The following is a 115,343-nucleotide window of genomic DNA, read 5'->3' on the forward strand; positions in this document are numbered from 1 at the left end:
AATGTCTTATTGGTGATTCATTCAAGCTGTTGACCAAGTAAGCTTTACATGGTGCATTTGCAAGAACATCATCAATGTTCATATCACTCGTTACTTCAGTAAAAACACAAGCACCTGTACCTGTAAGTTTTGCAATACCGAACTGGTCGAGATATTGCATTGCTTCATCTACTTCTGGATATAAACTTCTTGCCAAAGGCTCAAAATTATTTCCAAAATCAGATGGCTTTAACTGATAGGCGCAAAATTTAGAGCTCTTCGTGTTTCTTGTCAATGTTTTTTGTGAAAAAAGCAATTGAGTGCTGATAAAACAATCAGGTTTTAACACAATGTATTGTTTTTGATCTAAGTCTATGAATGTTAAGTGCTCACCTATGCCTTCAGCCCATGCATTGCGACCATGGACAAAGATGGGAACGTCTGCGCCTAACTGAACACCTAAGTCTGCTAGTTGCTCAGTATTTAGCCCGCATTGCCACAGTTGATTGACCACGATTAATGTCGTCGCAGCATCCGATGAACCACCACCTAAGCCTGCACCCATCGGAATATTTTTTTCAAGACGAATGGATAAACCGGTGGCTGTTTGTGCATACGGCTTAAGTATCTGTGTCGCTTTATAAATCAAATTTTGACTCAAATCGACACTGTTTAAGCCTTCAATATGAATTTCTTGATCTGTACGGAGCTCAAACTCTAACCAATCGCACAGATCGATCAACTGGAAAATACTTTGCAGTTCGTGGTAGCCGTTTTCACGACGACCCGTAATGTGTAAAAACAAATTCAGCTTTGATGGGGCAGGGACACGGATCATAACGAGATAAACTAGCGGTTTTGAATGACCATTGTAATACGGTTTTCTGCACCATTTTCAAGTGCTTGTTTTAAAATCAACCGATTTGGCATATGGGCTTGTTCGTTATAGCTCAGCTCAACGCTCCAACCATCTTCAATGATCTGTACTGCGCGTTTGGCACTGTCACGTTGGATTTGTGCTTGAACTGTTGCGGGTTTGGCTTGAACCCAATTGACTAAATGGGTGATGGGTGCCTGCCAACCTGTTGCTGTTTTTAAAAGTTCTTCAGGGGTTTCAGCTTGGATGAGGCCAGTTTTAGCACTATTCAGGCTAACTTCACCTGGACGACCGGTAATTTGCGTCTTACCAACGCCTAAAATTCCACTGAGCTCAATATCAAACTCTTGTTGCTGTTGTACCCATGTGAAAAAAGCACTGCCTGTCTGTTCAGGCGTACGCACCCCAATTTTACCCTGTAAGCTAAAGTGTTGATCAGATTCGGTTTGTATGGTGTTTGGATCAAGCTGTGGTTTGGTAAATTGTTGACAGCCTGTTAGTGCCAAGCTACTTGCAGCAAGTAAGCTTAAGCTCAGATTTGAGAAAATACGCATAAAAACTATGAGCTCTTTTTCAGTTGTTGGGGTAACAATAAAGTATTGAGTTGATCCAATTGAGGATCATTTGGGTGTTTTTGTTTGAGTTGTTGTAACACAGTGGAGAATTTTTGCAGATCACCGAGCATATAAACTGAACGCGCATAACGCACGCCAATATTGACACTACCACTGATGAGGTAGGCTTTTTCTAAGACTTTGGCTGACGTGCTAAAGTCATTTTGTAAGTAACAAATAAAGCCCAAGGTGTCTAAGATGGAGGCTTGTTCAGGGGCATATTCTAAAGCATGTTCAACAAATCTACGTGCATCATCTAAGCGTCTGTTTTGCAAGGCTAAAGTATATGCATAAGCATTGAGATAGGTTGGGCTATTGGGCTCGATACTTAACAGTTGATTCAGCAACTTCTCTAGTTTGTCTTTATCCGTATGTGGATCCAACATTAGCACTTCAGAATAGATCAGTTCAGGATCATCCGGTAAGTTTTTAATCGCCTCATCTAACAGTCGCATGGCTGCAGCTTTGTTATTCATGCGCTTTAAGATATCGGCTTGCGCCTGATACAAAAAGCTTGCATGTTGTGGATAGTTCACCCGTTCTTGGGTTAAAAAGCGCAAAGCATCATTGGGTTTGTTTTGCTGGGTATAGATACTGATGAGGCTGCGACGCGATACGGTATACAAGCTACCATCGACCAGACGATAGTAGGCCTTGGCTGTTTCAAAATGCTGTTTTCGTTCAGCATTCACCGCAAGATAGTAATAGGCTTCATTTTGATATTCGGCCGAATTACGTAGTTCAACCAGATATTTTTCCGCTTTTTCGTACTTCTTTAAGTCAATACTGGTTAATCCCGCAATAAACAAGGCTTCTTCTTGTTCAGGCCATTTTTTAATCAGGCTCTCAAGCTTGGTTAAGGCTTCATTTGACGCATTAATTTTAATCAGATATTTGGCTTCGGCTAAACGGACATCGACATTGTCGCGGTGTTTACGACTCGATTTTGCATACCAATTACGGGTTTCTTCCTCTTGACCGAGTGCGCTGAGTAAGTTGGCTTTCATCAGGATGTAGCCTGTGACTTTTCCACACTTTTTTAGGGCTTTATTGATGGTGATTAGGGCTTGCTCAAGCTGTCCATTTTGCGCTTCTAAACCTGCAATCAATGCCAAAATAGAGGGATTGTTCCGCTCTTTACTCGATCGTAGCGCTTGAATGAGAATTTCTTGATCTTCAGGTTCTTCAGGGGCAATCCCCGCAAGGATTTGCTCTAAATCAGCATTGGCATCAATATTGAGAATTTTGTCGAGCGTTTCAGCCGCAAGTTCATATTCATGCGCTTTGAGTGCAATGTGAGACAAATAAAATAAGGCTGGAACATCGGTGGGCTCTTGCACCACCCAATGCGTTGCAATATCGAGTGCGGCATGCAAGTCATTTTGTTCAAGAGCAATATTTAAAGCGCGCTGTTTAATAGTGGTGGAATTACTTTTAATCGCCAACACAGTATAGTTGTGTAGGGCAGTTGCACTGTCTTGGTAAGCCAGTGCAAATTCGGCAATCATACTTTGTTGAATTGCATCATAATTAGATAGCGAAAAATCTCCAGCTGCTCTAAGATGAGCACTAGATGCCATGCTACCGACGAGTAAGAATGTGGTAGAATATTGCTTAATTCTCGCGCCGCTCAGTCGGCAATGTGTTTGACGCAATTTTTCTTGATCCAAGTAATGCTTTTTATGACACCGTTATTGCACAATAGCATAAATTTAGCGAAATGATGATCTGATATGTCTTTCTTTGCATTGGGTGTCAACCATCAAACCGCCTCCGTAGAATTGCGTGAGCAAATTGCATTTAACCCTGAAAAGTTAACGCAACTGCTTGAGCAACAAGGCCAAAACCAAGACTTAAATGAAATGGTAGTGGTGTCTACGTGTAACAGAACAGAAGTGTATGCCATGTCTGAAAACTCAGATATGGTATTGAACTGGCTCGCCCAAGCAAATGGCATAGATGTTAAACAATTGTTGAATCATGTATACCGTTATGAAAATGCGCAGGCTGTCACTCACTTGATGCGTGTTGCAAGCGGTTTAGATTCACTCATGCTTGGTGAACCGCAAATTTTGGGGCAGGTTAAATCTGCACTATCTCTAGCGAAGACGGCTCATACTGTTTCTCCTCATTTAAACCGAATTTTTGAATATGCCTTCTATGCGGCGAAACGCGTCCGCTCTGAAACGGCTGTGGGTAGTCATGCCGTATCGATGGGCTACGCGGTGGCCCAGTTGGCATTACAAGTGTTTAGTAAGCCTGAAAAGTTGACGGTCATGGTGGTCGCTGCGGGCGAAATGAATAGCTTGGTGGCGAAGCATTTGGCTGAAATGGGAGTCGCAAAAATCCTCATTTGTAACCGTACTCGTGAACGGGCTGAAACTTTGGCTCAAGAAATAGCCCATCGTGTAGATGTTGAAATCATTGAGTTTGATCAGTTGGCCAGTAACTTAGCACGTGCAGATGTCATTTCCAGTTGTACGGGAAGTTTACATCAAGTGATTCATTATCCAGATGTCAAAGCGGCCTTAAAAAAGCGTCGTTATCAACAAATGTTGATGGTGGATTTGGCTGTTCCGCGTGATATAGACCCGAAAGTGGAAAGCTTAGATGGCGTCTATTTATATGGCGTGGATGACTTGCAGTCGGTGATTGATGAAAACCTTGCTCAGCGTCGTCAGGCGGCGGTTGAAGCAGAGGTGATGGTCAACCAACTAGCAACGGAGTTGGTGACCCAGCAGAAGGTTAATCTGGCAGGTGAAACCATCCATGCTTACCGTCAGCAAGGTGAACAGTTAAGACAAGAAGAATTAGATCTAGCGCTGGCACGAATTGAGAAAGGGGAACAGGCGGAACAGGTGATGCAAGAGTTTGCACATCGTTTGACGCAGAAGTTATTACATCCGACCTCGATTATGCTGCGTGAAGCAGCCAAATCAGAAGATCCAAGTCATTTTGAACAAATGCAAATATGTTTAAATGAGACTTTTGACAAACGTCGTAAAACTAAAAAGTAAACCCAGATAAAAAATGCAATAGGTTTAAGTAATCAGTCTTAAGCCTATTTTTTTGGTCAGTTCAAAGAGTTTATGTTTTAAATTTCGTGTCTCAATTAATGAATTTGGGGCTTTAAGTTTAAGTTTTAAATATTTTTCTTCAAGCGAAAGGGCATACTCACTGGCCAGTTTATCCGCCAGTTCTGGTGTTTTAGTTAGTTCTTCAATATTGGTACGCTGCATAATATCGGCAATCGCGTTGGCATAACGGCTACACGCACCCAGCACATAATAGGTCGCCAGTTCTTGGTCGTCGGGCAAATCATCAAAGATGCTGTCTAAGACTTGTAGCACATGTCCCAAAAGTTCATCTTCAGGTAGATAGGCGCGTAGAGTTTCAAAGTGAATATACAAAAACGGATGATGGATCAGTACGGCGAGGGCGAAATCTTCATCTTTGGTACGAATATTAAAAGACAACGAGGCATCGTTGCTGACTTGAGGTGTCCAGCGACGACCAAAACCGAGTTTTTCTTTGAAGGATTGATTCAGCAAATAACGGAAAGAGCCTGTTTTGGGCAATAAGTCCGTCAGTTGACGTAACTCACTCATGACCTGACTTTTACCTTCAGGGCTACTGATGTCATGGTTCTGCGTCAGATGTGCAAAGACAAAGTCTGACAGTAGTGGGGCCTGTTGGAGCAGTTTATTAAAGTTTTCAATACCTTCACGACGAATCAGTGAGTCAGGGTCATGATCATTCGGTAAAACAAAAAACTTCAGCTCGCGACCATCATTGAGTAAAGGTAACGCAATTTCTAAAGTACGGCGTGCCGCTTTTTGTCCGGCCACGTCACCATCAAAGGCAATGGTAATCCGGTTGTTTTGCTTAAACAGAATATTTAAATGTTCGGTATTACTGGCAGTTCCTAAGGTCGCCACGGCACCTGCAATCCCATACTGCTGTAGCGCAATCACATCCATATAGCCTTCGACCATCAGCCAGTCTAGGGCTTTTTGTTTACGGCCTTCATATAAACCATAAAGCAATTGGTTTTTATGAAATACTTCAGAGTCAGGTGAATTGATGTATTTGGGTTTAATTTCGTCATTTAGAGCACGACCACCGAAACCTACGACACGACCTTTGGCATCGCGAATCGGAAATATGACGCGATCCCGCAGTAAGTCGAAGTCACGACCATTGTCACTGGTGCGAATCAGTCCGAGCAGCTTTAAGCCTTCGATATCTTGCGGGAAGGCTTTTTCTAAGTGTTGCCAGTCCTCAGGTGCATAGCCTAAACGCCAATATGCAATAGTATCTCGGCTGAGTCCACGCTGTTTAAAGTACTGCTGAGCAGCACGACTATGCGGTAGTTGTTGCTCATAGTATTGCGCAATATTTTCTAACAGGTCGTATAAGTTACCTTCCTGAACGGGGGCAGTGTTGAAGCCCTCGAAGGTATCAAAATCAGCGTAACCTTCTTGGTAGTCCATGGACTGAAATTCAGCAAAAGGATCATGCTCAATCTGAAACTCAGGTTGTGCTAGAGCTGGCTCAGTTTTCTTGGCTTCAGTGGCATCGACCTGTGGTTTTTGGACAGGTTTAGCTTCACGCTTATACACCAGTTTTTTTGAGTCACGGTTGTCTTTGGGAAGTTCGATGCCTGTTTGACTCGACAAATCCTTCATCACATCAATAAAGCTACGACTGTCGATGTCCATTAAAAAACGAATGGCATTACCATTGGCCTGACAACCAAAACAGTGGAAATACTGTTTGTCACGATACACGTGAAAAGATGGTGATTTTTCTTGATGGAACGGACAACAGCCTGAATAGGTGCGACCTGACTTTTTAAGTTTCACACGTTGACCAATCAGGTCGACAATGTCGGTCCGATCTAAAATTTGGTCAATGGTGTGTTGAGGAATAGCCATGTCGAATCGTCAGTCGCTGATGTTTTGAACCGTGAAAAGAAGCAGAGATGGAGGTTTTAAAATGCAAAAAACCATCGAATCTAGATTGTTTTGTATACCTTTTAAGCGTTTTGATCAAGCGGAAATCGCACAAAACAAAAGGGCAAGTATGATAACTTGCCCTTTCTAAAATAGCGAATATTTCAGAGGAATTATTCGGTTTCAGTATTGATGTTTTGCTGTGTTTCAGGACGATCGAGTAGACCGAAACTGATACGGTTGGTAAAGCTGCGCTCTGTTGTTTGTTTCGGCTGTTCGATTGTTTCTTCAGAACTGTTTTGTTCTTCGCGACCAAACACACCTAAAGTCGCACGGTTGACCCAACTTGCTTCTTTACGTGCAGCGCGTAAGTTCACTTCACCATTCGATTTCACTAAATTTGGATAATTTAGTTTCAAGACATCGGTATATTGTTGCGCAGTTTGCTTGTCGCCCAATTGGTCATACGAATAAGCAACAGTTGCTAAAGCTTCAGGCACTTGAGGGCTTTGTGGATAATGTTCAATCACCCATTGCGCACGCTCTAGTGCTGCGACCCATGCTTTACGTTTGATATTAAAACGTGCCGCATTCATTTCGCTTTCAGCCAACTCATTGCTGATAAACTTCATGCGCTGTGCGGCATCAACCGCATAAGTGCTTGAAGGGTAACGACGAATAAAGTCTACGAAGTTTTGATATGCCACTTTAAGATAGCTCACATCGCGATGTGCTTGCTTTAAAGAAGTATAACGAATCAAACCATCATAGTTTTGTTCCATATTGGCTACGCCACGGACATAGTAGGCATAGTCCACGTTTGGATGCTGAGGGTTCAAACGAATGAAACGATCAGCCAGTGCAATCGCACCTTCATAATCTTTCTGCTGAAACTTCACATAGAGCAGCTCTAGTTGAGCTTGTTGCGCATATTCACCTGTAGGGTAATAGGTATCTAATGCTTCTAAGTGTTTTGCAGCGTCGGTATATTGACCACTTTGCAGTGCTTTTTCTGCTTTTTGAATATAAACCTGTTCACTCGATTGTGGACCGGTATCTACCACTTCTTTCTTGGGATTGCTGCTACAGCCTACCATTGCAGATGCAATGCCAATCGTTAGAGCAAGCATTGTCATTTTATAATGTGGTAGCGACATAAAAATTCCTCTGTTAATACGGGCAATGAGCTACAATTGCGCTATTAAATCACTTTTATTTGAATGATCAAATGGCTCAAGCACAATCTTCCGATCCAAATTTCCCTGAAACCGATTTCAATTTACTTGAAGATTCTGAGGATGCAGATAACCATACTTCAAGCTCTACTGCAACACGTTTATCGTTGCAATTTCAATTGGATGAAACTTATCTCGGACAACGTATAGACCAAGTTGCAGCAACGATTTGGAGCGACTTTTCGCGTGAAAAACTCAAACAGTGGCTAAAAGAAGGCCATTTGTTGGTAAATGGTAACAGTGTCAAACCCAAATATAAATGTGAAGGATTTGAACTGTTAAGACTTGAAGTTGAGTTAGAAGCCCAAACTCGTAGTCTGCCTGAAGACATTCCGCTGGATATTGTCTATGAAGATGAGGACATTATTGTCGTTAATAAACCTGTTGGGATGGTGGTTCACCCAGGTGCGGGCAATTCATCGGGTACGTTGGTAAATGCATTATTGCATCACTATCCAAAATCGGCAGAACTGACCCGTGCGGGTTTGGTACATCGTATTGATAAAGATACGTCAGGCTTGTTGGTCGTTGCGAAAAATTTAGAAGCGCAATTTTCACTTAGTAAGCAATTGGCGAAAAAAACGGTTTACCGTGTTTATGACCTGATTGTGTATGGCAATGTGATTGCGGGTGGCACGGTGGATGAACCGATTAAACGTCACCCTGTAGATCGTGTCAAAATGGCGGTATTGCCGGGCGGTAAAGATGCTGTAACACACTACAACGTGAAAGAACGCTTCCAACATTTCACCCGCATCCAAGCGCGTCTTGAAACTGGACGTACGCATCAGATTCGTGTGCATTTTAGTTATATTGGTTTTGGTTTAGTTGGCGATCCTGTGTATATGCCACGTGTACGCGTGCCCGCAGGTGCAACAGAACTTTTAGATGAGACTTTACGTGGTTTCAGACGCCAAGCCTTGCATGCAGCAGAGCTCGGTTTGAAACACCCTCGTACAGGTGATGAAATGTTGTTTAAAGCGCCGTGGCCGGCAGACTTGGCGACCTTGGTTGATGTACTTCGTACGGAAAACAAAGCCTATTAAGTTATAGATGAATCATCATAAGGACAGTATATGCAATTTGTTCAAGGACTTCCGGCAGGTGTTTTTGTGGGGCAAACCCGTGTGCATCATGATCGTGCTTTAGAAACCACTCAATCTGAACTACAAGGCTTTAATTTGGCTTTGCATGTACAGGATGATGCTACACGTGTGCAACAGCATCGCATGATCTTGCTCAAAGAGTTTGCAGGCTATGGGGTCGATAAAATCACGTGGATGATGCAAACTCACAGCACCATTTGCCGTGTAGTGAATGAGCAAATTGACTTTGATGCTCAAGAAGGGGATGGTTTGGTGACGCAGCGCCCGAAGCATGCCCTGATGATGATGACAGCCGATTGTTTGCCAGTGGTTTTAGGTAATACAGATGGAACTGAGGTGGCCAATTTGCATGCAGGTTGGCGTGGGTTGGCGCATGGCATTATTGAAAATACCATTGCCAGCATGAACACTCAGCCGACATGGGCTTGGTTGGGCGCAGCTATTAGCCAATCTTGTTTTGAAATTGGGGCGGAAGTAAAAGAAGCCTTTTGTTCAAAGTATGCTGAGCTTGAGTCTGCATTTCAAACAGGTGAGCAAGCTGGAAAGTATTATGCTGACTTGTATGCGATTGCAAAATTCATTTTAAAACAGCACGGGGTTGAAGTGGTTTCTGGCGGTGATCAGTGTTCCTTTAGCCAGTCAAATGAGTACTTTTCTTATCGACGTCATGCCAAAACTGGGCGTATGGCGACCTTTGTGTTTATGCAATAGTTTTGGCTTTTGATGAAGTGCTTGGCTGTTTTAATCCTTGTACTTACTCCCCACTCAGCGAGTGGAAGTGTTAAACTTAACTCAATTCTTTGGTCTTAAAAGTTTCCATGTCTGTACCTGATCTTGTTTCTGCTGCACCTGTTCATGTGTGTGTGGTTTATCATAGCGCCTATGGTCATACGGCGAAAGTCGCTCAGTATATTGCACAAGGTGCAGAGCAGGCGGGTGCTGATGTGCATTTAATTTCTGTTGCTGCAGTGCAGTGGGACTTGTTAGATCAGGCCGATATTATTGTGATGGGTTGCCCAACGTATATGGGCAGTCTTACCGCAGCGCTTAAGCAGTTTATGGAAGATTCCTCTAAGCGTTGGTTAGCACGGGCTTGGCAAGGAAAACTGGCTGCAGGCTTTACCAATGGTGGTGGCTTAAGTGGCGATAAACTGGCGGTATTACAGCAGATTAATTTATTTGCTATGCAGCATGGTATGTTATGGGCTGGTTTACCGTTTATGCCGACGGGACGTAGCCAACACGATATTAATCGGATGTCGAGCTTTTTAGGTTTGATGACTCAGTCAGACAACGCTAGTATTGAAATAACTCCACCCGAAGGTGACTTGGAAACTGCTCGAAAGTTTGGAAAATATTTGGTCGAGCTAAAAGCTGACTATTAACAGTTCTAATAATAAAAAACCTCCACATGGGAGGTTTTTTATTATTTATGCATAATACGGGCTTTATCACGTTGCCAGTCACGGTCTTTTTCCGTGGCACGTTTGTCATGCAGCTGTTTACCTTTCACTAAAGCGATTTCTAATTTCGCACGTGGTCCTTTCCAATAAGCAACAAGCGGAACACACGAATAACCTTTTTGATTCACTGCGCCGAGTAGCTTATCCAGTTCACGACGGTTCAACAGTAACTTACGGGTACGGGTCGCTTCAGGAACAATGTGCGTAGATGCACTGAGTAAAGGTTGAATCTGAGCACCGAACAGGAAAGCTTCACCATTTTTAAAGGTGATATAACTCTCAGACAGCGTCATACGACCTGCACGTAACGATTTTACTTCCCAGCCTTGCAGTGACAGGCCAGCTTCAAATTTTTCTTCAATAAAATAGTCGTGACGTGCACGTTTATTCTGTGCAATCGTCCCGCTGGTATTTTTTTTAACTACAGTTGCTTTCGCCATAATCAATTACTTCCAACAATGTACCTATTGTGCCTTAAAGCAGGGTTAAGGTGAAGTTTTTTCAAATTTATGGAGTTTCTTCACCTATAAAACAAGTTTTTGCTAAAATATGGCTCTACAAAATCAACAGAGTAAAAATGGATGTCTAAAACTCGCGTCATTTACCCGGGGACTTTTGATCCAATTACCAATGGTCATATTGATTTGGTTACACGTGCATCACGTATGTTTGATGAAGTGGTGGTAGCCATTGCCATTGGTCATCATAAAAACCCTCTCTTTAGTTTAGAAGAGCGTGTGAGCTTGGCCAAAGCATCATTAAGCCATCTTGATAATGTTGAGTTTGTAGGTTTTGATGGTTTGTTGGTGAATTTCTTCCGTGAACAAAAAGCAACGGCTGTACTGCGAGGATTGCGTGCAGTGTCTGACTTTGAATACGAGTTCCAGTTAGCCAACATGAACCGTCAACTTGATTCACACTTTGAGGCAGTATTTTTAACGCCGTCAGAGCAGTATTCATTTATTTCATCGACGTTGATTCGTGAAATAGCACGTTTAAAAGGTGATGTGACAAAGTTTGTACCGCAAGCTGTAGTCGCTGCTTTTGAACGTAAACATCAACAAGGTTGGTAGCGTGTCTTTATATATAACCGATGAATGCATCAATTGTGATGTTTGTGAACCTGTGTGCCCCAATGAAGCCATTTTCATGGGGGAATTGATTTATGAAATCAACCCAGACTTATGCACAGAGTGTATCGGACATTATGATAAACCCCAGTGTCAATTGTTCTGTCCAGTGGACTGTATTCCGCTGGATCCTAATCATGCGGAAACTGAGGATGAGCTCATGGATAAATATAAAAAGCTGATTGCTCAAAAAAGCGCAAGCAATTAAGTCTAAGATTTGATAATATGCGCCTCGAAGTGAGCCAGACGATCGCTGCTGTGGAGATCTCCGTGATTGAAGCAGGGGAGGAAAGTCCGGGCTTCATAGGGCAAGGTGCCAGGTAACGCCTGGGCGGCGTGAGCCGACGGAAAGTGCAGCAGAGAGTAGACCGCCTTCATTATGGTTTCGAGCAATCGAAATCGGAGGTAAGGGTGAAAGGGTGCGGTAAGAGCGCACCGCATGGCTGGTAACAGTTCATGGCATGGTAAACCCCACCGGAAGCAAGACCAAATAGGGATCCTTTAGGCATGGCCCATGCTGGATCCGGGTAGGTCGCTTGAGCGTATGAGTGATTGTACGCCTAGAGGAATGATCGTTCTCGACAGAACCCGGCTTATCGGCTCACTTCAACAAATTTTGATCAATTAAGCGCGCAAGGTACTTGACGTACTGGTGAGAAAACCACATAATGCGCGCACAGTTTACGGCTATGTAGCTCAGTTGGTTAGAGCACCGCACTCATAATGCGGGGGTCACAAGTTCAAGTCTCGTCATAGCCACCATTTTTATAGACCACGTTCCAAAACGTGGTCTTTTTTTGTCCTTATTTTGGGCTTAATACCCACCTCCAATTTGCGTTTGTTGTTGTGAAGAAACTTCCTGAGCAGTAATTTTCTGCTGATCATCTGTTTCAATTAAATAGGTGGAAGAACGTTTTTTTGAAATTAACCCAAACTGATAGCGAGCGGTGAGTTGAACATAATTTTCTAGATTTTTTGCACGATGACGTGGTTCTAATTTGAAAATATATTGTGCAAATTCTTCAGCATAACTTGGATTATTGAGTAAATTAGGATCGGTAATCGTGGCTAAATAATAATGTTGAGTTGGATTTATACCTTCCTCATTTTTAGGAAGGATGAGATAACCATAATCAAATTGGCTTAATTCCTTAAATTTTAGTTTTTGTAAAGAAATAGGAATATAGTTTTGGTCACTTGTAATACTGTTCCAAACTTGTAACCCTGAAAAAATGAAAACTAAAATAGTTGCGATGTAAAAATGTACATTCCATGTTGTAGAAATAGTCTTAGGTTCAACCCCATTTTTTATGACAATTGTGTGGGCTAGATAGTCGTGAATAGAGCGGCGATTTTTCCGGTTAAAAATATATAAATAAATTATAGAAATCAGTAAGCTGCCTAAGAGTATCGTAAAGATGCTATTCAATACTGGGTGAAAAAGTAGCGTAAAAGACATTAAGCAGAAAGGGGCATATAAAATTGCCGAGCGTAAAAATGAGGCGGATAGGCTGAGATACTGCTGATCTAGTTTGACGACTTTAATGGATTGAATAATTTTGCCGATTGTTTGTCCATTATTGTTAACGCTGTTGCAATAAGTAAAGTATAGAATAACGAAAAGATAACCAATTAATGTTATGAGTATAGGGTATTCATAAGGAAATTTACCTAATAGGCTAGAGATAATGTTACAGAAAGCACCGATGAGCAAAGCATCAATGATAAATGCGAAGCTCCTACGCCAAAAGCCTGCAATATAAGGTTGTGTATCAGTTGATACACCATTTTCAATTGTATTATCCAAAATAATGACTCATGCTGTTATAAAATTATTGGTTTTGATGTTAAAAGTAATCAGTAATTAACAAGTTTTAATCACTTTATTAAATAGTGAGCTGTTTTACAGAATTGTAGAGATGAAATCAATAATTCGAAGAGATTCTTTTTATTTACATTGAGTTGATACTTCTGCAATTTTAATCCTTGGAAGCTATTTTGGATCTGCATATAGGCAGTACATTATTCTGCAAAAATTTATTTTTTAGCCTGTAATTTTATTCTCTGTTCAGTTTAGTTGCGCATAGCATTTAGCATTGCAATTTCAAGTTGCTTATATGGTGATCTTTTTGAACATGATATAAGCGTTGTTGGGCCTTGCTGAGCTATGCCATGCATCGTTTTTTGTTGCATGTTCTATAAGTGTTGATTGGTGATTCATTTGGCAACATCCATGTGAGCGTGATTATAATTGACCAAGGCTGGACTCACGAGTTGGCATGCATTTAGTGCTGTTATGAGTGTAGCAATAAGCAAGGATTTGATCTGAGTAAGGATAATTTTCTTTATATATTTAGCTATTGTGCCCTATGTTTTTTTACTAAATATGTATTAATTTTAAACATTTAATTATCAGTTGTTTAAATGCTGATCATTGGGATGGGGTAGGGCTTGACGGGTGTTTAATATGTATAGATAATGCCCCCACAGTTTACGGCTATGTAGCTCAGTTGGTTAGAGCACCGCACTCATAATGCGGGGGTCACAAGTTCAAGTCTCGTCATAGCCACCATTTTTAAAGACCAAGCTCTCAGCTTGGTCTCTTTTTTTGTGCGTAAAAAATAGATTTGAATATGTCGATATAAAAAAGCCCAAACATCTGTTTGGGCTTTTTTATTGGAACAGCAGCTTATATGCCAGCTTTCCAGCCATTCATGATTGGGTAACGACGTTCACGGCTAAATGCGCGTGAGCTGATACGCGGACCAATTGCACCTTGGCGACGTTTGTATTCATTGAAATCGACCAAACGAATCACTTTTGCAACCACTTCAGCATCAAAGCCTTTGGCAATGATGTCATCTTGGCTCATATCTTCTTCAATATAAGCATACAAAATGGCATCCAGTACATCATATGGTGGTAAAGAGTCTTGGTCCTTTTGATCTGGACGTAACTCTGCTGAAGGTGGGCGAGTAATCACACGCTCAGGAATCACAGGCTTGTCTGAAATGCTGTTTCGGTATTTCGCAAGTTCAAACACAATGGTTTTATACACATCTTTTAGTACGGAAAAACCACCCACCATGTCACCATAGAGCGTGCAGTAGCCCACAGCCAATTCTGATTTATTGCCTGTAGACAGGACTAAATTACCAAATTTGTTTGATAAACCCATCAGCAGTGTACCGCGGGCACGCGCTTGTAAGTTTTCTTCAGTTGCATCCGCAGGGCTGTTGCCAAAGAACGGATAAAGCGTTTGCATAAAGCTGTTCACAATCGGGTTGATTTCAGCAATCCCAAAAGTCACCCCCATACTCTTCGCTTGTTCAGCAGCATCTTCTACACTGATTTGGGCGGTATAGGTATATGGCATCATTACGGCTTGGACTTTGTCGGCGCCAATCGCGTCGGCTGCAATGGCAAGGGTTAAAGCTGAGTCGATCCCGCCTGATAAACCCAAAATCACCCCAGGGAAACCTGAGCGCTGTACATAGTCGCGAGTCGCCATCACTAAGCTTTGATAAATCTCTGCCATGGTGTCTAAAGCAGGCGGCAGCGCATTGGCCTTAAAGGCTTGTTGTTCTGCTTCGTATTCAGCGAAATACAGGGATTCTTTAAAGCTTTCAGCTTGAAGTACAACCGAACCATTTTTGGCGATCACGAAGCTTGTACCATCAAAAATCAGGTCGTCTTGACCGCCGACTTGGTTGGCATAAACCAAGTTGAGGTTCATTTGTTTCGCCAGTGCAGACATGGTTTCAACACGGTGCTGCGGCTTACCGACTTCATATGGTGAAGCATTTAAGACCAAAGCCGTTTCTACATTGAGCTGTGCCAGTTGTTGTACTGTTGAAAGTGACCACACATCTTCACAAATCAACACACCAAACTTATGCCCTAAATATTCAAAAACAAGGTGTTGATGCCCTTCGGTGAAGTAGCGCTTTTCATCAAATACGCTATAGTTTGGCAAGTTTTGTTTGTTATACACACCCAAAACTTGTCCATCTTTCATGACCGCAGCGGCGTTGTAGCGTTGACCATCTTCGGTTTGGTTGACAAAACCAAAGACCATCACAATATCTTTTACTGTTTTAAGTTGTTCAAAAACTTGTTGCGTGCGTTTGGTTAGGCTTGGACGTAGAAGTAAATCTTCTGCTGGGTAACCAATGCTCGAAAGTTCTGGAAAAATAATTAAATCAGCATTTTGTTTTTTTGCTTCATTGGCCTGCTCCAACATTTTTTGGGCATTTGCTTCAAGGTTGCCAATGTGCGGAGAGAACTGTGCAAGTGCAATTTTAAAACTTTTCATTTCCAACTAAATCCTATACCTATAGGGATATACACGACGATTGAGTTTGTTATAGCTATAAGTTCTACGTGGTGTAAGTGACGATAAACAAATAGAAGTATTAATCAATAATAAGTGCGAATACTATATACGAAATGCGATTTTTTTTAAGGGATATTCTAAAAAAAATCCGTAAATGTCCTTAAAAAGAACAAATTATTCTAATGTCTTTATGGAGTGTGATTGTGTGGTTTCAACCGCTTTTACAAAAAATACAGCAAAAGTTTGAACTTAAAAACAGGCCCTTGACTGAAGCGGAGAAAAAGCTCGCCAGCAGTATTTTTGGGAACAGTCTGAACATGGATTCGGTTCGAATTATCGCGCATCGGGCAGTGCTGCCTCATTATGCGATTAGCCCGAATGGATATGTCTATTTTAATATCAAAGACTGGTGCGAAAATTTTGCCGATCAATCCATTCATCAACAAGCTTGGTTGATTCATGAGCTAACACATGTTTGGCAAATTCAGCAGGGACTCGCTGTAGTCCGTAAGGCGCTTTTTAACCGTCAATACCGCTATGCATTAAAACAAGGCAAGCAGTTTTTAAGCTATGGCATCGAACAACAGGCGCAAATGGTGCAAGACTATTTTCTCAAAAAACACTATGGCGAAGAGTGCTCAGCCTATGAGCAGTGCATTCCATTTGTGTCACACAAAGCCTCGTTCTGACCTCGATAGATAAATCTGCGGAGTGATTGTTAGACAACAGATTTTAAAGTCATAAATTGCAAATCATTTGAAGAAAAATGCCAGTGGCATAGGGGAAGCGACCTCTTATTTTGAATGCAAAGAGATGGTGAAAATCGTGAGATTGAGCCTAAAAATGAGCTAAAATAAGAAGGAATGTCCTATGCGTATCGCTCTTCCATTGAAAGGCAAAGCCAGTCAAATTTTTGCAGGAAACGTATTCGATGCTGAAAAACAGTCTGCGATTATTCCGATTCGGCATATGAAATTTGACTTTGAAGCTGAGAAAATTGATCCCAAATTCTACCTAAATGCGGAGTTGGCCAGTGCTTACTTTGCATCACTCTCGATCTTTCTGACCTATGGTGAAGACTTGGTGATTGATACCGCCCGTTATCACCGCGATTTCCTTAGAGACCCTGTATTAAAACAACGCGTGACGTCTTTGATTGGACAGGAGGCACTGCATTCAAAGCTACATGAAGAATTGAACGATACTTTTAAACAGGTTGATTTACCCGTTGGTATTTTTCGTTATTTAGCTGAAATCGTTTTTGACTACGGTTTTAACCGCTTACCGCAGCCGATGAAATTGTCTTTGATGGCAGGCATTGAACATTTTACCGCAGTGCTGTCTGAATACATGATGAACCATGAAGAGATTTTTTTCGATTCTCAAGACGAAAAGCAACGGGCGATTTGGATGTGGCACATGCTAGAGGAATCTGAGCACAAAGACATTGCATATGATGTGTTTCAATCACTTTCCAATAACTATGCCTTACGTATTACAGGCTTTTTTCCAGCCCTTATCACCATTTTGCTGCTGATTTCCGTGGCGTCAGTTTTTGTCCCGTTTTATCGAAAACCGTCTAATTTGGTGAGTCTCAGTTATTGGAAGGATATGCCGCGCAGTTTCAGCCTCTTGTTTGGGTTGAAACGAGGTGTTTATGGCAGTAGTTGGATGCATATTTTTGACTATTTACGTCCGAGCTTTCACCCGAATGACTATGACACCTCTGCATTTTTAGATTATTACAAAGAGCGCTTACTACATCCTGAAACAGGAATATTAACCCCCTATTTCACCAAAGAATTTACTCCAGTACTGAAATCATAAAGAGGAGGTTATGACATGGGACTGTTGAGTAAAAAAAATAAACCAAGTCAAAAGGCCTACGCAGTTGTAACGGGCGCAGGTAGCGGAATTGGTCGTAGCTTTGCACTGGAACTGGCAAAACGTGGTGGTGATGTCATCTGTGCAGATATTGACTTAAGCTCGGCACAGGAGACTGTAGATTTGATTCAGTCGATGACATCTACGTTAGCCTACGCCGTGCATTGTGATGTTGGATTAAAAGAATCTGTACACGCTTTGGCCGAGCAAGCGGAACAGCTTTTGGGACATCCTGTTACTTTGCTCATCAATAATGCGGGAGTGGGGCTAGGTGGTAAGTTTGATGAGGTGTCGCTCGAGGATTGGCGGTGGTGTATGCATGTCAACCTGTGGGGGGTGATTCATGGTTGCCACTACTTTGTACCCAAATTTAAACAGCAAGGCTTTGGTGCCATTATCAATGTGGCATCGGCTGCGGGCTATACCGCAGCCCCTGAGATGACAGCGTACAACGTGACCAAGTCTAGTGTTTTGGCTCTATCAGAAACCTTGGCTTCAGAGCTTCATGCTTATAACATTGCAGTCAATGTGCTGTGTCCGACCTTGGTGCCCACTAATATTATGAAGAATGGTCGCTTGCCAAGTCGCTATTCTGGACTGGCTGACAAACTGCTGATGAACCATGCGTTTACCACCAGTGATGCTGTAGTCAAAAAAACATTAAATCGCTTAGATGCAGGTAAGCTTTATACCATTCCACAACCCGATGCCAAATTGTTTTGGTGGATGAAGCGCGCATCACCAAGCTTATACGTCAAGCTTTTAGGTTTGGGTTATCCACTGTTTAATCAAATCACAAAATAAAAATAGAGAAAAATGAATATGGAAACTCAATTAGAGGCAGAACAAGCAGATGTGGAAGCGCCGTCTGATCAAATGCGAGATCAAACTACGACGCCAAAAAGTACGGAAGCTCAACCTAAGCAGACCCGTAAAAAGGCTGTGCTTCGTCCTAAAGCTGTACATACTTACGATACCATTGTTGTAGGGGCTGGGATTTCGGGCATTGCTGCGGCTTATAAAATGAAACAAGTCGGCTATCAGGACTATCTAGTTTTAGAAAAGGCAGAGAGAGTTGGTGGTACGTGGCGTGATAATAATTACCCCGGCTGTGGCTGTGGCTGTGATGTACCTTCGGCATTGTATTCATTTTCCTTTGCGCCTAGTCATCAATGGAGTCATTTATTTGCGAAACAACCTGAAATTTTAAGTTACTTGGAACAGGTGGTTGAGCAGTTTGAATTGCAAGATAAAATCCGATTTCAGCATGAGTTGCTCAGTGCAAAGTGGAATGAAGAGGCGAGTATTTGGCAACTCGAAACTTCTCAGGGGGCATATCAAGCACGAACCGTGATCTTTAGCACAGGGCCGATTACAGAACCATCCTTACCTAACATTAAAGGGATAGAAGGATTTAAAGGAGAAATGTTCCATTCAGCCCGTTGGAAACATGATTATGACTTAACGGGAAAGCGGGTTGCAGTGATTGGAACAGGTGCGTCTGCCATTCAGTTTATTCCACAAATTCAGCCGTTGGCGAAAGAGTTGATCGTATTTCAGCGGACTGCGCCGTGGGTTTTGCCCAAAGCGGATATGCAGCTCAATGCTACAGTAAAGTCGCTGGTGGCCAAATTTCCGATGATTCAGCAAGGCTGGAGGAAGAGTGTTTCCAGTATTTTAAATGCGATCAACTTTGGGCTGCGTCATCCGTCACTGCTTGAGCCAGTCAATGTTTTAAGCCGTCAATTATTAAAATTGCAAATACAGGATGACTCCTTACGTAAAGCCGTAACGCCTAACTTTTCGATCGGCTGTAAGCGACTTTTATTTGCCAACAATTATTATCCAGCACTGTAACAAGACAATGTCACGCTGTTACCCCAAGGTTTGGTCGAGATTGATGGGCAGAGTGTCATTGCGGCAAATGGGGAACGATTTGAGGTCGATGTCATTATCTGGGGAGTGGCACATCCTCCAATTGGACAACGCGTATGGAATGCACAAGGTGAGCGATTGGCCGACCTTTGGAGGGACAGTTCTCCAGAAGCGTACTTGGGTACAAGTTTGGAAAATGTGCCGAATGCCTTTTTGGTATTGGGGCCAAATATCTTGGTCTATGACTCTTTTATTGGGATTGCTGAAGCGCAGATTCAGTATATTGTTGATGGTTTACTAAAAATGAAGCAGCAAGGCTTTAAACGTATGATGGTGAAGCGAGATGTTCTACGGTATCACAATGCGAAAGTACAAACGCATTTGAAAACCACAGTATTTAACCGAGGTGGCTGTTCAAGCTATTATTTAGATCGAAATGGGCGTAACTTCGCAGCTTGGCCGTGGTCCTTGGCCGAGTTAAAGCAACGTTTATCTGCGCTTGAGCTAAAACACTACGATGTTGTTGAAGCTTAAAGTAGCTACATTAAGTATTAAAAAATCCTGAGTTTGTTTAGGCCTTTTAATGCTTAAACTGTGTCACTTGTGAATTGTTGATTTAAAATTCAACATATAAAAAACCACCCATGCGGGTGGTTTTTTGTCTATCAACGCAGACCGAATTAACGGTTGATGTCGCGTTGAACTTCGCCAGTGTAAAGCTGACGAGGGCGACCGATCTTGTACGGACCGCTGTGCATTTCTAACCAGTGGCTGATCCAACCAACAGTACGTGCAAGCGCGAAGATCACTGTAAACATTTCCGTCGGGATACCAATCGCTTTAAGGATGATACCTGAGTAAAAGTCTACGTTCGGGTATAAGTTACGTTTGATGAAGTATTCATCAGAAAGCGCGATACGTTCAAGTTCCATAGCAAGAGCAAGCTGTGGATCATTGATGCCAAGCGCACCAAGAACTTCGTCGCAAGTTTCTTTCATTACTTTCGCACGTGGATCGAAGTTTTTGTACACACGGTGACCGAAGCCCATGAGTTTAACTTCTTTAGTTTTCACTTTTTCCATGAAGTCAGCAACGTTCTCTACAGTGCCGATTTCATCAAGCATCTTAAGAACAGCTTCGTTTGCGCCGCCGTGAGCAGGGCCCCAAAGTGCAGAGATACCCGCAGCGATACATGCATATGGGTTTGCGCCAGTAGAACCAGCTAAACGTACTGTAGACGTAGAAGCATTTTGTTCATGGTCTGCGTGAAGCGTGAAGATACGGTCCATTGCTTTAGCAAGGATAGGATCTACTTTGTAATCACGGTCTGCTGGAGTAGCAAACATCATGTACAAGAAGTTTTCAGCGTAGCTTAAGTCGTTACGTGGGTAAACAAATGGTTGACCAACAGTGTACTTGTAGCTCCACGCAGCCAAAGTAGGTACTTTAGCAATTAAGCGGATCGCTGTAATTTCACGGTGATCAACATTTTCGATGTCTAAGTTGTTGTGATAGAACGCAGAAAGCGCACCAACTACACCAACCATGATCGCCATAGGGTGAGCATCGCGACGGAAACCATTGAAGAAGCGGCTAACTTGATCGTGAACCATAGTGTGGTTACGAACTTTAGCATCAAATACTTCTTTTTGTTCAGCTGTTGGAAGCTCGCCATTGAGAAGTAAGTAGCAAGTTTCTAAGTAGTCAGCTTTAGTTGCTAACTGGTCGATTGGGTAGCCACGGTGTAAAAGCACACCTTTGTTACCGTCGATGAAAGTGATTTTAGACTCGCATGCAGCAGTAGCCATAAAACCAGGATCAAAAGTGAAGTGACCTGCGGCCAATACATCTTTAACGTCGATTACATCTGGGCCCAATGTGCCGCTGTAAATTGGTAATTCAATTTCTTTGCCATCAAGCTGTAAAACGGCTTTTTTGCCAGTTGCTTCAGACATTCAATAGATCTCCTGTCCTGGTGAATGATTTATCTGACTCGAAATACTCATCTTTTAATGCACGAATCAGACGGATTAAAAATTTGCTCTAAGAGTAGAGAGTGCTGAAATTTTGTCAATTATACTTATGGATAAAATGATGACTTCCGAAGTTATAGTTAAGATTTAATCCATTAAAATTTGCATAAAATCACAGCACCGACACACTATAATAAGTTAATTCAACGAGCAAGTGCATAAATAAAAAATGTTGCTGGCGCAATTGTAAGCAGTTTTATATTGAAAAAAGCGCTTGAAAAGAAACAGAATTCAAGTCGTCATATATTTACATTTATTATGATTCTCGTAACTTACGCATCATTTTAAAAAGAAAATGCTGCTTTCGTAGTCATTGTTAAAAACAATAAGTGACTCATAAAAAATGATTTAATTGTATAAAAAATAGCTTATTTGGTATTTCTAAAACGATATATAAGTCACTTTTTTTATTTATACGGATGTGAAAAAATTGTTTTAATTAAAATTTATTACGAGATATTTCAATCTTGTAGGGGATTAATCTGTTGCACCAACATCATGCATATTTATACCACTATATTAAAATAAAATAATGAACATTTTATATATAAATAAAAAATGATTAAAATAAAGCAGTGAAATTCCCCAGTTTTTAAAACAAGACTTTTTTGTGCATCATTAGTCTAAAGTCGAATTTTCCCGTTTTTGTATAAATTTTAGCGCTTGAATTTGGTGTTTATTTTATAAAAACCAACTATATAGCTGAGATTTGAAGCTAAAGTATTGTAGCGCAAGGTATTTATCTATGTGTTAATGATTCTTATTTAAAGAATTTTTATGCAAAAAGGCCAAGGGCATTGTTTGTATTTTGATAGTTCACGTCTTATAATTCAGTGTCGTTTTAAGTTCAAACGCTATTTAATTTAGAGTTTTAAAGTAGCTGCTGAACAATGCCAGCTTTCCTTCGAATTAATTCCAACAAACTCCGGATGGAGTTTTTACTTACAGGATGCCCGCTGTGAAAAGCAACAGACCTGTCAATTTGTCCATGGGTCAAGTTTTAGAAGTAAACTTAAAATCCCCTGTGGCTATTGCATCAATCTTACACCGTCTATCAGGTGTCATCGTATTTTTACTCGTACCGGTACTTCTATGGATCTTAGACAAGTCATTGTCTTCGCCTGAAGGATTTGCTCAAGTTCAGGCTATTTTTAATAGCTTCATTGTGCGTTTTGTCGTATGGGTATTTGTAGCCGGCTTAATTTTCCACTTTATTGCGGGCGTTAAGCACTTACTTGCAGATATCGGTATTGCTGAAGAACTGCAAAGTGGTCGTATCGCAGCTACTATTTCATTGATCTTGTCTGCAATCGGTATCGTTGCGGCATTTGTATGGATTGTTATCTAATGAAAAGTGCTACTGGTTTAACGGGTTCAGGTTCTCGCGATTGGTTTATCCAACGTGTAAGTGCTGTCGTATTAGCGGTTTATACAGTTGTTGTTTTAGGTTGGATCCTATGCAATGGCGGTTTTAGCTATGAACAGTGGTACGGCTTTATGATGACAGCTCCAATGAAGATTTTATCTTTATTGGCCGTCTTATCTCTTGTTGCACATGCTTGGATTGGTATGTGGCAGGTATTCACGGATTATGTGACTACTCGTCAAATGGGTCCTTCAGCTTCAGGTTTACGCCTTGTACTGACTTCAGCAGTAATTATTGCTGTATTTGCATATGCGATCTGGGCAATCCAGATTTTTTGGGCGAATTGATAGGAATAGATCATGGGCGCTATAACCCCTAAAGAAGATTACACAAATATTCCACACGAAACTTTCGATGCTGTCATCGTTGGTGGTGGTGGTTCAGGTATGCGCGCGTCTTACCAACTTGCTCAAGCTGGTTTGAAAGTTGCTGTTTTAACTAAAGTATTCCCAACTCGTTCGCACACAGTTGCAGCGCAGGGTGGTATTGGTGCATCTCTTGGTAACATGCAAGAAGATAACTGGCACTACCACTTTTACGACACGGTAAAAGGTTCTGACTGGTTGGGCGACCAAGACGCGATTGAATTCATGACGCGTGAAGCGCCACAAGTGGTTTATGAGCTAGAACACTTGGGTATGCCATTTGACCGTAACGCAGATGGTACGATTTACCAACGTCCATTCGGTGGTCACTCTGCAAACTACGGTGAAAAAGCGGTTCCACGTGCATGTGCTGCTGCTGACCGTACAGGTCACGCACTTCTTCACACGCTTTATCAAAGCAACGTGAAAATGGGTACGCAATTCTTTGTTGAATGGATCGCGCTTGACCTGATTCGTAACGAAGCAGGTGATGTTCTTGGTGTAACAGCAATTGACCAAGAAACGGGTAAAATTGCAGTATTCCAAGCCAAAGCGACATTGTTTGCTACAGGCGGTGCGGGTCGTGTTTACCGTGCATCAACCAATGCTTATATCAACACTGGTGACGGCCTTGGTATGGCTGCGCGTGCAGGTATTCCATTGCAAGATATGGAATTCTGGCAGTTCCACCCAACGGGTGTTGCTGGTGCAGGTGTATTGTTAACTGAAGGTTGTCGTGGTGAAGGTGCGATCCTTCGTAACGATGCAGGTGAGCCGTTCATGGAACGCTATGCACCTACTTTAAAAGACTTGGCGCCACGTGACTTCGTATCACGTTCTATGGACCAAGAAATTAAAGAAGGTCGTGGTTGTGGTCCGAAGAAAGACTACATCTTGCTTGATATGACGCACTTGGGTGCTGAAACGATCATGAAGCGTCTTCCATCTGTATTCGAGATTGGTAAGAAATTCGCGAACGTTGACATCACGAAAGAGCCAATTCCAGTTGTACCAACAATTCACTACCAAATGGGTGGTATTCCAACGAATATCCACGGTCAAGTGGTTGTGCCTGAAGGTTCTGAAACTGAAGCATTTGCAGCACATTATGACAAAGATAGCGATATCTATTCGACTAATGCGGGCGATCGTAACTTTACGAAACCTGTTAAAGGCTTTTATGCAATTGGTGAATGTTCTTGCGTGTCTGTACATGGTGCAAACCGTTTAGGTACGAACTCATTACTTGACTTGGTTGTATTTGGGAAAGCTGCGGGTGAGCACATCATCGACTATGTGACTAAACATCACGGTGATGAATACCAACCGCTTCCTACGACTGTACTTGAGCAAACTGTTGCACGTATCCGTAAGTTAGATGACTCATCTACAGGTGAAAATGCTCAAGAAGTTGCAGATGCAATCCGTGACATCGTTCAAGACCATGCTGGTGTATTCCGTACAACTGCACTTCTTGAAGAAGGTGTGAAGCAGATTCTTGCGATTGAACCACGTGTACGTAACATTCACTTGAAAGACAAATCTAAAGTATTTAACACCGCGCGTGTAGAAGCTTTAGAAGTTGAAAACTTGTATGAAGTGGCTAAAGCGACATTGATTTCAGCAGCAGCTCGTAAAGAGTGCCGTGGTGCGCATACGGTTGTAGACTTTGAAGAGTCGCCTGATCATCCAGCATACCCATATGGTCGTCGTGATGATGAGTGGATGAAGCACACATTATGGTTCTCTAGCGATAACCGTCTTGAGTACAAGCCAGTACGTTACAAGCCATTATCTGTTGCTGCAATTCCACCTAAACCACGTACATTCTAATTGGGAGAAGTAAGATGAGTAGAGGTACTCGTACATTTAATATCTACCGCTACGATCCTGATAAGGATGCAGCGCCGTACATGCAAACTTTCAAGTTAGAATTGACTGATAAGCACCGTATGTTGCTTGATGCGCTTCTTGCATTGAAAGTACAGGATGAATCATTAACATTCCGTCGCTCATGCCGTGAAGGTATTTGTGGTTCGGATGGTGTGAACATCAATGGTAAAAATGGTTTAGCGTGTCTTTGGAACCTAAACGACTTACCAGAAGTGATTACAGTTCGTCCTTTACCTGGTTTGCCTGTGGTTAAAGATTTAGTTGTGGATATGAATCAGTTCTACGATCAGTACAACAAAATTCATCCATTCTTGATCAACAACCAACCTGCGCCGCCAAAAGAGCGTTTACAGTCTCCTGAAGAGCGTGAACACCTAGATGGTTTATACGAATGTATTCTTTGTGCATGTTGTTCAACTTCATGCCCATCATTCTGGTGGAACCCAGACAAGTTCTTGGGTCCATCAGCGTTGTTGAATGCATACCGTTTTATCATCGACTCTCGTGATACAGCAACTCAAGAGCGTTTGGCTCGTCTAGACGACCCATTCTCGCTATTCCGTTGTAAAGGCATCATGAACTGTGTATCAGTGTGTCCTAAAGGTTTGAACCCAACTAAAGCAATTGGTCACATCCGTAACATGCTTTTAGATGCTGCGGGTTAATCTGTAAGCTGATTTATCAGTTAGAAAAAGCACACCTTTAGGGTGTGCTTTTTTATTTTATAGCGAGATTTTTGCTGTAAAAAATAAAGTTGAGTGAAAGCGTGAGGTTGGCATTATTTTTGTTTGTGATAGGTGGCTTTTGTGGAAATTGCACCAGATTGGTGAAATGCGCGGCGATTTAAAACAAATGTCATAAATAAGTGCAAGTATGAGTCTGCAAAAAAAGTTATGAAGATGTTAATATGGGTGTTGTTGATGGGGAGGGCATATTGAAAGATGATGCTCTCTTTTCGTATGTGTTTTTTGGAGTAGACTTTGGTCTACGTTGAAACTCGGTTTTATTTAAAGCACCATATATTAGATGAAATTTTGATATGTGTATTTCGCCAATTTATGAAAGGTATGTGTCAAAAAAATCAATTGAAATATGGGGAGTATGTTAAAATTTTTGCACGTTTATATTTAAAAAATGCGCGCTAAATATGTACATTAATTCAACATTTAAGCCGCATTAGAGCGAGTATAAATGAAGGGTTAGCCGCTTTAGAAAAAATAATGCAATGCCTTATTTTTTCTAAGTCGATTTGCAAAAAATTGCTCGGTTTTGGCCGGGTATGAATGAGTGATGATGCCGCTGAGGGCGTTATGATTCATTGTCACATTGGGTAATTCTAATGTAGTGATAACGCCTCATGGCATCCGCCTTATGGGGACTAATGTCATGTTACCAATTTGACATTACTAATCATGGGTTCGCTTAAAAAGCATCCTGAAATGTTTTTGCAATAGGAAATGGGTCCACAAATGCAAGAAGTTGCTGACGCATTGCGTCTTGACACTGAACTTTCCGCTGATAGTGCAGCGTATATTGAAGAACTTTATGAGCAGTACTTGGCTGCACCAGACTCAGTAGAAGCTGACTGGCGTGCATACTTCGATAAATACCCGAAAGGTGATCAACCACACAGCAATGTACGTGAGCAATTCTTATTACTAGGTCGTAATTCAAGTCGTGTTCAAGCAGTGGTACAAAGTTCTGTTAGTACAGAACATGAACGTCGTCAAATTGGCGTACTACAACTGATCGCAGCGTACCGTAACCGCGGTCACCAAAAAGCGAAGCTTGATCCTTTAGGTTTGGCAAAACGTGAAATCGTGCCAGATCTTGACCTTGCTGCACATGGCTTAACCCAATCTGATTTTGACACTGTATTCAATACAGGTAATCTTTTGATTGGTAAAGACGAAGCAACTTTAGGTGAAATGGTTCAAGCCATGGAAGCAACGTACTGTGCTTCAATTGGTGCAGAATACATGCACATTGTTGATACCAAAGAAAAACGTTGGATTCAACAACGCCTTGAAGGTGCACGTGGTCAATTCAACTTCACTGCAGAACAGAAAAAACACGTATTAGAGCGTTTAACTGCGGCTGAAGGCCTAGAAAAATTCCTAGGTAATAAATACGTTGGTGCAAAACGTTTCGGCGTGGAAGGTGGTGAATCTTTCATTCCAATGGTTGATGCTTTAATTCAGCGTGCAGGTTCTGTAGGTTGTAAAGAAGTGGTCATTGGTATGCCACACCGTGGTCGTTTGAACCTTCTTGTAAACATCATGGGTAAAAACCCAGCAGACCTATTTGGTGAGTTCGAAGGTAAGAGCTTACATAAAAAAGGTTCTGGTGACGTTAAGTACCACCAAGGTTTCTCTTCAAACGTAATGACTCAAGGTGGCGAAGTTCACTTGGCATTGGCGTTTAACCCGTCTCACTTAGAAATCGTCGGCCCTGTGGTTGAAGGTTCAGTGCGTGCACGTCAAGTTCGTCGTAAAGACATTGGTGGCGATGACGTATTGCCAGTAATTGTTCACGGTGATGCTGCATTTGCAGGTCAAGGTGTTAACCAAGAAACCTTCCAAATGTCACAAACACGTGGCTATACAGTGGGTGGTACGGTTCATATTGTGGTGAATAACCAAGTCGGTTTCACAACGTCTGATCCACGTGATGCGCGTTCTACAGAATACTGTACGGACATCGCGAAAATGATCCAAGCACCGATCTTCCATGTGAACGGTGATGATCCTGAATCAGTATTGTTTGTTGCGCAATTGGCACATGACTTCCGTCATACTTTCCGTAAAGACGTTGTCATTGACATGTTCTGTTACCGCCGTCGTGGTCACAACGAAGCGGACGAGCCAGCTGCAACTCAGCCAATGATGTATCAAGTCATCAACAAGAAAACGACAACGCGTGCGCTGTATGCAGACCAATTGGTTCAAGAAAGCGTATTAGACCGTGCTAAAGCAGATCAAATGGTTGAAGACTACCGTGCTGATTTAGAAGCAGGTAAGCACGTTGCAAATGCATTGGTACTTGAACCAAATACAAAAATGTTTGTAGATTGGGCACCGTACTTAGGACATGACTATACAGACGTATGGGATACAACATGTTCTGAGGATCGCTTAAAAGAGCTTGGTCGCAAAATGCGCGAGCTTCCTGAAGGCTTCGTGATGCAGCGTCAAGTTGCAAAAGTGATTGATGATCGCTTAAAAATGCAAACTGGCGAAATTCCATTGAACTGGGGTGCTGCAGAAACTTTGGCTTATGCATCTATTTTAGATGATGGCTATTTGGTTCGTTTGACTGGTGAAGACGTTGGTCGTGGTACCTTCTCACACCGTCATGCAAAACTGCATAACCAAGTGGATGGTTCAACGTACATTCCACTTTGCCATATCAAAGAAAATCAACCACGTACTGCTATTTATGACTCATTGTTGTCTGAAATGGCGGTGTTAGGTTTTGAGTATGGTTATGCAACGACTCTGCCTAAGAGTTTGATCATTTGGGAAGCACAATTTGGTGACTTCGCAAACTGTGCACAGGTGGTAATCGATCAGTTCATCGCATCAGGTGAAACCAAGTGGGAGCGTGTGTGTGGTTTAACCTTACTTCTTCCTCACGGTTTTGAAGGTCAAGGTCCAGAGCACTCATCTGCACGTTTAGAGCGTTTCTTGCAGCTATGTGCTGAAGACAACATGCAAGTGATGACACCGACTACGCCTGCACAGATTTTCCATGCTTTACGTCGTCAAGCGATTCGCCCAATTCGTAAGCCAATGATCATCATGTCACCGAAGTCTTTACTTCGTCACAAGCTTGCAACGTCTACTTTAAGTGAACTTGCAAATGGTACATTCCAAACTGTGATTGATGAAATCGACAACATCAACAAAGCAGACGTAACACGTTTAGTGCTTTGTGGTGGTAAGGTTTACTATGACTTGCTTGAGAAACGTCGTGAGCAAGAGTTGAATAACACTGCAATCGTTCGTATTGAACAATTGTATCCATACCCTGAACAACGTATTGCTGAAGTTCTTGCTCAATATCCAAATGTGAAAGACATTGTTTGGACGCAAGAAGAGCCGAAGAACCAAGGTGCTTGGTTATTTATTGCCCCTCGTTTATATGATGATGTAATGAAGTCGGCTAAACCAGTACGTATCAGTTATGCAGGTCGTGAAGCTTCTGCTGCACCGGCTTGTGGTTCACCATATTTGCATGCAAAACAACAAGCTCAGCTCGTAAATGACGCTTTAGCGATCGTAGCTGAATAACAGGAGATTCTTAGTAATGGCAACCGAAATTAAAGCACCGGTATTCCCTGAGTCAGTTGCGGACGGAACAATCGCAACTTGGCACAAACAACCAGGTGAAGCAGTATCACGTGATGAAGTGATCTGTGATATTGAAACAGATAAAGTTGTTTTAGAAGTTGTTGCTCCTGCTGACGGTACAATTGCATCGATCATTAAAGGTGAAGGTGACACTGTTCTTTCAAATGAAGTGATTGCACAGTTTGAAGAAGGTGCTGTATCTGGCGCTGCGCAAACTGAAGCAGTTCAGTCTGAAGCGAAAGTAGAACAAGCAGTTACTCAAACTGAAGCGGGTGCTGCACCAGTCGTTGAACGTGCTCAAGTTGCTGATCAAGCGCCTGCTGTGCGTAAGGCATTGACTGAGTCTGGTATTCCAGCTGCTGATGTTGCGGGTACAGGTCGTGGTGGTCGCATCACAAAAGAAGATGTAGCAAATCACCAAACTAAACCAGCAGCTCCAGCTGCAGCACCATTAAGTGTTGCTGTGGGTGAGCGTGTTGAAAAGCGTGTTCCTATGACACGTCTTCGTAAGCGTGTTGCTGAGCGTCTACTTGCTGCAACGCAAGAAACTGCAATGTTGACAACGTTTAACGAAGTGAACATGAAGCCAATCATGGAAATGCGTGCTCAATACAAAGACGCATTTGAGAAGCGTCACGGTGCGCGTCTTGGCTTTATGTCTTTCTTTGTTAAAGCGGCAACTGAAGCGCTTAAACGCTACCCAGCAGTTAATGCTTCAATTGACGGTGATGACATTGTTTACCACGGTTACTATGACATCGGTGTAGCAGTATCTTCTGAGCGTGGTCTAGTTGTACCTGTACTTCGTGATACAGATCGCATGAACTATGCTGAAGTTGAAAATGGTATCCGTGACTTTGCTTACAAAGCACGTGATGGCAAATTGGGCATCGAAGACATGACTGGCGGTACATTCACCATTACTAACGGTGGTACTTTCGGTTCATTGTTGTCGACTCCGATTTTGAATACACCACAAACTGCGATTTTGGGTATGCATAAAATCCAAGAGCGTCCAATGGCTGTAAACGGTCAAGTAGAAATCTTACCGATGATGTATTTAGCGCTTTCTTATGACCACCGTTTAATTGATGGTAAAGAAGCAGTTGGTTTCTTGGTAACAATCAAAGAATTGTTAGAAGAACCAGCTAAATTGATCCTTGACCTTTAATTCTAAAGAATAAAACATGGGCTTAGAGCGATCCTCTAAGCCCATTTTTGGAGATAAAAATGTCTCAACAATTTGATCTTGTTGTAATTGGCGGTGGCCCAGGTGGCTATGAAGCAGCGATTCGTGCAGCGCAATTAGGTTTTAAAGTTGCTTGTATCGAAAAACGTATTCACAAAGGCAAACCATCTTTAGGTGGTACTTGCTTAAACGTGGGTTGTATTCCTTCTAAAGCTTTACTTGATTCTTCTCACCGCTACGAAGATACAGTTCATCATTTAGATGATCACGGTATTACAACAGGTGAAGTGAAGTTTGACTTGGCTAAACTTCTTGATCGTAAGGATAAAATCGTAAACCAATTAACTATGGGTATCGACGGACTTCTTAAAGGGAATGGTATCGAATGGTTAAAAGGTACTGGTAAATTACTTGCTGGTAAAAAAGTTGAGTTTGTTTCTCATGAAGGTGAAACTCAAATTTTAGAGCCAAAATATGTGATTCTTGCATCTGGTTCTGTGCCTGTAAATATTCCTGTAGCTCCTGTTGATCAAGACATTATTGTTGATTCAACTGGTGCTTTAGAATTCCAAGAAGTTCCTCAGCGTTTAGGTGTTATTGGTGCTGGCGTAATTGGTTTAGAACTTGGTTCAGTATGGCGTCGTTTAGGTGCTGAAGTTGTTGTATTTGAAGCAATGGATGCATTCTTACCAATGGCTGATAAAGCATTGGCTAAAGATTACCAAAAATTATTGACTAAACAAGGTTTAGACATTCGCGTAGGCGCTAAAGTTGCAGGTACTGAAGTTAACGGTCGTGAAGTAACCGTTAAGTACACGCAAGGTGGCGAAGAAAAAACTCAAACTTTCGATAAATTAATTGTTTGTGTTGGTCGTCGTGCTTATGCAGAAGGTTTATTGGCTGATGATTCAGGTATTAAACTCACTGAACGTGGTTTAGTTGAAGTGAACGATTGGTGTGCAACTTCTGTTGACGGCGTATATGCAATTGGTGACTTGGTACGTGGTCCAATGCTTGCGCATAAAGCAATGGAAGAAGGCGTAATGGCTGTTGAACGTATTCACGGTCATGCAGCTCAAGTGAACTATGACACAATCATTTCTGTAATCTATACACACCCAGAAGCGGCGTGGGTAGGTTTAACAGAAGAGCAAGCGAAAGAAAAAGGCCATGAAGTAAAAACGGGTCAATTCGGTTTCGCTGCAAATGGTCGTGCAATGGCTGCTGGTGAAAATGCAGGTTTCGTGAAGTTCGTTGCAGATGCAAAAACAGATCGTTTACTGGGTATGCACGTGATTGGACCAGCAGCGTCTGATATCGTTCATCAAGGTATGATTGCACTTGAATTTGTATCAAGTGTTGAAGATCTTCAATTGATGACATTTGGTCATCCAACTTTCTCTGAAGTTGTGCATGAAGCTGCACTTGCAGTGGATGGTCGAGCGATTCACGCAATTCAGCGTAAACGCAAATAAGACAACGAAAAGAGCGACTACGGTCGCTCTTTTTTGTTTCAGGTGTTGTCTTCTCATGAAGAATCATCTAAAAATAAAGACAAGAAGTTTTAAAAATCCAAAATGGTTACTGTGATAGTAAACAGTTTCGGTGCAACAAAAAGTAAATAAGCAGTAATAAAAAGGTTAGTCGATGAATTTACATGAATATCAAGCTAAAGCGCTATTAAAAAAATATGGTATGCCTGTCCAAGAGGGCGTACTTGCCACCACTCCAGACGAAGCAGTAAAAGCCTTTGATCAAATAGGCGGAAAATTTGCTGTCATGAAAGCCCAAGTGCATGCGGGTGGTCGTGGTAAGGCGGGTGGCGTAAAAGTTGTAAAGTCAGCAACGGAAGCTGCTGAATATGCAAAAAGCATCATCGGGACCAACCTTGTTACCTATCAAACCGATAGCCATGGCCAACCTGTAAATAGCGTACTTGTCGCGGAAGATGTTTATCCTGTAGAGCGTGAGCTGTATTTAGGTGCAGTGGTTGACCGCTCAAGCCGTCGTGTGACCTTTATGGCTTCGACCGAAGGTGGCGTTGAAATTGAAAAGGTTGCTGAAGAAACCCCTGAAAAAATTATCAAAGTTGAAGTCGATCCTTTGGTTGGCTTATTGCCATTTCAAGCACGCGAAGTTGCATTTAAGTTGAACCTTAAAGATGGTCAAGTGAATCAATTTGTGAAAGTGATGTCTGCTGCGTATCAAGCATTCATCGAGAATGACTTTGCTTTATTTGAGATTAACCCACTATCTGTGCGTGAAAATGGTGACATCCTATGTGTCGATGCCAAAGTGGGGATTGACTCAAACGCGCTGTACCGTTTACCAGAAATTGCTGCGCTGCGCGATAAGTCACAGGAAAATGAACGTGAGTTAAAAGCGTCTGAATTTGACCTCAACTACGTCGCGCTTGAAGGCAACATTGGCTGTATGGTCAATGGTGCGGGCCTTGCGATGGCAACCATGGATATTATTAAACTCTATGGCGGCCAACCTGCGAACTTCCTTGATGTCGGCGGTGGTGCAACCAAAGACCGTGTGATTGAAGCGTTTAAAATTATTCTGGCAGATACCTCTGTACAAGGGGTATTGATTAATATCTTCGGTGGAATTGTACGTTGTGACATGATTGCTGAAGCAATTATTGCAGCGGTTCAAGAAGTAAATGTGACCGTACCTGTGGTTGTTCGTTTAGAAGGGAACAATGCTGAATTGGGTGCCAAATTACTTGATGAATCAGGTTTAAAACTTATTTCTGCAAATGGCTTGTCGGATGCCGCAGAAAAAATTGTTGCTGCAGTAAAAGCGTAAGGAGTATCAATATGAGCGTATTAATTAATAAAGACACCAAAGTATTGGTACAAGGTTTTACAGGCAAAAATGGTACATTCCACTCAGCACAAGCGCTAGATTATGGAACCAAAGTCGTTGGTGGGGTAACTCCTGGTAAAGGTGGCACAACCCATCTAGATTTACCTGTATTTAACACCATGAAAGATGCCGTTGTAGGCACAGGCGCAGATGCGACTGTGATTTATGTGCCAGCACCGTTTGTATTAGATTCAATTATTGAAGCAGTGGATTCAGGTGTTGGACTGATTGTGGTCATCACAGAAGGTGTGCCAACTTTAGACATGCTCAAAGCTAAGCGTTATCTTGAAACCAATGGCAATGGCACGCGTTTAATTGGTCCAAACTGTCCGGGTATTATTACTCCCGGTGAATGTAAGATCGGGATTATGCCAGGTCATATTCATCAACCAGGTAAAATCGGAATTATCTCTCGCTCTGGTACATTGACGTATGAAGCGGTTGCGCAAACGACTAAGCTTGGTTTAGGTCAATCCACCTGTATTGGTATTGGTGGTGATCCAATTCCGGGCATGAACCAAATTGATTGTTTGAAACTGTTCCAAGAAGATCCGCAAACTGAAGCGATTATCATGATTGGTGAGATTGGTGGTACGGCTGAAGAAGAAGCCGCGGAATATATTCAATCGCATGTGACTAAACCTGTGGTGGGTTATATTGCCGGTGTAACAGCACCGAAAGGCAAGCGTATGGGGCATGCAGGAGCGATTATTTCTGGTGGTAAAGGGACTGCGGAAGAAAAGTTTGCAGCATTTGAAAAAGCGGGGATGGCGTATACGCGTAGCCCAGCAGAACTGGGTTCAACGATGTTCCAACTTTTAAAGGACAAAGGTCTCGCTTAACTTTTAACATTTGGAAAAATCCCCTATTTAGGGGATTTTTTTTAAACTTAAAATAGGGCTTAACACCATGTAAAAATTGAGCTTTATATCACAATTTATTTACAAAACAGTTTACATTTTATGCATTTGATAAAATATACTGGATCTAAAGACACATAATTAATAAGCATAATTAAATTGTGTGGTGATATTTACCAGCATAGTGTGAAATGAATATGAATTATAAAAAATCCATTTGGGCGATTTGTATTTTAGCCAGTACTTCACCCATCACGCATTTACAAGCCGCAGACAATATTGATCAACTCAGGGAACAAGGGGTTGTTCTGATTCGATCGGGACAGGTTGAACAAGGCCTAGAACAATTACGGACTCTTTTAAATCAACAACCACAAAATCAAAAGCTTATCGCTGATTACATCGTAAGTACACAAGCACATCAAAAGCTAACATTGGCTGATTTGGGCTATTTACAGAATATTCAAGTTCAGGATTTTCCCAACTACGCATGGCTAAGTGTCGTAAAGGGACAGCGGGACTTAAAGCAGTTTCAATCTGCTGCAAAGTGGGCAGAAACTTTTTATCAACAGAGTCAACAGCAGGAATGGTTGGTGTGGGATGGGGTGTTAAGTGCGGAGGCAGGTCAATCTGCTCAGGCAAAGCAGAAACTAGCGCAAATTAACAAGGAGCAACTCAGTCCAGACTACTTAGCACAAATGTCGTATGCCTACCGTGTTTTGAATATGCCTGTGGAAGCACTGGAAACGGCCAAATATGCATTAAGCAAGCAAGAGACCAACCCTGATATACAAGAGCAATATGTTTTAGCGTTGATGGTCAATAGTGACTATGCAGAAGCAGAGCAATATATTCAAACACATCGACTCAATAAGTCACGCCCTAATCTACAGCATAGTATAAAACTCAATGAGTTTTCTCAGCGGATACAAAATGCGATTCAGTCGCAGCGTATGTTGACCTATCGTGATCAGGGTATGCTGGCCTATAACAAGCTCGATCAGGTCATTGCGGATATGCAGCGTTATGAGGCTGAACTTCCAGAGGATCAAGCGATTCGTCGTAAGTTTTATTATGACTATAGTTATGCGCTAAATGCACGCCAGGCATCCAAACAAACCTTGGCGACATTACAGAAAGTGAATATCCCTATTTTAGAGATGCCTACCTATGTCCGTCATGCTGCGGCAGACAGTTATCTGCGTTTACGTCAACCGCAGCAAGCTGAAATTTATTATCGAAGCTTATTGTTGGAAAAAAATTATCCCAATTATGATGTTTATGCAGGCTTGTATTATTCACTTGTTGAACAGGAAAAATTTAAGCAAGCAGATCAGTTGATTGTGCAGATGGATCATTTATTGCCGACTTTTATTTATAGTCAGGCAAAAGGGGTAAATAAAGCAACGCACGATGATCGTTTTGAATATCTGGCATTAAAAGGATTGAATTATGCTTATCGCAATGAGCATGCCAAAGCTGAACAATACTTTGAGCAACTGCTTGCGCAGGCTCCGAACAACCCTAGTTATCAAAATAATTTAGCCCTGATTCAGCGTTGGCGTGAAAAACCAGAGCTGTCGGAGAGCAATTTATCTCAACTGAATGGGGTGGAGCCAATAGATCAGGCAACGCGTATTAACCATATGCAAAATAGCCAAGCTCTAGGCAATATCCAAGCATGGAAAGCGCAAACTGCAGATTTGCAACAACGAGCACCGTTGGATACTGGTGTAAAGCTCAGTCAGAAGGAGTTAAATGACCGTAATCGAGCGACCATTCAACACCAAACTACCATTTCAAGAAGTAAATCAGATAGTCGCGACTTGCTGGGACAGCTAAAGGGTTCTCGTGAGCGCGACCATGAAACACGTCTAAACAGTCCATGGTTTTACGACAATTACCGTGCTTATGCTACACATGATTACCGGTGGTCTGACTTTGAGGATGGTGAAGTGGATGATAACCGTATTGGGCTAGGTCTTGAGTGGGCGTCGAATCGTAAACATGCCAGTATTGCATTATCCCAAGCTACTGATGGTGATCGTGTTGGCGCTGAATTGGAATGGTCACACTGGCTTAATGATCACTGGAACTATCATTTAGGCTATAACAGTCAAGCAGATATTCCATTACAAGCACTTGATCGTGGTTTTGAAGGTGAATCTTATGCTGTTGGTGTGGATTGGCAACAAAATGAGTCGCGAAAAGCAGGAGCAACTTATCAGCTGACCGATATCGATGATGGTAATACGCGTCAAGAAGCTGCCGCGTATTTTATGCAGCAGATTTTCCAAGCGCCGCATCATATTACGCAAGCCACCTTACGTGGTTACTACGGAAAAAATGATGATATCGAAGCAGATTATTTTAACCCTGAATCCAACTATAGTTTAGAAGTGGCTTTAGCTCATGATTGGATGACATGGCGTAATTATGATCGTCATTTTAGCCAGCACTTTGAAGCCAGTGTGGGGACATATAAACAGACGGATTTTTCAGCAAAAGCGATTTATAACTTCTATTACCAACATGACTGGCAGCTCTCGAGAACATGGAAGTTGAACTACGGCATTGGTTGGGGTGTACATCCATATGATGGCGACTCGGAGGAACGAACTTACGGTGTCATCGGTTTTGAGGGGCGCTTCTAATGAAAACATTGACTCATATTTTAATGGCGTTGAGTTTAGTCGGTACAGCAGGCGTACCACTGCTTTCTCATGCGGAATTACCAAAACCAAGACAAATTAAATTACAAGATAATCAATTTGTGACCTTAACTTTCCATGATGTACGGGATGATGTTGCAAAACAAGGAGACCGCGATCTCTATGCGATTAGCACCAAAAATCTGGCGCAGTATTTGGAGTGGATTCAGCGCGAAGGATGGCATCCGATTCGTTTGGAAGACGTTTGGTTGGCACGTCAAGGTAAAAAAACATTACCTAACAAAGCCCTACTTTTAACGTTTGATGATGGTGCTTTAAGTAGCTATAACCGCGTTTTCCCACTGTTAAAGCAATATAAAACTCCAGCCGTTTTTGCTATTCCGACCAGCTGGATTAATGGTAATACCAAAGATGCCTATGAAGCGTACGGTAAGGACAACTTAATGACATGGCCGCAGATGCGTGAAATGGTGGCATCGGGTTATGCTGAATTTGTCTCTCACTCTGACAATATGCACCGTGGGATTTTGGCGAATCCACAACAAAATATGCAACCTGCTGCGATTACTCGTGAATATCTTGAGAAGCAGAAACGCTATGAGACAGAGGAAGAATATCAAAATCGGGTGATTGCGGATTTAAAAAAATCGAAGCAAATCTTAGACACTGAATTAGGTATTAATAGTAAAGCCATCTTTTGGCCGTATGGTGCGGTGACGACTGAAAGTGAAGAATTGGCTGCCAAAGCTGGTTTTCCAATGTCTTTTAGTTTGGGTAGTACGGCGCCGTTAGCTGATTCGGTGAAAACTTATCAACGTGCCTTGATTATGGATAATCCAACTCCTGAAATGATTAATCAGGAAATGTTGGAATTTTTAAACGATGTACGTGCACCCTATAAACAGCGCAAGAGTTTGTTACGCTTTGATTTGGCTGAAATGCAATCAGTTAATAATGAGCAATTTAATCAGAAGCTCGGGCAATTTCTCGACGCTGTTGATGGGCTAAAAACCAGTACGCTGATTCTTAAAGCGGTGTCGGATAGTGATGGGGATGGAAAAATCGATGTCGCCTATTTCCCAAATCGTCAGCTCAAAATGCGGCAAGATATGTTGAACCGAGTGAGTTGGCAGTCTCGTACTCGAATTAATAATCGTATTTATGCAGAACTTCCATTGAGTTTAGAGACCGAGCAAAATCTAGACTTGACTGCTTTAACTGCTGATTTGGTGAAAAGCAACACTTCTATAGAAGGTTTAATGCTGGATACTGGGTCAATGTTAGATTGTGCGGTACAGCAACAGAAATGGGATGCTGCGTGCGAAGCTCAAGTGGAACGCGTTTTTAAAATTAAAGAGCGGCTCAAAGCTCAGGCTGAATATTACGCTAACATCAGTATTAACAACCAAACTGCATTAAAGTTTAAGTTAGATCAAACCCAACTTTCAGGTTTAAAACCGTTACTTGACTATACTCTAGACTATGCAGATTTTCTGTATGTGGAATTAGATCCCCTTCAGCAACCTGAGGTTTTTAAAGCCTTTGTTGAGCAACTTAAAACCTTTAATGATAAAGAGCAGCAGTACTTAATTGCCAGCTTTAATGTGCCCGCACAATTAACAAAACAACAAGCTAAACAATTGAAAAAGGATTATCAACAACTAAGAAGTTTAGCGATTCAAAAAGTAGGTGTGAATAATTACAGTTTTAACCAAGCAAAGGTGATTCATCAGAATCTCTACCCAGAGCTGAGCCTAAATAGTGGCCCATTGAATTACCGCGATCCATTTGCTCAAAAAGTTTTGGAGAATAAATAATGCAATGGTTATCTAATTTAAGTTTCAATGATTATTTTTTTGGTTTTGCATTCTTATATCCACTCTTTATGGCTTGGTTATGGATTGCAGGTGGTATATGGTTTTATCTAAAACGTGAATATAAACAAAATAAGATTCCTCAGCCGAGTGAGCATGCATGTAGTATTTTGATTCCTTGTTTTAATGAAGAAGAGCAGGTACGTGAAACCATCAAATATGCGATGCAAACGCAATACCCTGACTTTGAGGTGATTGCGATTAATGATGGAAGTAGTGATAAAACGGCTCAAATACTCGATGAATTACAACAAGTGTATCCACGTTTACGTGTGGTACATCTGGCTGAAAACCAAGGCAAGGCTTATGCACTAAGAGCAGGAGCTATGGTTAGCCAACATGAATATTTGGTGTGTATTGATGGTGATGCATTACTCCATCCGCATGCTGTGCTGTGGATGATGCACCACTTAACACGCTTCCCGCGGGTGGGTGCGGTCACAGGGAACCCAAGAATCATTAACCGTTCCAGTATTTTAGGCAAAATTCAGGTGGGTGAGTTTTCATCTATTATTGGCTTAATTAAACGTGCGCAGCGCACCTATGGGCGTATTTTTACTGTTTCAGGAGTACTGGTTGCCTTTCGTAAAACCGCTTTAGACCGCATTGGTTATTGGCGTGACGATATGATTACAGAAGATATTGATGTGTCATGGCGTTTGCAATTTGACCATTGGGATCTGCACTATGTACCGAATGCTTTGGGCTATATCTATATGCCAGAAACCTTCAAGGGTTTGTGGAAACAGCGTTTGCGTTGGGCGCAAGGTGGGATCGAAGTATTATTGGCCTATATCCCACAAATGTTCAAGTGGCATTTAAGACGTATGTGGCCTGTCGTAATTGAGTCTATAATCAGTGTAATGTGGGCTTATGTGATGTTTGGGATTATTCTCCTTTACCTCTATGGATTGTTTTTTCCGCTCCCAGGTGAATGGGCGATTCAGTCCTTTGTCCCGCAGTGGTATGGGGTGATCTTAGGTCTAACGTGTTTAATCCAGTTTTTTGTTAGTCTGATGATCGATAGCCGCTATGATCGTGGACGAATGTTAAGAAATTATTTTTGGGTCATCTGGTATCCCTTGTTCTTTTGGCTCTTAACCATGATGACGACCGTTGTTTCAGTTCCTAAAACCTTATTGAAAACGCAAAAGCGTGCTCGTTGGGTGAGTCCAGACCGTGGCTTTAGAGGGGAGATAAACGATGCAAAAGAATGAAGCATTTAAAATCATCACGGATGATACGAAACTTGATATTCCGACCTATATTGATAGGCCTGAATATGTTCGAAATAAAACGGCAGGTTATAGCTTATTGGCATTGGGGTGGATGATGTGGATGTGGCTGTTTCTGCCGCTGCTCACCCTCCTGTTTTGGTGGTTTGAAGGAAACTTGGCCTATGAGCAATTGGTTGTAGCAGCTGCGCCTAAAAAACCTTTGAATTTGATCCATTTGGCTGGGCTTATTAGTATCTTGATTTTGTGTTTGTTTCTGTGGGCAAGTTATAATTGGTATCGTTTCCATAATAACGAAAAGCGATTGTTTCCAAGCAGTGTCATGGCTGCAGACCTTGCAAATAGTTTTAAGGTCAGTGAGCTAGACATTAAGCGCTTGCAACAAGCCGAGCACATTACTTTGCATTATAGTGAAGAGGGTGACCTTCGGGCGTATGATCTGAATGATCCAGTGAAAATGCCGAATTCAAGGTCGATGCACGTGGATGTTGCTGCACAAAATCATCTGGATAATAGCCAAAATGCTTGACGCCGTGTTGCTTTAATAACTGCATAGTTTCTGCCAGTTCTTTGCTGGAAATTTTACGATTGTTTTTCCAGTTAACGGCTTGAAGTTCAAAAATAGTACGATCCAAGTTTGGGTCGTATTTTTTTGCCTGAGCAATCAGGTCTAAATAAAACTGACGATGGTTGGAACTTTCTTCCATATAGGGCATTGCCATGATGGCATTGTAGTCATAGTGATGCAGGGTACTGGTTTGCGACTGACTAAACCATTGTTCACTTTTCGGATTGAGTACCACAGGCGCATACATGTTGCGTGCTGTCAGTAAATTCGGCTTTTGTTTTTTTAAAATCTGACTGATTCCTGCTGCAAACTGATCGAGATAAGCGGTTTTATGCTGGGCAAATTTAAATTGTTGGGGATGATTTGGATTGCGTAATACGGAGAGATCTTTGAAGCCCCATGCCGTATACATTTTTTGTGCAGCAGCAGAATTATCTTCATAGTCACTAAGGGTAATATCATCATGATAGAGAATGCCATCGACTGGATTTTTTTGAAGAAAATCACTAAAAATCTCTGCAACCAAATTTATATTTTTCGGATCAAAGGGACTGACACGAATATAGCCATGTGAGGATTTTTGGCTATTCTCTACATATTGTAAGTGCTCCTGTTTGCGAAACTCCCATGCAATCAGTGGAAGCCATGCATAGATGTGTTGAACTTGTGTTTGTTCTCGAATCGCACTGAGAGCTTGGGGGAATAAATTATCACGAGTCGTGATATGGCGATTTTCAAAATAAACTTGGTCTGCCGAACCGTTAGCATCAGGGTCAGCAAAGGCTTGTAAAAAAATAGTATTCGGTTGGATTTGCTGTATACGCGCAATTAATGCTTGGATGTTTTGCTGTTGTTGGGTTTTATCTGGATCGTAGACATAGTCTAAATCAATATGCATGATACGCATCTGATCAATCTTGGTTGCCGTAGACGGTAGTGTTGTTTCAGCTTGATATTGAGTGACAAGCGCATCGATTGGATGATTTTTTATTTTAATGGGAGGTGCTGACTGAGACACTGCACTGTACGCAAATAAAGCGCAGCTTGAAATGAAAATGAATAGTTTACTCAGTTTTTTATTGTTCATAAAATAAGCCATAGTGCTTAAGCGAATAATAAAGTGTGGATGAATACTGTAATCGAAATTGTTCACGGGCTGGATTTTTTTATGTATTGTTCTGTGTTGAAATAAGTCAAAATTAACGTTGCCACTTTCAATGCCTCATTCACTTATTCAAAGATTAAGTAGCAGTTTCAAGGTAAGGACAAGTTTTTATTCAGCGATGAGGTTTAGCATAGCTATTGTTATTCGTCTGCTTGAGGAGCACGTTCTTTAATAGGAGACTATGCTATATTCACAATTAAAATAATTCTTTTGAAGACATAATATTACAGATGTTCAAGCCTATTCATTTATTGTTTTGTCGTTGCTTATTCTTGTTCGGGCTAGCGATGAATAGCGCTTATGCTGAAAATGAAGATGTCTATTTGCCGGAGTCTTTGAGTGATGATATCTTCCACCATTATCAGCAGTTAGCTGCACAACATGATGAAGAAGAAAACGATTATACATTGATCAATAACGATTTTTATGAGAATGAATATATTCGTATATTTAACTACTCGGCCTACAACTCGGATGGTTTGAGCCATAAATTAGGGACAGGGGAATTTCACAGTTCAGACTTGGATGTACTAAGTATTTCATTCGGGTATGGTATTGAAATTAAAGTCAACAAAAGAAATAAAGTGGGATATGAGTACCTTTCAAATTTTCCTTATGATCGTGGGCAATTGATTCGTTTCTTTTGGGTACGTTTACACTAAATAGCTTAATTCTATTTATTCATTAAAAAGTTTTTTCCGTTACTGTTTAGAATATTTTTACTCAATTGTAGAGTTTAGGATGTTTACATTACTTCTTTGAATTCTCTGATGGCGAGTGAATCGACTTAAGAACGAAGATAACTTAAATTTTTATAATAGATGATAGGCTTACTGTGCTGCGTGAATTTTTAGGTTTATCGTTTAAAAAGCTTAAATGTGTATTTTGTAGAAAGTTGAATATTAAAGCAGATAATAAAAACGCGACAGATCGTCGCGTTTTTTGATTGTAAGTCTAACTACTATTGAGCTTTGCTTTGCGGTTTTAAGCTTTGGGTTAAACCATTGATGTCGCCGCCTTGAATCCCCAGTTCATTCATCAAGCTATCGATTAGTGGTGCTTGGGTACGATAGCGTAGCGCACTATTCACCACTTGATCAGACAAAGCAACTTGTGAAGATTCCGTACCATCACCTCCAGTTGTAGCTGAACCGACATTGCCTAAACCATTAACCTGTAGAATTTTGATGTCATCAATGTTTTCCATCGGTTTAACACTTTCACGAATGATCTCAGGTAAGTATTTTAACAATGCTAGGCGAATTTGCATTTCAACTTGCTCAGGAGATAAGACGTTGTTGGCCTCATTCACTGCACGTGTACCATCCGCGTCGACTTGGTATTGTTTTTCCATTGCCTGAGCCAACAGTATTTTGGCATCTGCTTCACCTTTGGCTTTTAAGCGAGCTTGTTCAGCTTGAGCTTCCGCAGCAATACGAACGGCTTCGGCATCATCGGCAGCAGCTTGTTTGCCTGCTTCAGCTGCAACTGTAATCGCAATTGCATCTTTTTCTGCAGCCTGCTTCGCCGCAACCAACTCAACTGCTTTTTGACGCTCAGCACGCTGGGTTTCACGTACGGTAATCACTTCTTCTTCAGCTTTAACCGCTTCAGCGCGGGCACGGTCAGCAGAAGCTTTGGCTTCAGACTCTTCACGCGACTTTTCAGCAATTGCAATGGCACGTGACTGTTCAGCCAGCTCAATGGTTTTCTTTTGTTCAACCTGCGCTTGTTCAATAATTTGTGATTTTTGAATATTTTGGCTTTCCACATCACGTGCTGCACCAATACGCTTTAACTCGACTTCACGCTCAGCTGCAATACGTGCTTCTTCTGCTTCACGCTTTTTCTCAGCTTCTTGTGAGGCAATTTCAGCCAGTTGCTCTGCACGGCGAATTGCAATTTCACGCTCTTGCTGTAGTTTGGCGTATTCTTCTTCACGAATGATTTGTAGGCGCGCTTGTTCTGCTTCTAAGTTTTTGGTCTTAATGGCAAGGTCAGCGTCTTGCTCGATATGATTACGTTTACGACGACGGTCTTCAATTGTTTCTGTCAGCTTGGTTAAACCTTCAGCATCGAATGCATTCTGAGGGTTAAAGTATTTAAAACCTGTTTGGTCTAAACCTGTTAATGACACCGTTTCAAGCTCTAGACCATTTTTATGTAAGTCTTCAGACACCACTTGTTGTACTTTTTGCACGAAGTCCACGCGTTTTTCATGCAACTCTTCCATCGCCATTTCAGCAGCGACTGCACGCAAGGAATCGACAAATTTGCCTTCCACAAGGTTCTTCAACTCATTTGGAGACATGGTTTTTTGTCCCAAAGTCTGCGCGGCCACTGCAATTGATTCAGCCAAAGGTTTTACACGCACATAGAACTCCGCCATGACATCGACACGCATACGGTCACGGGTAATGAGCGCTTGGTCATCAGCACGGCGAACCTCTAAACGTAGCGTGTTCATGTTAACAGGGATAATTTCATGTAATACAGGCAGTACAATTGCACCGCCACCTAAAATAACTTTTTCGCCGCCAAAACCTGTACGTACGAAAGAGATTTCTTTGCTGGAACGACGGTACAGACGGGCAATAATAATGCCGATAATAACCAGAGCTGCAAAGATAATCCCTGCAAGAATAAGAATGTTATAGAAATTGTTGCTGAGCATAAGGGTCCCGATTTTATTTAAAGTTATAAGTACAAAATGAAAGAATTAAAGTGAAATGGCTTTAAAGCCAATCTTGGTTTTTTGAGTCAAAATGACTTCTTGACCTTGAGAAAAATGAAGGTCTGTTTCAGGTTCAACCAGTACATAATGCGTTTGCCCAAACTGATCTTGGACTCGTGCTTGAGCAGGTGAGTTGACTTTAGCTTCACCTAAAATAATCAGTGCTGTTCGTCCAATCAGCTCTTCACTGTAAATTGCTGTGGTTTCATCTTGTGGCAAAATTTTAGCAATCAGCATGGCACTGTAACGAATCATAGGCATCGAAAGTACGAGGCAAAGAGGTGCCATGATCCATGCACTCCAATAGCTCCCGGTCCAAGTTTGCAGAATGGACTGTAGAATAAAGCCACTTAAGCTATACAAGGTGAGGAAGATAATCAGCCAAACCAAGAGAGGGATACGGCCAATAAACAACCAATCCAGCAGGGCATTGAGCCAACCTTGATCGGCATCTAGTGCAATGTCGACGTCTTTAGTACTGCCTAGGTCATCAGGTAGGAATTGGTCAAGTAGGCCTTGTGAGCCGCCGCCTAATACCAATAAAATCAATTCGAGCAGTCCCAACAAAAACATCAGACTGAGGCAAATACTAAAAATTAAATTGGATGGGTGAGTAAATAATTCCCACATTCTAAAGGTTCTCTATTTTTATGCTGTTATCAGTTAAGTGTAAATTTTTAAAAAGAATTGTATTGAAATTGGGCTTTAGCATAGCATTCAAAAAACAGAATGTCTAAGTTTGTTGGCACGTAAGGAGAGAGCAGTTTAATTGGGATTTGATAAATTTTAGACAAAAAAATACGCAATGATTGGGGTATTCATTGCGTAGAACTACGAATCTGTTGTTACACAGTTTCGGTAAAAAGGAGAAATGTTATATCTCAGGGTTAATCTAAGCTATGAACTCATCATAAGGTCTGCGCGTTCTTATTTCATGAGTATTCACGTTAATTACTGTAAATTTAGGTTAACAAACGACACTAAATGTCAGTTTTTGAGATGCATGTAGCTTATTCGTGTTTATTTCGCGATTAAAAAAGCCTTTCTCAGTGGGAAAGGCTTTAAAGAAGCGCATTAGTTTAAGAACGGATTAGAAATGAAACACCCCTAAACCTGATTTAACTTCATCTAGAGTCTGTTGAGTGATATCACGACATTTATCTGTACCTGTCTTCAAAATATCCATGATGTAATCAGGATCTTTCGCAAGTTCCATACGGCGTTCACGAATTGGCGTGATCAGCTCTTTCAATACGCCTTCAAGACGTTTTTTCACCGTACCATCGCCTAAACCGCCACGGCGGTAATGTGCTTTCAGTTCTTCAACTTCTTCTTTGTTTGGATCAAACGCATCTAAATACGTAAATACGATATTACCTTCAACCTGACCTGGGTCTTCAACACGCAGGTGGTTCGGGTCGGTGTACATCGCATTAACAGCTTTTTTAATGTCTTTATCAGTTGCATCCAACACAATGGTATTGCCTAAAGATTTCGACATTTTGGCTTTACCATCAAAGCCAGGTAAGCGGCTCATATTGGAAAGCAGAGCCTTACACTCAGGTAGTAATTCCTGACCAATCTGACGGTTTAAGCGGCGTACGATTTCATTGGTCTGTTCGATCATTGGAATCTGATCTTCACCCACAGGTACAACCGTTGCTTTAAATGCGGTGATATCTGCTGCTTGTGCAACTGGGTAGCATAAGAAACCAGCTGGAATATCTCGTTCGAAACCACGCATCTGAATTTCAGACTTGATGGTTGGGTTACGTTCTAAACGAGACACGGTCACAAAGTTGAGATACAACATGGTGAGTTCATTCAGCGCGGGTAAGCTCGACTGCACGCAAATGGTGGTTTTGGTTGGGTCGATCCCGACTGCTAAGTAATCTGTGGCAACTTCAAGAATATTGCGGCGAACTTTTTCAAAGTTATCTGCATTGTCAGTAAAGGCTTGCGCATCTGCCAATAATAAATGCTGATGGTGTGAATCCTGCAAACCCACACGTGAACGTAAAGATCCGACAAAGTGCCCTAAATGAAGTTGTCCCGTTGGACGGTCGCCTGTCAAAATAACAGGACGGTTGTCTTGATTACTCATTATCTATTTCCAAAGTCGTCGTAGCGACATGCTATTTTCAAAGAATGCAGACATTGTACGGCATAATCTTTTTCAATGTCAGTCTTAAAAAAACTGCAGTGAAAAAATTATAAAATCAGTTAAATTTCAAAAAACAAATATTCAAAAGCTTAGATCACAGATTAAAATGTCAAAATTCTCAAGATGGATAAAAATAAATGGCGAGTAGCTTATTAATATTACTAGATGATATTGCCACAATATTAGATGACGTTGCGGTCATGAGTAAAATGGCGGCAAAAAAAACGGCGGGTGTTTTGGGCGATGATTTAGCACTCAATGCTCAACAGGTCAGCGGGGTTCGTACTGACCGTGAGCTGCCTGTGGTTTGGGCTGTGGCAAAAGGCTCTTTTGTTAATAAATTGATTTTAGTCCCTGCGGCGCTGTTGATTAGTGTGGTTGCACCATGGCTGATCACGCCACTGTTAATGATTGGTGGTTTATTTCTATGCTATGAAGGGGTAGAAAAAGTTCTGCACAGTTTGCATCACAAAAAAGCCAAAACCGAAGAAGAAGCCAGCCAAGAATTAACTGCGATTGAAATGGATATGGCGACTTTTGAAAAAGATAAGGTCAAAGGCGCGATTCGTACCGACTTTATTTTGTCGGCAGAAATTGTAGTGATTTCACTGGGGACTGTGGCTGCTGCAACTTTTTCAACCAAAGTTATGGTGTTGTCTGTAATTGCCATTTTAATGACCGTCGGTGTGTATGGTTTTGTTGCGATGATTGTCAAAATTGATGATTTAGGGCTGTATCTAACTCAGCAAGCCTCTTCATTTAAGCAAACGATTGGCCGTGGTTTATTGGCTTTTGCACCAAAACTAATGAAGACCTTAACCATCGTGGGCACTATCGCGATGTTTTTAGTGGGTGGTGGCATTATTTCCCACGGCGTGCCTTTATTGCATCATTTCACTGAAGGTTCAGTGGATTATGCTGAACATATTCCAACTGTGGGAAGCATTGTGGGAGCATTAACCCCAACACTGATTAACTTAGTGATTGGTTTAGTGGCTGGTTTGATTGTATTGGCTATTGTGAGCTTGATTAAAAAAGTTTGGCCGAGTTCAAAAAAGGCATAAACTGGATCGGGTCAGCATGAATTAGAAGAAGGAAGAGTGCTATGCGTTGGAAGGGACGTCGTGTCAGTAGCAATGTCGAGGATCGTCGCGGTGGTGGCGGTGTCAAGGCGGGTGGCATCAGTATTTTAGGGCTGATCGTGGCCTTTGTGGCATGGAAATTTCTAGGAGTCGATCCGCAGCAAGCCTACCAAGCCACTAAACAAGTGACCGCACAAACTGGAGCGGCAGAAACCCAAGGTTTGGATAACCCAACGCCTGATCAGCAGGAAGCGATGGACTTTGTCGGTACGGTACTGGCCGATACTGAAGACACATGGAGTCAAATTTTCCAACAGCAATTGGGACAACAATATGTTCCACCGAAGTTGGTGATGTTTTCAGGAGTGATCAATTCGGGTTGTGGTACTGCTCAGTCTGCAATGGGGCCGTTTTACTGTCCAGCAGATCAGAAGGTGTATATCGACACCGCTTTCTTTAAAGACATGCGAACTCAAATGGGTATCGGCGGTGAGCAAAACCAAACGGAGTTGGCGCGCCAAGATCAAGCGGGTGACTTTGCTCAGGCTTATGTAGTGGCACATGAGGTTGGACATCATATTCAGACCATTTTAGGTATTTCTGAACAAGTACAAAAGGCTCGTGCACAGGGCTCAAAAGCACAAGGCAATGCTTTATCGGTACGCCAAGAGTTACAGGCTGACTGTCTAGCAGGAGTATGGGCACATCATAACAATCAACGGACTCAGTTCTTAGAGCAAGGCGATGTTGAAGAGGCGATGGATGCGGCACATAAGATTGGTGATGATTACTTACAAAAGCGGGCAACAGGGCAAGTGGTCCCTGATAGCTTTACCCATGGAACCAGTCAACAGCGTATGACATGGTTTGGTACGGGCTTTAAGTCGGGTCAAGTTGAAAGTTGCGATACCTTTAATCAAGCCATTTAAGCCATAAAAAAGAGGCGATTGATCGCCTCTTTTTTATTTCAAGCAATTCATTCTAGCGGTTTAAGAACTGCTTAAAGTTTCGAGCAATACGGACACTCACATATAACGCAATACAGGCAAATAACAACACCCCAAACACCACATACTTTAAGTTGCTCATATCCGCACGGTAAAACTGCTGAATTTGCTCAGGCGTATAACGCAATGTTTTAACATCTTGTGTGCGTGTATCGAGATAACTGACTTGCTGAATATAGTTATACTGACCCGCTTTGAGTAGTTCAATCGACTGAATTTGGCGGGTATGTTGTCCGTTGTAGTCATCCACACAAATGTCAGTTAAATAATGATCACAGCTGAGTTTGGCGATATAACCCTGATTGGCCATATGCAAATAAATATGATCATCGGGAGCTTTATTGTTTGAAAGTAGAACCAGTGTTTGATCGGGACGAGAGTTCATTTTAAAACTTTGTGCTGAGGCAAAAGTTTGCTCGGCCTGTAAAATTTCTTTGGTTTTTGCAAAGCAGGTCAGAAACAACGCAAAGGTGGTCAGGAAAATAATCAGTGCGAAGAACATCCGAAAGATGGTTTTAAAAGTGAATTGCATAGGAGATCAAACTTGGCCAAAGGGAACGTTCACGCATAAAAAACATGCATATGCGCTATGTTAATTCATCATCAGGAGAAATGTTAAAAAAATTATTTTTTTCGGGCGTTGAACTGAAAAATGATTAAAATATTTCGAGTATCAATGTGTATGAAATGAACTTTTATTCCATAGATAAGTACTGAAAGCCGCCGTCTCCCCAACCGCCCAATTTGGAAGTTCAATGGGAAATTATTTTTTTCTACAAGTTTTTACCGTTATTTTTGCATTATCCATTGCAACGACTATTTTCAATAAACGCATTTTAGGTTTTCCTCAAGCCATTGGCGTACCCATCGTTTCTGCCATTTTTGTCTTTATTTTACAGTGGGGCGCGAGCCTGCTGAGTGGTAATCAGTTTATTACCATTAATATTCATAACATTGAAGAAGCGGTTCGTCACATTGATTTTTATGACTTTTTAATCAATGGCGTGATTTGCTTTATTTTGACCTCTTCTGCACTGAAGTTCAAAGTCTCAGATTTACGTAGTTATTGGAAGCCGATCAGCATTTTAGCCAGTATTGCGCTGGTGCTGTGCGCCGTGTTCTTTGGGGTGGTGCTCTATGGTTATCAGTTCATCATTGGACAGCATGTCGATTTATTGGTGCTTTTGCTGTTGGGGGCTGCATTGGGTGCAACGGACCCGATTGGGATCAAAGGCGTGCTCAGTTCTGTACGCGCACCGCATCACTTAATGGTCAAGCTTGAGGGAGAATCACTGTTTAATGATGCGATGTGTATTGCCTTATTTATGACGCTCTTAAACGTCTTACAAGGTGAAAACTTTACCGTCATGGGTGTGTTGCAGACCTTACTCTATGAAATTTTTGTCGCAGTCATTATTGGTTGGGCCTTTGGTTTAGGGATCTTGCGACTGCTGCGTGGTAAGCACGAAATGGAGTCTCTGATTTTAACCACAGCACTCTTGGCCTGCGGTTCGTACTTAGTTGCACTGTTTGCACATGCTTCAGCACCGATTGCTTGCGTCATCGGTGGTTTGATTGTGGGGAACAAGTGGAAAGAAATTTTACAAGAGCGCGAGATACGGGAAGTAAACCATTTTTGGCATACGGTTGAAGGGATTATTAACTCGTTCTTATTCACCTTAATTGGTTTGGAACTGTTTATTTTAGATCTCAGCTTTAGTCTAATTTTTGGAGGCATTGTTGCTTTTATTATTCTGCATGCTTCACGTTTTGCAGCGAACTATTTATCTTTTGCCTTTTTTCCCTCTTTCCGTAAGAAAAGTTATAACGGAAGTTTAGCGATTTTGTCATGGGGTGGAGTGCGTGGAGGGATCTCATTAGCACTGATCTTAGCGGTAGCCAACGTGCCTGAGTTAAGTGAATACAGCAGTATTTTGATTGGTTATACTTTTATCGCCGTGTTGCTCTCAGGCATGGTCTGCGGTCTAGGATTACCAGCTGTAATGAATGCGTTTTACTACAACCCGAATGAAGAAAAGACAGGTTTTAAAGGTTGGTATCAACGTCTGTGTAATAAAATGAACCGTAAAGGTTTCAAGTACATTATTGGTGAAGATGCACAGGGTTATGAAACCATTATCGTCTATCAACCTGAAGCATTGATTGATGTTAAAGCAGATGATGGCATTGCCGCGGTGCATAACCCTGAGCGAGTTCAGGAAGTGAAACGTCTGGAAAGTCCTGATAACTTTTAGTGATTTGCTCAATCAAGAAGCCCCCTGTATTGGGGCTTTTTAGAATGAATGAGAGGGTTTATTTGAATCATATAACGATGTCATTATGGAATAATTAGAATAGGGCACATTTGAAATGGCAGAATCGATAGTCAAAGAACTGGCACCGATGATTTTTCAGGTGATCGCTCAGATTCCTTATGGGCGGGTAGCCAGTTATGGACAAATTGCACGTTTAGCAGGTATTCCCAAACATTCGCGCTTAGTTGGCTATGTACTAAAACATATGGATGCAGACAGTAGTTTGCCTTGGTATCGGGTAATCAACTCACAAGGGAAAATTAGCCTAAGTAAACTGAATGATCAGGGACAGAACATTCAAGCACAGTTACTTCTGGCGGAGGGTATTTTAGTGATTGGGGACAAAGTGAAAATGAAAGAGTTCCAGTGGGATATTTAAAATAGAAATGCTCTACCTCCTTAGAAGTAGAGCACTCGATGTATTACTGACGAACAACTAAAACAGGAATGTGCGCTTCACCTAAAACACTTTGTGCAACACTGCCTAGGAATAAACGTTTTAAACCTGTACGACCATGAGAGCCAATGACAATCAGGTCTGCTTTAGATGTTTCAGCTTCTTTGATAATTTCACGATGTACGACCTGACCTTCCAGTAGTTTTGCTTCAACTGGAATGCCCAGATCGCTAAATTTAGCCGCAGCTTCCTCTAGCGTTTTCAAAACTGAAGTACGTGCACGTTCAATTAAGTCGTTGGTTTGAGTTGCAGAAATGTATTCAGCTGCAATGTAAGGGTCAAGTGCAAGCACTTGAACGACTGTAATTTTACCGCCAAATGCTTTAGCAAGTTCAGCCGCCTGCGCAACTGCTGCATATGATGTTTCTGAACCGTCTACAGGGACTAAAATGTTTTGGTATGCCATGGTTGTTTCTCCTTATTATCAACTGATTATACGTGCAGATTTCTGTTCTAATGCATCACGGGTTAAATACAGCTTATATCTTGATAATAGCTGTATTTTTTAAAGAATAAAACCTAGTAAATTCATATGGATATTTGCATATGAAATGCTAATTTCTCACTTATAAATTAGCACAAAAGCGTGTGAATAATAATCAATTTAACACTAAAGTTGAATGTATATGTAGCGTTTAAGAAACATAGGCTTTGTCTGAAAAATAACTTATATTTATGAATAACCTACTACTTTATAAATACGATGACAGATACGAATCAACTGAATTGGCAACGAACAAATTTAGAGAATATAGAAACAGCTTGGGAAGGTGACCTTTGGGATCGTAAGCGTTTGGGTATTCAACTAACGAATTATGTTGATCGTTTGCAGTGTGGAGCTGTCTTATTATAAGGTAAAGGAATGTAATGTTTATACCAAAACTGAATGAATAAGCTGATTTTAATAATACTGTACAGAAATTGGATTGAAATGATTTGATGTTTGAAACTCGTGAAAGATTAATAAGTGATTGGAAAAATGATGGTATTCAGGTGATTGAGGAGTCAATATGGAGCTCTTCAATTCAATTGGAAAACTTACCTAGAATTAGAGAGTTTCTATTATTCAATAGCTTTAAATATGTTGATATTAGTATTGTTAGACCACTCAACAATCATACTAAAAGGATGAAATTTAGAATTCATTATGATGAGAGTGGTCAATGTTTTAGTACAAATTATGATATTTCTATTCCTACTAAAAGTAATAATTTAAAGTTAACTGTCGGATTGGAAAAAGAAGTAAAAAATCAAGAATATCAAGATAAAAAGATTCGTATAATTAATGCTTTGAGAACAATGTTTGGCTTACCTATTGCACGTGAATTAATGTTTGTTACACATTTTAATAGTGAAAACCTCCTAACCGCTGGAATTAGCTCTGAATTAGGATACGCATCACCTTTTGATACTCAAAGTTTAAATTTTTATGATGAAATTGAATTTTCAAAATTAAGAAATGTACCAATTGACGCTTTAATATTATTGGATAAAGCATTTCAGCAAAAATTTCCGAAAGAGCGTTTTATCTTAATGTGGGTTTCATTTGAAGCCATTATTAATTCTATTTATTTATCTGATAATAATGGTAATAAAAGAGTTAAATATTTTAAGGAAGGATTAAAGTCTAATATAGTAAATGATGAGGTTTATCGCTTGTTTAAATTAAGATGTGTAGTTTTTAAAGAAAGTAAGTTTGAACACGAACAATTTGATGAGGAAAATTGGTCACTATACACAGCACTACAATTAGCGATGATGGAAGATTGTCCTCAAAGAACAGCATTTTTAAGAGGATATGAGCAAATAATTATTAAAAAATCATAGATTTTCAATATATTGACCTAATTGTGTAACATCATCCGTCTGTAACTGCTCACGCATCTTTAAAAACAGCTTTTCATCTAAGTCATAGAGCTTCAGTGCAAGCAGTTTTTCTATATCTGCTTCGAGAAAGCGATATTTAATAATTTGGGCAGGTACACCACCCACAACTGCATATGGTGGAACATCTTTGGTCACGACAGCACCTGTTGCGACCACTGCGCCTTCACCGAGTGTTACACCCTGCATAATCATGGCACGAGAGCCAATCCAGCAACCATCGCCAATGATGGTATCACCTGCGGGAACAAAACTACGCGTATCAAAAGGAAAAGCTGAAATCCAGTCGGTACGATGTAGTTGGTTACCACCCATCATAATGACGCATTCTGCGCCAAAACAAACGAAGTTGCCGATATAGAGCTGATCAATCGGTTTATCTATGGTCGAGGGTTTATCATGCAAATAACGCACGACACAACGTTCAAAACCTTGATCCCAATACGCTGAGTAGTAAGAGTAATTCCCTTTAATGTGAATATTCGGATTCTTCACCGTTTTAGAGATGAACTCAAACTCACACCAGTGTTTGACAGGAGAATTAATCAGGGGTTCAGACATAAAAAGACAGCGTTGGAGAGTGTGAGGAATTATAACAAATAAAATGCTTCCTTTGAAAAAGAGGGGAAATGGATGCCTTAAATCTATCTCATTCTTGGAGTGAAATTTCCCACGTGCATAAGAAAAGGGCTAGGAAGAGCTATTTGGTAAAATGCAAAAACAAAAAACCCCTCAATCGAGGGGTTTCTACAGCCGTAAATATCAAAGAAACTTAGATATATGCAACTTTTACAATTTCGTATTCAACTTCACCCTGAGGAGTTTGAATTTTTACCTCATCGCCTTCGCTTTTGCCCAAAAGGCCACGCGCGATAGGAGAGTTCACTGAAATTTTATTGATTTTAAAATCAGCTTCGTCGTCACCCACGATCATATAGGTCTTTTGTTCTTCGGTATCTAAGTTTTCGATAGTGACTGTCACCCCAAAAACCACGCGACCGTTCTGTTCAAGTTCTTTTACATCGATAACTTGAGCCGCACCCAATTTACCTTCGATATCTTGAACACGACCTTCACAGAAACCTTGTTGCTCACGCGCAGCATGGTATTCCGCATTTTCTTTTAAATCCCCGTGCTCACGTGCTTCAGCAATTGCCGCAATAATACGTGGACGTTCAATACTTTTTAATTGATGTAATTCTTTCTCTAAGGCTAATTTGCCTTGGGGAGTCATAGGATAACGTTGCATTGTTGTCCCTCAAGTCTATGAGTGTAAAAAATATAGGTTTATAAATGAAAAAAGCCCGCCACCGAGAGGTGACGGGACTTCTCGGTAAACGAATTAACCTACAGTTTGTAAATCTTGCAAACGGTATACATCCATTGGCAATTGAATCGCAAAAGCTTGGCATACAGCATCGGCACCGTTCAAGGTCGTAGTGTTATACACTTTCGCTTGAAGCGCTGAACGACGAATCGAGAACGAATCTTGTTGAGCTTGTTTGCCTTCAGTTGTATTGATAATGAGGTGAACTTCGCCATTTTTCAAGCGGTCCACGATATTAGGACGGCCTTCAGTGACTTTATTTACACGTTCACACTCAATACCCGCAGCTTTAATGAACTCATAAGTACCGCCAGTCGCAAGTACTTTGAAGCCAAAGCCTACGAGTTGCTTCGCAATACCAACAGCACGAGGCTTGTCTGAATCACGCACAGAGATAAATGCATGCTTCACTTCGCCTTCTGTAGGAAGACCCGGTACGCGTTCATTCGAGCCTAACACAGCTTTGTAGAATGCTTCACCAAATGTTTTACCTACACCCATGACTTCGCCTGTAGATTTCATCTCAGGGCCAAGAATAGGGTCAACACCCGGGAACTTGTTGAACGGGAACACCGCTTCTTTTACAGAGAAGTGAGTCGGGATGATTTCTTTAGTGAATCCTTGAGATTCTAAAGACTGACCCGCCATACAACGCGCAGCAACTTTCGCTAAAGACTCACCGATACATTTAGAAACGAATGGCACAGTACGAGACGCACGTGGGTTCACTTCTAGGATGTAAACGTCTTCGCCTTTCACAGCAAACTGTACATTCATCAAACCAACAACGCCAAGCTCTTTCGCCATAGCAACGGTTTGACGACGCATTTCGTCTTGGATTTCAACTGAGAGTGAGTATGGAGGAATCGAACATGCTGAGTCACCTGAGTGAATCCCTGCTTGTTCAATGTGCTGCATAATACCGCCAATCACAACGTCTTTACCGTCAGATACACAGTCTACGTCAACTTCGATCGCATCATCTAAGAAACGGTCAAGAAGAACTGGCGCTTCATTTGATGCTTGAACCGCATCACGTAAGTAGCGTTTAAGCTCTTCGTCGTTGTATACGATTTCCATCGCACGACCACCGAGTACATAAGAAGGGCGAACAACAAGCGGATAACCAACTTTAGATGCTTCAGCCATACCTTCTTCAGCAGATTTTACAATGCTGTTGTTGGGTTGGCGAAGTTGCAGACGTTGAATCATTTGTTGGAAACGTTCACGGTCTTCTGCGCGGTCAATCGCATCTGGTGATGTACCGATAATTGGCGCACCTGCTTCTTCTAAAGCACGAGCCAATTTAAGCGGAGTCTGACCACCGTACTGAACGATAATGCCTTTTGGCTTTTCAGTACGCACGATTTCAAGTACATCTTCCAAAGTGATTGGTTCGAAGTACAAACGATCAGAAGTGTCGTAATCCGTTGAAACTGTTTCAGGGTTACAGTTCACCATGATGGTTTCATAGCCATCTTCACGCATTGCAAGCGCCGCGTGCACGCAGCAGTAATCGAATTCGATACCTTGACCAATACGGTTAGGACCACCACCGATCACCATGATCTTATCTTTATCAGATGGGTTTGATTCACACTCATCATCGTAAGTTGAATACATGTATGCAGTGTCAGATTCGAACTCTGCTGCACAGGTATCCACACGTTTGTAAACTGGAGTCACGCCCAAGTTCCAACGGTGCTTACGGAATTGTTTTTGTGAAATACCCATCAAGTTCGCGATGCGAAGGTCAGATAAACCTTTACGCTTGAACGAACGAATGTTGTCTGCGTTTAGATCACCAAAACCTAAAGTTTTGATTTCATTTTCAGTTTTGATGATGTCTTCGATTTGGATCAAGAACCATTTATCGATTTTCGTCGCTTGGAACACGTCTTCTAAGGTGAAACCATGACGGAATGCGTCAGCCACATACCAAATACGCTCTGGACCCGGAACTTTAAGTTCAACCAAGATCTTTTCTTTCGCGCCTTCAGTACCTACTGCGATTTTTTCATCAAAACCACACGCACCCACTTCAAGACCACGAAGTGCTTTGTTTACAGACTCTTGGAAGTTACGACCAATGGCCATGACTTCACCCACAGATTTCATCTGTGTGGTCAGTGTTGCGTCTGCTTGTGGGAATTTTTCGAAGTTGAAACGTGGAATTTTTGTTACCACGTAGTCAATTGCAGGTTCGAACGAAGCAGGAGTCGTTCCGCCCGTGATGTCATTTTTTAATTCATCAAGGGTGTAACCGACAGCCAGTTTCGCAGCGATTTTTGCAATCGGGAAACCCGTTGCTTTTGATGCAAGAGCAGATGAACGTGATACACGCGGGTTCATCTCGATGATTACCATACGGCCAGTATCTGGACAGATACCGAACTGAACGTTAGAACCACCTGTTTCCACACCAATTTCACGAAGAACTGCTAAAGATGCATTACGCATCAATTGATATTCTTTGTCTGTCAATGTTTGCGCAGGAGCAACAGTGATTGAGTCACCTGTGTGCACGCCCATTGGGTCAAAGTTTTCAATCGCACATACGATGATACAGTTGTCGTTTTTATCACGAACAACTTCCATCTCGTATTCTTTCCAGCCAATTAAAGATTCATCAATCAATAATTGTTTGGTTGGAGAAAGATCGAAACCGCGTTCACAGATTTCAAGGAATTCTTCTTTGTTATAAGCGATACCGCCACCTGAACCACCCATCGTGAATGACGGACGGATAATCACAGGGAAGCCGAAGCGCGCTTGAATCTCTAAAGCTTCTTCCATGTTTTCAGCAATCGCAGCTTTTGGACATTCAAGACCAATTTTACGCATTGCTTCATCAAACAGTTTACGGTCTTCAGCTTTTTCAATCGCTTCTTTGGTTGCACCAATCAATTCAACATTGTATTTTTCTAAAATACCGTTGGCATCCAGTGCAAGCGCACAGTTCAATGCTGTTTGACCACCCATTGTTGGAAGGACAGCATCTGGACGCTCTTTTTCAATGATTTGAGCAACAGTCTGCCAAGTGATTGGCTCGATATATGTTGCGTCTGCCATCGCAGGGTCGGTCATAATGGTAGCTGGGTTAGAGTTCACCAAAATAACACGGTAGCCTTCTTCACGAAGAGCTTTACACGCTTGCGCACCTGAGTAGTCAAACTCACATGCCTGTCCGATGACAATCGGACCTGCACCAATAATTAAGATACTTTTAATGTCTGTACGTTTAGCCATGATCGCTTCCTTAATTACTTCTTAGATGCTTCGATAAGTTCGATGAAATGATCGAACAATGGTGCGCAGTCATGCGGACCAGGGCTTGCTTCAGGGTGACCTTGGAAGCTGAACGCTGGTTTGTCTGTACGATGAATCCCTTGAAGAGTTTGATCGAACAAAGACTTGTGCGTAGCTTTCAAGTTTGCAGGAAGAGTATCTGCATCCACTGCGAAGCCGTGGTTTTGAGAAGTAATCATCACTGTGCCTGTTTCCATGTTTTGAACAGGGTGGTTAGCACCGTGGTGGCCATGCGGCATTTTCACCGTTTTTGCACCTGAGGCAAGTGCAAGAATTTGGTGACCCAAGCAAATACCAAAGACAGGTAGGTTGCGAGCGTCTTCTACAATTGTTTTTACAGCTTCAATTGCGTAGTCACATGCAGCTGGATCGCCAGGGCCGTTCGATAAGAACACGCCATCTGGATTCAATGCAAGTACTTCAGCAGCAGGAGTTTGTGCAGGCACGACAGTGAGTTTACAACCGCGGTCTGCAAGCATACGTAAGATGTTGGTTTTGACACCGTAGTCGTATGCAACAACATGGAATTTAAGTTCAGGTTGTGTGAAGCCTTTGCCTAATACCCAAGAACCTTCTGTCCATTCGAAACCAGTTGGATCACAGCATTCTTTCGCTAGGTCTAAACCATTTAAACCACCGAATGCGCGTGCTTTTTCTAAAGCCTGCTCTTCAGTAATATTTTCACCAGCAAGGATGCAACCATTTTGCGCACCTTTGTCACGCAAAATACGGGTTAATTTACGCGTATCAATATCTGCAATTGCGACAACATTATGTTCTTTTAAGTATTCGCCTAAAGATTGCGTTGATCGGAAGTTGCTATGCAATAAAGGTAGGTCACGAATAATTAATCCGTTGGCCCATACTTTATGAATTCGACCTGACTCAGCGTCTTCATCATTACAACCTGTGTTACCGATATGAGGGTAAGTTAAAGTCACAAGTTGCTGTGCATAACTCGGGTCAGTCAAAATTTCTTGATAGCCAGTCATGGCAGTGTTGAAAACGACTTCACCAGTCGTACTACCCGATGCACCAATAGACGTTCCTTTAAAGATCGTACCATCGGCAAGGGCTAAAATTGCTGGGGTGCTCAAACCAAAGCTCCTGAAATTTAGGCTGTAAAAAAGCGAGTAGACGAAAAAAAAGGAAGGCTATCTAAAAACCTACCCTCCCTATGTCTGCTCGCTTGAACTTAACATGGCACTATACGCAACTTCACTAACAAAGTCCATGCCAATAAGATGGAATTAACAAGATAAAGTGCTTTTATTTTGTAGCGAAAGCTGTTCTAGAGTTTTGTAATGAAAAATGTAACAACAAATAATTGTCTAACAAATCAAAATCTAAATTTTATCGAATCACGCTAAGCTGTCGCTGTGTATATAACAACAGGAATAACATCATGACTGAACAAGACAAAGTGACCAAACCAAAGCCAGCGTTGAAAGAAGTTGTTGCAGAAAGCACTGAAAAGCTTGAGCAAGTGGCGAAAGAAGCAACAGAGCAGGTCACTGAAGCGGTAGTTGAAAGCAAAGAAAAGCTTGAAGCTGAAGCGAAGCAGTTGAATGCCAGTGTGCAAGAGCAACTCCGCCAGTTTAAACAAGATCTTTTACTGCGCTTAGAAACCATTAAAGGACAGTTATCTAACTCTCAAAAAGACTTAACTGAACTAAAAGAGTTTGTTAAAACTGAGTTTACGGCTGTTTTAGATGACTTGACCAAACTAGGTAAAGAGTTAAAAGGTGATGTCAGCGAAATTTCAGTAAAACATAAAGATCAGTTGACTGAAACGTTTAAACGTTCAAAAGAACACACCTTAGATGCGTGGAATAAAGTTTCAAGCAAATAATTTCGCTATACGAAACTCAAGATTAAGTGCATAAAAAAGTGAGGTCATGGCCTCACTTTTTTATTGCTCTGGTTTATTTGTCTGGATTAAAACTGATGCAACCAATCACGTTTATTGTGAAAGTCAGCTTGTTGGCCACTATGCTGCATGGCATAGAACTGTTGACCTTGTGAGGTATTCAACACCGCGGATAAACCTAGATATAGGTCAGCCCATTTCAGTTTGTGTCGTAGCATAAACTCAGTCAGATCAATGCTGACATTTAAACCATAGTGGGTGCGCTTCAATTGATTGAGTTCAATATCGTAAGAGATCTGTGGCGGCATATCTTCAGGATAACGATATTCCTCAAACTGATAGGCCTGCCAAGCTTGCGAAGGGGAGAGATTGATCTCACGATAATAATCTTCGCCTTTTACCCCGATAAAGACTTCAAAACAGGTGTTTTCCCATAAAAAGTCTTGACGAGGATTTGCATTCACGACTTCGGGCCAGTGCATGTACAAATTGGGATCGCGTAACCAAAAGCCGATATTGAGAGCATATGGGCTTTGTTGTTCAATCGCACCAACAAGCGAAATAGCTTGAAAGCGACGATCAAACGCACTGAGTTCGTAACTTGCCATAAAAAACTACAATTATTTTGCTGCGTGAGCGAAACGAACTAAATTAGACAATTTGGCATTTTGTTTCGCCGCTTTTTTGTAAAGCAACGCAATTTTACCAATGGTCTGTACAATTTCTGCACCTGTAGTTGAGGCAATTTCTGCAATGATTGCAGCGCGCTCTTCACGGTCTTCACCCGCGACTTTGACTTTAATCAATTCGTGGTCGTTTAAAGCACGTAAAATTTCTTCAACGACATTTTCAGTCAGACCTGAACCGCCAAGCATTACCACAGGGTTTAAAGCATGACCGATTTGACGCAAACGCTTGCGTTCCTGAATGGATAAAGTCGCCATAAAGATAACCTAATTTTAAAAACGGCTTAGTATAACAAACTGCGAAATTAAACGCTGTATATTCTGTGGAAATAATCGATTTAGATAATAGAAAAAAACAACTAAAACCCAAGATTTGGATACAGATGTATACTGCAAGCCTAGAGAATTTAACGTACAATGAAGTTTAAGAAATTTTAATGTTTTAGAGAGATATGGCAACACGCATTACCAACCAAAAGTTATCCAAAAGTAGCCGTGCGTGGATGAGAGAGCACCTTGATGACCATTTTGTGAAAAAAGCGCAAAAAGAAGGTTATCGAGCACGTGCAGCTTATAAGTTACTTGAAATTCAAGAAAAATATAACATCATTCGTCCTGGCATGACTGTGGTTGACTTGGGTGCTGCACCTGGAAGTTGGTCACAAATTGCAGGAAAGCTGGTCGGTGATCGAGGATTGGTGGTTGCATCTGACATTTTGGAAATGGATGCACTCCCAGATGTAACCTTCTTGCAAGGTGACTTCCGTGAGCAAGAAGTATTCGATAAATTGTTAAATATTTTAGATGGACGTAAAGTAGACGTTGTAATTTCAGATATGGCCCCCAATACTTCAGGTAATAAGGCTGTAGATCAACCTCGCCAGATTTACCTCTGTGAATTGGCCATCGATTTTGCTACGAAAGTGCTCGGTCCAAATGGTCAATTTGTTGTAAAGGTATTCCAAGGTACAGGCTTTGACGAGTTCCGTAAGCAAGTAGTCGACAACTTTGATGTGTTAAAAACAGTAAAACCTGCTGCATCACGTGCCCGATCTAAGGAAGTATTCTTAGTTGGGCAAGGCCGTAAGAAGGCTTTCAAATAAAGTTTACTTGCCAAGTCGTTAAAAATTGTGCATTTTGTACCTTTTTATTATTTTGCGAAGCTGATCTTCAGCAGAAACTTTAAGGTCACCCGATAGGGCATGATCAAATTAGATTGATATGGGAATAAAGCTTTGAGCGATCTCTTCAAGAATGCCATATTGTGGCTAGTGATACTGGGCGTACTGATCCTTATTTTCAGTAATGTCAGTAGCAATGAAAAGCCGACAGCGATGAATTATTCAGAGTTTGTTGCTGCGGTGAATGCTGGTCAAATTAAGCAAGTGACAATTGATGGCGAACGAATTCATGGCCAAAAATCAAACGGTTCAGAGTTTGAAAGTATTCGTCCTGCGGTTCAAGACCCAGAGCTTATGCCTAATCTGATTAAAAATAACGTTGTCGTTGAAGGTACTGCACCTGCACGTCAAGGTTTATTGATGCAACTTTTGATCGCAAGCTTCCCTGTACTTTTAATCATTTTGTTATTCATGTTCTTTATGCGCAACATGGGTGGCGGAGCAGGTGGTAAAAACGGTCCAATGAGTTTTGGTAAGTCAAAAGCAAAAATGTTGGCAGAAGACCAAATTAAAGTGACTTTTACCGACGTCGCTGGCTGTGATGAAGCAAAGCAAGAAGTTGTAGAAATTGTTGATTTCTTAAAAGACCCTTCAAAATTTAAACGTTTAGGTGCAACGATTCCTAAAGGCGTGTTAATGGTGGGTCCACCGGGTACAGGTAAAACTTTACTTGCAAAAGCAATCGCAGGTGAAGCAAAAGTACCATTCTTTAGTATTTCTGGTTCTGACTTTGTTGAAATGTTCGTGGGTGTGGGTGCGTCTCGTGTCCGTGACATGTTTGAACAAGCGAAACGTCATGCACCATGTATCATCTTTATTGATGAGATTGATGCTGTGGGTCGTCATCGTGGTTCAGGTACAGGTGGTGGTCACGATGAGCGTGAGCAAACCTTGAACCAAATGTTGGTGGAAATGGATGGCTTTGAAGGTAATGAGGGCATTATCGTCATTGCTGCGACAAACCGTGCCGATGTACTGGATAAAGCTTTACTCCGTCCAGGTCGTTTTGACCGCCAAGTAATGGTTGGCTTACCAGACATTAAAGGTCGTGAGCAAATTTTAAATGTTCACATGAAGAAATTGCCTTCAGTGACTGGTGTCGATGTACAAGTGCTTGCACGTGGTACGCCGGGCTTCTCGGGTGCACAATTGGCGAACCTTGTGAACGAAGCTGCATTATTTGCTGCACGTCGTAACAAGAACACTGTCGATATGCATGATTTTGAAGATGCAAAAGACAAGTTGTACATGGGCCCTGAACGTAAGTCGATGGTGATTCGTGAAGAAGAACGTCGTGCAACCGCGTACCATGAAGCTGGTCATGCGATTGTGGCTGAAATTCTACCGGGTACAGACCCTGTACATAAAGTGACTATTATGCCGCGTGGTTGGGCGCTGGGTGTAACTTGGCAGTTGCCTGAACATGACCAAACCAGCCACTACAAAGACAAAATGTTGAATGAACTTTCAATTTTGTTTGGTGGTCGTATTGCTGAAGAAATCTTTATCAACCAAATGTCGACAGGTGCTTCAAACGACTTTGAGCGTGCAACTAAAATGGCACGTGCGATGGTGACGAAGTATGGCATGTCTGACAAACTGGGTGTAATGGTTTATGAAGATGATTCTCAGCAATCATTCATGGGCAGCATTGGTAGTCGTACAATTTCTGAAGCAACACAGCAACAAGTAGATGCTGAAGTTCGTCGTATCATCGATGAGCAATACCATGTAGCACGCAATATCTTGGAAAACAACAAAGATATTGCTCATGCGATGGTGAAAGCTTTGATGGAATGGGAAACGATTGATCGCGAGCAAATTCGTGACATTATGGAAGGTCGTGAGCCACAACCACCAAAAGTATATGTTGCAGAAAATCCTGTGATGGATGTAACTCCAACGGATGGTCCAAGCACACCACCACCATTACCATCTGCAACTTAATTTTAAAAAGTTAAATAAAAAGCCACCTTCGGGTGGTTTTTTATTGCGCGATTTTACACTTCCGATGAAGAAAAATAAGCGCGTAAAAGTGGGGAACGCGTTAAGATAACGCGAGTTGAACTGGAGAATATCACATGCAATTGATGGCTTTGCCAAAGAAAATCCTACGTTGTGGAGAGCTATCACTGGATCTGTCTGTACCGCATGTGATGGGTATTTTAAATGTGACGCCAGACTCGTTCAGCGATGGCGGCAAACATAATGGCAAAGCACAAGCGCTTGCGCATGCTCAGCAAATGATTGCGGATGGGGCGACAGTCATCGATGTTGGGGGTGAATCTACACGTCCAGGTGCATCTGTAGTTGAGGTTGAAGAAGAGATTCGTCGTGTCGTCCCAGTGGTGGAAGCTTTGGCTGAACTTGATGTAGTCATTTCGATTGATACCTCTCAACCTGAAGTGATTCAAGCTGCAGTCGCAGCAGGCGCACATATCTGGAATGATGTGAGAGCATTAACACGCCCGAATGCTTTAGAGACGGCAGCTAAACTGAATATTCCAGTGATTATCATGCATATGCGTGGTGAACCGACTACCATGAATGGTTTAGATCAATATGATAATGTCACTCTAGATGTCATGACTGAGCTTTCCCAGCGCGTGTCGGATGCACTCAAGGCTGGTGTCAAAGCTGAAAATATCATGATTGATCCGGGTTTTGGCTTTGCTAAAAATGCAAAGCAGAACCTTAAGCTTTTAAAAGAATTCCATCAGCTAAATCAGCTCGGGTATCCTATCTTGTCCGCATTGTCACGGAAGCGCTTTATCGGAGAAGCTTTAGGCGGGGCAGAGGCAGGGCAGCGGGCCGTGGGTTCTGTAGCGGGACATTTGCTGAGTATTCAACAAGGCGCGTGTATGGTGCGCGCCCATGATGTTAAAGCCATGAGTGATGCGATCAAGGTTTGGCAAGCGATGAATATGGCTTAATGGGGCGGCGGAATGCCGAGGTAATGATTTAATTTGAAAATTTGATCTATATCAGATTGTTAGACTGGCAGCATTTTGAGATGCTGCTTTTTATTTGGTGATTTGTTTGGTTTATGTTATACAGACTCGTTTTTTAAGTTTCTCGTTTTGAGTGCCTGTATGTTTGCAGATTTACTTCTCCCTATGTTTGATGATGAATATTATCCCGATATTCTTGTTGCTGAAGTTAAGCAGCATGTTGAGACTTTTGCTAAAAAAATTGTAAAAGCAAAATCTGAGGGTGATATCTATCAATATGCCAATGCCACAGTGGCTGAAATTAATGAAATGAAGCCGCATTTTGAAGATCTGGATTCATCGTTAGATGATTCTGCTGCTGATTTTATTGCTGAAGCGATGATGATGGTGGTGCAAGATGCTGGGTTTATGGATATTGAAATGGAAGAATTGGTGGTGAACAGAGAGTGGTGAGTCATTCTCTCATTCCAAGTTCAGTTGTTTTTTTGCTTTAGGTGCTGAGATTGCTGTTACAGCTCATCTAAAAGATCGGTGAGATGACAACTTTGGCTTAAATGCTCATCTCCAATCGCATCGACTGTCATCACGTATTCGCCTTCGACCATTTCAGCATTTGCACTGAGATTCAGCCAAAATTTTGGATGCTTTTTCATGAGCTCACGAATATGTTGCTCATCTTTAGTGTGATTAAAGCTTAATTTAAAATGAGTATCTACTGATTTACACGCATGTAAATAGAGTTGACGGTCTTTTTCAATAATCGTGCCTGCAAACAAGTCATAAAACGTATCGCTATCTGTTTGCTGCGAGGTGGGGTTTGCATGGCTGACGTTTGAAAAAATTAGGCATAAGATGATAATAAGAGTGTTCTTTTTCATATTGTGATTGTTATGTGTTTCGATGCATAAATTATAGACATAAAAAAACCAGCATATCGCTGGATTTTTTATTGCACCATCTTAATTAGCTTAAGAATGGTGCCCGAGGCCAGACTCGAACTGGCACGCTTTGTGGGCGGGGGATTTTAAATCCCCTGTGTCTACCGATTTCACCACTCGGGCATGAGCGCAATAATAGAGGACGAAATAAAAGTTGGCAAGTCTATTTGTGATTATTTGCTTTCTTTTCAATCAATTCAGCGGTTTATGTTTAAAAAATAGCAAAATTATCTGTGCTGCACTTGTTCAGGCTTCATAAAAATGTCATCGACTTGAGATATGGGTGTCATCTTTTTCGCATAAATTTCAAGTCCATATCATCTTTAGGCAATCCACATGACAAAAAAAATGAACCGCCGAGAACTTATTCAAAAAACTTTGGCAGGATTTGGTGCTTTATCTTTACCTATTTCACTGACTGCTTGTGGTGATGATGCCGACTCAAACACACAGCCCAACACGCAAGTGCAATTTTTGCATGGGGTTGCCAGTGGTGATCCTTTACAAACTCAAGTCATCATTTGGACACGTGTAACACCATCGGATAGCAGTGCGCGTTTAGAAGTGCAGTGGGATGTGGCAAAAGATGCAGACTTTAAAAACATTACAGCAACAGGAAAGGTGCTGACTACAGCTGCACAAGATTTTACTGTGAAAGTGGATGTGACGGGACTTGCTGAGGGGCAAGTTTATTTCTACCGTTTTAAATCGGCGTCGACATATTCGATCACAGGGCAAACCAAAACTTTGGCAACGCAAGTACAGTCGGTACAGTTTGCAGTATGCTCATGTTCAAATTATCCAGCGGGTTATTTCCATGTTTATAAAGAAATGGCCAAACAGGATGTCGATGTTGTGATTCATTTGGGTGATTACATTTACGAATATGGCATGGGCGGATATGCAACGGAAGAGGCTGTAGCGATGGGGCGCGCACTGGCGGATGATAATAATGCAGAAATTATTCGCTTAGATGACTATCGCAAACGTTATGCTTTATACCGACTAGATGCAGATTTGCAGGCCGCGCATCAACGTCATCCTTTTATTGTGATTTGGGATGACCATGAACTCGCAAATGATACATGGGAAAAGGGTGCTGAAAATCATCAGTCAGATACTGAAGGCGATTTCCTTGAACGTAAACTTGCGGCACTGGCGGCCTATTTTGAGTGGATGCCAATTCGTCCAATTGATGATCAGCATATCAAGATTTATCGTCAATTTGATTTTGGCACGCTTGTTCAATTGACGATGCTGGATACACGTATTATTGCGCGTAATGTGCAATTGGATTATGCAAACTATATGACTGCTACAGGTTTAGATATTGCAAAATTCCAAGCCGATTTAATCAATCCCGCGCGTACCTTGATGGGTGTGGAGCAGCGAAATTGGTTATTGCAGAAACTTCAGCAATCTACGGCAACATGGAATGTACTCGGCCAGCAGATTCTGATGAGCAAAATGTTTGTTCCAGCAGAATTGTTAATGTCGTTGGCAGAAATTACAGCAGGAAATCCTAGTCCTGAGACCTTAAGCAAAATCACCACACAAATCACTGAACTATTAAAAATTAAAGCTCGAATGGATGCAGGTGATCCAACAGTAAGTCCAGAGGAGAAAGCGCGTCTTGCGGTTACTGCACCTTATAACTTAGATGCGTGGGACGGTTATTTTGCTGAGCGTGAAATTTTGTATGGCACTTTGGCACAACTTAAGAAAAAAGTTGTGGTCCTTGCTGGAGATACCCATAATGCTTGGGCTTCGGATTTATCGAGTAAAGATGGGGTATTGGTTGGCGTGGAGTTGGCAACCAGTTCAGTCTCTTCCCCTGGGTTGGAGAAATATTTGTCCATTCCGATGCAGCAACTACAAGCATTTGAATTTGCATTTACCAGCTTGATTGAGGAGTTGAATTATTGCAATTTGAATCAACGCGGTTATTTAAAAGTCCGTTTTACTGCAGAGCAGGTGCAAGCGGATTGGATTTTTGTGGATAGCATTAAGCACAAAGAATACATCGTTGATGAAACTCGCTCGCATCAAGTGATATTAGACTCGACATTATTGCCAATCAGTGCGTTAAAGCAAACGGCATAAAATGACCTTAGAAAAACCGAGCATCATTGCTCGGTTTTTTATAATTTTTCATCGATATAACTGTCGAGATCGATGTGCTTAATCTGCTTACAGTAAGCATGCTCATACTTTAGCAGTTGCACATATAAGTCTGCTTCATGCCCCAGTTGGGTTTTCCGTGCCTGATAATCTTCAGATTGATGGGAGCTAAAGCGTAATTGGAGTCGAGATTTGACCGTTTGCTTATAGGCCCAAAAACAGACACGTCTGAGTTGTTGTAACTGGTGATGTTCAACCGACTGGCTGTGGTCTCGAAATAAATTTTCTTTATAGAAGCGCACAAAACCAAAGTTCACACCAAAATAAAACAAGATCCACATCAGCAAACTGCTTTCAAGGAACATCAGATTTAGTCCACTTAAAAGAATCACTGTAGCGAGTTTGATGGGCGCATGGCGTTGCAGTTGATACAGGGAGTTTGATGAATGTTTAATTTGTTTAATGACAAAAGGTAAGACCCACATCAGCACCAATAAAATACTGATAATGGCATAACTGTGACTTTGGAGCGGATCGAGATTCTCCAAGTGAGTTAAGTAAAAATCTTTCAGAATTAAGCTGATTGGAATAAAAATCATCACCGCCAAAACCCACGGAATAATTTCACGTTGGTCATCTAAAATACCGCGTGTTTTGATTTGACTATAAAGCAAGTAATTACGTTTAAATGCGGCAGGGTAAAGGGTCTCTAATTGTTGCAGTAACAGTTGAACTTGTTTGGATTGCATCGTCAAAAAAGAGCGTATGAGAAAAATAGCCTTTACTATAGTAGATTTGGAAGGGGATGGCTCAAAAAAATACGTGAAACAGAATATTCACAGAGAAAAGTACAACAATTTCGCTTTTTCACTCTGAATTATGCGAAAATGTCGGATTCAATTTTTTTGTCTAAGGGCAGTTCATGACTGATCATTCTCCTGAATCTTTAAGTGATATCGAAATTTTAGACATTTTGCAGTCTATGAAAGACGATGAGCTTGATACAGAGGCAAAAGAAGAGATTCGTAAAGGTGGTAAAGCAGGTCGTCAAGAAGCACATAAACTGGCGATTGTGGCTTTGAACCAATCTTTTGAAAGTAAGTTTGTTGAAGCTGTAGCTTTGGCGTTGGGTCTGAATGAAGGTCAAGCCAAAAAAATTCGCTATAAGAAAGACCGCATCCGTATTTTAAAAGTACGTGGGATTGATTACATGGCGATTGATGGTGCGGAAACAGCACAAGTTTTGTCGCAAGTAGCACAAGCTATTGTACGTGAAGATGCGACTGTGACCCATGATTTGCACAACATCTTCCCATTTTGGAAAGAAGGCTGGCCAATGGTTCAGTTTGACAGCGCATATAAAATTTTATCTGAAGATATTAGTATTCACTATCAAGCGACTTTAGATAAATTGCTTGAATTGTATGGTCGTTAAGATCGCAGTCTCAAAAGCACCTTCGGGTGCTTTTTTATGGCTTCTATTTAACTATGGAAAATCCAAGACAGTAATAAGCTGATGGGCCAAATAAACAGTCGCCACCATGTAATGAGTGGATTCCAGAAATACTGCCCAAAAGACAGAGTCTCGTTAAAGCTTCGTTGCCCACGTTCATAAGCATAAGGTGTAATCAGCCATGCCAAAATCAGCAAAACAATCGCACTTACGATCAGCAGCGTGTGGCTGTATTGGGCGAAATAATAGTAAATCAGATAGAGCGCAGAAAAGAAAGTACACGCCAACACAGCGGGCAATGAAAAAGACATAAGCTTGACTCTATTGTATTGTTATATCAAGGCATTATAAATGAAAATACCCGATGTATCACATCGGGTATTTATCGGTTGTTGAGCTTAAGGTTCGTTATAATTCAGTGTAGGTATTTGATTAACCCAGTGTTGAGTAAAGTGGGAAAATACCAAAGACCATGGCTGTAACCAGCATGACTAAACAAGTAATCACCGCCCACTTGATGGTAAATTCTTGGTGTTCACCGAAGTTAATTCCTGCCAACCCACAGAGTAAGTAAGTAGATGGAACCAATGGAGACAGTAAGTGTACAGGTTGACCGACAATCGATGCACGAGCCATTTCCACAGGGGTAATACCATAGTGCCCAGCGGCTTCAGAGAGTACAGGCAGTACACCAAAGTAGAAGGCATCATTCGACATAAAGAAGGTCAGTGGCATACTAATCACAGCCGTGATTGGTGCTAAATACGGCCCCATACTTTCCGGAATAATGGCAACCAGTTCTTGAGACATGGCTTCAACCATACCTGTGCCCGACAAAATACCAGTAAAAATACCTGCCGCGAAGATAATCCCGACTACAGCTAGGGCACTGGCAGAGTGGTTACCAACCAAACGCTTTTGCATGTCTAAATCAGGATAGTTCACCACCAAGGCAATACACAGCGCTACCATGAACAGAATAGCCGCAGGTAAAACACCCATCACTAAGCAGACCATCAAGACCAAAGTCAGTAGTGCGTTAAACCATCTTAAGTGGGCACGGTTAGCTTCTGGTTCTTGCGAAATCTGAATACTGTCACCATGGCTAATATCTAATTCCACAATACCAATGCGTTTACGCTCCATACGGCCATACATAAAGCCGAGGAAGTATAACCAACCAATTGCAACGAGCATTGGTAAAATCATCGGAACAAAAACATCGTTTGGATCGACATGCAATGCAGTTGCAGCACGTGCGGTTGGTCCACCCCATGGCGTTAAGTTCATGATGCCGCTCGCAAGCATCATCAGACAAGCCATAATTAAAGGACTCATACCAATACGCTTATACAGCGGTAGCATTGCGGCAACACAGATCATATAAGTGGTTGAACCGTCACCATCCAAGGAAACAATTAAAGTCAGTGTAATGGTGCCGAGGGTCACTTTTAAAGGATCGCCTTTAACCTGCTTTAAAATCCATTTTACTGAAGGGTCGAATAAACCCGTGTCGATCATAATTGCAAAATAAAGGATTGCGAAAAGGAGCATTACGCCCGTAGGAGCGAGCTTTTTAATGCCTTCCATCATCATATTGCCAAGTTCAGCAATATCAAATCCAGCAAAGTTGTCAACAAAGAGACTTAAAACATAAGTAAGTAATGCAAAAATGATAGGGATTAAAGTTAAAGCAACAAGAGCGCTCAGTCGTTTGGACATGATTAAGTACATGAAGCACATAATCATGCCTAAACCTAAAATGGTCAGCATGGATCAATCCTTTGAACGTGTTAAGTCTGTTTATTCATCAAGTGACAGCGATAGTATGCAATTCAGCATGATTTTTAAATGCTCTTAAACATATGTGATTTTTCGTTCTATTTTTCTAATAAATAATATATATCTATAAAGTATGGTTAAGATACTTATTTTGTATAACTCCATATACTTACAACTGAAGCCATAAAAAAACCTTGCAGTTGCAAGGTTTTGATTCAAGGCGATGTTTCTATTCATCGACTGTTTTGGTTTCAGGCTGCAGTGTTTCTTCAAGTAAGCGCGTCACTAAAAGTTGGTCAATCTTAAAATGGTCGACATCGACCACTTCAAATTTAAAGCCTGCGTATTCTACGGTATCGGCAGGGCGTGGAATTTTGCGCAGACGGTACATCATAAAACCAGCCAAAGTTTCATAATTTTCTTCATCCGGCATTTCATCAATGGCCAGTGCATGCTTCATGTCTTCAATCGGCGTGCTACCATCAATCAGCCATGAATTATTATCACGTTTAATAATCTGTTGTTCAGCTTCAATAGGAGTGACCCAGTCGCCCATTACGGTAATCATAATGTCTGACAGGGTGATGACGCCCACGACCAAAGCATATTCGTTAATCACAACGGCAAACTTTTCTTTGGTGGAGCGAAAACGGTCTAATAATTCAGACAAGGTTAATGTGTCTGGAATGGTGAGAACATTACGAATGGTGCTTTCATTGAGTTGCAGTAAAGATTGATTATTCAGAATACGGACCAGAATGTCTTTGGCATCGACATAGCCAATTACATCGTCAATATTTTCACTACAGACTAAAAACTTAGAATAAGGATATTCAGCCAATTTTTGACGAATACTGGCTTCGGATTCATTTAAAGTAAAATACACCACATTTTCACGCGTGGTCATACTTGAAGGAACGTTCCGCTCTTCAAGTTCAAATACGTTTTCAATGAAATGGTGTTCTTGCTTTTGCAGTACCCCAGCTTGCGCACCCGCATCCATCACTGCAGAAATGTCATCAAAGGTAATGTTGTCATCACGTGTGGTATTCACTTTAAACAGGCGGAATAACAAGTTGGCAAGGGCATTAATAATCCAAGCCAAAGGTTTGCAGACCTTAATAAACACCTGAATGGGGTTAATCACTGCAATAGAGATTTTTTCAGGGGCAATCATGGCCAAACGTTTTGGCATGAGGTCAGCAAACAAAATAAATAGCGAGGTGACTAAAGTGAAAGATAGAGCAAAGCTAATAGTTTCAGACCAGGGGCCAGTATAAAAACGAGCAACAAAGCTCATGAAGTAAGGACGAAAAGCCCCTTCACCTAAAATACCGCCCAAGATTGCCACTGCGTTTAAGCCAATTTGTGAAGCGGCAAAGAAGTCAGCAGAATTTTCTTGTAAATTCAAAACTTTCTGTGCGCGATCATCACCCGACTCAGCCAAGATTTTCAGCTTGACCTTACGTGCTCCTGCCAGTGCAATTTCTGTCAGAGACAAGAAACCCGCCCCAGCAATCAGGACTAGAATGATAACTATGTTTTGAAAAAGGCTCACGGAATCCACCTGTGATTCATCGTTATTATGAATATTTTTAACACAAAAAAATAAAGACAGTAATCACTTACTGTCTTCTATCATACCTGAGTTATTGGTATGAAAATGAATTATTTAGAGCTTGAATGCTTAATAATGTGAGAATTGCGAGTTATTGCCTAAAAACTCTCGATTTTCTTCCTCAATCATTTGACGTGCCACATACAAAATCAGTTGTCTGAGCCAGCGATGTGCAGGATGGTGATGCAACAGTGGACACCATGCCATTTTCAACTCAAATTCTGGAATATAAAAAGGTGGATCTTTAATCAGGAGGTTTTGACTTTTGGCTTGTAGGCGTGCAATACGGGTAGGTAAAGTCGCGACTAAGTCTACATTTGAAGCCAATAGTGCAGGCATTTGATAATGTCGAGTGAAGACCGAAATTTTACGTTTTTGGCCAATACGCTCTAAAGCTTGATCAATCCAACCGAGGCCTGCTTGTTTTTCAGGGTTAACACCGAAACCAACGCCCATACCTGTTTTAGAAACCCAAATATGCTGTGCATCGAGATAACTTTTTAGGTTTAAGTTGCTGGCAGCGGGGTGTTTACCGTTGAGTAGACATGAAAAACTGTCACGCCAGACCAAAACTTGGTGGAAGCTTTGTGGAATTTCATTGAATCGGTTAATGGCTAGATCAACTTTACCTTGTTCCATATCACGATATGACACATCACTTGGGGTTAAGAAGTCTAAGACCACATTGGGTGCTTCAGAACGCAGTGCTTTAACGAGGCGGGGAACTAAGGTGGCTTCGGCATAGTCCGAAGTCATAATGCGGAAAACACGGTTTGAGGTATAAGGACGGAACTCGGTACGAGGTTCCAAAATCATGGAGAGATCAGAAAGAGCGTCACGTATGCGGGGTTGTAATTCTAATGCTCGTTCGGTCGGTGTCATACCTTCAGAAGAACGAATTAGTAGGGGATCATTAAATAAGTTACGAAGACGACGTAGAATATTACTCATTGCTGGTTGGGTGACACCCAATTGTTCAGCTGCTCGGGTTACATTTTTTTCGCGTAAAAGTACGTCCAAGTAAATTAAGAGGTTTAGATCAACCCGCTCCAGATTCATAAAATAAATACCGAGAATAAAATCATGAAATTATTTGCATTATGCCATAAGCCATCGGGCTTGTGTAATAAACTGACGAAAAAAAAAGCATCGGGTTGTATAAAGAATACCCCCTTCATTTTCACAGAAAATGGGTTTTTATGCTTAAAAATAGAGGGACTATCAGCCCAAAACAATGTTTTAAAGTGCGTAAATTGAGTCTCAGATTATCGCCTAGAAAATGGCTTAATCTTGCTTGTTGTTGGTGGAATAAAAGCGTGATAAATACTCTTTTTACTGAATATTGAACTATTGTCATTTCGGTCAAATTAAGTATTGATTTTCAGTTTAAACTCTTTTTTTCAACGGCTGAGACTTAAGTCTAATGAAGAAATATTCGACAAAGTGTGTATTTTTTAGGTTCATTCTATTTTATTTAAATTTAATAATAACAAATACTTGTTTTGGATATGTCGAAATATAATTAGACTTTTATCTATATATTTTTTAAATAAATACTGAAAATTAATGCAGAATATTGGATTAATTTTTTCTGTCAATCTAATCTGTATTCATCGCAACGAAGCGCTCTAAATCTAAGCAAAAGCTTGAGGGTCTGATTTTAGCTTTTCGTTGAAGAAAATCCTAATATTATTACAGGAAATATCATGACTACATATCAAACAGCGATTGATGCAATCCGCGAATTAAAAGCAAAATTCGGTAGCACTTGGGCAGACATCAGTCCTGAAGATGCTGCGCGTATGCAACTTCAAAACCGTTTCAAAACTGGTTTAGACATTGCGAAATATACAGCGGCAATTATGCGTCGTGATATGGCTGCTTATGATGCAGACTCTAGCAAATACACTCAATCACTAGGTTGCTGGCACGGTTTCATCGCGCAACAAAAAATGATTGCGAACAAAAAATACTTCGGTACAACTGAACGTCGCTACATCTACCTTTCTGGTTGGATGGTTGCAGCGCTTCGTTCAGAATTCGGTCCACTTCCTGACCAATCTATGCACGAAAAAACGTCTGTTCCTGCATTGATCGAAGAAATCTACACATTCTTACGTCAAGCTGACGCGAAAGAATTAAACGACTTGTTCCGTGCACTTAAAAAAGCACAAGAAGCGGGCGACACTGCTAAAGCAGCTGAAATCACTTCACAAATCGACAACTTCCAAACTCACGTTGTGCCAATTATTGCGGACATCGACGCTGGTTTCGGTAACGAAGAAGCAACTTACTTACTTGCTAAGAAAATGATCGAAGCGGGTGCTTGTGCACTACAAATCGAAAACCAGGTTTCTGACGCGAAACAATGTGGTCACCAAGCTGGTAAAGTAACAGTTCCACACGAAGACTTCATCGCGAAAATCCACGCGCTTCGCTATGCATTCCTAGAAATGGGTCTTGACGACGGTATCATCGTTGCACGTACTGACTCTGAAGGCGCTGACTTGACTCAAAAAATCCCAGTGGTTAAAGAGCCAGGCGACATCGCTTCTCAATACATCAGCTACTTAGACACAACTGAAATCGACATTTCAGAAGCTCAAGAAGACGAAATCCTGATCAAGCGTGATGGTAAACTTCACCGTCCTAAACGTCTTGCTTCTGGTCTATACCAGTTCCGTGAAGGCACGCAAATCGACCGCGTTGTACTTGACTGTGTAACTAGCCTACAAAACGGTGCTGACCTTCTTTGGATCGAAACTGCGACTCCAAACGTTGCTGAAATCGCTCACATGGTTAACCGTGTACGTGAAACAGTTCCAAATGCGAAACTTGTTTATAACAACTCGCCTTCGTTCAACTGGACTTTAAACTTCCGTCAACAAGCATATGACCGTTGGGTTGCTGAAGGTAAAGACGTTTCTGCTTACGACCGTGCTAAGTTAATGAGCGCTGAGTACGATGTAACTGAACTGGCTGCTGAAGCTGACGAAAAAGTTCGTACATTCCAGGCTGATGCTGCTCGTGAAGCGGGTGTGTTCCATCACTTGATCACACTTCCGACTTACCACACAGCTGCGCTTTCTACTCATGAGCTTGCTCAAGGTTACTTCGGTACTGAAGGTATGTTGGCTTATGTTGCTGGCGTACAACGTAAAGAAATCCGTGGTGGCATCGCTTGTGTTAAACACCAAGCAATGGCGGGTTCTGACATCGGTGATGATCACAAAGAAATCTTCTCTGGTGACAACGCTCTTAAAGCGCACGATGATGCTAAAAACACAATGAACCAATTCGCTGCTCACTAAGCACTGAACTGATTCAAAAGAAAACCCTGCGAAAGCAGGGTTTTTTTATGACTTAATTTTAAGCTTGTTGAACAGCTTGAGTGTGAAATATTGAACAAAAATGTTAAGGCATCAGAATCAGTAGCCAAACAATAAAGATAATACTTAAAGAAACAAACTGTGCAGCACTGCCCATGTCTTTGGCATTTTTTGAAAGCTCATGCCGCTCCAGTGAAATACGATCCACAATCGCCTCAATCGCTGAGTTGAATAACTCAACAATAATTGCAAGTAAACAGACGGCTACCATGAGGGCTTGTTCTAAGCGACTGACATCACAGAAAAAGCTTGTTGGAATCAGAATCAGGTTAATTAACAGGACTTGACGAAAAGCAGCCTCATGCGTAAATGCGGCCTTAAAACCTGAAAGGGAATAATGAGTTGCATTAAAAATACGTTTAAAACCTGACTTGCCTTTGAGTGGGGAATATTGGCTCATACCATCAACCATTTTAAAATTTCAGCCACAATACATGATCTATATTAAAAGTCACTTAATTATAGTATTCAAAAAGTGCTTAATCTATGTACACCTAAAATAAGGAGAAAGAGATTAAAAAGCCTGCTTTTTAATCTCTATAGTTAAGGATGGATATTGGTTGAAAGTAAACGAGATGCTTAAATGTTTTGTTTAATTTGTGTGACTTATTCTATTTTTTCAAAAAAGCATAGGCGGCTTGACGACCTAAAGCGGGATCATCGGTAAAGACACCATCCACTCCCGCTTTAAAGAAAATCTCAAACTCTGCCAGTGCGCCTTTTTCGCACTTTTCAGCGGTTATCGCACTACAGTCCAAATAGTCTGGTAAGAAATTATTTTCTGGGCGTAGGGTATAAGGATGTACTTTTAAGCCCACTGCGTGTGCATCGTTCACAAAACTGGACGGGGTCGCTGGCTGAGTATTCGGCACGATATAGGTTTTGCTTGGTCCGACACCATGCGCATAGCTTGCGACGTCTTTCAGTCCTTGAGGTGTTGCCATATCACTATAGCGGAGTGTTGATTTGGCAAGCACAGCATCGGTAGGTTGTTCGGACTTGCCACCATAGAGTTGAATAATTTTGGCATGTCGAATCGATTTTAATTGATCCAACTGTTGACGCATCTGTTTTAAGTTGCTGACTTCAAACGACTGGATATAGACTGGCGCAATGTCACGACTATAGGTGTGTTTGGCCAGCGTGGTTAATAAGCGTTGCTCCATGGCCAAATTGAGACCTTGGAAATAGCTGGGATGTTTGGTTTCGATATACAGGCCCACAATTTTTCCTGTCTTTTTATAGTGCGCATCTACGAGTTCAATAATTTCATCTAAAGTAGGCAGATCAAATTGATCATTATATTGGATGTTCGCTGGACGAATCTCTGGAATACGTTCTCGTGCCTTCAGTTGCTTCAGCTCGTTTAAAGTAAAGTCTTCAGTAAACCAACCTATGTAAGTCACGCCATCAACGACTTTACTGGTCTTCCGTTCTGCAAACTGCGGTAAGCTGCTGACATTGGTGGTTCCTCCGATTTCATTTTCATGACGAGCGACTAAATAACCGTCTAGAGTTGGCACCAAATCAGGCTCAATAAAATCTGCACCATCATCAATCGCTTTTTGATAAGCGGCTAAGGTGTGTTCAGGGCGTAGCGCGCTGGCGCCGCGATGTCCAATAATAAGCAATGTAGGCTCAATGTATTCGGCGTTGTTTGATGGTGGCTGGGATGCTGCATTGTCTTTCTCATCATGATGACAGCCCAATAAGCCTAAAAAAATAAAACTCAGTAATGTTCTTTTTAACATGTGTTCCTCAACATTTTATTGTGGTGTTGCGGACTTAGTGTTCAATTTTAATATCTCAGATTAATGACAAATTGCGAAAAATTACAGGATGTCATCAATTGGTCAAAAAGCTTTCTTCATAGTTTCTTCATATTTAGCTCTAATGTTCTATTTCATGTTGTTACGTCTTGTTTTTTAATGATTCGTCATAGAAGATCAAGCATGAAGTGATGCCCAGTTTCTAGATCTAGCCTCAGACCCAAGAGTACCGCAGACCCATGCTGTCTAAATTTTTTATTCATCGTCCAATTTTTGCTGGTGTGCTGGCGATTATCGTGATGGCATTTGGTTTATTTGCCACCTTTCAGTTGCCTGTAGAACGCTACCCCGATATTGCACCTCCGCGAATTACGGTGAGTGCAACATATACAGGCGCGTCGGCAGAAACGGTGGAAGAGAGTGTTACTCAGGTTTTAGAGCAGCAAATTAAAGGGATTGATCATTTACTGTATTTTAGTTCGAGCAGTGACTCGAATGGGCGTAGTCGCATCAGCATTAGTTTTGAAAATGGAACCGACCCAGATACCGCTCAGGTTCAAGTACAAAATGCCATCAATGGAGTGATTAACCGCTTACCCGAAGATGTGCAGCGTCAAGGGGTCAATGTTTATAAGTCGCTTGGCGATACGCATATGGTGATTGGTCTATATGACCAAACAGGCAAAAGTAGCAATATTGCACTGTCTGATTATATGATGACGCATTTGGAGCAAGATTTAGCCCGTATTGATGGAGTTGGTGAGGTTGATGTTTTTGGTGCGCAGTATGCCATGCGCTTATGGCTGAATCCGCACAAATTGCGTCAATATGGACTGATGCCGAGTGATATTCGTGCGGCGGTTGAAGCGCAAAACACGCAAGTGGCCGCAGGGGCAATTGGTGAGTTACCCAGCCTGTCAGACCAATATTTAAATGCCAAAGTTACTTCCGGTACACGTCTAAAAACCGTTGAAGAATTTGAAAACATCATTGTCAAATCGACCCGCGATGGCAGTTTTATTTATTTAAAAGACGTCGCACGGGTGGAACTGGGCGCGGAAAATTACCAGTCGTTTAATACCATCAATGGTTTTCCTTCAGCGGGTATGGGCATTTCATTGTCTTCAGGTGCCAATGCATTGGCAACTTCGGCATTGATCAAACAAGAAGTCAGTCGATTGTCCTCTAAACTTCCTGAAGGCTATCAAATTGTTTATCCGCGTGATAACACGCCTTTTGTTCAAGAGTCGATTAAGGAAGTGGTCAAAACGCTGTTTGAAGCAGTGTTTTTGGTGATTGTGGTTATGTTTGTATTTTTACAAAATTGGCGCGCGACACTGATTCCGACCATTACAGTACCTGTTGTAATTTTAGGCACGCTCGCCATTCTGTATGTGCTCGGGATGAGTATCAACACCTTAACCTTATTTGCATTGGTCTTAGCCATCGGGCTTCTGGTGGATGATGCGATTGTGGTGGTGGAAAACGTTGAACGGCTGATGCATGAACAACAGATGAGTGCTCAACAAGCTTCGATTGCATCGATGCAGGAAATCAGTGGGGCATTGATTGGGATTACTTTGGTGTTAACCGCCGTGTTTATTCCTATGGCCTTTTTCGGTGGTTCGACAGGAGTGATCTACCGTCAGTTTTCAATCACCTTAGTTGCTGCCATGGCGCTATCGCTGCTGGTTGCACTGATTCTGACACCAGCACTGTGTGCCTTAATTTTAAAACCCAATGATAAATCTGCACGATGGGCAACTTGGTTTAATCTGAAGTTGGATCAGTTAAAACAGCGTTATTTAAAGTTGAGTACGCAGACCATTCAGCACAGTAAAATCATGCTGGTGGTTTTTGTGGCGTTAATTGCCGTCTTTGCGCTGTTTTATCGGGCATTACCGACCAGTTTTATTCCCAGTGAAGATCAGGGCATTTTAAGTGTGCAGTTTAAATTGGCCGATGGTGCACCACTGAGTCAAAGCCGTGTGGTGGGAGAAGAAATTCGCCAATACTTCTTAGATCAAGAACATGCCAATATTAATTTGGTGATGATCCGTTATGGGCGTAATTTCTCGGGGACGGGACAAAATTTAGGACAAGGTTTTATTGCGCTCAAACATTGGGATGAACGTAAGGGGAAAGAGAATTCCGCACAAGCGATTCGAGAGCGGGCGATTGCTCATTTTAGATCGCATCGAAATGCGCAAATTAATGTAAATATGCCGTCTTCAGTCAGTGGCTTAGGGCAAACCGATGGAATGGAGTTTTGGATACGTGATATCAATGGCGAAGGTCGTGCCTATTTAGAAGCACAGTTCAAAACTTTGCAGGACGCATCCAAGCAGTATTCTAGTTTTAGCAATTTAGATAAACGTTCTAACCCTGATAAAGCCGAGCTCAAAGTGGATGTAAACCAAAAACAAGCTTTGGCCAATGGACTGAGTCAGACCGCTATTAATAGCACCTTATCCAGTGCTTGGGGGGGAAGTTATATCAATGACTTTATTGACCGTGGTCGGATTAAGCGGGTAATTATGCAAGGGGATGCTGAATTTCGTTCAAAACCTGATGATCTTCAAGCGTGGACCGTACGTAATGATCTGAACCAAATGATTCCTTTTACAAATTTTGCCCAAGTGTCTTGGAGCGGAGGCCCTGAGGTGGTGAATCGCTTTATGGGCTATACCGCACTAGAAATGGAGGCGGATACAGCACAAAATGTCAGTTCGGGACAAGCCATGCAAGACGTACAAAACATGGTACGAGGGCATGATGGTATAGATTTGGCTTGGAGTGGATTATCGTTTGAGGAAAACAAGTCCAATAACCAAGCATTGCTGCTGTATTTGGTCTCCATAGGCTTTATCTTTTTATGCCTTGCGGCACTTTATGAAAGTTGGAGTATTCCAACAGCCGTCATGAGTGCGATTCCACTCGGTATCGGTGGCAATATTCTGTTCAGTTATCTGACGGGTTTTCCGAATGATATTTACTTCCAAATTGCCTTGCTGACCACGATTGGTCTGTCCTGTAAAAATGCGATTTTAATTGTGGAATTTGCTTCACTGGCGCAGCAAAAAGGCCAAACCGCAATGGAAGCTGCCTTGGAAGGAGCAAGCTTACGTCTACGCCCGATTTTAATGACGTCTTTGGCTTTTGGCGCGGGTGTCACACCTTTGGTCTTTGCCTTTGGTGCAGGGGCAGCAAGTCGTCAGGAAATTGGGGTGAGTGTACTCGGTGGCGTGATTTTTGGCACGGTGTTGGTATTGCTGTTTATTCCTTTAATGTATGTCTTGGTTCGCCGTGTGTTTCGTGGACGAACCCCTCAGGACGAAGTCTAAGATCGAATCTGAAGCATTCGTGTGCAGTATGAATAAGCAAAGCGAATCTTTAACCCAATCAGGCCGAAAGGCCTGACATTTAAAGATCCTTTGCTATACTCGGACAGATAAAGAAAAACAATATTTGAGTGGTGTATGCCAAATCCGTCATTTTCACAGCAAGATTTCCAAGCGCAATTAAATCAGCCCGATAACCATGCTTTTATCCAAAGTTTGAAACAGTACAGCACTGCGGATTTAGCTGATATTTTAATGGCCCTGCCTATAAATGACCAAATTCGGCTATTGGAACAATTACCACAAGCCAGTTATGTCTTTGAGTTTTTAGCATTAACCGAGCAGCAGCAGCTAGCAGCGCAATTGCCTCAGGCTTTGCTGGTGAAGTTATTGGCTCATATGCATTCGGATGACCGTACCGATTTATTTCAAAGCTTGGCACAAGAGGTTCAAGGTCAGATTTTTCCGCAGCTAGATGTGCATGTTCAAGCCCAGCTGAATGATTTAATGCACTATCCTGCCGAGTCTGCGGGTGCAATTATGAGCACTGAGGTTATTACGGTACATGCCGAAATGACCATGCAACAGGCGATTCAACATATACGGCAGCATGCAGCGGAAAGTGAAACTTTATATCTCATCTATGTGACCGATTCCTCGCGTTATTTACACGGTGTGATTTCGCTGCGGCAAATTATCCAGTCTCCGCCTGAGCAATTGATTGGACAGGTTATGACCAGCCATGTCATCACGGGTTTAGTCAGTGAGGATCAGGAAAGTATTGCACAGAAACTGGCTCATTATGATTTTATGGCTTTGCCCATTGTCGATGAGCAGCAGCGTCTATTGGGGATTGTGACTTATGACGATGCAATGGATGTGGTACAACAAGAAACCACAGAAGATATTCTAAAAAGTAGTGCGGTTGCGGCCAGTCCGCAGATGAGTATTAAAACGGCTCCAATCCTCTTACTGTATAAGAAGCGGGTGTTTTGGTTGGTGTTTCTGGTTTTTGGTAGTTTACTCTCAGGGCTGGGAATTGCGCACTTTGAAGACTTGATTGCGGCACATATTGTTTTGGTATTTTTCCTACCTTTACTGGTGGGAAGTGGGGGAAATGCGGGGTCTCAATCCGCAACCTTAATGGTACGTGCACTGGCAACGGGCGATGTACATTTTAAAGACTGGTTTTATTTGCTAGGACGTGAAAGTTTGGTTGCGCTGTGTCTGGGTGGAACCATGGCAACGGCAGTCTCCATCTTGGGCTATTTCCGTGGGGACATTCTGGTCGCCGTAGTATTGGCACTGAGTATGATGGGCATTGTGTTGATGGGTTGTCTGATTGGTATGAGTCTGCCGTTTATCTTAAACCACATGAAACTCGACCCAGCCAGTGCATCTGCACCTTTGGTCACCTCAATTTGTGATGCGTCAGGCGTGGTGGTATATCTGCTGATTGCGTCGCAAATTCTGACCTTGTCTTAAGCTTATAAGCAATTGTTTCAGCACAAAGTTAGCACAGAAAAAAGTCATGAAAAGCAGCATAATTCAGTGGTTTTATGATGTTAATGTGGTTGAAATGATGGAGGTCGGTAACAACATGCCTGAACCCTTAGAACAAAAAAAAATGAGCCAGCAAGATGTCATTCGTTTAGAGCGTGATTTGGCCAAATATGCCAATATGATGGATTCTGTGGTGCGTATTCCGTTCACCAAGCAGGGTGTCGGTGCCGATGCTGCGTTGAGTACTGTTCCGATTGCTGGTGATATCGCTGGTTTTGCCCTAACGTGTTATGCCATTTATAAAGCCAAGCAAATTGGCGTGCCGCAAGAAAAATTAAGCCCTGTATTGAAACTGGCTATGATTGACGCCGTCGTCGGTTTTATCCCTGTGTTAGGGACATTGTTTGATATTTTTATACGTCCGAGTCGTAAAGCACTGGATGTGGTTCATGACCATATTCGGGAAGAATACCAAATCCATTCAGAGCATCATGTGACTCATCCTTTTCTCCATGAAAAATTGGAAAAGAAACAGCAAAAGTCCGCATTTTGGCGAAATCCAGTAGTGGCATGGCTTTGGCTACACATCCCCGATTTGTTTGGCCTGATCTTTTTGGTGTGTTTTATGGGCTTATTGTGGTGGGGTGGCAGTGTGATGTGGCATTGGTTACAGGGATTAAACTTAGGATAGCCACTCATGAAATTTGAAGGTCAGATTACGGCAAATTTGCCAGCGATTGATTTGGCGTGCACTGCTTCATTTTATCGAAGCTTGGGCTTTGATCTGGTTTATCAGTCCGCAGAGTGGATGATTATGCGTTTGGGCGAAATGACACTGGAATTTTTCCATCATCCGCATTTAGAGCCAAATAGTTCATGGCATAGTGCCTGTATTCGCGTAGCGGAAATTCAACCCTATTATGAATACTGGTCTAAAGTGAATTGGTCGTTGTGGGAAACTGCCCGTATGACCGATATTCAGGATTTTGATGAGATCCGCCAGTTTTGCATCATTGACCCAAATGGCAGTTTATTACGCTGTATCGAAGTGACGATTGAATAAAAATGTTCTGTTATGCAGAGTCACAAAAAAGCCTCCAAGTGGAGGCTTTTTAAAATCTTGTGAACGAGTTGTTTATGGACAATCGAGCTGTTGTAAAGCAGCAACACGTTGTTCAATCGTCGGGTGGGTTTGGAACAAAGCGGCTAAACTAAAGCCTTGTTCTTGACCTGCCGCGATCGCAAACGCTTTCATTTCTTTAGGCATCGCATCTGGAAGTTGTGACTCCGCTTGTAAGCGTAACAAGGCTGAAATCATTGCTTGTTTGCCTGCAAGACGCGCGCCTGCTTCATCTGCACGATATTCGCGGTAGCGGGAGAACCACATCACGATTGCAGAAGCTAAAATACCAAAGACAATATCAAGCACAATGGTAATAGCAAAATAAGCTAAACCTGGTGCTTCTCCGTCTTCACGGCCAAAGACATTACGGTCAATGAAATCACCTGCGACACGTGCAAAGAACATCACAAAGGCATTCACGACACCTTGAACGAGCGCCAAAGTCACCATGTCACCATTGGCAACGTGACCAATTTCGTGAGCCAAGACTGCACGAAGCTCGTCTTTATTCATACGCTCAAGTAAGCCGGTAGAAACTGCAACTAATGCATCGTTCTTGTTCCAACCTGTAGCAAAAGCATTAGATTGGTAAGACGGGAAAATACCGACTTCTGGCATTTTAATACCAGAACGTTGCGCCAATTGAGCGACTTCTTGTAACAACCATGCTTCAGCTTGGTTGCGCGGGGCATTTGGGTCAATTAACTCTGTACCAGTTGTTTTTTTCGCCATCCATTTTGACATGAATAGAGAAATCATTGAGCCAACCATACCAAAGACAAAACAGATAACCAGTAGGTTACCTAGATTTAAGCCACCCGCGCCATGGTAACTACCGACACCGAAGAGTGACAAGATAATGCCAGCTACAACCAGTACCGCGAGGTTGGTTAGCAAGAACAAACCAATCCGCATCATTGAGAAAATCCTCTTATAATAAAAAAATAATCTGATTTATAAATCGAAAATCATTGCTCTCAATATGAGGTGAAATTCTTCAAAATTCAAGAAAAAATAATAAAACTGCTATAAAAATTATTCTGAAATTTGAATGCGGGCAGAGGCGGTTGCATTGGCTGTGGCATAGGAACCCGGCGCATCAGTAAAACTGCCATCGGCTGCGAGGATAATTTGGCGTGAAGGTGCGCTACGACTCACACTGAGTTGTGTGCTTGGAGAAGAGTCTGCATCGTAATGTGCAGATTGGGCAATGACTTGAGCATTGGCTGGTGTGTTATTCGAGCCTGAAGAGATGTTGATCCCGCCTGCATATAAATTGCTATAACGGCTACTCACGCGGCGAACATAGTCTTGAGTTTCACGGAAGGGTGGAATACCACCGTACTTTTGTACATTGCCTTCGCCGGCATTGTAGCCTGCGAGCGCAAGACTGGTGTTGCCGTTAAAGCGTTTCATCAACCATGCCAAATACTTGGCACCTGCATTTATGTTCTGCTGTGGATCATACGCATTAGAAACATTAAAGCGCCGTGCTGTCGCAGGCATGAGTTGCATAAGCCCCTGAGCCCCAACAGGTGAGCGTGCATTCACATTAAAGCCTGATTCGGTATGCATAACCGCTTTAATTAAGCCTTCAGAAACGCCGTGGGTTTGAGCCGCTTGGCGAATAATGTGGTCAAAAGCATTTTTGTTACGACTATAACTGGGCAACACGGAAGATTCAGAAGCCCCCCAGTTACTATAACTGTGGATATTACTGTCTGGATAATAGGTTTTCTTTTCGACTTTTAAGTTGCTATAACGACTTTGTTTATTGGTTAACAAGGTCGTGCCGTTAGAATCTCTCAATTGGTAGATGGTTTGACCTGCGTGACAATCTAGTGCCATGAACGAAATCGTCATACACCCCAAAACGTAAAAACGACTCAAAAGCAGCTTATTTTTCATTATCTATTATTAATCGTAAAAAAATCGATTTCAGTGACTAGAAATGAGTTTAGCAAAAAAAGAACCGTCTGAAACTATTTTAAGTTCAAAAAATCCATGTCTTTGTAAAAATCAAGTCAAATTGTTGAGCAAGTAATCAAAAAAAATAATTAATTTATTTTTAATGAGGATTGCTTGACTGGGTTAAGTTGTTGAAATTTAATAGCAAATAAATTGATCAAAAAATAATCAATTTAAATAGAAGCCTTAAAGAGTGGGGGGAACACCCTGTCAAGTCGATTAGAATCCACAAAGTTATCCCCAGCTTTTGTGGAAAAATGTGGAAAAGTCCAAAACATAAGCAGTTCAGCTAAAATATGAACGCAATCGTTCAAAGTTAAACCGATTTCAATACATGAATATGACAGCAATGACAATTCATGAGAATTTACATTCTTTAGGTGCGAGATGGCTGTGAATCGGATAAAATTGCGCGGTATTTTTTTTAAGGTTTAACTCGTCTATGTTCTCGCCAGTTGAGTCCAATCAGGGATTTAATTTTAAACCAGAACTACCCACTAGCTCTGCGTATTATCGTCTGTTGAAAAAGTTACGCCGTCAGGTGGGTCATGCCATTCGCGATTTTAAAATGATCGAAGAAGGCGATAAAGTGATGGTCTGCATTTCCGGTGGTAAGGACAGTTATACCTTGCTCGATATTATGTTGCAGTTTAAACGCATTGCACCGATCAATTTTGATGTGGTGGCTGTGAATTTGGACCAGAAGCAACCCGGTTTCCCTGAGGACGTGTTACCACGTTATTTAGAAGAGAATAATATTCCCTACTATATCTTAGAAAAAGACACCTACAGCATCACCAAACGTTTAACGCCTGAAGGAAAAACCTACTGTGCAGTTTGTTCACGCTTACGCCGTGGCTCTTTATACGGCTTTGCGCAAGAAATTGGCGCGACCAAAGTGGCGTTGGGGCATCACCGTGATGATATCTTGGCGACCTTCTTTTTGAACTTGTTCCATGGCGGTAGCTTAAAGGCGATGCCTCCTAAATTGCTATCGTCAGATAAAAAGAACATCTTGATTCGACCACTGGCTTATGTGGAAGAAAAAGACATCATTAAATATGCTGAAATGCGTCAGTTCCCGATTATTCCGTGTAACTTGTGCGGTTCTCAGGAAAATCTGCAACGTGCCATGTTAAATGACATGTTGCGTGAGTGGGATAAAGCACATCCAAAGCGTCTACACAGTATTTTTGGTGCTTTACAAAATGTCTCGCCATCGCAGTTAGCAGACCGAGAATTGTTCGACTTTGAAGCGTTAGATAGCGAACGTGAATTCGACTTTAAAGGTGAAAGTTGTTCAACGGAAGATGAACCAGAGAACAAACGCATTAACATGGTTAATCTTGGCTTTGCAGCAGACTAATTTTGTCAGTTAAGCCAATGCAAAACACCAATCAATGATTGGTGTTTTTTTTATGTGAATGATTTTGATAAACTTTGTATAAGAAATATAAAATATGAACGGTACGTACAAAAAACTTTAGGCACATGTAGGATATACATGCTATAACAATCTCCGAGCGTATTTAGCTTCACAATGATGCCGTCTGGATAGGCAGCACACAACGAACAAAGAATTGAGGAAACATCATGCCTGCTTTTTTAACTGATGATTGGTTTTCAACTGTAGAAACATTAACTGCTCAAGCGGGGAATTTGAACCTGCCGCCAGCACTTGCGAATCTTGCAATTAACTTAGTTGTTGCTGACAATGCGGGTAATACCGAATTATCTTTAGATGGTGGCGCAATTAAAAAAGGCTTGTCTTCAAATGCGAAAACAACCTTGAACATGGATGCTGAAACACTGCGTAAAGTGTTCCTAGAGTTTGATATGGCTGCAGCAATGCAAGCGTTCATGACAGGTAAAATAAAAGTTCAAGGTGATATGTCACAGTTGATGGCATTGCAAACAGCGAAGCCAAGCCAAGAGCAAAAAGATTTATTTAAGAAAGTGCTTGAGCAAACGGCTTAAGCGTTCTGAAATAAAAAAAAGCTTACCTATAAAGGTAAGCTTTTTTTATGCCACTAGAGATGATCTTTTAGATATTGACCAGCTGCGGCGTGGTTTTAATGTGCTCAAGATAAGCACGGATACGTGTCACATACTGTAGTGCTTGACGGTAACGGCCATTCTTCGCTTGGTTCTGTTGTAAGTAAGCATACAAATTGAGCCAGTTATTTGGGTCTTGACCTTGTGCCTGAATCCGTTTTTGAATCTGATTCACCGCACCCGGTCCCATATTGTACGCAACCAGTGCATACCAGTTCCGGTCAGGAAAGGGGATATCATCATAGCGACTCAGCATTTGGTCGTAGTACTTGGCACCACCTTGAATGCTTTGCGCTGGATCGGTACGGTTACTCACACCCATGGCTTTGGCTGTGCTATTGGTCAACATCATCAAACCACGTACACCCGTGGGAGAAACGGAGTTTGGTTTAAGATAAGACTCTTGATAACCAATCGCTGCCAATAAGTGCCAATCTAAATCGTACTTTTGCGCGGTACTTTTAAAACTGGCCTTATAGATTGGCATACGCTGACGCAAATCGCGTTGAATCGTATTCCAGTTTTCAGGCTTCACGACATTACGGTTGTAAAAAGAGGCCAATTGACCAATTGAACCAGATTGTTTACCACGGCAGACAAATCCGCTCGCCGTTTGCGTCAATGGATCATTCGCATGTTTAAATACCCAGTTCAGCTCAGTATTGAGGCCATTTTTACGTAAAACGTTTAAATCACCACAAGTAGCAGAAAAGGTTGCGAGACTTTTTTGCTCAATCGTTTGAACACTTGCCGTCGTCATTGCAAAATTTGCTTTGCCCTGTGCTACCCATTTCAGTGCTGTAGCATTATCGGGGACGGTTTTGAAGTCTAGCTTTACATTTAAGCTGTCTGCATAGTTACGTGCAAGGTCATAACCAAAACCATGCAAATGCTGACCATCTTTAAAAACGGTCGTTGGGTTTTCCACTGAAACGACAGTCAATTTATTATGATTGACGACGTTATCATACTGGTAGGTCTTACTTGCATTAATACTATGAAATGGAATTAACAAAGTACTTAAAGCAAGGGCTTTCAACGGGAGAGAGAAAGTTAATGAATTAAGGCAAAGCCTCGATCCAGAAGTTGAACTACTGTGCATGTTGTCTCCGCTACAAGTAATTTATGCCCTAGAACGCAAAGGCAAAAACATGCCTTAAAACGAGTTCAAGTTGTCTAAATTCAATAAGAGGTTGGGCATTCATGACGTCATTCAAAATGACATGGGATTAAGAAGATTATGTAGAAAAACTACATAGATTAAAAAATAGGCAACTAATTTAAGATGTGCGCATAATATATATCAATTTTAAAAGTGTCAAATTTTGTGCAATATTTTTTTGAAAAATGTAACATAACGATTTAATTTAATTCAGGAATTTATTTTATAAACTTCTGTTGTGGAGAAATAAGGGATAAAATAATCCTTTGTTGTAAATCAATAAGCAGATTTAGACGGCATTCATCATGAAATCAAACTTAATTACACGTGCTGGTCACGACAAATTGGTGGCAGAATTAAAGCAGCTTTGGCATGAAGAACGCCCTGAAATTACCAAGAAAGTAAACTGGGCGGCGAGCCTTGGTGATCGTAGTGAAAACGCGGATTATCAGTACAACAAACAGATCTTACGTAAGATTGATCGACGGGTTCGCTACTTGGGAAAACGCCTCGAAGAACTTCGTATTATCGACTTTTCTGAAGAGCAGGCTGGCAAGATTTATTTTGGCGCTTGGGTCGAGATTGAAAATGACGAAGGGGAACAAAAAACCTTACGCATCGTCGGGGTGGATGAAATTTACGATCATCACCCGCAGCACATCTCTATCGACTCGCCGATGGCACGTGCTTTACTGTCCAAACAAGTCGATGATGAAATTGAAGTGTTGACGCCAACTGGAAAAAAACACTGGTATGTCAATTCAATTCGTTATGACAGACCTGAAATTTCAGAGAACTAAAAGATTTTGTTTTAATTTTAGCCACTTGGTGTGATTTTTGAAGAAAAGTATTTGCCAAGTAGATTGAATGTTTATATGATGTCGCCCATGGAAGCGTGGCAGAGCGGTTTAATGCACCGGTCTTGAAAACCGACGAGGGTGTGAGTCCTCCGTGAGTTCGAATCTCACCGCTTCCGCCAAATTATTTTTAAATACAAATTAAAACTAATCATTAATCGATAACCCAAGTTTAAGTTGGGCTATTACGGCAAGTAGTGTGGGGCACACCACATAGATGGGCAGTGATCAAATTCTAAAAAAAGCAGTCAGACCTTCTCTTGCTGCTTTTTTTATTTAAGGTATTGAAGTCTTCTTTTATAGTATTCAGCTATAGCTTGAGTTGTCTAACTCGATCTTTTTTTAGATTCACTATTCGTTTCAGACAAGCAATTATAGAGACTATGCAGTTGTACTGTGTAGCAGTCATTTTTGTAGATCAGTTTTTTAATTTCATCTGAGCGGTTTTTAGCACGCGTTGTTCAGCTTATATAGCAACTCATTGTATATAAGTTGGAACTACATATGCTGTGTAAAAGTATAGAGCGATTGTTCTGTTTCGCTTTTTATCCACCGCCATTGTAATGGGGTGATTGAAGGGTATTCTCCCGTATTTGATTCATCTGATATTTCCTTCATTAAATAAGCAAAGGTGACTTGAATATTTTTACAGATTCTATAGATTAGGTAGATCGGTCTACTTGGTTGAGTGTGATGAATACCAAAACTGCGAAACAGAAAATTTTAGATGCAGCCGCGATTTTGTTTTATAACGATGGCATCACCAGTACAGGGATTAATAGCATTACCGATAAGGCCAAAGTTGCTAAAATGTCCTTATATAATAATTTCGCGACTAAGGCTGACTTGATCACTTCTTATATAGAAGCACGGCATCAAGAGTGGTTAGATTTGTATGCACTTCGAAACCAACAAGCCCATACTCCTATTGATAAAATTGTCGCGGTTTTTGAAGCCTATCAAGACCATGCTGAGTTTGCCTATGAAAAAGGCTTTCGGGGCTGTGGTTTGTTGAATGCTGCTGCTGAGTTCCCAGCGCACAGCGCCGAGCGCTTGGCTGTGAAAGCGCATAAGGATGAAATTGAAAACATTATCTCTACACAGCTTGCCCTTATCATTTCGGACGCAGACAAGGTCAAACAAATGGCTTTGTTGTTGTCTTTTATTCTAGAGGGATCGATTGCGCGAGCAGGCTTGGAAAGCTCGAGTGAAAAAGTACAAGCTGCAACAGCGATGGTGAAAATACTTTTAGCACAGGAAATCAGTACGTGAATCAGTGTGTTTCTGCGGTACCAAATTATGGTTTTATCGCGGTGCTGTTCGCTGCTTTTCTATGGGGAACGACGGGTACAGTCGCATCTTTTGCACCTAATTTGAGTCCTTTGGCTGTTGGTGCTGCCGCCATGGGCGGTGGTGGACTGTTACAGGCACTTTTGGCACGAAAAAGTATTATCTACCATCTGGCACATATCAAAGCCCATGCGGTGATGCTCGGTGTAGGCGTAATTGCGGTTTTTATTTATCCTTTGGCCTTTTATTCATCTATGCACTATGCAGGCATCACCATTGGTACGGTCGTGTCGATTGGTACGGCGCCTTTATTTACCGCACTTTTAGAAAGGGTGTTTGACCGAAAAGCACTTTCGATGACATGGTTGATGAGTTTCGTATTGGGCGTGACGGGCGTTGCGCTACTTTCTCTCGGGGAATCACATGCTGTGACAACCACGGAGTATTTGTCCCAAAATCGACCAATGTTGGGTATTGCTTTGGGGGCGGTTGCGGGATTGACCTATGCTTTATATTCTTGGGCGGCAAAACGAATGATTGACCAAGGAATGGATGCAAAAGCGTCAATGGGGCTTATCTTCGGACTTGGTTCTTTATTATTACTTCCGACTTTATGGATAACGGGTTCAAACTTGTTTGAAGAAAACATCAACCTTTATGTCGTTGGTTATATGATGCTTATTCCGATGTTTTTGGGTTATGTCTTATTTGGTTATGGTTTAAAAACCGTGCCTGCCAGTAAAGCCATTACCTTAACTTTATTTGAGCCTTTGGTGGCTGCGGTATTGGCAATTCTGTTGGTGGGAGAGCAAATTGCACCAATTGGCTGGTTCGGGATGTTGCTAATTTCGATTTGCTTGGCATTGCAGACTAAAGCAAAGTAAATTTTTTGCTTCAGACATTCGTTGGCGTATAAAGCATATTTGCCAGGTGTTGGGAAATCTGATGCCTAGTTGGACTAAGCATCAATCTTATTTCAGTGAAATTGGCTATACAGCTTAAACCCTTAAAGGTATTTAAGAATGCGAATGTGTTTGTTTTTATGTTTAAAGGCTGAGAATTTCAACATCAACGGATAAAGAGCCACAGTTAAAATAATCGAAATGAGCCAAAGGGTAGAAACGTGATCTACACCAAAATATTCATCATGAGTTTTGCCAAATAGTGCGAGGGCAATGAGATAGAGGGCTTTAAGTGCATATAAATGGACGATATAGAAGAACATCGGCACGGAACCAAAGACAATCAAGGGTTTGACCCAAGGTTTGCTTTCAACCTTTTGAAGTAACACTAACAGGACTAAGCCTAGCCCGACATTCCACAAAATAAACAGCAGCGATGGCGGATACTTGGTCAAGTTCAAAAAACTCATAACGGTTTCAGTGCTGGTCGACATGATTGACCATGCTTGGTCGCCATAGAGATTGATCATTCTTAAAATGATAAATAAGCTGATACTGGCAAGCCCGAAGCCTAACAAGATTTGATTTCTTTTTGCGACATCATGTGTGCTGTTAAATACGGTATGACCGATGCAATAGCCGAGGGTAATTACCCCAATCCAAGGCAGTACTGGGTAAGAGGTTCTAAAACGAATCAGATCTCCAAATTCGATCCAACCACGTTCATGTAAAATAAACCACAGATTTTGCAGGATCGGCATCTGCGAAAATGACACTTGATCCAGCGCATTATGTCCAAAAATAATGCTGAGACTGACCACCCAGAGCCACTTTTGCGATAGCCCAATCAAGCCTGCTAAAACCACCATACTCAGACCAATGGCCCAAATGACTTGTAAATAGATGACATCGGGTGGGAACTGTCCAGTCCAAGCGAAGTTGATAATGATCAGTTCGAGAAAAATCAGAAATAGACCGCGTTTGAGTAAAAATTCACGGGTCATTTGAACGCTGTTGTTTTTTGCTTGGTAAAGATAAGCCGATAAGCCTGTTAAAACCACAAAAACAGGGGCACATAAATGAGCCAAGATCCGACTAAAGAAAAGGGATTCTTCGGTTCCTGGAATCAGCATCGGGTCGGGGACTTGCTGGTGCAGATAAAAAGTTTCTCTGACATGATCGACCATCATAATCAGAATAACCAATCCTCTGAGGGCGTCAATCGCTTGTAAACGTTGTGAAGGTGTAGACATAAGATGAATTGAAAATTAGTGTTATGGTATAATGTAACATTTATTTCAATCATTTATATCTAAAATTTAATCAGCAAAATTTATATGTAATCCAATGATTCGAGATGAAGCATCAAAGGTAGATGCATTATTTTATAGACGACTGGTCTATTATTAATTTATAGTATGGATATGAAACGATCAGATAAAAGTGAAGCGACACGACTACACATTTTAAATAGCAGTTTTCAACTGGTGTTACATAAAGGTTTTGTCGGAGTGGGCTTACAGGAAATTCTAAAGAATTGTGATGTGCCGAAAGGTTCATTCTATTACTACTTTGCTTCGAAAGAGGCTTTCGGCTGTGCGCTACTCCAGCAGTATCTGGCCGACTATAAGGTCAAAATCGATCAGCTGATACAGCAAGAACAGCGAAGCGCCTATGCAAGCCTAATGGCACTTTGGCAAGCATGGATTGATAACTCATCACATATTGAAAGTGATGTTGAACATCATAGCGATGGGGGATGGGCGGAGAACTGTCTGATCGTCAAGTTGGCAGCAGAAGTCTCAGATTTGTCTGAAGATATGCGTCAGATTTTGAACTTCGGGGTGCGTAAGTTAACAGAACGTATTTCGGGTCTAATCCAAGCAGGGCAGCAAGACGGTTCAATTCCAGCGCATATTGACGCTGAAAAAATGGCACAGACGATGTATCAACTGTGGTTGGGGGCAGCTTTATTGGCAAGACTGGCCCAAGATAAGCAACCCCTTTACCTCGCTATGGAAACCACCCAACAACTATTACAACCGATAAAGGAATAGCAAATGCAAAGTATTATTCATCACCATTTTGGTGAAGCTGTTGACGTCTTGGAAGCTGCGGATATGCCGCAACCTGAACCAAAAGCGGGTGAAGTACGTATTAAAATGATTCTATCGCCAATGCATAACCATGATGTGTGGACAGTGCGTGGTAGTTATGGTTATAAACCGACACTGCCTGCAATTGGTGGCAGCGAAGCTGTGGGTGTAATTGATGCTCTGGGTGAGGGTGTACAAGGCGTATCGGTAGGGCAGCGTGTCGCTGTTGCAGGGATTCATGGCAGTTGGGCTGAGTATTTTATTGCGCCAGCACATGGCATCGTGCCTTTAACTGATGCGATTGATAATGAAACAGCAGCGCAGTTGATTGGAATGCCGATCAGTGCACTGATGCTTTTAGATTTTATCGATTTACCAGCAGATTCGTGGTTGATTCAGAACACCGCCAATGGTGCGGTGGGTAAAACCGTGGCGATGATTGCAAAAGCGCGTGGTCAAAACGTAATTCATTTGGTTCGCCGTACTGAGGCTGTAGCTGAAATGCAGGCCTTAGGCATTCAAAATGTGGTAGCAACAGACCAAGCTGATTGGAAAGAACAAGTCAAAGCGATTCATGCAGATCAGCCACTGATCGCAGGTGTAGACTCCATTGGTGGTCAGGCCAGTGGTGAAATGTTGGCTTTGCTGAGTGAAAATAGTCTATTGGTTTCATTTGGTAGCATGACGGGTGAGACCATGCAGATTTCTTCGGGAGATCTGATTTTTAAACAAGCCACAGTCAAAGGTTTTTGGGCAAGTGTGGTGAATAAGCAATTGTCTGCTGAACGCAAAAAAGCGTTAATTGTGGAGTTATTGACGCTTGCTGCACAGAAAAAATTACTGCTGCCTGTTGAAGGTATCTTCAGCTTTGCTCAAATTAAAGATGCAGCACTGAAAGCGACGCAAGGCGCGCGTCAGGGTAAAGTACTTTTGAAACCCTAATAGTTTCGACCTAGATCAGTTGTGAAGCTGATCTAGCATCATTCATCAAAAATAAGGATAAAGCGTATGATGGGACAAATTTTGATTGCTTTAATTGCACTGTTGCATGTGTATATTTTAGTTTTAGAGATGTTTTTATGGGATAAGCCCTATGGTTTAAAAGCCTTTGGCAATACGCCTGAAAAAGCACAGCTGACCAAAGTCATGGCACAAAATCAGGGTTTATACAATGGTTTCTTGGCTGCAGGTCTATTTTGGGCGCTATGTGCACCCGAAACTTATGCACTGCCACTGGCCAATTTCTTTTTAGGCTGCGTTTTGGTTGCTGGAATTTATGGTGGGTTGACCGCCAGTAAGAAAATTATCTACATTCAAGCCTTACCTGCTGTTGTAGCGTTACTTGCGGTGAATTTTCTCTAAACCAAATGAAACAACTGCTTGAGTTCTGCATTAAAAAAGCCAACGTCTTGACGCTGGCTTTTTATTGTGAGTGATGACTTATTTGACTTCAGGCAAATCAAACCAAATCACTTGTGCTTCTTCCAAGGCTTTAACGTCGCTTGCTTCTAAGAAAGCAATCGCGTCGCCTGCATGAAGGGTGTGTTCTGCAACTTGGATTGAACCTGAAATCACGTGCAGATAGTTAATATGCTGTGTAGCTTTAACTTCTAGCATTTGATCTTTTTCAATCACAGCCGTTTTGACTTCGGCATCTTGACGAATATGCATTGCAGCATTGTCATTTGGACCACAGATCACATGCCATTGATTTGGTTGCTCATGCGGATCAAGACGAATCTGCTGATAGGTTGGCGCTGCATCTCTTTGATTTGGGGTAATCCAAATTTGTAGCAAATGTACTGGCTCATCACCCTGATTCATTTCACTGTGCTGTACACCCGTACCTGCACTCATCAGTTGCCATTCACCTGCCGAAATACCGCCGTGGTTACCCATGCTGTCTTTATGGGTGATGGTGCCTTTGAGTACACAGGTCAAGATTTCCATATTGTCATGGGGGTGTTGCCCAAAACCTTGATGACCCGCGATCACGTCGTCATTGATGACACGTAAAGCACTTACGCCCATATATTTAGGGTTATACCAACTACCAAAAGAAAAGCTGTGTTTCGACTCTAGCCAGCCGATATTGACATGACCACGGTCTTGACTGCGATGAATGAAAGCATCCATTTTGAACTCCAATTTTATTTTTAATCTATGGAGTAATTTTAGCGTTTTATATTTATCGCCAAAATAGTGAATTTGCAATGTTGCGTTTCAATATTGAAATGATTAAACGCGACATTGCAGACTTAGTCTAAATCACAATACTGTACGCGGAAATCTTTCCAGACGTAGTTTTTGACTTGCGCATATTCAGCTAAAAATTGTTGATGTAGATTCGGCTGCTGTTGCATCCAGTCATTGCCCCATTTCACACCGAGCGGAGCCGCTTTGTCTTTAAAAACAAAATAGTCATCAAGGCAAGTACTGCTTTCAACGGAGAGGGGTGCATTTTGATCATCGAGATAATTTTCATAATTAATCGAGTTGGGTGGATTCTTTAAGAACACTTTGTCACTGGCGGTGAGCAGAACTTTTTGTTCAAAGTGCTTCAATTGACCTTGTTTGTATTCATAGTGGGTTTCAAGGTTATAAGGGTGTACGGTTTGGTAGTCGCCCGGGGACTTGGTACTGTATTCAAGTATTGCATTATTATAATCTGATAAGTCTTCATCCCATTTGGGGCCAAAACTCATTCCATCTTCAATGATTGGAGCCACAAATTGCACGCGGTGGAGCTGTTTGCCATTCGTGTCGATTTCAATAATTTCATAGCTGTATCGGTAGCGATTGTTGGCATAGATGGCGTTCATGGCCGCATTGGCTTTTAACTCTGTAGGAGTATAGGCATAGCGAGTACGAAAAATCAGTGCGAGATGCTTAGCGACGGGCATAATCGAAAACAACTCATGATCTTTGACTGTATTGTCGAGTTGAGGCTGTAGGGTTATTTTTTCTCGATTTTCAGCATAAGCCTCGCCTATTGAAAAAACTGCCGAGTGGGGTTGGTTTACATAAAGTAGTTTAGGCTTTGCTCCTGTTCGAATCGCGTAATAGTGAATCGGAGATTTACCTGCGATGACGTAATAGCGTGCATTCAAAAGTGGCTCTCTGAGACTGTCTTGCTCTGGAATGTATTGGGGATGGCGGATTTTTTCATGATCATTCAAACTGTCAAATGGATGGTCAGATTCCACCGCATAAGCAGAAGCATCCACGCTGGTCACGATTTCTTCATCTAATTCGGCAAAGCTATAAGTTGAGAAAGATAGTAAGCAGGCCACGGGCAGTATTATTTTTAAAGCGTTCATCGTCATTCTATGTTGTTGTAATTTAAAAAAAGGTGCTCTCAAGAGAGCACCTTTTATAGCGTAAATACCTTAGAAAGCCAATTATTCTAAGAATTTAACCGTAACACCTGACTTCACTTTTTTGCCAAGATCATTGGCATCCCAGTTGGTCAAACGGATACAACCGTGTGATGCTGTTTTAGAAATAGCAGAAGGGTTTGGTGTGCCATGAATACCAAATGATTTTTTGCTTAAACCAATCCAGATATTCCCTACAGGACCATTCGGACCCGGTGGTAGAGAAAGTGGTTTTAAGTTTTTGCCCTGTACAAAGTTGCTAGGTGAGTAGCTATACCAAGGATTTGGCGCAACACCCGTAACTTTATAAGTACCCGTTGGAGACGGAGTGTCTGAGCTACCAATGGTTGCAGGGAAAGAACCAATCATTTGGTTACGGCTGTTAAATAAATACAACTGTTTTGCGCCTTTATGCGCAACGATCAAATGAATGTCTTCTGGCACTTCATTGCGGATATTGGCCACAATAATTTTTTCGCCCGCTTTTTTGAAGGTTGCTTTTGGATTTAACTTCTGCAAGAAGTCTTCATCCATATGGAACTTTTCACCTAGCATTTCAGTCACACGAGTGTAGTACAAACCTTTCATTTTGGCTTGTAGTGCATAATCGCGTGGAATAGATGCAGCATAAGGACCTTTTAGGTCTGCTTCGGTAATGGTGTATTCAATAAATGCAGGTTTAGAACCTTGGCTTGCAAGTAGAGCATCCCAAGTTTCTTTGGTTAAGGTACCTGTTGCTTTTAAACCGCTCATTTGCTGGAACGAAGCAATGGCTTTGAGGGTATTTTTACCGCTCATGCCATCAATTGCGCCCGGAGACGCATGCGCATTATTCAACATCACGTGAGCACGTGCATAGACAGGGAATTGGCCTTTACCAATATTGTCAAACCATTCTGCACTGTTTAAACCATTTAATGTCCACGATGCTTTAGCTGCAGCAGGATTGGTCGTCGTGGTGGTCGGTGCAGTAGTGGTTTTGCTTGGTGCAGCACCAACGTCAGCCGTTTTATCTTCAGATTGTTCAAGTTGATCTAAAGTTTGCGAAGCTTGGTTTAAGTCTGCTTGTTCTTTTGCTGTAATTTGACTATTTGCAACCGCAGTAGAAGCTGAAGCGACATCTGTTGCTAAAGGATCAATAGGATCTTGAACTGAAGTATCAATGATCTTTTTGGGCGTCAAGGGTTGTTCAGTAGTAGATGCAGCAAACGCTGTTCCAGCAAGAATGCAACTTAAACTCATCGCGAGTATTGTGCGAACGAACATGTAATTCAACCTTAAGAATTATTCATTTACAAAGTAAAAACTAGTGAAGTATTACAGAAAAAAGATGGAGATGCAGTATTTGTTTTGTGTAAATATTCGTTTGCATCTTTGTCCTGATCGAATTTTAGTGTTATGAGAAGTTATTAAAAATTCGACCTTTTTGTTATGATGGTGAGCAAATTTAATTGAGATGGGAAAGTAAATGACGACGCTTAAAAATGATCGTTTTCTACGTGCTTTATTACGTGAACCTGTAGATACCACACCCGTCTGGATGATGCGTCAAGCAGGACGTTATTTACCTGAATATCGTGCAACCCGTGCTCAAGCGGGTGATTTCCTTTCGCTGTGTAAAAATAACGAATTTGCGTGTGAAGTAACTTTACAGCCTTTACGTCGTTATGAGCTCGACGCAGCCATTTTATTTTCAGATATTTTAACTGTACCCGATGCTTTGGGTTTAGGGCTTTATTTTGAAGCTGGGGAAGGGCCTAAATTTCATAAAACGGTTCGTACTGAACAAGATGTGGCGAATTTACCTAAGTTTAATGCTGCATCTGATCTCGACTATGTGATGAATGCGGTCAAGACGATTCGTTCAGCCTTAGGTGGACAAGTGCCTTTAATTGGCTTTTCAGGCAGTCCTTGGACGCTGGCAACTTATATGGTTGAAGGTGGTTCGAGCAAAGACTTCCGTTTCACCAAACAAATGATGTATGCGCAACCTGAAGTTTTACATGCGCTGCTCGATCGTTTGGCTGATGCGGTAATTGACTATCTAAATGCGCAAATTGATGCAGGTGCTCAAGCCGTACAGATTTTTGACAGTTGGGGCGGGGCGCTAGCACACCGTGAATATTTAGAATTTTCTTTAAAATACATGCAAAAAATTGTTGCAGGTTTAAAACGTGAAAATGAAGGACGTAAAGTTCCCGTGATTTTATTCACCAAAGGTGGCGGTCAGTGGCTAGAGCCAATGGTGGCAACAGGGGCAGATGCTTTTGGTCTAGATTGGACTACGCCATTAAATGTGGCTCGCCAAACGGTGGCTGGCCGTGCGGCACTGCAAGGCAACTTAGACCCTGCAACATTATATGGTTCGCATGAGACCATTGTGAAAGCCACCAAAGCCATGTTAGATGACGCTTATGCAGGCGGTGAGAAAACGGGTTATGTTGCAAACTTAGGTCACGGTATTACCCAGTGGGTTGACCCTGAAAACCCGAAAGCCTTTATTGATACTGTGCATGAATACAGTGCCAAATATCTCTAAGTTTCACAGCTTCAATTCAATTAGGGTTCATGCGTGATCACGATTTTAAAATCATGTTTTGAGTTCTCATCTAAGGCAGCTTCGGCTGCCTTATTTGGGATATTGCTGTTATTGGCTTTTGCCTTCACAGCCAGTATGGGGAGTCAGGAATATTTCGGTTTTTTCCGTTATGACTATCTACTGTTTTATGCCGTACTGATTCAAGTTTGTCTGTTGTACTTAAAACTCGAGTCTTGGGCCGAGGCCAAAGTGATTGCGTTATTTCATGTGATGGCAATGGTGATGGAAATCTTTTTGACCCATCCGCAAATTGCATCTTGGCAGTATCCGCATCCCGCCGTGTTTAAAATTTTAACAGTGCCTTTGTTTGCAGGTTTTATGTATTCGGCTGTGGGCAGTTTTTTTGCGCGTTCATTACGTCTCTATCACGTTTCTTTTGAACACTTACCCCGTTTCTCTTCCATGCTAACCTTGGCGGTGTTGTCTTATATCAACTTTATGTCCAAGTTTTTTGTTCCCGATATTCGTTATCTTTTGTTTGCGTGGAGCATAGTGCTGTTTTGGAAAACCAAGATTGGCTTTGAATTACAGCAGCACCGTTTTCAACTGCCGATGTTACCCGTACTTTTACTGTTGGCTTTTATTATTTGGATTGCGGAAAATATCAGTACGTTTTACCAAATCTGGCTGTACCCAAGTCAAGTCGATGCATGGCATATGGTCGGTTGGGGTAAGTTGGGTTCTTGGTATTTATTGCTACTGCTCAGTCTGGTGTTGGTGTTAAAGATTTTAGGGAAACGAGACCTACGTGGCAGTTGGTCCTTATACCGCTAAAGCACATTTTTAAATATTCACTTCACTTTAGTATAAATTGTTTTGCGTTATGCGCTTGTTACCGCTATCTTACAAGGGTGTAGCTCAAAATACACACAATAGGAACAATAAAAATACTCGGAGATAATCGAGTCTGGAGAAACCTTATGTTGAAAAAAATAGCATTGGCTGCGGTTTTGGCTGTTGGTTCTACCGCTACATTTGCAGATAATGACGTCGGTTGTGGTATTGGTTCACAAATTTGGGCTGGCCAGTCTGGTAAAGTCGCTAAAATTTTAGCGGGTACAACCAATGGTCTTTTCGCTAACCAACTTTTCGGTATTACCTTTGGTACTTTAGGTTGTAGCGGTACAGGTACAGTGACTGCTCAGGCAGTAACATTTACCAACGAAAATGCGGAAGCATTGGCGCGTGATATGGCAGTCGGTGAGGGCGAAAGTCTAAATGTACTGGCTGAATTACTGAACATCCAGTCTGAAGATAAAGCACGTTTCTTTGAAGTGTCTAAACAAAACTTTGCAAAAATCTATTCAGCTGAAAACCAAGATGCGCTTCAAGTATTAGCATCTTTACAAGCAGTCATGGCAACGGATAGCGTATTAAAAGCATACGTTTAATTGCACCATAAAACCCTGCCATTCAGGCAGGGTTTTTCATATCTAAAAAAGAAGAATAGCTAACACTGCATGAAATCTGTTGTCCTCCTCTTTAGTGTGCTATTCAGCACCAGCATCTTTGCTCAAGCACCTAGCTCAGCAGAGTTTTATATTGAAAAAGCACAGCAACTGAAGCTAGCCTCAAATGTGACTTGGCAACGTTTGATGTATGTCAATGTTTCAGGACAAAGTGAAGTCACTTACCGTCCTTTTTTTTATAGCGAACACGGACAAACTCAGCTCAAACAAGAGCTTGATGCCAATATTGCAGCACTTTTTACTCCAGCCGAAGCCAATCAATCGATTCAGTGTCGCTTTCCAGCACGTTCAAAGTGGCTCATAGGACAACTGAATATTGCATCAAACCAACTGCCTAAAGCCTCATGTCCTGAGCTGGATGAGTGGCTTGGGCAAATTAAGCCGTATAAGGCGACTTTAATTTACGCCACGGACTTTATGGGCAATCCCAGTTCGATGTTTGGGCATACCCTGTTAAGGCTCGATCCTAAAGACCAAAAACAGCTGAACTTAGTCTCTTATGCCGTGAATTATGCAGCGACAGTGGCCAATAGCGACAGCTTTTCTTTTGCATGGAAGGGCTTAACCGGGCAGTACCCAGGTGAGTACTCACTCATGCCGTACTATCGAAAAGTGAAAGAATATGGTGATTTGGAAAGCCGCGATTTGTGGGAGTATGAGTTAGCCCTGACGCCAGAAGAAACCAAAACCATGGTTGAGCATATTTGGGAACTCAAGCATGTGCAATTTCCTTACTATTTTATCAGTGATAACTGTGCCTATCGTTTACTGGGTTTAATTGATTTGGTACGGCCAGAGGTCAACCTACAAAAACAATTTAAAACCGCTGCGATTCCTGTTGAGACCATTAAGACGGTCGATGAAAACCATCTAATTGCAGAAAGTGTTTACCGTCCAGCTTTAGAAACTCAGTTGTTGGCACAAGCCAAACAACACGGACAAACCTTGGCAGCGGCTGCGCATCAGGTTGCGCAACTTGAACCTGCTCAAATGCAAGATTATTTGAATCGCTATGCCTTGGTGGATCAGGCACGTATTTTAGAAATGGCCTATGACCATGTGTATTTACAGTTAATTGCACAAAAGATTGCGGCAGAAGACGCCCAACCGCGTATTCGACAACTGCTGGGTTTGCGGAGTCAGATTGACTTGGAAAAGCAACGTCAAGTGGTCGAAGCGCCAAAAGTAGATCCAGTAAAAGGCCACCATGCGCGAACCGTTCAGCTTGAAGCAGGTGAGATACAAGGTGACACTTATTTCCGACTGAGCCATCGTCAGGCCTATCATGACTTGATTGACCCACAAGGCGGCTTTCGTTTGGGTACACAGCTTAAATTTCTAGATGGTAGCATCGAATATCGCGATGATCGACTAAAACTGCAAGAACTAAATGTGCTGGAGGTCAATGCCTACAGTCCACTGACTGCCTTTAAAACACCATTAAGCTGGGGGTTTAACATGGGTTGGCAACAAGAGGCACTAGATCGAGATGGTGCATTTAGTGAACAGGATCAACACGGCGTATTCAATCTATCCAGTCAGTTTGGCTATAGTGTGGCAGATCAAGAGCGTCAACATTTATGCTATGCACAATTGCAAAATCATGTTCAAGCAGGCAAAGCTTTAGACCGAGGCTGGCGTGTGGGACTTGGGCCAACGGTAGGCTGCCAGAACATCTGGAGCGAACATATCAATAGTTTGGTACAGGTCGAGCTGCCATATTGGGAAGATAGCCATCAATGGCAAGTCAGACTGAATACTCAGTTGCAATATTTATTCAATCAGCAAAATGCGTTGAGGCTTCATTGGCAGTATCAACAGCAAAAAGGAAAGGATTGGGATCAAACAGGTCTGAGTTATATCCATTTCTTTTAGTCAGATTGTTTTTTTCAAAGCCTCATTGATGAGGCTTTTTTTATGAAAGTCATTGCTGTTAAAACAACCAAACGTGAGCCTTACTTTTTATAAAGCGCTGAAAATGAAAGCTGATGGTGAAAATAAGTATTGAAATTTGTTATATTAATCACATAAATGTCTAGTAAGTCTCAAAAATATATAAATAGGTAAGTTTTATGAATGATGAATGCATGGCTAAATTGGCCGAGCAATGGGGGAAAATTTGCCAACATTATTCAGTGAATGATCACGTTAAAGCGCAAAATTTTATTCAGCAGCATTCGTCTGTATTGGTCAATGAATTTTATAGCAATATTGTCTTGGAGCCTGAGGCTGCAGATTTTTTTAAAGATGACATCATTCAACAACGTTTAAAAAACAGTTTAAACCAATGGCTCATTGAAAGTTTCGACGTGGCTGTGAATGAAGTTTATTATGCAGCAGTTGAAAAACAACAAAAAGTTGGGCAGGTACATGCGCGGGTGGGCATTCCTTCTTGGTTGATCATGCGCGGTATTCGTGAGATTGAAAACAAGATCTTGGAACTTTTGGCTGGACTTCCGCTAGAAAATAACCACCACATGCTGAGTTATATGCTGCAAATTATGGGTTTTGCGACAGAAATTATGTGCAGATCCTATGAAGCCAATACCGAGCGGAGCCATGAAGTTAAGCATAGCTATCGTTTATTTTCTGCAATGCAAGATGTCGCGGTACAAAAAGATAAGCAGCGTAGCATTTTGCTCGACTGGGAAAATGAGTTGATGTTCAAAGTTTTCTCCGAGCATCCGCAGTTGCAACATATTGCTTTGTCTAAGTCGGAATTTGGTCTATGGTTTGTGCATAAAGCAGCGTATGCCTTTACGGGTGCAGAGCAGGTGGAGACCATTATCAGGCTGATTCAACAGGTCGATACCCTCAATTTTGACGTGCTCGACTGTCAGGATCAGACTCAGAAAGTGGAACGCATTCAGGAAATTCGTGATGTGAACCGACAGATCCAGCATTTGGTCGATCAACTGTTTCAAGTGACTGAATATATAGATTCAGGCAATGACTCTCTGACTCAGCTGTTAAACCGTCGTTATTTAAGTACGATTGTGTCGCGTGAAATTAATTTTGCCCGTAAAAATGATGCAGCGCTGAGCCTATTGGCAATCGACGCGGATTATTTCAAGCGTATTAATGATAAGTATGGGCATACCGCAGGGGACTTGGCACTGCGTTTTATTGCTGAAGTCTTGTTAGATGTTGCGAAGGGCAGTGACTATGCCTTCCGTGTCGGTGGCGAAGAGTTCTTATTGCTGTTGGTCGACAGTGATCTCACGCGTGCTTTACAAATCGCTGAAACGATTCGCATGCGGATACAGGAAACCCCAATTCGTACCGCTCATGGGCAAAATTTTAGTTTTACCGTCAGTATTGGCTGTACGGTTTATAATGGTCATCCTGACTATCAGCGCTTTTTAGACACTGCCGATTCGGCACTCTACGCCGCCAAAAATAAAGGGCGTAACTGTATTCATATGACTGAAAAAGTGTTAAGTGTTTAAATCTCAGACTTAAACACGAACTGTTCTAAGACGTTTCAAATCGGTTGTTGAGGTGCTTATACCTCAACAATCACATAGTATTTTTTTACAGCTTCAATCACTTCAAATGTGCCGATAAAACTCGGTGGAATAATTCCTGCCTGACCTGCTTTGACTTCAATGAAGTCTTGAGTGTGGGCATCATGAATACGGATGCTGCCTTCCATCACTTGAAAGAATTCTTGTTTGTTGTCAGCAAATTGAATATTCCATGAGCCAACTTCACAGTGCCAAATCCCGCAGCCCATGTGTGGGTGTTCATATAGACTATAGGTCTGGCGCTGTGGGTTGCCTTGGACCAAACGGTCTGGACGTGGAAAATCAATACTCTGTTCGCCTTGGGTCAAACCATGACCTGCTAACCAAATTGCTGACATTGCGTATTCCTCTAAACAAAAAATGAATCGTTCAATGATATATGCATAAAAAAAGCCCCAACAGCGGTTGAGGCTTTATGTTTCAATTAATAGCTTTCAGGGACTGCACTTAAAAACTCGCGGCGCTCTTCTTTATTGGTTTTAAAGTCACCAATAAAGGAAACGGTACGTGTAGTCGATTCTTGTTTGCCGACGCCGCGCATCATCATACACATATGTGCAGAATCAATCATAACCGCCACGCCACGTGCACCCGTCACTTCTGCAACCGCTTCTGCGATCTGCTGCGTCAGGTTTTCTTGAATCTGTAGACGACGTGCAAACATTTCGGTGATGCGTGCAAATTTAGAGAGTCCAAGGACATTACCTTCAGGTAAATACGCAATATGTACGCGACCATAGAAAGGCAATAAATGGTGTTCACAGAGTGAATAAAATTCGATATTTTTAACCAGCACCATTTCACGGTTGTCCGATGGGAACACCGCATTATTGGTCACTTCTTCTAAGCTTTTGCTATAACCAGACGTTAAATACGAAAAAGCTTTAGCAGCACGCATAGGCGTATCGAGGAGACCTGGACGGGTTAGGTCTTCACCAACGGCAGTTAAGATGTTAGCGTAGGATTGCTGCATAGACATAAGACGTGTTCACTTACACTGATATTGAACAAGGACGGCATTGTAGCAGAAAACTATTCCAATGCCTTATTTTGGACAAAAATCCGATTACTGTTTAAACTTTGGATTCTTTTCAGCACGTTTTAGCAACACTAAAACTGCACCTGTGCCACCTTGCTTCTCTGGTGCACTTACAAAAGCCAGCACATCGCGGTGTTGACGCAGCCAACCATTCACATAGGTTTTTAAAATGGCTTCTGGACCTTTGCCGTGCACAATTTTAATAACATTTTGATTTTCATCTTTGGCCATTTGAATGACTTGTAAAACTGCGACACGGGCTTCTTCAACGGTGCAACCATGCAAGTCGACTGCTTCAAACCAACGGATGTTACCCGCTTTTAAATCTTCAAATACTTTGTGCTGTAGTGTAGCAATGCGATAACTGAGCGCGGCTTGGCTCGCAACAGGATTGAGCATCGCTTGAGTATCGGACAGCTCAGTTGCATCGGTATGCATTGGGCCTTCAGCCGCTGCACGTTTTGCTAAAGTTTGTGCATCGATTTTTTTCTTTGGATTTTTTTCTATTTTGGCAATGTTCGCGGCCTCCATCTTTTGGACACCTTGCATTTGTTTTTGAAACAACGCGAAATCATCTTCTGGCTCGGGCGGAGCAACTTGAGCTTGGGCCTCAGACTGTTTGATGGCAGTCGAATGCGGATTGGTGATTTGCTTTTTAAAGTCTTTCAGTAAATTAAACTGTTCTTTAGAAAGCGATGAATCATGTTTGCTCATAGTGTCAGAAAAATACGCAAAATAAGAAATTAGGCGATAATTATAGTCTGATTTTCCCTATATTTGAACTGAATTGCATTCATAGAGATTTGCAAAAAATTGCATATCAAATGGCTAAGAGTATTCTGTGGGGTGCTCAAGAGCACTGCTGTTCTGTAAGAACTTAAAATGATTGAACCCGAGCAACCATTCTATCTAGAGAGACAAATGATGTACTCGGGTTCAGGTTTGGCGTGCTAAGTCAGTCGTGACTTAACTTGCACGTAAAGTACGGATGATTTTATCTAGTTTTTTATCGATCTGGTTACGATAAAGGTCAGGCAAGACACGTGAAAGTTTGGCAAGAATACGTGCTTGAGTACTTGGAATAATGATAAATTGAGAAGAAAAAATGTCGTTGTAAATTTCCTGACAGGCCTTTTCTAGTGGGAGGCTGCCGCCCAATTGCTTTAATGCCGCTGTAACTGGTGAACCGTTTTTACGTTCTTCCGTTACAAGTGGTGTGTCCACTTCAGGTGGGCAAACCACAGCAACGTCAATTTTTTGACTGCGCAGTTCCATACGCAGCACTTCAGCCAAACCGACCACGCCAAATTTAGATGAGCAGTAACCTGTATAGCCATAACAACCGACTAAGCCCGCTGCAGAGGCAATAAATACCAATTTTGGACGTTTACCCTGTTGAACGGCTTGTTTGAGATGCGGTAAGGCAGCATGCGCAACATTACGACTGCCAACAAGATTAATATTGATTTGTCTTTCGAATTCTTGAGAAGTCATTTCATCGAAATTCTTAGCAATACTGATCCCTGCTGAGTTTATCAACAAATCTGGTGTGCCAAATGCAGCCACTGCTTCTGCAAATTTCGCCTCCATAGTGCTTTCATTTTGTACATCGACTTCAAAACCACAGACCGCAGGGGAGCACTTTTGCAAGTCAATCACCGCTTGTTCAATCCCCGCATGGGCGAAAATACACACTTGGTAGTTATCTTTGAGTAAACGTTTAGTCAACTCAAGGCCAATACCGCTGCTGCCACCTGTAACCCATGCTGTTTTCATATTTTTTTTCATCACAATATCCTTTTGAATGTTTCGAATGAGCCTTAAACGACTTCGTTTTGAAGTAAAACATCACCAAATTGTTTACGGAGTTCTGCCTTCACAATTTTACCTGTACCGTTGATTGGCAGTGCATCTACAAAAATCACCACGTCAGGAATCTGCCAGCGGGCAATCTTATTATCAAAGTAAGCCAGCACTTCTTCTTCAGTCAGTGTTGAGTTTTCTTGTTTTACGGCAATCAAAATTGGGCGCTCATCCCATTTCGGATGACGTGCTGCAATAGCAGCTGCCATACGAATTTCAGGGTGACCTACGGCAATATTTTCAAGTTCAACCGAAGAAATCCATTCACCGCCTGATTTGATTAAGTCTTTAGCGCGATCACAGATGGTCATATAACCGTCCGCATCTAGAGTCGCAATATCCCCCGTGTCGAACCAGCCATCGGTTGTAGTGGCGCTTTGCTCTTGGTTGAAATAATGATCGACAATCCAAGGGCCACGAATTTGTAAATTCCCTTGAGTATGACCATCATTGGCTAAGACTTGATTGGTATTTTCATCAACGATAAGTAATTCAACACCAAAAGGTGGACGACCTTGGGTTAAGCGTAGCTTTTCAAAGTCTTCAGCACTTGAAGTGGCATGTTTGGCTTTTGGTTGGTTCGCTGTGCCCAGAGGGCTGGTTTCAGACATTCCCCATGCATGAATGGTGTCGCAAGCATAGTTGTTTTTGAAATCACGAATAATCGATGGCGGGCATGCAGCACCACCCACGACATTACGGGTCATGCTTTCTAAAGTTGTACCGCTTTTTTTCGCAGCAGCTAATAATCCTTGCCAGATGGTAGGTACACCTAAAGCCAGAGAGACTTTATAGGTGTCAATCAGATTAACAAGGCTGTCACCATCTAGATTGGGGCCAGGTAAAACGATACTTGTACCCACCATGGCTGCTGCATATGGCACACCCCATGCATTGACATGGAACATTGGAACGACAGGCATGACCACATCACTTGCAGACAGATTTAACGAGTCTGGCAAGCTGATCGCCATAGTGTGTAGTAGGGTAGAGCGGTGGCTATACAGTACGCCTTTCGGGTTACCTGTTGTGCCTGAGGTATAACATAAAGAACTTGGGGTTTCTTCGCCGAATTGTGGCCAGTTAAATTCAGCAGATTGGTTTTGAATCAAATCATCATAGAAAATAACATCTGGCAGTGCTGCAACGACTTTTTCATCATGCGCACCGTAACAGATAAATTTTTCAACCGTTGGCACTTTGCCTTGGATTGCAACAATTAATGGTAGAAAAGTTGAATCAAAGAAAATCGCTTTATCTTGTGTATCATTAATAATGAAGACCAGTTGTTCTGGGAACAAGCGAGGGTTGATGGTGTGGCAAACATAACCACTCCCTGAAATAGCATACCAAGATTCTAAATGACGGTGGTTGTTCCACGCGATCGTTGCAAGACGATCACCTTGGTTAAGATTAAATGACGTGAAAGCATTCGCTAAACGTTTGCTATTCTGTTGGACCTGTAACCAATTGGTGGTGGTCATTTGTCCAGTTACTTCACGTGAAAAAATAGAAGTATCTGCGTGGTACTTTGCCGCATGTTCGATTAAATTACTAATCAATAAAGATTGGTGCATCATTTTGCCAAACATTTCATTCATCCTTGGTGACTATTTTTCTAATAAAAAAGGCTATTAGCCGAAGCCAAAAGCCTTTTGGAATTTATTTGTCGCTAAATACAACATCCGAACCCGGTTTAATATAACGCGGCATTTTTTGCCCTGTATGTTCAGCCACGACGTGAAGGGTACGCTCGATCCAACCTGCATCCATAATAAACATCAGTGAATCATCATCATTTAAGTTGACGTTCGCGCCATTAATGACCATGAACCCTTCAGCACCTTCTGGGGTTGCTAAAGTATGGATCGAACCTGCTGGTTCAAATAAATAGCTGCCAGCCGTTTGAACATCTTCAGGATATTCGACATAATGCCATGAACCTGCTGTTGTATAGAAATGTACAACACCGGTATGGAAGTGACGTGGAAAGATAGTACCCGGTTCAAAACGGGCATGAATAACCCAGACGCCATTATCGGGGTCTAAAAAGCAAGGTGTGACATGCACACCCGGTAGTGCATTTTTGATTTCGCCATCTTTGATGTTAATCGTTAATAATCGATCCTGATGTTTAACTGATTGTGCGATGCTCATGATAAAATCCTTATATGTCTTTGATTTAGAATATGATATGAGATATCAATATCTAAGGTTTCCTTAAGCTTGAGCATAACAAGGTTTCAAAAAATGCAAACCACTCGAAAGAATGGAATTCACATTGTTTGATAAATGCGCGAATGAACAGTTTAAAATAGGGATTGGAATGGTTTTTGATGCTATTTCATATTGCTTAACTACGGTGCCCCTATTAATTTATAAGTGTTTTAGACTGATGAATGGCATAACATGATTCGTAGAGGATGATGTTTTGCCAAATGCAAAATTCAGGGAAATGAATGTTGCAGATGTAATTGAATAAAAAGATTGGATGAATATACATGCAAGTGTTGAAGACTAAACTCAGTCGTCCGAGCATGCTGAATGGCAGGGCAATGCAACGTCCCCAACTGTTAAGTCAGATCGTGGACTATTGTCAGTCTTCTTTGGTTTTTATTCACGCTGCGGCGGGTTATGGAAAAACCACGCTGATGCATCAACTTTCAGAGTCTCTTTTAGCAAAGGGAAAGAAAGTCTGTTGGTTAACTTTGGATGATGATGACAATGATCCGATTCGACTCTATCAATACTTGCGTTTAGCGCTTTTGGATTTAGAACCGCCGCATTCGATCTCTTATGGACAGATCCATAAACAACACATCATTGAGCTGACGCAAAAAGTTGCAGAAGAGGATGCTGACACAGTTTTATTTATCGATGAGTTTGAAGCATTAACGAACCCAGAATGTTTAAATATCTTTTGGTGGTTGTACCAGTCCTTGCCTGAAAATTGTCATTTGGTTATCGCTTAAAGGGTCAAACCCAATTGGAGTTTCGCGAAAGAATATCTATTAGGTCGTTTAAAGTGGGTCACAGAGACTCAGCTCAGTATCAAACAGCAAGAAAGCAGTGCGCTTATTCAGTTTTTACAACAACAAAACTTTGACCAGCTTGCTTTAAGCACAGAGCTTGCAGAACAATTGATTGATAAAACTGAAGGCTGGTTTACAGGCATTCAATTCACCAATTTATATTTGAAAGAACATCAAGATATTCATGGTTTTATTCAAAATTTAACTGGTGCGCATCATCAGATTGTGAATTACCTCAGTGAGCAGGTTTTTTTACAACAAGACCCTGAAATCCAGCAATTCTTAATGCAAATTAGTGTACTGAGAAAAATTAATCCAGCTTTGGTCATTGCCTTAACGGGTAATCCTGCTGCACAGCAGATTCTCGATGCCATTAGCCAAAAAGGCTTGTTCATTCAAGCCATAGATGAACAGCGTACGTGGTATCGCGTGCATCATTTATTTCGAGACTTTTTGCAATCGAAGTTTAAGCTTTTACAACCTGATGCATATCAGCAAATGCATATTAACGCGGCAGAATGGTTCAAACAACAGCGTTATCTGATGGAGGCAATTTATCACGCCCAACAAGCAGAAGATCAGCAGTTGATTTTGTCATTGCTCAACTCGGTGTGTCGTGAACTGATTTTAGAAGGCCGACACTATACTTTCTTGGAGTTGGTCAAACAGATACCGGATTCTGTTTTGGTGCAAAATCCCAATTTGCTTTATGACATTATTTGGACCTTAGTGCTGACTCATCAAGTGACATTAGCCAATCATTATTTACAGCTCTGGCATAGCGTGGATCAACATGAAACCTTATTACAACATGAGGACCAATTAGGTTTAGCTCCTCTCATTGCAGTGTTAGAAGACAAGTTGGATGTGGCTTATACCTTAGCGCAACAAAACTTAGCACAACTAGCAAGTACGGCTTATTTTGCGCGCGCTCCACTCATAGGAATTGTGGGGTTGTATCACATTTGTTTGGGGCAAATGAGCGAAGCACGAAAGTTGCTGCTACAAACGCGTATTATCTATTTGCAAGGGCATAACCTATATGGTGTGGCAATGGTTGATTGTATTGATGCCCTATGTGATTATTTATTAGGAGATTTGACTCTCGCAGCAGAAAAGTTTGCACAAGTTGGACAGAGCGAGGAATATCGTAAATTAGGCTTAGATGATGACAATAAAGCAGCCATTATGAATATTCTGAGCAGCTTTAAAGCAGACTTGTATTATGAAATGAACCAAATGGCGCAAGCTGAAGCTGCATTATTGGATTTCAATGGCGGCGATCATTTGGCTATGCCGGATATGGTGGTGGTGGGCTATATCTTACAAATGCGTTTAGCTACGTTGCATCAAGATCAAGCCGCGATACAAGTGTGTTTGCATCAAGCCCATACCCGCAGTAGTCAATGGTCGTTACCTCGACTCGCACAAACTATACAAGCCTATGCGCAACAAGCAAGCCCGCTTTCTGCATTAGCTGATACTGAACAGGCAGTATTTCAGCCGTATTTAAATTTCACCCATTTGCTGCGTGGCGATGATTTAATGCTGGTGCGTCAGCAAATTTTCATGGGGCAAGCCGAGCAAGCTAAAGAATATTTAAGCCAACAGTTAGCATTTTTTAGGATTTATCCGTTACGTTTTGCGCGTGTTCAAATCCTTTTTGCACTGGCCCTGTATCAGTTGAAACAACATGAACACGCTTTTGACGCTCTACAACAAGCGCTTGAAACCCTCATGCCGACTCAGGCAGTGCGGGTGATTCTAGATGAAGACCCTTTAATTTGGGATATGTTAAATGGCTTAAGTCAGTATTTAAGTCGGCAGAAGCAAAAGCATACAGTTGTATTGCTAGAATATATTCAGCAACTTCAAAAGCTCAATCAAGCTGAAAGCAGTGTTGAAGCCTTGATCGGTAGTTCTGGCCTTGAGGCTTTATCGAAACGTGAAATCCAAATTTTAGAAAAACTAAGCCGTGGCTGTACCGATGCTGAAATATCCGAGTCGATTTTTTTGTCCATCAATACAGTGAAATGGCATTTGCGTAAAATCTATAACAAGTTGCAGATCCGCTCTCGAATGGAAGCGGTGAATGAGGCCAAGAAGCAGGGCTTAATTGAGTAATTTAAAATTGAACAATTTTTTATATGTTACTGTTTAAGCAGATCTTCAACAGCTTTTTGAAAGTGCAAATCATAAAGTATTCAGGGCAAGAGCATGCCTTACCCTGAATATGCGATTAAAGTGATTTAGGTGTTCCAAATAGCTCAGTAAAGGCGTGATCTGGACGGGGCTGCTTCATAAAGCTTTCACCGACCAAGAAAGCATGAATGTCATGCTCTTGCATCATCGCAACATCCGCTGGGGTCGCAATGCCGCTTTCCGTCACCAGTAGACGAGATGGTTCAAGCAGTTTTTTCAGACGAATCGAGGTGTTTAAGTCCACATCAAAGGTTTTTAAGTTGCGGTTATTGACACCCAATACGCAACGCTCAGATAGACGTAAAGCACGTTCAAGTTCTGCTTCATCGTGTACTTCAACCAAGACATCTAAATTCTGTTCAAAAGCCGTTTTAGACATTTCTTCGAGTTGTTGATCGGACAAGCAGGCCACAATCAGAAGAATACAGTCCGCATGTAAAGCACGTGCTTCAATCACCCCGTAAGGGTCAATCAGAAAGTCTTTGCGTAATGCCGGTAGGGCACAGTGAGAACGTGCAATTTGAATATTCTCATCGGCACCTTGGAAAAAATCGACATCGGTTAAAACCGATAAACACGCTGCACCTGCGGCTTCGTATTGCTGTGCGATTTCAGCAGGATCAAAGTTTTCACGAATGATGCCTTTAGATGGTGAAGCTTTCTTAATTTCAGCGATCACACCCGGTTGTTTGCTCAGTAAAGACTTTGCAAAACCACGTACAGGAGTTGCCTCAAGTGCCCATTCTTCAACATCTTTATAGCTACGTTGTTTGAGGCGTGCAGCAAACTCTTCCTGTTTGCGATCCACAATTTTGCCTAAAATCGTATTTGCGATATCTACCATGACAAAATCCTGTCTATCAAGCGTCGTATTGTTTAAGGGTTTTGCTGAATTCAGCAAGGATGCTCATCTTTTCTAAGGCCTGTCCGCCGTAGATGATGTCATGTGCTAAAGCCACGCCTTGTTTATAGCTGGTACAAAGTCCAGAGACATATAAACCGGCACCTGCATTTAAAGCAATCATGTTGGCTGCTTTTTCGCCTTTATCGGATTTGTTTTTACCTAAGGCATCTTTAATTAGGCTTAAACTTTCAGCAGAATCTTGAATGATTAAACCAGTTAAAGTTTGCGATTCGATCCCAACATCTTCAGGTTGAATCTCCCATTCGGTGACTTCGCCATTTTTGAGTTCAGCCACATAGGTGCTTGATGCAAGGCTAATTTCATCTAAACCATCTTTAGAATGAACCACCATGACATGTTCAGCCCCCAGTTGTTTCATCACTTCTGCAATAGGACGGCATAATTCAGTCGAAAACACCCCAATCACTAGACGTTTTACTCCAGCCGGATTCGTAAGCGGGCCAAGTAAATTGAAAATACTGCGAATGCCTAATTCACGACGCGGGCCTACCGCATACTTCATCGCTTTGTGATGATTCGGGGCAAACAAGAAACCGACACCCATTTCACGAATACAACGTTCAGTTTGTTGCATGTTTAAGTCAAGTTGGATGCCTGCTTGCTCTAACAAGTCCGAGGAACCCGATTTGGTTGAAACACCACGGTTACCATGTTTAGCAATGGTTGCACCTGCCGCTGCAATCACAAAAGCAGATGCAGTCGAGACGTTAAATAAGTTCTGACCATCACCACCTGTACCGACGATGTCGACTAAATAAGGCACATCACTGACATCAATTTTGATGGCAAACTCGCGCATGACACGAGCCGCTGCGGTAATTTCATCAATACTTTCACCTTTTAAGCGAAGACCCATCATCAGTGCACCAATTTGGGCATCTGTTGCTTCACCATTCATGATGGTGCGCATGACGTCTTCCATTTGCGGCTGCGTCAACTCAATGTTTTTAGTGATGTTATTTAAAGCTTGTTGCATATTCATTTTTCACTGCACTCATTTATGCGTAAATTTCTAA

The 115,343-nt window shown here is 41.8% G+C and carries 99 protein-coding genes, 4 tRNA genes, 1 other RNA gene and 3 pseudogenes (1 of these 107 running past the window's edge); 61 read left to right on the plus strand and 46 right to left on the minus strand.

From position 1 onward, the window contains the following. The 3 genes from ispE to AXW61_RS08145 all read right to left on the minus strand — a co-directional run. On the minus strand, positions 1-817 hold an 817-nt coding region (ispE, locus tag AXW61_RS08135; protein ID WP_062034016.1), incomplete at its 3' end, for a 4-(cytidine 5'-diphospho)-2-C-methyl-D-erythritol kinase. Positions 818-828: 11 nt separating this feature from the next. Continuing rightward, positions 829-1,410 carry a lipoprotein insertase outer membrane protein LolB gene (gene lolB / locus AXW61_RS08140; RefSeq protein ID WP_004695517.1) on the minus strand — a complete coding sequence of 194 codons (582 nt, stop codon included), beginning with the start codon at positions 1,408-1,410 and terminating at the stop codon, positions 829-831. Between the two features lie 5 nt (positions 1,411-1,415). Further along, positions 1,416-3,125, minus strand: a complete 1,710-nt coding sequence (locus tag AXW61_RS08145) for a hypothetical protein (RefSeq protein WP_062034017.1) — start codon at positions 3,123-3,125, stop codon at positions 1,416-1,418. Positions 3,126-3,203: 78 nt separating this feature from the next. Between AXW61_RS08145 and hemA the strand changes: the two genes are divergently transcribed. Then, positions 3,204-4,487, plus strand: coding sequence for a glutamyl-tRNA reductase (hemA, locus tag AXW61_RS08150; RefSeq protein WP_062033961.1), 1,284 nt, complete (start codon positions 3,204-3,206; stop codon positions 4,485-4,487). 24 nt (positions 4,488-4,511) lie between these two features. Here the strand turns inward: hemA and AXW61_RS08155 are convergent, their stop codons facing one another. Together AXW61_RS08155 and AXW61_RS08160 are read right to left on the minus strand one after the other, a co-directional pair. Further along, positions 4,512-6,407, minus strand: a complete 1,896-nt coding sequence (locus tag AXW61_RS08155) for a DNA primase (RefSeq protein WP_062033962.1) — start codon at positions 6,405-6,407, stop codon at positions 4,512-4,514. A 191-nt stretch (positions 6,408-6,598) separates the two neighbouring features. Beyond that, positions 6,599-7,582: an outer membrane protein assembly factor BamD gene (locus tag AXW61_RS08160; protein ID WP_010327302.1), complete on the minus strand. Its 984-nt coding sequence runs from the start codon at positions 7,580-7,582 to the stop codon at positions 6,599-6,601. 71 nt (positions 7,583-7,653) lie between these two features. Here AXW61_RS08160 and rluD point away from each other — a divergent pair, with 71 nt between their 5' ends. The 3 genes from rluD (at position 7,654) to AXW61_RS08175 (ending at position 10,151) form a co-directional block, all read left to right on the plus strand. Next, positions 7,654-8,706, plus strand: coding sequence for a 23S rRNA pseudouridine(1911/1915/1917) synthase RluD (gene rluD / locus AXW61_RS08165; RefSeq protein WP_062033963.1), 1,053 nt, complete (start codon positions 7,654-7,656; stop codon positions 8,704-8,706). Positions 8,707-8,736: 30 nt separating this feature from the next. After that, positions 8,737-9,477, plus strand: coding sequence for a peptidoglycan editing factor PgeF (pgeF, locus tag AXW61_RS08170; RefSeq protein ID WP_062033964.1), 741 nt, complete (start codon positions 8,737-8,739; stop codon positions 9,475-9,477). Positions 9,478-9,584: 107 nt separating this feature from the next. After that, complete coding sequence (locus tag AXW61_RS08175) at positions 9,585-10,151, plus strand: flavodoxin family protein (RefSeq protein ID WP_005400401.1); 567 nt, start codon at positions 9,585-9,587, stop codon at positions 10,149-10,151. Between the two features lie 41 nt (positions 10,152-10,192). Here the strand turns inward: AXW61_RS08175 and smpB are convergent, their stop codons facing one another. After that, on the minus strand, positions 10,193-10,669 hold the full coding sequence (gene smpB, locus AXW61_RS08180) for an SsrA-binding protein SmpB (protein ID WP_004695532.1): 477 nt from the start codon (positions 10,667-10,669) through the stop codon (positions 10,193-10,195). A gap of 141 nt (positions 10,670-10,810) precedes the next feature. Here smpB and coaD point away from each other — a divergent pair, with 141 nt between their 5' ends. The 4 genes from coaD (at position 10,811) to AXW61_RS08200 (ending at position 12,121) form a co-directional block, all read left to right on the plus strand. Continuing rightward, on the plus strand, positions 10,811-11,302 hold the full coding sequence (gene coaD, locus AXW61_RS08185) for a pantetheine-phosphate adenylyltransferase (protein ID WP_004695534.1): 492 nt from the start codon (positions 10,811-10,813) through the stop codon (positions 11,300-11,302). A gap of 1 nt (position 11,303) precedes the next feature. Continuing rightward, on the plus strand, positions 11,304-11,567 hold the full coding sequence (locus AXW61_RS08190) for a YfhL family 4Fe-4S dicluster ferredoxin (protein ID WP_004695536.1): 264 nt from the start codon (positions 11,304-11,306) through the stop codon (positions 11,565-11,567). Between the two features lie 26 nt (positions 11,568-11,593). After that, positions 11,594-11,971, plus strand: an RNA gene (rnpB, locus tag AXW61_RS08195) — RNase P RNA component class A. A 73-nt stretch (positions 11,972-12,044) separates the two neighbouring features. Continuing rightward, positions 12,045-12,121 (plus strand) — tRNA-Met (locus AXW61_RS08200). Positions 12,122-12,173: 52 nt separating this feature from the next. Here AXW61_RS08200 and AXW61_RS08205 read toward each other — a convergent pair. After that, a complete protein-coding gene (locus tag AXW61_RS08205) occupies positions 12,174-13,166 on the minus strand; it encodes an RDD family protein (protein WP_062033965.1) in 993 nt (330 codons plus the stop codon). A 688-nt stretch (positions 13,167-13,854) separates the two neighbouring features. On the opposite strand from AXW61_RS08205, the gene AXW61_RS08210 reads away from it, so the two are divergent. Then, a tRNA-Met gene (locus tag AXW61_RS08210) sits at positions 13,855-13,931 on the plus strand. A 117-nt stretch (positions 13,932-14,048) separates the two neighbouring features. Here AXW61_RS08210 and AXW61_RS08215 read toward each other — a convergent pair. Further along, positions 14,049-15,674, minus strand: a complete 1,626-nt coding sequence (locus AXW61_RS08215; RefSeq protein WP_010327297.1) for an NAD+ synthase — start codon at positions 15,672-15,674, stop codon at positions 14,049-14,051. A 203-nt stretch (positions 15,675-15,877) separates the two neighbouring features. Between AXW61_RS08215 and AXW61_RS08220 the strand changes: the two genes are divergently transcribed. From AXW61_RS08220 to AXW61_RS08235, 4 genes and pseudogenes are all read left to right on the plus strand, one after another. Next, positions 15,878-16,384 (plus strand): hypothetical protein, encoded by a 507-nt coding sequence (locus AXW61_RS08220; RefSeq protein WP_062033966.1) that lies wholly within the window; start codon positions 15,878-15,880, stop codon positions 16,382-16,384. 181 nt (positions 16,385-16,565) lie between these two features. Next, a complete protein-coding gene (locus AXW61_RS08225; RefSeq protein WP_062033967.1) occupies positions 16,566-17,522 on the plus strand; it encodes a metal-dependent hydrolase in 957 nt (318 codons plus the stop codon). Positions 17,523-17,537: 15 nt separating this feature from the next. Continuing rightward, positions 17,538-18,383: an SDR family NAD(P)-dependent oxidoreductase gene (locus AXW61_RS08230; RefSeq protein WP_062033968.1), complete on the plus strand. Its 846-nt coding sequence runs from the start codon at positions 17,538-17,540 to the stop codon at positions 18,381-18,383. A 72-nt stretch (positions 18,384-18,455) separates the two neighbouring features. After that, a pseudogene (locus AXW61_RS08235) lies at positions 18,456-19,988 on the plus strand (NAD(P)/FAD-dependent oxidoreductase). A gap of 146 nt (positions 19,989-20,134) precedes the next feature. On the opposite strand, the gene gltA reads toward AXW61_RS08235, so the two are convergent. Next, a complete protein-coding gene (gltA, locus tag AXW61_RS08240; RefSeq protein WP_004695551.1) occupies positions 20,135-21,409 on the minus strand; it encodes a citrate synthase in 1,275 nt (424 codons plus the stop codon). 1,027 nt (positions 21,410-22,436) lie between these two features. Between gltA and sdhC the strand changes: the two genes are divergently transcribed. From sdhC to pgaD, 13 genes and pseudogenes are all read left to right on the plus strand, one after another. Continuing rightward, the gene (sdhC, locus tag AXW61_RS08245; RefSeq protein ID WP_005400408.1) at positions 22,437-22,835 is read left to right on the plus strand and encodes a succinate dehydrogenase, cytochrome b556 subunit; all 399 of its coding nucleotides are present in this window, start codon (positions 22,437-22,439) and stop codon (positions 22,833-22,835) included. Beyond that, on the plus strand, positions 22,835-23,200 hold the full coding sequence (gene sdhD / locus AXW61_RS08250) for a succinate dehydrogenase, hydrophobic membrane anchor protein (RefSeq protein WP_004695554.1): 366 nt from the start codon (positions 22,835-22,837) through the stop codon (positions 23,198-23,200). The genes sdhC and sdhD overlap by 1 nt, the downstream gene beginning before the upstream one ends. A 12-nt stretch (positions 23,201-23,212) precedes the next feature. Beyond that, positions 23,213-25,111, plus strand: a complete 1,899-nt coding sequence (locus AXW61_RS08255; RefSeq protein WP_004695556.1) for an FAD-binding protein — start codon at positions 23,213-23,215, stop codon at positions 25,109-25,111. 14 nt (positions 25,112-25,125) lie between these two features. Further along, on the plus strand, positions 25,126-25,836 hold the full coding sequence (locus AXW61_RS08260) for a succinate dehydrogenase iron-sulfur subunit (protein ID WP_004982744.1): 711 nt from the start codon (positions 25,126-25,128) through the stop codon (positions 25,834-25,836). A gap of 804 nt (positions 25,837-26,640) precedes the next feature. Further along, complete coding sequence (locus AXW61_RS08265) at positions 26,641-29,463, plus strand: 2-oxoglutarate dehydrogenase E1 component (RefSeq protein WP_062034018.1); 2,823 nt, start codon at positions 26,641-26,643, stop codon at positions 29,461-29,463. 16 nt (positions 29,464-29,479) lie between these two features. Then, positions 29,480-30,694, plus strand: coding sequence for a 2-oxoglutarate dehydrogenase complex dihydrolipoyllysine-residue succinyltransferase (odhB, locus tag AXW61_RS08270; RefSeq protein ID WP_062033969.1), 1,215 nt, complete (start codon positions 29,480-29,482; stop codon positions 30,692-30,694). 59 nt (positions 30,695-30,753) lie between these two features. Next, positions 30,754-32,187 carry a dihydrolipoyl dehydrogenase gene (gene lpdA / locus AXW61_RS08275; protein ID WP_062033970.1) on the plus strand — a complete coding sequence of 478 codons (1,434 nt, stop codon included), beginning with the start codon at positions 30,754-30,756 and terminating at the stop codon, positions 32,185-32,187. Between the two features lie 172 nt (positions 32,188-32,359). Next, positions 32,360-33,526 carry an ADP-forming succinate--CoA ligase subunit beta gene (gene sucC, locus AXW61_RS08280; RefSeq protein WP_062033971.1) on the plus strand — a complete coding sequence of 389 codons (1,167 nt, stop codon included), beginning with the start codon at positions 32,360-32,362 and terminating at the stop codon, positions 33,524-33,526. Positions 33,527-33,537: 11 nt separating this feature from the next. Beyond that, positions 33,538-34,428: a succinate--CoA ligase subunit alpha gene (gene sucD, locus AXW61_RS08285; RefSeq protein ID WP_062033972.1), complete on the plus strand. Its 891-nt coding sequence runs from the start codon at positions 33,538-33,540 to the stop codon at positions 34,426-34,428. A gap of 215 nt (positions 34,429-34,643) precedes the next feature. Further along, a complete protein-coding gene (gene pgaA / locus AXW61_RS08290; RefSeq protein ID WP_062034019.1) occupies positions 34,644-37,100 on the plus strand; it encodes a poly-beta-1,6 N-acetyl-D-glucosamine export porin PgaA in 2,457 nt (818 codons plus the stop codon). Continuing rightward, positions 37,100-38,935, plus strand: coding sequence for a poly-beta-1,6-N-acetyl-D-glucosamine N-deacetylase PgaB (pgaB, locus tag AXW61_RS08295; protein ID WP_062033973.1), 1,836 nt, complete (start codon positions 37,100-37,102; stop codon positions 38,933-38,935). Before pgaA ends, pgaB (AXW61_RS08295) begins: the two co-directional genes overlap by 1 nt. Further along, positions 38,935-40,209: a poly-beta-1,6-N-acetyl-D-glucosamine synthase gene (gene pgaC / locus AXW61_RS08300; protein WP_062033974.1), complete on the plus strand. Its 1,275-nt coding sequence runs from the start codon at positions 38,935-38,937 to the stop codon at positions 40,207-40,209. The genes pgaB (AXW61_RS08295) and pgaC overlap by 1 nt, the downstream gene beginning before the upstream one ends. 121 nt (positions 40,210-40,330) lie before the next feature. Beyond that, positions 40,331-40,594 (plus strand): annotated as a pseudogene (pgaD, locus tag AXW61_RS17785) (poly-beta-1,6-N-acetyl-D-glucosamine biosynthesis protein PgaD); the annotation flags it as partial. A 28-nt stretch (positions 40,595-40,622) separates the two neighbouring features. Here the strand turns inward: pgaD and pgaB (AXW61_RS08305) are convergent. Beyond that, positions 40,623-41,882, minus strand: coding sequence for a poly-beta-1,6-N-acetyl-D-glucosamine N-deacetylase PgaB (gene pgaB / locus AXW61_RS08305; protein ID WP_240487447.1), 1,260 nt, complete (start codon positions 41,880-41,882; stop codon positions 40,623-40,625). 365 nt (positions 41,883-42,247) lie between these two features. Between pgaB (AXW61_RS08305) and AXW61_RS08310 the strand changes: the two genes are divergently transcribed. Beyond that, complete coding sequence (locus AXW61_RS08310) at positions 42,248-42,622, plus strand: hypothetical protein (protein WP_081408280.1); 375 nt, start codon at positions 42,248-42,250, stop codon at positions 42,620-42,622. A 299-nt stretch (positions 42,623-42,921) separates the two neighbouring features. Here the strand turns inward: AXW61_RS08310 and AXW61_RS08315 are convergent, their stop codons facing one another. The 3 genes from AXW61_RS08315 to trpS all read right to left on the minus strand — a co-directional run bounded on the left by AXW61_RS08315 (position 42,922) and on the right by trpS (position 46,798). Continuing rightward, positions 42,922-44,634 (minus strand): flotillin family protein, encoded by a 1,713-nt coding sequence (locus AXW61_RS08315; RefSeq protein WP_004695572.1) that lies wholly within the window; start codon positions 44,632-44,634, stop codon positions 42,922-42,924. Between the two features lie 45 nt (positions 44,635-44,679). Then, positions 44,680-45,324, minus strand: coding sequence for a YqiJ family protein (locus AXW61_RS08320; RefSeq protein ID WP_062033976.1), 645 nt, complete (start codon positions 45,322-45,324; stop codon positions 44,680-44,682). 460 nt (positions 45,325-45,784) lie between these two features. Further along, positions 45,785-46,798: a tryptophan--tRNA ligase gene (gene trpS / locus AXW61_RS08325; protein WP_004695576.1), complete on the minus strand. Its 1,014-nt coding sequence runs from the start codon at positions 46,796-46,798 to the stop codon at positions 45,785-45,787. A gap of 197 nt (positions 46,799-46,995) precedes the next feature. Here trpS and AXW61_RS08330 point away from each other — a divergent pair, with 197 nt between their 5' ends. Next, positions 46,996-47,922 carry a DUF808 domain-containing protein gene (locus tag AXW61_RS08330; protein ID WP_062033977.1) on the plus strand — a complete coding sequence of 309 codons (927 nt, stop codon included), beginning with the start codon at positions 46,996-46,998 and terminating at the stop codon, positions 47,920-47,922. 41 nt (positions 47,923-47,963) lie between these two features. After that, positions 47,964-48,869, plus strand: a complete 906-nt coding sequence (locus tag AXW61_RS08335; RefSeq protein ID WP_004695581.1) for a neutral zinc metallopeptidase — start codon at positions 47,964-47,966, stop codon at positions 48,867-48,869. 52 nt (positions 48,870-48,921) lie between these two features. Here the strand turns inward: AXW61_RS08335 and AXW61_RS08340 are convergent, their stop codons facing one another. Continuing rightward, on the minus strand, positions 48,922-49,479 hold the full coding sequence (locus tag AXW61_RS08340; RefSeq protein WP_062033978.1) for a hypothetical protein: 558 nt from the start codon (positions 49,477-49,479) through the stop codon (positions 48,922-48,924). Between the two features lie 223 nt (positions 49,480-49,702). Here AXW61_RS08340 and AXW61_RS08345 point away from each other — a divergent pair, with 223 nt between their 5' ends. Beyond that, positions 49,703-51,202, plus strand: coding sequence for a cation:proton antiporter (locus tag AXW61_RS08345; RefSeq protein WP_004695584.1), 1,500 nt, complete (start codon positions 49,703-49,705; stop codon positions 51,200-51,202). Positions 51,203-51,317: 115 nt separating this feature from the next. Beyond that, positions 51,318-51,641 carry an MGMT family protein gene (locus tag AXW61_RS08350; protein ID WP_062033979.1) on the plus strand — a complete coding sequence of 108 codons (324 nt, stop codon included), beginning with the start codon at positions 51,318-51,320 and terminating at the stop codon, positions 51,639-51,641. A 43-nt stretch (positions 51,642-51,684) separates the two neighbouring features. Here the strand turns inward: AXW61_RS08350 and AXW61_RS08355 are convergent, their stop codons facing one another. Continuing rightward, positions 51,685-52,125: a universal stress protein gene (locus tag AXW61_RS08355; RefSeq protein ID WP_004695589.1), complete on the minus strand. Its 441-nt coding sequence runs from the start codon at positions 52,123-52,125 to the stop codon at positions 51,685-51,687. 297 nt (positions 52,126-52,422) lie between these two features. Here AXW61_RS08355 and AXW61_RS17790 point away from each other — a divergent pair. Together AXW61_RS17790 and AXW61_RS08360 are read left to right on the plus strand one after the other, a co-directional pair. After that, a pseudogene (locus AXW61_RS17790) lies at positions 52,423-52,566 on the plus strand (P-loop ATPase); the annotation flags it as partial. 92 nt (positions 52,567-52,658) lie between these two features. Beyond that, positions 52,659-53,546, plus strand: coding sequence for a hypothetical protein (locus tag AXW61_RS08360; RefSeq protein ID WP_171254060.1), 888 nt, complete (start codon positions 52,659-52,661; stop codon positions 53,544-53,546). On the opposite strand, the gene AXW61_RS08365 is transcribed toward AXW61_RS08360, so the two are convergent. The 4 genes from AXW61_RS08365 to carA all read right to left on the minus strand — a co-directional run bounded on the left by AXW61_RS08365 (position 53,541) and on the right by carA (position 59,336). Beyond that, positions 53,541-54,164 carry a CatB-related O-acetyltransferase gene (locus AXW61_RS08365; RefSeq protein ID WP_062033981.1) on the minus strand — a complete coding sequence of 208 codons (624 nt, stop codon included), beginning with the start codon at positions 54,162-54,164 and terminating at the stop codon, positions 53,541-53,543. The genes AXW61_RS08360 and AXW61_RS08365 overlap by 6 nt on opposite strands. Before the next feature lie 211 nt (positions 54,165-54,375). Further along, positions 54,376-54,852 carry a transcription elongation factor GreA gene (greA, locus tag AXW61_RS08370; protein ID WP_004695598.1) on the minus strand — a complete coding sequence of 159 codons (477 nt, stop codon included), beginning with the start codon at positions 54,850-54,852 and terminating at the stop codon, positions 54,376-54,378. Positions 54,853-54,945: 93 nt separating this feature from the next. Beyond that, positions 54,946-58,179, minus strand: a complete 3,234-nt coding sequence (carB, locus tag AXW61_RS08375; RefSeq protein WP_010327274.1) for a carbamoyl-phosphate synthase large subunit — start codon at positions 58,177-58,179, stop codon at positions 54,946-54,948. 14 nt (positions 58,180-58,193) lie between these two features. Further along, positions 58,194-59,336: a glutamine-hydrolyzing carbamoyl-phosphate synthase small subunit gene (carA, locus tag AXW61_RS08380; protein WP_058870064.1), complete on the minus strand. Its 1,143-nt coding sequence runs from the start codon at positions 59,334-59,336 to the stop codon at positions 58,194-58,196. Positions 59,337-59,644: 308 nt separating this feature from the next. Here carA and AXW61_RS08385 point away from each other — a divergent pair, with 308 nt between their 5' ends. Beyond that, entirely contained in the window at positions 59,645-60,091 is a 447-nt protein-coding gene (locus tag AXW61_RS08385) for a hypothetical protein (protein WP_010327273.1), read from the plus strand. Between the two features lie 86 nt (positions 60,092-60,177). On the opposite strand, the gene AXW61_RS08390 is transcribed toward AXW61_RS08385, so the two are convergent. Further along, positions 60,178-60,717: a DOMON-like domain-containing protein gene (locus AXW61_RS08390; protein WP_062033982.1), complete on the minus strand. Its 540-nt coding sequence runs from the start codon at positions 60,715-60,717 to the stop codon at positions 60,178-60,180. A gap of 12 nt (positions 60,718-60,729) precedes the next feature. Then, the gene (yhbY, locus tag AXW61_RS08395; RefSeq protein WP_004695606.1) at positions 60,730-61,053 is read right to left on the minus strand and encodes a ribosome assembly RNA-binding protein YhbY; all 324 of its coding nucleotides are present in this window, start codon (positions 61,051-61,053) and stop codon (positions 60,730-60,732) included. A 194-nt stretch (positions 61,054-61,247) separates the two neighbouring features. Here yhbY and rlmE point away from each other — a divergent pair, with 194 nt between their 5' ends. The 4 genes from rlmE (at position 61,248) to AXW61_RS08415 (ending at position 65,380) form a co-directional block, all read left to right on the plus strand. Further along, entirely contained in the window at positions 61,248-61,898 is a 651-nt protein-coding gene (rlmE, locus tag AXW61_RS08400) for a 23S rRNA (uridine(2552)-2'-O)-methyltransferase RlmE (protein WP_004695608.1), read from the plus strand. A gap of 132 nt (positions 61,899-62,030) precedes the next feature. Then, positions 62,031-63,923 (plus strand): ATP-dependent zinc metalloprotease FtsH, encoded by a 1,893-nt coding sequence (gene ftsH, locus AXW61_RS08405; protein WP_004695609.1) that lies wholly within the window; start codon positions 62,031-62,033, stop codon positions 63,921-63,923. Between the two features lie 134 nt (positions 63,924-64,057). Further along, entirely contained in the window at positions 64,058-64,909 is an 852-nt protein-coding gene (gene folP, locus AXW61_RS08410) for a dihydropteroate synthase (protein ID WP_010327272.1), read from the plus strand. 159 nt (positions 64,910-65,068) lie between these two features. Further along, positions 65,069-65,380 (plus strand): DUF5713 family protein, encoded by a 312-nt coding sequence (locus AXW61_RS08415; RefSeq protein ID WP_004982696.1) that lies wholly within the window; start codon positions 65,069-65,071, stop codon positions 65,378-65,380. Between the two features lie 56 nt (positions 65,381-65,436). Here the strand turns inward: AXW61_RS08415 and AXW61_RS08420 are convergent, their stop codons facing one another. Both AXW61_RS08420 and AXW61_RS08425 read right to left on the minus strand, forming a co-directional pair. Beyond that, positions 65,437-65,805 carry a hypothetical protein gene (locus tag AXW61_RS08420; protein WP_062033983.1) on the minus strand — a complete coding sequence of 123 codons (369 nt, stop codon included), beginning with the start codon at positions 65,803-65,805 and terminating at the stop codon, positions 65,437-65,439. A gap of 97 nt (positions 65,806-65,902) precedes the next feature. Further along, positions 65,903-65,988 (minus strand) — tRNA-Leu (locus AXW61_RS08425). A 213-nt stretch (positions 65,989-66,201) separates the two neighbouring features. Between AXW61_RS08425 and AXW61_RS08430 the strand changes: the two genes are divergently transcribed. Continuing rightward, positions 66,202-67,968: an alkaline phosphatase D family protein gene (locus AXW61_RS08430; RefSeq protein WP_062033984.1), complete on the plus strand. Its 1,767-nt coding sequence runs from the start codon at positions 66,202-66,204 to the stop codon at positions 67,966-67,968. A gap of 38 nt (positions 67,969-68,006) precedes the next feature. Here the strand turns inward: AXW61_RS08430 and AXW61_RS08435 are convergent, their stop codons facing one another. Then, on the minus strand, positions 68,007-68,735 hold the full coding sequence (locus AXW61_RS08435; protein ID WP_062033985.1) for a hypothetical protein: 729 nt from the start codon (positions 68,733-68,735) through the stop codon (positions 68,007-68,009). A 173-nt stretch (positions 68,736-68,908) separates the two neighbouring features. On the opposite strand from AXW61_RS08435, the gene AXW61_RS08440 reads away from it, so the two are divergent. Continuing rightward, positions 68,909-69,421: a hypothetical protein gene (locus tag AXW61_RS08440; RefSeq protein ID WP_004982687.1), complete on the plus strand. Its 513-nt coding sequence runs from the start codon at positions 68,909-68,911 to the stop codon at positions 69,419-69,421. A gap of 47 nt (positions 69,422-69,468) precedes the next feature. Here AXW61_RS08440 and AXW61_RS08445 read toward each other — a convergent pair whose 3' ends face one another. The 4 genes from AXW61_RS08445 to AXW61_RS08460 all read right to left on the minus strand — a co-directional run bounded on the left by AXW61_RS08445 (position 69,469) and on the right by AXW61_RS08460 (position 73,898). Beyond that, entirely contained in the window at positions 69,469-69,750 is a 282-nt protein-coding gene (locus tag AXW61_RS08445; RefSeq protein WP_062033986.1) for a hypothetical protein, read from the minus strand. Positions 69,751-69,871: 121 nt separating this feature from the next. Next, positions 69,872-71,212, minus strand: a complete 1,341-nt coding sequence (locus AXW61_RS08450; protein WP_062033987.1) for a CitMHS family transporter — start codon at positions 71,210-71,212, stop codon at positions 69,872-69,874. A 238-nt stretch (positions 71,213-71,450) separates the two neighbouring features. Continuing rightward, on the minus strand, positions 71,451-72,779 hold the full coding sequence (locus AXW61_RS08455) for a hemolysin family protein (protein ID WP_004982679.1): 1,329 nt from the start codon (positions 72,777-72,779) through the stop codon (positions 71,451-71,453). Positions 72,780-72,908: 129 nt separating this feature from the next. After that, positions 72,909-73,898 (minus strand): LysR family transcriptional regulator, encoded by a 990-nt coding sequence (locus tag AXW61_RS08460; RefSeq protein ID WP_005400438.1) that lies wholly within the window; start codon positions 73,896-73,898, stop codon positions 72,909-72,911. A 647-nt stretch (positions 73,899-74,545) separates the two neighbouring features. On the opposite strand from AXW61_RS08460, the gene AXW61_RS08465 reads away from it, so the two are divergent. Beyond that, positions 74,546-76,150, plus strand: coding sequence for an isocitrate lyase (locus AXW61_RS08465; protein ID WP_062033988.1), 1,605 nt, complete (start codon positions 74,546-74,548; stop codon positions 76,148-76,150). Between the two features lie 103 nt (positions 76,151-76,253). Here the strand turns inward: AXW61_RS08465 and AXW61_RS08470 are convergent, their stop codons facing one another. Further along, positions 76,254-76,628, minus strand: a complete 375-nt coding sequence (locus tag AXW61_RS08470) for a diacylglycerol kinase (protein ID WP_062034021.1) — start codon at positions 76,626-76,628, stop codon at positions 76,254-76,256. A 211-nt stretch (positions 76,629-76,839) separates the two neighbouring features. Continuing rightward, positions 76,840-77,979 (minus strand): glycerophosphodiester phosphodiesterase, encoded by a 1,140-nt coding sequence (locus tag AXW61_RS08475; RefSeq protein WP_062033989.1) that lies wholly within the window; start codon positions 77,977-77,979, stop codon positions 76,840-76,842. A gap of 257 nt (positions 77,980-78,236) precedes the next feature. Between AXW61_RS08475 and AXW61_RS08480 the strand changes: the two genes are divergently transcribed. The 4 genes from AXW61_RS08480 (at position 78,237) to AXW61_RS08495 (ending at position 83,904) form a co-directional block, all read left to right on the plus strand. Further along, positions 78,237-81,341 carry a multidrug efflux RND transporter permease subunit gene (locus AXW61_RS08480; protein ID WP_062033990.1) on the plus strand — a complete coding sequence of 1,035 codons (3,105 nt, stop codon included), beginning with the start codon at positions 78,237-78,239 and terminating at the stop codon, positions 81,339-81,341. A 135-nt stretch (positions 81,342-81,476) separates the two neighbouring features. Further along, positions 81,477-82,823, plus strand: a complete 1,347-nt coding sequence (gene mgtE, locus AXW61_RS08485; RefSeq protein ID WP_062033991.1) for a magnesium transporter — start codon at positions 81,477-81,479, stop codon at positions 82,821-82,823. Between the two features lie 115 nt (positions 82,824-82,938). Next, positions 82,939-83,532, plus strand: a complete 594-nt coding sequence (locus AXW61_RS08490) for a DUF4112 domain-containing protein (protein WP_081408281.1) — start codon at positions 82,939-82,941, stop codon at positions 83,530-83,532. A 6-nt stretch (positions 83,533-83,538) separates the two neighbouring features. Further along, positions 83,539-83,904 carry a glyoxalase/bleomycin resistance/extradiol dioxygenase family protein gene (locus tag AXW61_RS08495; RefSeq protein ID WP_062033992.1) on the plus strand — a complete coding sequence of 122 codons (366 nt, stop codon included), beginning with the start codon at positions 83,539-83,541 and terminating at the stop codon, positions 83,902-83,904. A gap of 72 nt (positions 83,905-83,976) precedes the next feature. Here AXW61_RS08495 and htpX read toward each other — a convergent pair whose 3' ends face one another. After that, the gene (gene htpX / locus AXW61_RS08500; protein ID WP_004695643.1) at positions 83,977-84,882 is read right to left on the minus strand and encodes a protease HtpX; all 906 of its coding nucleotides are present in this window, start codon (positions 84,880-84,882) and stop codon (positions 83,977-83,979) included. A 117-nt stretch (positions 84,883-84,999) separates the two neighbouring features. Then, entirely contained in the window at positions 85,000-85,872 is an 873-nt protein-coding gene (locus tag AXW61_RS08505) for a lytic transglycosylase domain-containing protein (RefSeq protein ID WP_062033993.1), read from the minus strand. 502 nt (positions 85,873-86,374) lie between these two features. Here AXW61_RS08505 and ttcA point away from each other — a divergent pair. Further along, on the plus strand, positions 86,375-87,298 hold the full coding sequence (ttcA, locus tag AXW61_RS08510; protein ID WP_004695645.1) for a tRNA 2-thiocytidine(32) synthetase TtcA: 924 nt from the start codon (positions 86,375-86,377) through the stop codon (positions 87,296-87,298). A gap of 227 nt (positions 87,299-87,525) precedes the next feature. Then, complete coding sequence (locus AXW61_RS08515) at positions 87,526-87,909, plus strand: SCP2 sterol-binding domain-containing protein (RefSeq protein ID WP_004695646.1); 384 nt, start codon at positions 87,526-87,528, stop codon at positions 87,907-87,909. A 67-nt stretch (positions 87,910-87,976) separates the two neighbouring features. Here AXW61_RS08515 and AXW61_RS08520 read toward each other — a convergent pair whose 3' ends face one another. Continuing rightward, entirely contained in the window at positions 87,977-89,089 is a 1,113-nt protein-coding gene (locus tag AXW61_RS08520) for a transglycosylase SLT domain-containing protein (RefSeq protein WP_029575083.1), read from the minus strand. 365 nt (positions 89,090-89,454) lie between these two features. Here AXW61_RS08520 and greB point away from each other — a divergent pair, with 365 nt between their 5' ends. From greB to AXW61_RS08540, 4 genes are all read left to right on the plus strand, one after another. Beyond that, positions 89,455-89,949 (plus strand): transcription elongation factor GreB, encoded by a 495-nt coding sequence (gene greB / locus AXW61_RS08525; RefSeq protein WP_062033994.1) that lies wholly within the window; start codon positions 89,455-89,457, stop codon positions 89,947-89,949. A gap of 89 nt (positions 89,950-90,038) precedes the next feature. Further along, positions 90,039-90,128, plus strand: a tRNA-Ser gene (locus AXW61_RS08530). A gap of 571 nt (positions 90,129-90,699) precedes the next feature. Beyond that, positions 90,700-91,278 carry a TetR/AcrR family transcriptional regulator gene (locus AXW61_RS08535; RefSeq protein ID WP_062033995.1) on the plus strand — a complete coding sequence of 193 codons (579 nt, stop codon included), beginning with the start codon at positions 90,700-90,702 and terminating at the stop codon, positions 91,276-91,278. Next, a complete protein-coding gene (locus AXW61_RS08540; protein WP_062033996.1) occupies positions 91,275-92,180 on the plus strand; it encodes an EamA family transporter in 906 nt (301 codons plus the stop codon). The genes AXW61_RS08535 and AXW61_RS08540 overlap by 4 nt, the downstream gene beginning before the upstream one ends. Positions 92,181-92,302: 122 nt before the next feature. On the opposite strand, the gene AXW61_RS08545 is transcribed toward AXW61_RS08540, so the two are convergent. Further along, a complete protein-coding gene (locus AXW61_RS08545; protein WP_062033997.1) occupies positions 92,303-93,451 on the minus strand; it encodes a heparan-alpha-glucosaminide N-acetyltransferase domain-containing protein in 1,149 nt (382 codons plus the stop codon). Between the two features lie 171 nt (positions 93,452-93,622). On the opposite strand from AXW61_RS08545, the gene AXW61_RS08550 reads away from it, so the two are divergent. The 3 genes from AXW61_RS08550 to AXW61_RS08560 all read left to right on the plus strand — a co-directional run bounded on the left by AXW61_RS08550 (position 93,623) and on the right by AXW61_RS08560 (position 95,656). Beyond that, complete coding sequence (locus tag AXW61_RS08550; RefSeq protein WP_062034023.1) at positions 93,623-94,255, plus strand: TetR/AcrR family transcriptional regulator; 633 nt, start codon at positions 93,623-93,625, stop codon at positions 94,253-94,255. Positions 94,256-94,258: 3 nt separating this feature from the next. After that, on the plus strand, positions 94,259-95,236 hold the full coding sequence (locus AXW61_RS08555; protein ID WP_062033998.1) for a zinc-binding dehydrogenase: 978 nt from the start codon (positions 94,259-94,261) through the stop codon (positions 95,234-95,236). Between the two features lie 66 nt (positions 95,237-95,302). After that, entirely contained in the window at positions 95,303-95,656 is a 354-nt protein-coding gene (locus tag AXW61_RS08560; RefSeq protein WP_062033999.1) for a DUF1304 domain-containing protein, read from the plus strand. A gap of 78 nt (positions 95,657-95,734) precedes the next feature. On the opposite strand, the gene AXW61_RS08565 is transcribed toward AXW61_RS08560, so the two are convergent. The 3 genes from AXW61_RS08565 to AXW61_RS08575 all read right to left on the minus strand — a co-directional run bounded on the left by AXW61_RS08565 (position 95,735) and on the right by AXW61_RS08575 (position 98,937). Then, complete coding sequence (locus tag AXW61_RS08565) at positions 95,735-96,430, minus strand: pirin-like bicupin family protein (protein WP_062034000.1); 696 nt, start codon at positions 96,428-96,430, stop codon at positions 95,735-95,737. Positions 96,431-96,552: 122 nt separating this feature from the next. Next, entirely contained in the window at positions 96,553-97,614 is a 1,062-nt protein-coding gene (locus AXW61_RS08570; protein ID WP_240487448.1) for a hypothetical protein, read from the minus strand. Positions 97,615-97,695: 81 nt separating this feature from the next. After that, complete coding sequence (locus AXW61_RS08575; RefSeq protein ID WP_010327247.1) at positions 97,696-98,937, minus strand: L,D-transpeptidase; 1,242 nt, start codon at positions 98,935-98,937, stop codon at positions 97,696-97,698. Between the two features lie 202 nt (positions 98,938-99,139). On the opposite strand from AXW61_RS08575, the gene hemE reads away from it, so the two are divergent. From hemE to AXW61_RS08600, 5 genes are all read left to right on the plus strand, one after another. Next, a complete protein-coding gene (hemE, locus tag AXW61_RS08580) occupies positions 99,140-100,210 on the plus strand; it encodes a uroporphyrinogen decarboxylase (RefSeq protein WP_062034002.1) in 1,071 nt (356 codons plus the stop codon). 36 nt (positions 100,211-100,246) lie between these two features. Then, positions 100,247-101,044, plus strand: coding sequence for a DUF817 family protein (locus AXW61_RS08585; RefSeq protein ID WP_171254061.1), 798 nt, complete (start codon positions 100,247-100,249; stop codon positions 101,042-101,044). A gap of 146 nt (positions 101,045-101,190) precedes the next feature. After that, complete coding sequence (locus AXW61_RS08590; RefSeq protein WP_004695672.1) at positions 101,191-101,661, plus strand: DUF3015 family protein; 471 nt, start codon at positions 101,191-101,193, stop codon at positions 101,659-101,661. Between the two features lie 69 nt (positions 101,662-101,730). Further along, positions 101,731-103,614, plus strand: coding sequence for a DUF4105 domain-containing protein (locus tag AXW61_RS08595; protein WP_062034004.1), 1,884 nt, complete (start codon positions 101,731-101,733; stop codon positions 103,612-103,614). Between the two features lie 197 nt (positions 103,615-103,811). After that, positions 103,812-105,188, plus strand: coding sequence for a diguanylate cyclase (locus AXW61_RS08600; RefSeq protein ID WP_062034005.1), 1,377 nt, complete (start codon positions 103,812-103,814; stop codon positions 105,186-105,188). 56 nt (positions 105,189-105,244) lie between these two features. Here AXW61_RS08600 and AXW61_RS08605 read toward each other — a convergent pair whose 3' ends face one another. From AXW61_RS08605 to AXW61_RS08630, 6 genes are all read right to left on the minus strand, one after another. Beyond that, positions 105,245-105,604 (minus strand): cupin domain-containing protein, encoded by a 360-nt coding sequence (locus tag AXW61_RS08605; protein ID WP_062034006.1) that lies wholly within the window; start codon positions 105,602-105,604, stop codon positions 105,245-105,247. An 86-nt stretch (positions 105,605-105,690) separates the two neighbouring features. Further along, positions 105,691-106,239 (minus strand): GTP cyclohydrolase I FolE, encoded by a 549-nt coding sequence (gene folE / locus AXW61_RS08610; protein ID WP_171054237.1) that lies wholly within the window; start codon positions 106,237-106,239, stop codon positions 105,691-105,693. A 93-nt stretch (positions 106,240-106,332) separates the two neighbouring features. Next, on the minus strand, positions 106,333-107,019 hold the full coding sequence (locus AXW61_RS08615; protein WP_062034007.1) for a Smr/MutS family protein: 687 nt from the start codon (positions 107,017-107,019) through the stop codon (positions 106,333-106,335). Between the two features lie 252 nt (positions 107,020-107,271). Then, positions 107,272-108,093: an SDR family NAD(P)-dependent oxidoreductase gene (locus AXW61_RS08620; RefSeq protein ID WP_240487449.1), complete on the minus strand. Its 822-nt coding sequence runs from the start codon at positions 108,091-108,093 to the stop codon at positions 107,272-107,274. 32 nt (positions 108,094-108,125) lie between these two features. Then, positions 108,126-109,760: a long-chain fatty acid--CoA ligase gene (locus AXW61_RS08625; protein WP_062034008.1), complete on the minus strand. Its 1,635-nt coding sequence runs from the start codon at positions 109,758-109,760 to the stop codon at positions 108,126-108,128. A 70-nt stretch (positions 109,761-109,830) separates the two neighbouring features. Then, positions 109,831-110,325 (minus strand): 2,4'-dihydroxyacetophenone dioxygenase family protein, encoded by a 495-nt coding sequence (locus AXW61_RS08630; protein ID WP_062034009.1) that lies wholly within the window; start codon positions 110,323-110,325, stop codon positions 109,831-109,833. Positions 110,326-110,669: 344 nt separating this feature from the next. On the opposite strand from AXW61_RS08630, the gene AXW61_RS17795 reads away from it, so the two are divergent. Further along, positions 110,670-111,140 (plus strand): AAA family ATPase, encoded by a 471-nt coding sequence (locus tag AXW61_RS17795; protein WP_240487450.1) that lies wholly within the window; start codon positions 110,670-110,672, stop codon positions 111,138-111,140. A 168-nt stretch (positions 111,141-111,308) separates the two neighbouring features. Then, a complete protein-coding gene (locus tag AXW61_RS08635) occupies positions 111,309-113,324 on the plus strand; it encodes a LuxR C-terminal-related transcriptional regulator (RefSeq protein ID WP_240487451.1) in 2,016 nt (671 codons plus the stop codon). Positions 113,325-113,439: 115 nt separating this feature from the next. On the opposite strand, the gene trpC is transcribed toward AXW61_RS08635, so the two are convergent. The 3 genes in view from trpC to AXW61_RS08655 are tightly spaced (at most 16 nt apart) and all read right to left on the minus strand, a layout consistent with a single transcriptional unit that may run on beyond the window. Continuing rightward, positions 113,440-114,246: an indole-3-glycerol phosphate synthase TrpC gene (gene trpC, locus AXW61_RS08645; RefSeq protein ID WP_062034010.1), complete on the minus strand. Its 807-nt coding sequence runs from the start codon at positions 114,244-114,246 to the stop codon at positions 113,440-113,442. A 16-nt stretch (positions 114,247-114,262) separates the two neighbouring features. Further along, a complete protein-coding gene (gene trpD / locus AXW61_RS08650; RefSeq protein ID WP_005400478.1) occupies positions 114,263-115,309 on the minus strand; it encodes an anthranilate phosphoribosyltransferase in 1,047 nt (348 codons plus the stop codon). A gap of 16 nt (positions 115,310-115,325) precedes the next feature. Then, a protein-coding gene (locus AXW61_RS08655) for an aminodeoxychorismate/anthranilate synthase component II (RefSeq protein WP_005400479.1) crosses the window boundary here: on the minus strand, positions 115,326-115,343 show its final stretch. The gene runs 567 nt beyond the window's last position; 18 of the gene's 585 nt are visible here — the last part of the coding sequence; its start codon lies beyond the right edge, outside the window; its stop codon occupies positions 115,326-115,328.

Source organism: Acinetobacter sp. BMW17, assembly GCF_001592855.1.
Lineage (GTDB): Bacteria > Pseudomonadota > Gammaproteobacteria > Pseudomonadales > Moraxellaceae > Acinetobacter > Acinetobacter johnsonii.

Coding starts and splice junctions, on each gene's coding strand:
- AXW61_RS08360 (WP_171254060.1), top strand. CDS start 52,659: ATGTTTGAAACTCGTGAAAGATTAATAAGTGATTGGAAAAATGATGGT.
- lpdA (WP_062033970.1), top strand. CDS start 30,754: ATGTCTCAACAATTTGATCTTGTTGTAATTGGCGGTGGCCCAGGTGGC.
- lolB (WP_004695517.1), bottom strand. CDS start 1,410: ATGCGTATTTTCTCAAATCTGAGCTTAAGCTTACTTGCTGCAAGTAGC.
- AXW61_RS08340 (WP_062033978.1), bottom strand. CDS start 49,479: ATGCAATTCACTTTTAAAACCATCTTTCGGATGTTCTTCGCACTGATT.
- coaD (WP_004695534.1), top strand. CDS start 10,811: ATGTCTAAAACTCGCGTCATTTACCCGGGGACTTTTGATCCAATTACC.
- pgaB (WP_240487447.1), bottom strand. CDS start 41,882: ATGAACAATAAAAAACTGAGTAAACTATTCATTTTCATTTCAAGCTGC.
- AXW61_RS08505 (WP_062033993.1), bottom strand. CDS start 85,872: ATGAAAAATAAGCTGCTTTTGAGTCGTTTTTACGTTTTGGGGTGTATG.
- pgaA (WP_062034019.1), top strand. CDS start 34,644: ATGAATTATAAAAAATCCATTTGGGCGATTTGTATTTTAGCCAGTACT.
- hemE (WP_062034002.1), top strand. CDS start 99,140: ATGACGACGCTTAAAAATGATCGTTTTCTACGTGCTTTATTACGTGAA.
- AXW61_RS08330 (WP_062033977.1), top strand. CDS start 46,996: ATGGCGAGTAGCTTATTAATATTACTAGATGATATTGCCACAATATTA.
- ttcA (WP_004695645.1), top strand. CDS start 86,375: ATGTTCTCGCCAGTTGAGTCCAATCAGGGATTTAATTTTAAACCAGAA.
- odhB (WP_062033969.1), top strand. CDS start 29,480: ATGGCAACCGAAATTAAAGCACCGGTATTCCCTGAGTCAGTTGCGGAC.
- AXW61_RS08595 (WP_062034004.1), top strand. CDS start 101,731: ATGAAATCTGTTGTCCTCCTCTTTAGTGTGCTATTCAGCACCAGCATC.
- AXW61_RS08345 (WP_004695584.1), top strand. CDS start 49,703: ATGGGAAATTATTTTTTTCTACAAGTTTTTACCGTTATTTTTGCATTA.
- AXW61_RS08620 (WP_240487449.1), bottom strand. CDS start 108,093: ATGAAAAAAAATATGAAAACAGCATGGGTTACAGGTGGCAGCAGCGGT.
- AXW61_RS08215 (WP_010327297.1), bottom strand. CDS start 15,674: ATGAAAAGTTTTAAAATTGCACTTGCACAGTTCTCTCCGCACATTGGC.
- AXW61_RS08615 (WP_062034007.1), bottom strand. CDS start 107,019: ATGAGCAAACATGATTCATCGCTTTCTAAAGAACAGTTTAATTTACTG.
- AXW61_RS08630 (WP_062034009.1), bottom strand. CDS start 110,325: ATGAGCATCGCACAATCAGTTAAACATCAGGATCGATTATTAACGATT.
- AXW61_RS08160 (WP_010327302.1), bottom strand. CDS start 7,582: ATGTCGCTACCACATTATAAAATGACAATGCTTGCTCTAACGATTGGC.
- trpD (WP_005400478.1), bottom strand. CDS start 115,309: ATGAATATGCAACAAGCTTTAAATAACATCACTAAAAACATTGAGTTG.
- sucC (WP_062033971.1), top strand. CDS start 32,360: ATGAATTTACATGAATATCAAGCTAAAGCGCTATTAAAAAAATATGGT.
- AXW61_RS08450 (WP_062033987.1), bottom strand. CDS start 71,212: ATGCTGACCATTTTAGGTTTAGGCATGATTATGTGCTTCATGTACTTA.
- AXW61_RS08255 (WP_004695556.1), top strand. CDS start 23,213: ATGGGCGCTATAACCCCTAAAGAAGATTACACAAATATTCCACACGAA.
- sdhC (WP_005400408.1), top strand. CDS start 22,437: ATGCCCGCTGTGAAAAGCAACAGACCTGTCAATTTGTCCATGGGTCAA.
- AXW61_RS08175 (WP_005400401.1), top strand. CDS start 9,585: ATGTCTGTACCTGATCTTGTTTCTGCTGCACCTGTTCATGTGTGTGTG.
- AXW61_RS08565 (WP_062034000.1), bottom strand. CDS start 96,430: ATGGATGCTTTCATTCATCGCAGTCAAGACCGTGGTCATGTCAATATC.
- pgaB (WP_062033973.1), top strand. CDS start 37,100: ATGAAAACATTGACTCATATTTTAATGGCGTTGAGTTTAGTCGGTACA.
- AXW61_RS08435 (WP_062033985.1), bottom strand. CDS start 68,735: ATGCAATCCAAACAAGTTCAACTGTTACTGCAACAATTAGAGACCCTT.
- AXW61_RS08535 (WP_062033995.1), top strand. CDS start 90,700: ATGAATACCAAAACTGCGAAACAGAAAATTTTAGATGCAGCCGCGATT.
- trpC (WP_062034010.1), bottom strand. CDS start 114,246: ATGGTAGATATCGCAAATACGATTTTAGGCAAAATTGTGGATCGCAAA.
- AXW61_RS08230 (WP_062033968.1), top strand. CDS start 17,538: ATGGGACTGTTGAGTAAAAAAAATAAACCAAGTCAAAAGGCCTACGCA.
- AXW61_RS08260 (WP_004982744.1), top strand. CDS start 25,126: ATGAGTAGAGGTACTCGTACATTTAATATCTACCGCTACGATCCTGAT.
- AXW61_RS08495 (WP_062033992.1), top strand. CDS start 83,539: ATGAAATTTGAAGGTCAGATTACGGCAAATTTGCCAGCGATTGATTTG.
- htpX (WP_004695643.1), bottom strand. CDS start 84,882: ATGATGCGGATTGGTTTGTTCTTGCTAACCAACCTCGCGGTACTGGTT.
- sucD (WP_062033972.1), top strand. CDS start 33,538: ATGAGCGTATTAATTAATAAAGACACCAAAGTATTGGTACAAGGTTTT.
- AXW61_RS08315 (WP_004695572.1), bottom strand. CDS start 44,634: ATGCTCAGCAACAATTTCTATAACATTCTTATTCTTGCAGGGATTATC.
- AXW61_RS08460 (WP_005400438.1), bottom strand. CDS start 73,898: ATGAATCTGGAGCGGGTTGATCTAAACCTCTTAATTTACTTGGACGTA.
- rlmE (WP_004695608.1), top strand. CDS start 61,248: ATGGCAACACGCATTACCAACCAAAAGTTATCCAAAAGTAGCCGTGCG.
- AXW61_RS08320 (WP_062033976.1), bottom strand. CDS start 45,324: ATGTGGGAATTATTTACTCACCCATCCAATTTAATTTTTAGTATTTGC.
- folP (WP_010327272.1), top strand. CDS start 64,058: ATGCAATTGATGGCTTTGCCAAAGAAAATCCTACGTTGTGGAGAGCTA.
- AXW61_RS08225 (WP_062033967.1), top strand. CDS start 16,566: ATGCGTATCGCTCTTCCATTGAAAGGCAAAGCCAGTCAAATTTTTGCA.
- AXW61_RS08310 (WP_081408280.1), top strand. CDS start 42,248: ATGAATAGCGCTTATGCTGAAAATGAAGATGTCTATTTGCCGGAGTCT.
- sdhD (WP_004695554.1), top strand. CDS start 22,835: ATGAAAAGTGCTACTGGTTTAACGGGTTCAGGTTCTCGCGATTGGTTT.
- carB (WP_010327274.1), bottom strand. CDS start 58,179: ATGGCTAAACGTACAGACATTAAAAGTATCTTAATTATTGGTGCAGGT.
- AXW61_RS08490 (WP_081408281.1), top strand. CDS start 82,939: ATGCCTGAACCCTTAGAACAAAAAAAAATGAGCCAGCAAGATGTCATT.
- mgtE (WP_062033991.1), top strand. CDS start 81,477: ATGCCAAATCCGTCATTTTCACAGCAAGATTTCCAAGCGCAATTAAAT.
- AXW61_RS08600 (WP_062034005.1), top strand. CDS start 103,812: ATGAATGATGAATGCATGGCTAAATTGGCCGAGCAATGGGGGAAAATT.
- AXW61_RS08445 (WP_062033986.1), bottom strand. CDS start 69,750: ATGTCTTTTTCATTGCCCGCTGTGTTGGCGTGTACTTTCTTTTCTGCG.
- AXW61_RS08480 (WP_062033990.1), top strand. CDS start 78,237: ATGCTGTCTAAATTTTTTATTCATCGTCCAATTTTTGCTGGTGTGCTG.
- greB (WP_062033994.1), top strand. CDS start 89,455: ATGAAATCAAACTTAATTACACGTGCTGGTCACGACAAATTGGTGGCA.
- AXW61_RS08420 (WP_062033983.1), bottom strand. CDS start 65,805: ATGAAAAAGAACACTCTTATTATCATCTTATGCCTAATTTTTTCAAAC.
- AXW61_RS08155 (WP_062033962.1), bottom strand. CDS start 6,407: ATGGCTATTCCTCAACACACCATTGACCAAATTTTAGATCGGACCGAC.
- AXW61_RS08385 (WP_010327273.1), top strand. CDS start 59,645: ATGACTGAACAAGACAAAGTGACCAAACCAAAGCCAGCGTTGAAAGAA.
- AXW61_RS08625 (WP_062034008.1), bottom strand. CDS start 109,760: ATGTTTGGCAAAATGATGCACCAATCTTTATTGATTAGTAATTTAATC.
- AXW61_RS08560 (WP_062033999.1), top strand. CDS start 95,303: ATGATGGGACAAATTTTGATTGCTTTAATTGCACTGTTGCATGTGTAT.
- AXW61_RS08575 (WP_010327247.1), bottom strand. CDS start 98,937: ATGTTCGTTCGCACAATACTCGCGATGAGTTTAAGTTGCATTCTTGCT.
- AXW61_RS08570 (WP_240487448.1), bottom strand. CDS start 97,614: ATGAACGCTTTAAAAATAATACTGCCCGTGGCCTGCTTACTATCTTTC.
- pgeF (WP_062033964.1), top strand. CDS start 8,737: ATGCAATTTGTTCAAGGACTTCCGGCAGGTGTTTTTGTGGGGCAAACC.
- AXW61_RS08440 (WP_004982687.1), top strand. CDS start 68,909: ATGACTGATCATTCTCCTGAATCTTTAAGTGATATCGAAATTTTAGAC.
- AXW61_RS08515 (WP_004695646.1), top strand. CDS start 87,526: ATGCCTGCTTTTTTAACTGATGATTGGTTTTCAACTGTAGAAACATTA.
- gltA (WP_004695551.1), bottom strand. CDS start 21,409: ATGTCTGAAGCAACTGGCAAAAAAGCCGTTTTACAGCTTGATGGCAAA.
- AXW61_RS08390 (WP_062033982.1), bottom strand. CDS start 60,717: ATGGCAAGTTACGAACTCAGTGCGTTTGATCGTCGCTTTCAAGCTATT.
- AXW61_RS08520 (WP_029575083.1), bottom strand. CDS start 89,089: ATGCACAGTAGTTCAACTTCTGGATCGAGGCTTTGCCTTAATTCATTA.
- AXW61_RS17795 (WP_240487450.1), top strand. CDS start 110,670: ATGCAAGTGTTGAAGACTAAACTCAGTCGTCCGAGCATGCTGAATGGC.
- AXW61_RS08355 (WP_004695589.1), bottom strand. CDS start 52,125: ATGGCATACCAAAACATTTTAGTCCCTGTAGACGGTTCAGAAACATCA.
- AXW61_RS08265 (WP_062034018.1), top strand. CDS start 26,641: ATGCAAGAAGTTGCTGACGCATTGCGTCTTGACACTGAACTTTCCGCT.
- AXW61_RS08220 (WP_062033966.1), top strand. CDS start 15,878: ATGTCTTTATGGAGTGTGATTGTGTGGTTTCAACCGCTTTTACAAAAA.
- AXW61_RS08365 (WP_062033981.1), bottom strand. CDS start 54,164: ATGTCTGAACCCCTGATTAATTCTCCTGTCAAACACTGGTGTGAGTTT.
- AXW61_RS08350 (WP_062033979.1), top strand. CDS start 51,318: ATGGCAGAATCGATAGTCAAAGAACTGGCACCGATGATTTTTCAGGTG.
- AXW61_RS08475 (WP_062033989.1), bottom strand. CDS start 77,979: ATGTTAAAAAGAACATTACTGAGTTTTATTTTTTTAGGCTTATTGGGC.
- folE (WP_171054237.1), bottom strand. CDS start 106,239: ATGCAGCAATCCTACGCTAACATCTTAACTGCCGTTGGTGAAGACCTA.
- trpS (WP_004695576.1), bottom strand. CDS start 46,798: ATGAGTAATCAAGACAACCGTCCTGTTATTTTGACAGGCGACCGTCCA.
- AXW61_RS08545 (WP_062033997.1), bottom strand. CDS start 93,451: ATGTCTACACCTTCACAACGTTTACAAGCGATTGACGCCCTCAGAGGA.
- rluD (WP_062033963.1), top strand. CDS start 7,654: ATGGCTCAAGCACAATCTTCCGATCCAAATTTCCCTGAAACCGATTTC.
- AXW61_RS08555 (WP_062033998.1), top strand. CDS start 94,259: ATGCAAAGTATTATTCATCACCATTTTGGTGAAGCTGTTGACGTCTTG.
- AXW61_RS08335 (WP_004695581.1), top strand. CDS start 47,964: ATGCGTTGGAAGGGACGTCGTGTCAGTAGCAATGTCGAGGATCGTCGC.
- greA (WP_004695598.1), bottom strand. CDS start 54,852: ATGCAACGTTATCCTATGACTCCCCAAGGCAAATTAGCCTTAGAGAAA.
- AXW61_RS08465 (WP_062033988.1), top strand. CDS start 74,546: ATGACTACATATCAAACAGCGATTGATGCAATCCGCGAATTAAAAGCA.
- AXW61_RS08470 (WP_062034021.1), bottom strand. CDS start 76,628: ATGAGCCAATATTCCCCACTCAAAGGCAAGTCAGGTTTTAAACGTATT.
- yhbY (WP_004695606.1), bottom strand. CDS start 61,053: ATGGCGACTTTATCCATTCAGGAACGCAAGCGTTTGCGTCAAATCGGT.
- hemA (WP_062033961.1), top strand. CDS start 3,204: ATGTCTTTCTTTGCATTGGGTGTCAACCATCAAACCGCCTCCGTAGAA.
- AXW61_RS08415 (WP_004982696.1), top strand. CDS start 65,069: ATGTTTGCAGATTTACTTCTCCCTATGTTTGATGATGAATATTATCCC.
- AXW61_RS08605 (WP_062034006.1), bottom strand. CDS start 105,604: ATGTCAGCAATTTGGTTAGCAGGTCATGGTTTGACCCAAGGCGAACAG.
- pgaC (WP_062033974.1), top strand. CDS start 38,935: ATGCAATGGTTATCTAATTTAAGTTTCAATGATTATTTTTTTGGTTTT.
- AXW61_RS08430 (WP_062033984.1), top strand. CDS start 66,202: ATGACAAAAAAAATGAACCGCCGAGAACTTATTCAAAAAACTTTGGCA.
- AXW61_RS08590 (WP_004695672.1), top strand. CDS start 101,191: ATGTTGAAAAAAATAGCATTGGCTGCGGTTTTGGCTGTTGGTTCTACC.
- AXW61_RS08550 (WP_062034023.1), top strand. CDS start 93,623: ATGAAACGATCAGATAAAAGTGAAGCGACACGACTACACATTTTAAAT.
- smpB (WP_004695532.1), bottom strand. CDS start 10,669: ATGGCGAAAGCAACTGTAGTTAAAAAAAATACCAGCGGGACGATTGCA.